General features: G+C 38.3%; 112 protein-coding genes, 1 tRNA gene and 2 pseudogenes. 49 read left to right on the plus strand and 66 right to left on the minus strand.

The window, feature by feature from the left end:
- Nucleotides 1–234 (plus strand): transposase (locus tag K0A91_RS02550; RefSeq protein ID WP_295007848.1); only part of this gene is annotated, 234 nt, incomplete at its 5' end.
- A gap of 2 nt (nt 235–236) precedes the next feature.
- Here K0A91_RS02550 and K0A91_RS02555 read toward each other — a convergent pair.
- Complete coding sequence (locus K0A91_RS02555) at nt 237–941, minus strand: phosphatidylglycerol lysyltransferase domain-containing protein (protein WP_295007850.1); 705 nt, start codon at nt 939–941, stop codon at nt 237–239.
- Between the two features lie 238 nt (nt 942–1,179).
- On the opposite strand from K0A91_RS02555, the gene K0A91_RS02560 reads away from it, so the two are divergent.
- From K0A91_RS02560 to K0A91_RS02570, 3 genes are all read left to right on the plus strand, one after another.
- Nucleotides 1,180–1,254: transfer RNA gene (locus tag K0A91_RS02560), tRNA-Gln, on the plus strand.
- Nucleotides 1,255–1,504: 250 nt separating this feature from the next.
- Nucleotides 1,505–3,598: a TonB-dependent receptor gene (locus K0A91_RS02565; RefSeq protein ID WP_295007852.1), complete on the plus strand. Its 2,094-nt coding sequence runs from the start codon at nt 1,505–1,507 to the stop codon at nt 3,596–3,598.
- Nucleotides 3,599–3,606: 8 nt separating this feature from the next.
- Nucleotides 3,607–5,043 carry a 4Fe-4S binding protein gene (locus K0A91_RS02570; RefSeq protein WP_295007854.1) on the plus strand — a complete coding sequence of 479 codons (1,437 nt, stop codon included), beginning with the start codon at nt 3,607–3,609 and terminating at the stop codon, nt 5,041–5,043.
- Between the two features lie 28 nt (nt 5,044–5,071).
- On the opposite strand, the gene K0A91_RS02575 is transcribed toward K0A91_RS02570, so the two are convergent.
- From K0A91_RS02575 to K0A91_RS02630, 12 genes are all read right to left on the minus strand, one after another.
- Nucleotides 5,072–5,620 (minus strand): manganese efflux pump MntP family protein, encoded by a 549-nt coding sequence (locus K0A91_RS02575; RefSeq protein WP_295007856.1) that lies wholly within the window; start codon nt 5,618–5,620, stop codon nt 5,072–5,074.
- A 21-nt stretch (nt 5,621–5,641) separates the two neighbouring features.
- Nucleotides 5,642–6,043, minus strand: coding sequence for a DUF350 domain-containing protein (locus K0A91_RS02580; RefSeq protein WP_295007858.1), 402 nt, complete (start codon nt 6,041–6,043; stop codon nt 5,642–5,644).
- 89 nt (nt 6,044–6,132) lie between these two features.
- Nucleotides 6,133–6,504, minus strand: a complete 372-nt coding sequence (locus K0A91_RS02585) for a transcriptional regulator (protein WP_295007860.1) — start codon at nt 6,502–6,504, stop codon at nt 6,133–6,135.
- A 12-nt stretch (nt 6,505–6,516) separates the two neighbouring features.
- Entirely contained in the window at nt 6,517–6,852 is a 336-nt protein-coding gene (locus K0A91_RS02590; RefSeq protein ID WP_295007862.1) for a DUF6516 family protein, read from the minus strand.
- Between the two features lie 251 nt (nt 6,853–7,103).
- On the minus strand, nt 7,104–7,598 hold the full coding sequence (locus K0A91_RS02595) for an HIT domain-containing protein (protein WP_295007863.1): 495 nt from the start codon (nt 7,596–7,598) through the stop codon (nt 7,104–7,106).
- 120 nt (nt 7,599–7,718) lie between these two features.
- Nucleotides 7,719–9,002, minus strand: a complete 1,284-nt coding sequence (locus K0A91_RS02600) for a TRAP transporter large permease subunit (RefSeq protein ID WP_295007865.1) — start codon at nt 9,000–9,002, stop codon at nt 7,719–7,721.
- Nucleotides 8,999–9,484 carry a TRAP transporter small permease subunit gene (locus tag K0A91_RS02605; RefSeq protein WP_295007867.1) on the minus strand — a complete coding sequence of 162 codons (486 nt, stop codon included), beginning with the start codon at nt 9,482–9,484 and terminating at the stop codon, nt 8,999–9,001. The genes K0A91_RS02600 and K0A91_RS02605 overlap by 4 nt, the downstream gene beginning before the upstream one ends.
- A 9-nt stretch (nt 9,485–9,493) precedes the next feature.
- The gene (murF, locus tag K0A91_RS02610) at nt 9,494–10,939 is read right to left on the minus strand and encodes a UDP-N-acetylmuramoyl-tripeptide--D-alanyl-D-alanine ligase (protein WP_295007869.1); all 1,446 of its coding nucleotides are present in this window, start codon (nt 10,937–10,939) and stop codon (nt 9,494–9,496) included.
- Nucleotides 10,939–11,676: an alpha/beta hydrolase gene (locus K0A91_RS02615; RefSeq protein ID WP_295007870.1), complete on the minus strand. Its 738-nt coding sequence runs from the start codon at nt 11,674–11,676 to the stop codon at nt 10,939–10,941. Before K0A91_RS02615 ends, murF begins: the two co-directional genes overlap by 1 nt.
- A complete protein-coding gene (locus tag K0A91_RS02620) occupies nt 11,676–12,713 on the minus strand; it encodes a D-alanine--D-alanine ligase (protein WP_295007872.1) in 1,038 nt (345 codons plus the stop codon). The genes K0A91_RS02615 and K0A91_RS02620 overlap by 1 nt, the downstream gene beginning before the upstream one ends.
- A gap of 15 nt (nt 12,714–12,728) precedes the next feature.
- Nucleotides 12,729–13,298: a Holliday junction branch migration protein RuvA gene (gene ruvA / locus K0A91_RS02625; RefSeq protein ID WP_295007874.1), complete on the minus strand. Its 570-nt coding sequence runs from the start codon at nt 13,296–13,298 to the stop codon at nt 12,729–12,731.
- Complete coding sequence (locus tag K0A91_RS02630; RefSeq protein ID WP_295007876.1) at nt 13,295–15,223, minus strand: flagellar assembly protein A; 1,929 nt, start codon at nt 15,221–15,223, stop codon at nt 13,295–13,297. The genes ruvA and K0A91_RS02630 overlap by 4 nt, the downstream gene beginning before the upstream one ends.
- Nucleotides 15,224–15,312: 89 nt before the next feature.
- Between K0A91_RS02630 and murJ the strand changes: the two genes are divergently transcribed.
- Nucleotides 15,313–16,719 carry a murein biosynthesis integral membrane protein MurJ gene (gene murJ / locus K0A91_RS02635; protein ID WP_295007878.1) on the plus strand — a complete coding sequence of 469 codons (1,407 nt, stop codon included), beginning with the start codon at nt 15,313–15,315 and terminating at the stop codon, nt 16,717–16,719.
- Nucleotides 16,720–16,732: 13 nt separating this feature from the next.
- Here murJ and K0A91_RS10995 read toward each other — a convergent pair.
- A pseudogene (locus K0A91_RS10995) lies at nt 16,733–17,176 on the minus strand (tyrosine-type recombinase/integrase).
- Between the two features lie 556 nt (nt 17,177–17,732).
- Between K0A91_RS10995 and K0A91_RS02640 the strand changes: the two are divergent.
- The 5 genes from K0A91_RS02640 (at nt 17,733) to K0A91_RS02660 (ending at nt 20,801) form a co-directional block, all read left to right on the plus strand.
- Entirely contained in the window at nt 17,733–17,966 is a 234-nt protein-coding gene (locus tag K0A91_RS02640; RefSeq protein WP_295007880.1) for an addiction module protein, read from the plus strand.
- Nucleotides 17,967–18,155, plus strand: a complete 189-nt coding sequence (locus K0A91_RS02645; RefSeq protein WP_295007882.1) for a hypothetical protein — start codon at nt 17,967–17,969, stop codon at nt 18,153–18,155.
- A gap of 134 nt (nt 18,156–18,289) precedes the next feature.
- Entirely contained in the window at nt 18,290–18,472 is a 183-nt protein-coding gene (locus tag K0A91_RS02650; RefSeq protein ID WP_295007884.1) for a type II toxin-antitoxin system CcdA family antitoxin, read from the plus strand.
- Between the two features lie 14 nt (nt 18,473–18,486).
- Nucleotides 18,487–19,887: a cysteine--tRNA ligase gene (gene cysS, locus K0A91_RS02655; protein ID WP_295007886.1), complete on the plus strand. Its 1,401-nt coding sequence runs from the start codon at nt 18,487–18,489 to the stop codon at nt 19,885–19,887.
- Entirely contained in the window at nt 19,887–20,801 is a 915-nt protein-coding gene (locus K0A91_RS02660) for a class I SAM-dependent methyltransferase (protein ID WP_295007887.1), read from the plus strand. Before cysS ends, K0A91_RS02660 begins: the two co-directional genes overlap by 1 nt.
- On the opposite strand, the gene K0A91_RS02665 is transcribed toward K0A91_RS02660, so the two are convergent.
- On the minus strand, nt 20,788–21,345 hold the full coding sequence (locus K0A91_RS02665) for a DJ-1 family glyoxalase III (RefSeq protein WP_295007889.1): 558 nt from the start codon (nt 21,343–21,345) through the stop codon (nt 20,788–20,790). The genes K0A91_RS02660 and K0A91_RS02665 overlap by 14 nt on opposite strands.
- A 97-nt stretch (nt 21,346–21,442) precedes the next feature.
- On the opposite strand from K0A91_RS02665, the gene K0A91_RS02670 reads away from it, so the two are divergent.
- The 13 genes from K0A91_RS02670 (at nt 21,443) to K0A91_RS02730 (ending at nt 33,073) form a co-directional block, all read left to right on the plus strand.
- A complete protein-coding gene (locus K0A91_RS02670; RefSeq protein ID WP_295007891.1) occupies nt 21,443–22,309 on the plus strand; it encodes a UbiA prenyltransferase family protein in 867 nt (288 codons plus the stop codon).
- On the plus strand, nt 22,306–22,695 hold the full coding sequence (locus K0A91_RS02675) for a GtrA family protein (RefSeq protein ID WP_295007893.1): 390 nt from the start codon (nt 22,306–22,308) through the stop codon (nt 22,693–22,695). The genes K0A91_RS02670 and K0A91_RS02675 overlap by 4 nt, the downstream gene beginning before the upstream one ends.
- 2 nt (nt 22,696–22,697) lie before the next feature.
- The gene (locus K0A91_RS02680; RefSeq protein WP_295007895.1) at nt 22,698–23,990 is read left to right on the plus strand and encodes an FAD-binding oxidoreductase; all 1,293 of its coding nucleotides are present in this window, start codon (nt 22,698–22,700) and stop codon (nt 23,988–23,990) included.
- Complete coding sequence (locus tag K0A91_RS02685; RefSeq protein ID WP_295007897.1) at nt 23,987–24,718, plus strand: SDR family oxidoreductase; 732 nt, start codon at nt 23,987–23,989, stop codon at nt 24,716–24,718. Before K0A91_RS02680 ends, K0A91_RS02685 begins: the two co-directional genes overlap by 4 nt.
- Nucleotides 24,715–26,190: a glycosyltransferase family 39 protein gene (locus K0A91_RS02690; RefSeq protein ID WP_295007899.1), complete on the plus strand. Its 1,476-nt coding sequence runs from the start codon at nt 24,715–24,717 to the stop codon at nt 26,188–26,190. The genes K0A91_RS02685 and K0A91_RS02690 overlap by 4 nt, the downstream gene beginning before the upstream one ends.
- Nucleotides 26,187–26,765, plus strand: coding sequence for an HAD family hydrolase (locus K0A91_RS02695; RefSeq protein ID WP_295007901.1), 579 nt, complete (start codon nt 26,187–26,189; stop codon nt 26,763–26,765). Before K0A91_RS02690 ends, K0A91_RS02695 begins: the two co-directional genes overlap by 4 nt.
- Before the next feature lie 83 nt (nt 26,766–26,848).
- Nucleotides 26,849–27,409, plus strand: coding sequence for a Wzz/FepE/Etk N-terminal domain-containing protein (locus tag K0A91_RS02700; protein ID WP_295007903.1), 561 nt, complete (start codon nt 26,849–26,851; stop codon nt 27,407–27,409).
- Nucleotides 27,410–27,479: 70 nt separating this feature from the next.
- The gene (locus K0A91_RS02705; protein WP_295007904.1) at nt 27,480–28,538 is read left to right on the plus strand and encodes a quinone-dependent dihydroorotate dehydrogenase; all 1,059 of its coding nucleotides are present in this window, start codon (nt 27,480–27,482) and stop codon (nt 28,536–28,538) included.
- A gap of 43 nt (nt 28,539–28,581) precedes the next feature.
- A complete protein-coding gene (locus K0A91_RS02710; RefSeq protein WP_295007906.1) occupies nt 28,582–29,838 on the plus strand; it encodes a pitrilysin family protein in 1,257 nt (418 codons plus the stop codon).
- Nucleotides 29,839–30,732, plus strand: a complete 894-nt coding sequence (gene dapA / locus K0A91_RS02715; protein ID WP_295007908.1) for a 4-hydroxy-tetrahydrodipicolinate synthase — start codon at nt 29,839–29,841, stop codon at nt 30,730–30,732.
- Nucleotide 30,733: 1 nt separating this feature from the next.
- Nucleotides 30,734–31,501, plus strand: a complete 768-nt coding sequence (locus K0A91_RS02720) for an enoyl-ACP reductase (RefSeq protein ID WP_295007910.1) — start codon at nt 30,734–30,736, stop codon at nt 31,499–31,501.
- A gap of 43 nt (nt 31,502–31,544) precedes the next feature.
- On the plus strand, nt 31,545–32,447 hold the full coding sequence (locus K0A91_RS02725; RefSeq protein WP_295007912.1) for a uroporphyrinogen-III synthase: 903 nt from the start codon (nt 31,545–31,547) through the stop codon (nt 32,445–32,447).
- Between the two features lie 92 nt (nt 32,448–32,539).
- Complete coding sequence (locus K0A91_RS02730; RefSeq protein WP_295007914.1) at nt 32,540–33,073, plus strand: hypothetical protein; 534 nt, start codon at nt 32,540–32,542, stop codon at nt 33,071–33,073.
- 104 nt (nt 33,074–33,177) lie between these two features.
- Here K0A91_RS02730 and K0A91_RS02735 read toward each other — a convergent pair whose 3' ends face one another.
- The 10 genes from K0A91_RS02735 to K0A91_RS02780 all read right to left on the minus strand — a co-directional run bounded on the left by K0A91_RS02735 (nt 33,178) and on the right by K0A91_RS02780 (nt 45,234).
- Nucleotides 33,178–33,606, minus strand: coding sequence for an Hsp20/alpha crystallin family protein (locus K0A91_RS02735; RefSeq protein WP_295007915.1), 429 nt, complete (start codon nt 33,604–33,606; stop codon nt 33,178–33,180).
- Between the two features lie 70 nt (nt 33,607–33,676).
- Entirely contained in the window at nt 33,677–34,438 is a 762-nt protein-coding gene (locus K0A91_RS02740) for a slipin family protein (protein WP_295007917.1), read from the minus strand.
- Nucleotides 34,439–34,524: 86 nt separating this feature from the next.
- Nucleotides 34,525–35,826, minus strand: coding sequence for a nodulation protein NfeD (locus K0A91_RS02745; RefSeq protein WP_295007920.1), 1,302 nt, complete (start codon nt 35,824–35,826; stop codon nt 34,525–34,527).
- 81 nt (nt 35,827–35,907) lie between these two features.
- Nucleotides 35,908–36,933, minus strand: a complete 1,026-nt coding sequence (amrS, locus tag K0A91_RS02750; RefSeq protein ID WP_295007921.1) for an AmmeMemoRadiSam system radical SAM enzyme — start codon at nt 36,931–36,933, stop codon at nt 35,908–35,910.
- A 45-nt stretch (nt 36,934–36,978) separates the two neighbouring features.
- Nucleotides 36,979–38,412 (minus strand): trehalose-6-phosphate synthase, encoded by a 1,434-nt coding sequence (locus tag K0A91_RS02755; protein WP_295007923.1) that lies wholly within the window; start codon nt 38,410–38,412, stop codon nt 36,979–36,981.
- A gap of 18 nt (nt 38,413–38,430) precedes the next feature.
- Nucleotides 38,431–42,351 carry a trehalose-phosphatase gene (gene otsB, locus K0A91_RS02760; RefSeq protein ID WP_295007925.1) on the minus strand — a complete coding sequence of 1,307 codons (3,921 nt, stop codon included), beginning with the start codon at nt 42,349–42,351 and terminating at the stop codon, nt 38,431–38,433.
- A gap of 84 nt (nt 42,352–42,435) precedes the next feature.
- On the minus strand, nt 42,436–43,068 hold the full coding sequence (locus K0A91_RS02765) for a methyltransferase domain-containing protein (RefSeq protein WP_295007927.1): 633 nt from the start codon (nt 43,066–43,068) through the stop codon (nt 42,436–42,438).
- Nucleotides 43,050–44,168 carry an alanine dehydrogenase gene (ald, locus tag K0A91_RS02770; protein ID WP_295007929.1) on the minus strand — a complete coding sequence of 373 codons (1,119 nt, stop codon included), beginning with the start codon at nt 44,166–44,168 and terminating at the stop codon, nt 43,050–43,052. Before ald ends, K0A91_RS02765 begins: the two co-directional genes overlap by 19 nt.
- Before the next feature lie 11 nt (nt 44,169–44,179).
- On the minus strand, nt 44,180–44,452 hold the full coding sequence (locus tag K0A91_RS02775; protein ID WP_295007931.1) for a DnaJ domain-containing protein: 273 nt from the start codon (nt 44,450–44,452) through the stop codon (nt 44,180–44,182).
- Complete coding sequence (locus K0A91_RS02780; RefSeq protein WP_295007933.1) at nt 44,449–45,234, minus strand: glycerophosphodiester phosphodiesterase family protein; 786 nt, start codon at nt 45,232–45,234, stop codon at nt 44,449–44,451. Before K0A91_RS02780 ends, K0A91_RS02775 begins: the two co-directional genes overlap by 4 nt.
- A 77-nt stretch (nt 45,235–45,311) precedes the next feature.
- Between K0A91_RS02780 and K0A91_RS02785 the strand changes: the two genes are divergently transcribed.
- Complete coding sequence (locus K0A91_RS02785) at nt 45,312–46,583, plus strand: MFS transporter (protein ID WP_295007935.1); 1,272 nt, start codon at nt 45,312–45,314, stop codon at nt 46,581–46,583.
- Here the strand turns inward: K0A91_RS02785 and K0A91_RS02790 are convergent.
- On the minus strand, nt 46,575–47,816 hold the full coding sequence (locus K0A91_RS02790; protein WP_295007937.1) for a 1-acyl-sn-glycerol-3-phosphate acyltransferase: 1,242 nt from the start codon (nt 47,814–47,816) through the stop codon (nt 46,575–46,577). The genes K0A91_RS02785 and K0A91_RS02790 overlap by 9 nt on opposite strands.
- A gap of 226 nt (nt 47,817–48,042) precedes the next feature.
- On the opposite strand from K0A91_RS02790, the gene pgsA reads away from it, so the two are divergent.
- Genes pgsA through K0A91_RS02810 form a run of 4 tightly spaced genes read left to right on the plus strand, consistent with a single transcriptional unit; the run spans nt 48,043 to nt 50,982 of the window.
- Nucleotides 48,043–48,594: a CDP-diacylglycerol--glycerol-3-phosphate 3-phosphatidyltransferase gene (gene pgsA / locus K0A91_RS02795; RefSeq protein ID WP_295007939.1), complete on the plus strand. Its 552-nt coding sequence runs from the start codon at nt 48,043–48,045 to the stop codon at nt 48,592–48,594.
- Nucleotides 48,594–49,646, plus strand: coding sequence for an RIP metalloprotease RseP (gene rseP / locus K0A91_RS02800; protein WP_295007941.1), 1,053 nt, complete (start codon nt 48,594–48,596; stop codon nt 49,644–49,646). Before pgsA ends, rseP begins: the two co-directional genes overlap by 1 nt.
- Nucleotides 49,647–49,661: 15 nt before the next feature.
- On the plus strand, nt 49,662–50,336 hold the full coding sequence (locus tag K0A91_RS02805; RefSeq protein ID WP_295008059.1) for a YggS family pyridoxal phosphate-dependent enzyme: 675 nt from the start codon (nt 49,662–49,664) through the stop codon (nt 50,334–50,336).
- A gap of 55 nt (nt 50,337–50,391) precedes the next feature.
- Nucleotides 50,392–50,982 carry a hypothetical protein gene (locus K0A91_RS02810; RefSeq protein WP_295007943.1) on the plus strand — a complete coding sequence of 197 codons (591 nt, stop codon included), beginning with the start codon at nt 50,392–50,394 and terminating at the stop codon, nt 50,980–50,982.
- Nucleotides 50,983–51,090: 108 nt separating this feature from the next.
- On the opposite strand, the gene K0A91_RS02815 is transcribed toward K0A91_RS02810, so the two are convergent.
- From K0A91_RS02815 to K0A91_RS02825, 3 genes are all read right to left on the minus strand, one after another.
- Nucleotides 51,091–51,441: a HepT-like ribonuclease domain-containing protein gene (locus K0A91_RS02815; protein ID WP_295007945.1), complete on the minus strand. Its 351-nt coding sequence runs from the start codon at nt 51,439–51,441 to the stop codon at nt 51,091–51,093.
- Nucleotides 51,434–51,742, minus strand: coding sequence for a nucleotidyltransferase domain-containing protein (locus K0A91_RS02820; protein ID WP_295007947.1), 309 nt, complete (start codon nt 51,740–51,742; stop codon nt 51,434–51,436). Before K0A91_RS02820 ends, K0A91_RS02815 begins: the two co-directional genes overlap by 8 nt.
- An 81-nt stretch (nt 51,743–51,823) precedes the next feature.
- Entirely contained in the window at nt 51,824–52,582 is a 759-nt protein-coding gene (locus tag K0A91_RS02825) for a carbonic anhydrase family protein (RefSeq protein WP_295007949.1), read from the minus strand.
- Between the two features lie 148 nt (nt 52,583–52,730).
- On the opposite strand from K0A91_RS02825, the gene K0A91_RS02830 reads away from it, so the two are divergent.
- The gene (locus tag K0A91_RS02830; RefSeq protein WP_295007951.1) at nt 52,731–53,981 is read left to right on the plus strand and encodes an NAD(P)/FAD-dependent oxidoreductase; all 1,251 of its coding nucleotides are present in this window, start codon (nt 52,731–52,733) and stop codon (nt 53,979–53,981) included.
- Here the strand turns inward: K0A91_RS02830 and K0A91_RS02835 are convergent.
- Nucleotides 53,965–54,516: a thiamine phosphate synthase gene (locus tag K0A91_RS02835; RefSeq protein ID WP_295007953.1), complete on the minus strand. Its 552-nt coding sequence runs from the start codon at nt 54,514–54,516 to the stop codon at nt 53,965–53,967. The two genes, K0A91_RS02830 and K0A91_RS02835, sit on opposite strands and share 17 nt — an antisense overlap.
- A gap of 168 nt (nt 54,517–54,684) precedes the next feature.
- Between K0A91_RS02835 and K0A91_RS02840 the strand changes: the two are divergent.
- Both K0A91_RS02840 and K0A91_RS02845 read left to right on the plus strand, forming a co-directional pair.
- Nucleotides 54,685–56,949, plus strand: a pseudogene (locus K0A91_RS02840) (ribonucleoside triphosphate reductase).
- Nucleotides 56,912–57,613: an anaerobic ribonucleoside-triphosphate reductase activating protein gene (locus tag K0A91_RS02845; protein ID WP_295007955.1), complete on the plus strand. Its 702-nt coding sequence runs from the start codon at nt 56,912–56,914 to the stop codon at nt 57,611–57,613. The pseudogene K0A91_RS02840 and the gene K0A91_RS02845 overlap by 38 nt, the downstream one beginning before the upstream one ends.
- Before the next feature lie 118 nt (nt 57,614–57,731).
- Here K0A91_RS02845 and K0A91_RS02850 read toward each other — a convergent pair whose 3' ends face one another.
- Nucleotides 57,732–60,185 (minus strand): ChaN family lipoprotein, encoded by a 2,454-nt coding sequence (locus K0A91_RS02850; protein ID WP_295007957.1) that lies wholly within the window; start codon nt 60,183–60,185, stop codon nt 57,732–57,734.
- A gap of 122 nt (nt 60,186–60,307) precedes the next feature.
- Here K0A91_RS02850 and K0A91_RS02855 point away from each other — a divergent pair, with 122 nt between their 5' ends.
- The gene (locus K0A91_RS02855) at nt 60,308–62,011 is read left to right on the plus strand and encodes a nitrite/sulfite reductase (RefSeq protein ID WP_295007959.1); all 1,704 of its coding nucleotides are present in this window, start codon (nt 60,308–60,310) and stop codon (nt 62,009–62,011) included.
- Here K0A91_RS02855 and K0A91_RS02860 read toward each other — a convergent pair.
- From K0A91_RS02860 to K0A91_RS02910, 11 genes are all read right to left on the minus strand, one after another.
- Nucleotides 61,998–62,675, minus strand: coding sequence for a response regulator transcription factor (locus K0A91_RS02860; protein ID WP_295007961.1), 678 nt, complete (start codon nt 62,673–62,675; stop codon nt 61,998–62,000). The two genes, K0A91_RS02855 and K0A91_RS02860, sit on opposite strands and share 14 nt — an antisense overlap.
- Nucleotides 62,665–63,876, minus strand: a complete 1,212-nt coding sequence (locus tag K0A91_RS02865; RefSeq protein WP_295007963.1) for a PAS domain-containing sensor histidine kinase — start codon at nt 63,874–63,876, stop codon at nt 62,665–62,667. Before K0A91_RS02865 ends, K0A91_RS02860 begins: the two co-directional genes overlap by 11 nt.
- A gap of 30 nt (nt 63,877–63,906) precedes the next feature.
- Entirely contained in the window at nt 63,907–66,222 is a 2,316-nt protein-coding gene (gene opgB / locus K0A91_RS02870; protein ID WP_295007965.1) for a phosphatidylglycerol--membrane-oligosaccharide glycerophosphotransferase, read from the minus strand.
- 92 nt (nt 66,223–66,314) lie between these two features.
- Nucleotides 66,315–69,035 carry a DNA polymerase I gene (gene polA, locus K0A91_RS02875; RefSeq protein ID WP_295007967.1) on the minus strand — a complete coding sequence of 907 codons (2,721 nt, stop codon included), beginning with the start codon at nt 69,033–69,035 and terminating at the stop codon, nt 66,315–66,317.
- A gap of 2 nt (nt 69,036–69,037) precedes the next feature.
- Nucleotides 69,038–69,847 (minus strand): HDOD domain-containing protein, encoded by an 810-nt coding sequence (locus tag K0A91_RS02880; RefSeq protein ID WP_295007969.1) that lies wholly within the window; start codon nt 69,845–69,847, stop codon nt 69,038–69,040.
- 47 nt (nt 69,848–69,894) lie between these two features.
- A complete protein-coding gene (locus K0A91_RS02885) occupies nt 69,895–70,608 on the minus strand; it encodes a sulfite exporter TauE/SafE family protein (RefSeq protein WP_295007971.1) in 714 nt (237 codons plus the stop codon).
- Nucleotides 70,609–70,616: 8 nt separating this feature from the next.
- The gene (locus K0A91_RS02890) at nt 70,617–71,123 is read right to left on the minus strand and encodes a hypothetical protein (protein WP_295007973.1); all 507 of its coding nucleotides are present in this window, start codon (nt 71,121–71,123) and stop codon (nt 70,617–70,619) included.
- Between the two features lie 186 nt (nt 71,124–71,309).
- Nucleotides 71,310–71,789: an HD domain-containing protein gene (locus tag K0A91_RS02895; protein WP_295007975.1), complete on the minus strand. Its 480-nt coding sequence runs from the start codon at nt 71,787–71,789 to the stop codon at nt 71,310–71,312.
- Nucleotides 71,786–72,613 carry a tyrosine-type recombinase/integrase gene (locus K0A91_RS02900; RefSeq protein WP_295007977.1) on the minus strand — a complete coding sequence of 276 codons (828 nt, stop codon included), beginning with the start codon at nt 72,611–72,613 and terminating at the stop codon, nt 71,786–71,788. Before K0A91_RS02900 ends, K0A91_RS02895 begins: the two co-directional genes overlap by 4 nt.
- Nucleotides 72,614–72,615: 2 nt before the next feature.
- Entirely contained in the window at nt 72,616–73,611 is a 996-nt protein-coding gene (locus tag K0A91_RS02905; protein WP_295007979.1) for a hypothetical protein, read from the minus strand.
- A 5-nt stretch (nt 73,612–73,616) separates the two neighbouring features.
- Nucleotides 73,617–74,204: a hypothetical protein gene (locus K0A91_RS02910; RefSeq protein ID WP_295007980.1), complete on the minus strand. Its 588-nt coding sequence runs from the start codon at nt 74,202–74,204 to the stop codon at nt 73,617–73,619.
- Nucleotides 74,205–74,331: 127 nt separating this feature from the next.
- Here K0A91_RS02910 and gatC point away from each other — a divergent pair, with 127 nt between their 5' ends.
- Nucleotides 74,332–74,622 carry an Asp-tRNA(Asn)/Glu-tRNA(Gln) amidotransferase subunit GatC gene (gene gatC, locus K0A91_RS02915; protein WP_295007982.1) on the plus strand — a complete coding sequence of 97 codons (291 nt, stop codon included), beginning with the start codon at nt 74,332–74,334 and terminating at the stop codon, nt 74,620–74,622.
- Nucleotides 74,623–74,690: 68 nt separating this feature from the next.
- Nucleotides 74,691–75,773, plus strand: a complete 1,083-nt coding sequence (locus K0A91_RS02920; protein WP_295007984.1) for a type IV pilus twitching motility protein PilT — start codon at nt 74,691–74,693, stop codon at nt 75,771–75,773.
- 30 nt (nt 75,774–75,803) lie between these two features.
- Here the strand turns inward: K0A91_RS02920 and K0A91_RS02925 are convergent, their stop codons facing one another.
- From K0A91_RS02925 to K0A91_RS02945, 5 genes are read right to left on the minus strand one after another with little or no spacing between them, the layout of a single operon-like run.
- On the minus strand, nt 75,804–76,793 hold the full coding sequence (locus tag K0A91_RS02925; RefSeq protein ID WP_295008061.1) for an SAM-dependent methyltransferase: 990 nt from the start codon (nt 76,791–76,793) through the stop codon (nt 75,804–75,806).
- On the minus strand, nt 76,783–77,985 hold the full coding sequence (locus tag K0A91_RS02930; RefSeq protein WP_295007986.1) for a TolC family protein: 1,203 nt from the start codon (nt 77,983–77,985) through the stop codon (nt 76,783–76,785). The genes K0A91_RS02925 and K0A91_RS02930 overlap by 11 nt, the downstream gene beginning before the upstream one ends.
- Nucleotides 77,942–79,126, minus strand: coding sequence for an aspartate aminotransferase family protein (locus K0A91_RS02935; protein WP_295007988.1), 1,185 nt, complete (start codon nt 79,124–79,126; stop codon nt 77,942–77,944). Before K0A91_RS02935 ends, K0A91_RS02930 begins: the two co-directional genes overlap by 44 nt.
- Nucleotides 79,123–80,856: a molybdopterin-dependent oxidoreductase gene (locus K0A91_RS02940; RefSeq protein ID WP_295007990.1), complete on the minus strand. Its 1,734-nt coding sequence runs from the start codon at nt 80,854–80,856 to the stop codon at nt 79,123–79,125. Before K0A91_RS02940 ends, K0A91_RS02935 begins: the two co-directional genes overlap by 4 nt.
- A complete protein-coding gene (locus tag K0A91_RS02945; RefSeq protein ID WP_295007992.1) occupies nt 80,849–81,646 on the minus strand; it encodes an HlyD family secretion protein in 798 nt (265 codons plus the stop codon). The genes K0A91_RS02940 and K0A91_RS02945 overlap by 8 nt, the downstream gene beginning before the upstream one ends.
- A gap of 125 nt (nt 81,647–81,771) precedes the next feature.
- Between K0A91_RS02945 and K0A91_RS02950 the strand changes: the two genes are divergently transcribed.
- Complete coding sequence (locus K0A91_RS02950; RefSeq protein WP_295007994.1) at nt 81,772–82,719, plus strand: chemotaxis protein; 948 nt, start codon at nt 81,772–81,774, stop codon at nt 82,717–82,719.
- 56 nt (nt 82,720–82,775) lie between these two features.
- Here K0A91_RS02950 and K0A91_RS02955 read toward each other — a convergent pair whose 3' ends face one another.
- The 3 genes from K0A91_RS02955 to K0A91_RS02965 are packed head-to-tail and all read right to left on the minus strand — an operon-like array spanning nt 82,776 to nt 86,150.
- Nucleotides 82,776–84,107, minus strand: coding sequence for a sodium ion-translocating decarboxylase subunit beta (locus tag K0A91_RS02955; RefSeq protein WP_295007996.1), 1,332 nt, complete (start codon nt 84,105–84,107; stop codon nt 82,776–82,778).
- A gap of 4 nt (nt 84,108–84,111) precedes the next feature.
- Nucleotides 84,112–85,911: a biotin/lipoyl-containing protein gene (locus tag K0A91_RS02960; protein ID WP_295007998.1), complete on the minus strand. Its 1,800-nt coding sequence runs from the start codon at nt 85,909–85,911 to the stop codon at nt 84,112–84,114.
- An 8-nt stretch (nt 85,912–85,919) separates the two neighbouring features.
- Nucleotides 85,920–86,150 (minus strand): OadG family protein, encoded by a 231-nt coding sequence (locus tag K0A91_RS02965; protein WP_295008000.1) that lies wholly within the window; start codon nt 86,148–86,150, stop codon nt 85,920–85,922.
- A 144-nt stretch (nt 86,151–86,294) separates the two neighbouring features.
- On the opposite strand from K0A91_RS02965, the gene K0A91_RS02970 reads away from it, so the two are divergent.
- The 3 genes from K0A91_RS02970 to K0A91_RS02980 are packed head-to-tail and all read left to right on the plus strand — an operon-like array spanning nt 86,295 to nt 87,117.
- Nucleotides 86,295–86,600: a DUF3817 domain-containing protein gene (locus tag K0A91_RS02970; protein ID WP_295008002.1), complete on the plus strand. Its 306-nt coding sequence runs from the start codon at nt 86,295–86,297 to the stop codon at nt 86,598–86,600.
- A 34-nt stretch (nt 86,601–86,634) separates the two neighbouring features.
- On the plus strand, nt 86,635–86,943 hold the full coding sequence (locus tag K0A91_RS02975; RefSeq protein ID WP_295008004.1) for a hypothetical protein: 309 nt from the start codon (nt 86,635–86,637) through the stop codon (nt 86,941–86,943).
- A gap of 6 nt (nt 86,944–86,949) precedes the next feature.
- Nucleotides 86,950–87,117, plus strand: coding sequence for a hypothetical protein (locus tag K0A91_RS02980; protein WP_295008005.1), 168 nt, complete (start codon nt 86,950–86,952; stop codon nt 87,115–87,117).
- Nucleotides 87,118–87,122: 5 nt separating this feature from the next.
- On the opposite strand, the gene K0A91_RS02985 is transcribed toward K0A91_RS02980, so the two are convergent.
- Nucleotides 87,123–87,629, minus strand: a complete 507-nt coding sequence (locus K0A91_RS02985; RefSeq protein WP_295008007.1) for a hypothetical protein — start codon at nt 87,627–87,629, stop codon at nt 87,123–87,125.
- A 98-nt stretch (nt 87,630–87,727) separates the two neighbouring features.
- The gene (gene htpG / locus K0A91_RS02990; RefSeq protein WP_295008009.1) at nt 87,728–89,620 is read right to left on the minus strand and encodes a molecular chaperone HtpG; all 1,893 of its coding nucleotides are present in this window, start codon (nt 89,618–89,620) and stop codon (nt 87,728–87,730) included.
- A gap of 248 nt (nt 89,621–89,868) precedes the next feature.
- On the opposite strand from htpG, the gene K0A91_RS02995 reads away from it, so the two are divergent.
- Nucleotides 89,869–90,696 (plus strand): universal stress protein, encoded by an 828-nt coding sequence (locus tag K0A91_RS02995; protein WP_295008011.1) that lies wholly within the window; start codon nt 89,869–89,871, stop codon nt 90,694–90,696.
- Nucleotides 90,697–90,802: 106 nt separating this feature from the next.
- On the opposite strand, the gene K0A91_RS03000 is transcribed toward K0A91_RS02995, so the two are convergent.
- Entirely contained in the window at nt 90,803–92,194 is a 1,392-nt protein-coding gene (locus K0A91_RS03000) for an MBL fold metallo-hydrolase (RefSeq protein WP_295008013.1), read from the minus strand.
- Nucleotides 92,195–92,309: 115 nt separating this feature from the next.
- Between K0A91_RS03000 and abc-f the strand changes: the two genes are divergently transcribed.
- Nucleotides 92,310–94,250, plus strand: coding sequence for a ribosomal protection-like ABC-F family protein (gene abc-f, locus K0A91_RS03005; RefSeq protein ID WP_295008015.1), 1,941 nt, complete (start codon nt 92,310–92,312; stop codon nt 94,248–94,250).
- Nucleotides 94,251–94,395: 145 nt separating this feature from the next.
- Here abc-f and K0A91_RS03010 read toward each other — a convergent pair whose 3' ends face one another.
- The gene (locus tag K0A91_RS03010; protein ID WP_366511618.1) at nt 94,396–95,748 is read right to left on the minus strand and encodes a class II 3-deoxy-7-phosphoheptulonate synthase; all 1,353 of its coding nucleotides are present in this window, start codon (nt 95,746–95,748) and stop codon (nt 94,396–94,398) included.
- A gap of 160 nt (nt 95,749–95,908) precedes the next feature.
- Between K0A91_RS03010 and K0A91_RS03015 the strand changes: the two genes are divergently transcribed.
- The 9 genes from K0A91_RS03015 (at nt 95,909) to K0A91_RS03055 (ending at nt 104,392) form a co-directional block, all read left to right on the plus strand.
- Nucleotides 95,909–96,823 carry a GGDEF domain-containing protein gene (locus K0A91_RS03015; protein ID WP_295008019.1) on the plus strand — a complete coding sequence of 305 codons (915 nt, stop codon included), beginning with the start codon at nt 95,909–95,911 and terminating at the stop codon, nt 96,821–96,823.
- Entirely contained in the window at nt 96,823–97,473 is a 651-nt protein-coding gene (locus K0A91_RS03020; protein WP_295008021.1) for a CvpA family protein, read from the plus strand. The genes K0A91_RS03015 and K0A91_RS03020 overlap by 1 nt, the downstream gene beginning before the upstream one ends.
- A gap of 2 nt (nt 97,474–97,475) precedes the next feature.
- Complete coding sequence (locus tag K0A91_RS03025) at nt 97,476–97,949, plus strand: Fur family transcriptional regulator (RefSeq protein ID WP_295008023.1); 474 nt, start codon at nt 97,476–97,478, stop codon at nt 97,947–97,949.
- Nucleotides 97,950–98,001: 52 nt separating this feature from the next.
- On the plus strand, nt 98,002–99,516 hold the full coding sequence (gene lysS / locus K0A91_RS03030) for a lysine--tRNA ligase (protein ID WP_295008025.1): 1,515 nt from the start codon (nt 98,002–98,004) through the stop codon (nt 99,514–99,516).
- 57 nt (nt 99,517–99,573) lie between these two features.
- Nucleotides 99,574–100,821 carry a serine hydroxymethyltransferase gene (locus K0A91_RS03035; protein WP_295008027.1) on the plus strand — a complete coding sequence of 416 codons (1,248 nt, stop codon included), beginning with the start codon at nt 99,574–99,576 and terminating at the stop codon, nt 100,819–100,821.
- A 13-nt stretch (nt 100,822–100,834) separates the two neighbouring features.
- Nucleotides 100,835–101,377, plus strand: coding sequence for a DUF1882 domain-containing protein (locus K0A91_RS03040; protein WP_295008029.1), 543 nt, complete (start codon nt 100,835–100,837; stop codon nt 101,375–101,377).
- Nucleotides 101,378–101,514: 137 nt separating this feature from the next.
- On the plus strand, nt 101,515–102,177 hold the full coding sequence (locus tag K0A91_RS03045; RefSeq protein WP_295008031.1) for an SPOR domain-containing protein: 663 nt from the start codon (nt 101,515–101,517) through the stop codon (nt 102,175–102,177).
- A gap of 19 nt (nt 102,178–102,196) precedes the next feature.
- Nucleotides 102,197–103,600 (plus strand): anthranilate synthase component I family protein, encoded by a 1,404-nt coding sequence (locus K0A91_RS03050; protein WP_295008033.1) that lies wholly within the window; start codon nt 102,197–102,199, stop codon nt 103,598–103,600.
- Nucleotides 103,601–104,392: a shikimate dehydrogenase gene (locus K0A91_RS03055; protein ID WP_295008035.1), complete on the plus strand. Its 792-nt coding sequence runs from the start codon at nt 103,601–103,603 to the stop codon at nt 104,390–104,392.
- On the opposite strand, the gene hypF is transcribed toward K0A91_RS03055, so the two are convergent.
- From hypF to K0A91_RS03115, 12 genes are all read right to left on the minus strand, one after another.
- On the minus strand, nt 104,372–106,600 hold the full coding sequence (hypF, locus tag K0A91_RS03060; protein ID WP_295008037.1) for a carbamoyltransferase HypF: 2,229 nt from the start codon (nt 106,598–106,600) through the stop codon (nt 104,372–104,374). The two genes, K0A91_RS03055 and hypF, sit on opposite strands and share 21 nt — an antisense overlap.
- Nucleotides 106,600–106,941: a hydrogenase/urease nickel incorporation protein HypA gene (gene hypA, locus K0A91_RS03065; protein WP_295008038.1), complete on the minus strand. Its 342-nt coding sequence runs from the start codon at nt 106,939–106,941 to the stop codon at nt 106,600–106,602. Before hypA ends, hypF begins: the two co-directional genes overlap by 1 nt.
- Nucleotides 106,942–107,934, minus strand: a complete 993-nt coding sequence (gene hypE / locus K0A91_RS03070; RefSeq protein WP_295008039.1) for a hydrogenase expression/formation protein HypE — start codon at nt 107,932–107,934, stop codon at nt 106,942–106,944. It abuts the gene before it with no gap.
- A gap of 92 nt (nt 107,935–108,026) precedes the next feature.
- Nucleotides 108,027–108,827 carry an HNH endonuclease gene (locus K0A91_RS03075; protein WP_295008041.1) on the minus strand — a complete coding sequence of 267 codons (801 nt, stop codon included), beginning with the start codon at nt 108,825–108,827 and terminating at the stop codon, nt 108,027–108,029.
- 104 nt (nt 108,828–108,931) lie between these two features.
- A complete protein-coding gene (locus tag K0A91_RS03080) occupies nt 108,932–109,219 on the minus strand; it encodes a type II toxin-antitoxin system RelE/ParE family toxin (RefSeq protein ID WP_295008043.1) in 288 nt (95 codons plus the stop codon).
- Entirely contained in the window at nt 109,212–109,466 is a 255-nt protein-coding gene (locus K0A91_RS03085) for a type II toxin-antitoxin system Phd/YefM family antitoxin (RefSeq protein WP_295008045.1), read from the minus strand. The genes K0A91_RS03080 and K0A91_RS03085 overlap by 8 nt, the downstream gene beginning before the upstream one ends.
- Before the next feature lie 49 nt (nt 109,467–109,515).
- Nucleotides 109,516–110,193: a CHAD domain-containing protein gene (locus K0A91_RS03090; RefSeq protein ID WP_295008047.1), complete on the minus strand. Its 678-nt coding sequence runs from the start codon at nt 110,191–110,193 to the stop codon at nt 109,516–109,518.
- Nucleotides 110,194–110,196: 3 nt separating this feature from the next.
- Nucleotides 110,197–110,688 carry a histidine phosphatase family protein gene (locus K0A91_RS03095; protein ID WP_295008049.1) on the minus strand — a complete coding sequence of 164 codons (492 nt, stop codon included), beginning with the start codon at nt 110,686–110,688 and terminating at the stop codon, nt 110,197–110,199.
- Nucleotides 110,689–110,691: 3 nt separating this feature from the next.
- Nucleotides 110,692–111,711: an aldo/keto reductase gene (locus K0A91_RS03100; protein WP_295008051.1), complete on the minus strand. Its 1,020-nt coding sequence runs from the start codon at nt 111,709–111,711 to the stop codon at nt 110,692–110,694.
- A 15-nt stretch (nt 111,712–111,726) separates the two neighbouring features.
- Nucleotides 111,727–112,359, minus strand: coding sequence for a DUF3387 domain-containing protein (locus K0A91_RS03105; protein WP_295008053.1), 633 nt, complete (start codon nt 112,357–112,359; stop codon nt 111,727–111,729).
- Nucleotides 112,360–113,058 carry an ABC transporter ATP-binding protein gene (locus K0A91_RS03110; protein ID WP_295008055.1) on the minus strand — a complete coding sequence of 233 codons (699 nt, stop codon included), beginning with the start codon at nt 113,056–113,058 and terminating at the stop codon, nt 112,360–112,362.
- The coding region (locus K0A91_RS03115) for a hypothetical protein (RefSeq protein ID WP_295008057.1) at nt 113,024–113,631 on the minus strand (608 nt) is incomplete at its 5' end. The genes K0A91_RS03110 and K0A91_RS03115, both read right to left, overlap by 35 nt.

The raw sequence follows: 113,631 nt of genomic DNA on the forward strand, positions 1-113,631 counted from the left end.
CCAAAAGCGCATCATAGAAAAATACACTCTACAAACCTAGTAGAGCGTTTCAACAAAGAGATAAAAAGAAGAACCAAAGTCGTAGGTGCTTTTCCAAATCAAGGCTCCGTGCTGCGTCTGTTAGTCCTGCTTGCTGTAGACACAAACGCAAAATGGCTTGATAGAAAATATGTATCTTGGGAAGATTTGGAACAGTTAAATGAAGTTGATGATGAATTTACAGAAAATTTTTGACGCTATCGAGAAAGCTCGTCGTAGTGTTTAAGCATCTGCTTTATTGCATGTCTCTCCTGGTGAATACCCTCCAAAAAGACCTCTGCCTCCTCTTTTGGCATGTATTTAACTCTGTCGGAGACCCACTTGTTAAAGAGGTGCATAATTTCCTCTTTATGTTTTACGCTCTCTAACTGCTCGATAACATAGTCAGGATAAGACTTCATAAACTTGTTTATCTCTGTTCGCTTTGTATGGTAGCTGTTTCCGCGAAGCTCAATAAGGGCATTTGCTTCATAAACATAATCTACAAGTTTTTTCTCCACAAGATAATTCTCAAGCATCTGAAACATGCTCTCAGCCTCATCCGCAGACTGCACAAACTCTTCAATCATAGAGGCCTGAACATAGTCAATACGTGAGTAGTACGGAGAAGAGTTGTTTGTATTCATAACCTCGAAGCATTTTATCATAGCATCCGTGACATTTTTTTTCTTTCCCAAAGGAGGCAGCAGCATGGTTAGCTCCCCGCCCGTCATGATAAAGAGACAGAAGCACTTATTTATAATTGCGTAAAATCCGCTACTGTTTGCAAGCCAGATATAATTTGCGGCAAATGTGTAATCGCTCAAATCCACATCAAGCTTTGAGAGATACTTTTCCATAACAGGTTTTATAGCGATTGAAAAACGTTTTAACTTCTGTTTATTGACTGTGAGGCTGCCCATTTAAATCCTTTTTCATAGCAAATATTAGCGAAATAATACATCTTTTTTTTGCATTTGCAGCAGCGTTTTTTTACTCTTTTTAGAAGTCTATATTATAGTAATTTTTTTGCTATTTGCCTTTAATATTTCAAGCAGATAATTCGCGGCAAAAAGAGATATAATTAAGGGTATTATAAGGCTATAATATTTATAATTCCAGCGGTTTTACAAAAAAAGAGTAAAACAGCCGTCATTTTATTGGGGTGTCGCCAAGCGGTAAGGCACTGGTTTTTGGTACCAGCATTCAGGGGTTCGAATCCCTTCACCCCATCCACACATAATCCATGCAAAAAGATACTTAATGGAAGACTTAGACTCAACTGCTATAATCATTAGAACTCTCATTTTTATCGTAATCGCTGCCGTCTTTTACTTCGTATTAAAATCTAAAAAGTAACTACTTTCATATAAAAACACCGCATTTTGACAACAAAATGACAATTTGTTGACATTCTTAATACAAAATTAACACTCCTTAGCTAAATTTTTAAAAATATATTTAATTTTAAAAATTAAGGAAAGATATGAAAATAAAATATTCACTGGCAACTTTGCTGGCAATCTCATCCATTTATGCACAAGAAGTAACTCTTGATTCAATAAGCATAACAGCAACAAAAATCTCAACTGCCACAAAAGACATCTCCCAGTCAATTGCAGTTATTGACGAAAAAACAATAGAAGACAAAAACATTTTAAACATACAAGAAGCGATAGAAAATATCCCCGGTGTTAATGCCGAGTCCTCTACAAACTCTCCAAGTCCAAGACTTATCATAAGAGGTGCTGGACTAAAGGCAAGATACGGAGTCAGAGAGATAATGGTCATTAAAGACGGCGTTCCTTTGACAGACCCCGACTCTTTTACAAGATTTGATTTTATAGATATGCAGGATGTTCTAAGCGTTGAGGTGCAAAAAGGACCCGGCTCAATAAATGCCGTAAATGCAACAGGCGGCGTTATCCAGCTTGTAACAAAGTCTGTTTTTCAAGAAGATAAAAACAGAATAAAAATCGGCATAGGCGATGACGGGCAAAAAAATATAAACCTTAAAGTAAGAGAAAAGTTAAGCGAAAACGATTTTATCTCAGCGACTATAAGCAGAAGAGAGATTGAAAACAGCTGGAGAGACAACAATGAGTTTGACTCTACTCAAGCAAGCATAAAATATGGTCATATCTTCCAAGACGACTCTATCATGGAGAGTGAATTTTCATATACAAAATCAAATATGAATATTCCAGGGTCTATGGATGCTGCAGAGTTTGAACTCTTTAAGAGCAGCGGAACGCAGCACGACACAAGCTACCAATGGCAGCACAGTGCAAGAGACTCCAAGATATTTTCTATAAACACAAAGTATGAAAAAGAGGTCGGGGATTTAGTATATAAACCAAGAGTCTACTTCAACTCTTGGAAGCATTTCCATCCTGTGAGCGGAATAATAAACGAGAGTGACGACAACAAAGTCTACGGAACCGACTTGGAACTAAACTATAACCATAATCTTTTTGGAGAGAAGGCTGTTTTAGTAGCGGGTGTAACGCTAAAAGCAGATATAACAAAAGATGCTAAAAAATATAAATATGCAGATTATATAACTCTGCCCTCTTTTTCATGGCCTTTTACGCCTTATATAAGTGAGACGCTCTCAAATAATAAAGGCGATTTGGCAGCTACTGAAGATAGTACGACAACGCTTTACGGCGCTTACCTTATGGAGACATTCTCTCCCACAAAAGATATAACGCTAGACGTCAGCTCAAGGGTAGACAAACTCAGTTTTGACATAAGCGGAAACCAGATATCAGACTACAGCTACAGTACAAAAAATTATATTGCAGGAGTAGGTCTATATAATATTGACAAGTCTTACACTCTCTTTTCTGCAAAAGTGGGTGCTATTTATAAAGTAACCAACAGTACAAATGCCTATATATCTGTTGCAACCGCGAATCAGGCTCCGACCACAAGCGAGCTCTCCGAGAACGAATCTCTGAATAAATCAACCAGTATAAACTATGAAGTGGGAGTAAAGACAAGAACAGAGAGTACCTCTTATGATTTAGCGCTTTATGAAAATATTGTTGATGATGAGATTATTCAAATTAGAGATGCAAACGGAAACTCTATCTATGACAATGCAGGAAAAACAAAAAAGAGAGGCTTGGAGTTTAACGCTGTTTATGCCATAAATAAGCAAGTCGGAGCTGGCGGCTCTTACGCATACAGCGATTTTAAATTTGTAACATTCAACGAGTCGGTGGCAGGTTCTCTGGTTTCAAGAGACGGAAACTATCTGCCGTACATACCAAAGAATCAGTACTCTCTGTTTGCGACACTCAACCTATCAAACGGTTTTAAATCGAGAATTACAACAAAAACGTGGGGAAGCTACTACATGGACAATGCAAATACGCAAAAGTATGAGGGGTACAAGTTTGTGACAGACCTGATGCTCGGCTATGAGCATAAAGCGCACAACATCCAGCTCAATATTAGAAACATCACAAACGAATACTATGCGATGGAAGCTCTAAAAGATGTCTACGGCAACGAATCATACAAAGCGGCTGCTCCTGTTAGCGGGATGCTTACATACAGCTACAAGTTTTAGGAGACAGTATGGTTGATTATCAAAAGAGAGATAAAAACGATATTTACAATATTCCGGTATTGAGATTTATATTTAAAAACAAAATCTTCATAAGAGCTCTGCAACTCTCTGTTTTAGCGCTCTTTGTCTACGCAATAGTGTTTGGGATCATATATCCCTCAAAAGAGGAGAATATTTTTACGACTGCTCTTTTTTGGTCGCTCTTTTGGCCGCTCTTTATTGTCATAACACTCTCAACTTTTGGCAGAATTTTTTGCGGTATCTGCCCGCACGGATTTATAGGAAAGTATATAACCAAATTCGGTCTTAAAAAGAAGATGCCAAAAGCTCTCGCAAACCCATTCATAGGCATATTTCTGCTTCTAATAGCTTTTTGGGCGGTTTATTATATATATCCAGCTGCTTATAAAACTCCTTTGGCAACGGCAATCTTTTTTATAGTGCTGACACTTATAGCCATTGTCTTTTTTTATATATATGACGACATGAGCTACTGCAAGTCAATATGCCCGATAGGCACGGTTATGCGCGGATTTTCCAAAATATCATTTACAAAGCTTGGGACTTACAGCGATGCATGCAAAAGCTGCACTACATTTGAGTGTGCGGACGCCTGCTCATACAATCTCAAACCTTTTACTTTTGACAAAAGAGCAAGCATGACAGACTGCACCTTGTGTATGGACTGCAGCGGTGCATGCGAAGCGGTTAGTTTTAAATTTGTAAAACCATCCGAATCGCTCTTTAAAAACTTTCAAATCAAAAAAGCGGAAGTTTGGGCATTTATACTCATAACTGCGGCTATTACGGTTACTATGTCGTTTCATCACGCGCTCGGAAGAGTGGCAATCGCAGATGAGTTTATCTGGTCAAAAATGGGACTCTTTTTAGAAGAAAAAATAGGTTTTGCAGGACTTGACTACGTAGGAATAAGCGCCCTTTTTCTTGCACTCTCAACTACTATCTTTTTGGCTTACTTCGGTATGTTTGTAGCTTCAAAATTTTTAAAAGAGAATTTTAGCAAGGTATTTTACACTCTGGGGTATGCTTTTGCGCCTATATTTATTATAGGCGGTCTCTCTCATACGTATGAATTTTTCTTTCTTCACCACTACGGCGACATAGCAAACGGTTTTATGCAAGGTTTTTTTATCTCAGCAGATGAAGTAAAACCTCTCGCTGCCAGACAAGACTCTTGGCTTAAAATATTCAGCCTTATGAACTATATCGCGATAATATGGGCGTTTATCATAATGGCAAAAAGAGTGAATTTTTTCACCGCTTCTAAAGCGGCTAAAACTTTGGCTTTTGTATTTGCCTCTTTTCTTATCATCTTTTACTTATGGCTTAACGTTTACAAAGTCTACGCTTTTAAAACTTACGGTGCAAAAAAGTATTCTCATACCCACGCAGTTAAAACAGATAAACAGCTTGGTCAGAGATGAAGCGCTAAGGCTCGCAGAGAGTGCAAAGTTACATCGTGTGTTCAAACAGAATTTTAACGCCGATGCCTATAAGAACGGTGCCGCCGAGCATTTCTGCTTTGCTCTGGATGTATCCGCCGCCTCTTGAGCCAACAAATACTCCGATATAGCTAAATATGTAAGCAACAAGCCCTATGATTGCCATAGAGACAAAAGGGTTTAAATCAAGCAGATTTAGCGTAAAGCCTGCCGCCATGGCATCTATGCTTGTGGCAATAGCAAGCAGCAGAAGCACTCTGTTTGTGATGCTTGCTATCTCGTCTTCAGTGTTTTCGCCAAAACTCTCATAAAGCATTTTACCGCCGATTGCACTTAGAAGCAAAAATGCCACCCAGTGGTCTACGGACTCTATAATAGTACCAAGACCGACACTCGCAAGATATCCAAAAAGAGGCATAAGCCCCTGAAAAAGACCAAACAAAAGAGCGACTTTTAAAGCCAGTACTTTGCTAAATTCTCTATTTTTCACGCCAAGCCCGATTGAGACGGCAAAAGCATCCATGCTGAGTGCAAAAGCAAGTAAAAAAACTTCTAACATGTTATTTCCTATTTAGCGCTTTTAGTAGCTCATTGAACCTGCGTTTAGAAGCCCGATGGAGACAGATAAAAATGCCATAAGCAAGCCAACTGGAACAACACCCTCGCTTATCTGCTCTTGAAGAGAAAACTTGTTAGGGATTCTTGTAAATACCAAAGCAAAAGTAAGCTGAATAAACATAGCAACGCTTCCCCAGATTAAAAAATCTCCATAAGAAACTGAACTCACCAACGCACTGTAAAGCGGGATTGAAAAGCCTATAATAGCACCGCCAAACGTTAAAGATGCAGCCATATTGTTCTCATGAAAAATGAGCTTGTAGTCATCATATGGGGTAACTATGGCGTAAAGATACAAAAAAAGACCTACCAATACAACGGCTGTTATAAAAAACAGACCAAAAGCTAAAAACGATTCTACCATGCGAACTCCGGTTCATTAAATTTTAAAAATGAATAATAGCGAAACAAAGCCAATTTAAATAACAATTGAATTTTAAAAAATATTTTCTGCTACGTCACGCTCTGCAAACCAAACTCTACTTTAAAGTAAGTCGCTTTTACCTCGGGAACTATGTTGTTTTTTACTTTGTTTAAATCTACAATCCTATATCTTTGAAGTGTTTTTAGCGTTCTTGATAGATTTGACTTTGCTCTTCCGCTCAACTCTTCAAGTTCTCTAAGTGATTGAGGATTGTTAAGCAAAATGATTCTAAGCAGCTCTTGATTTTCGTTTGAAAGAATTTGAGCCATTGATTTTAAAGATTCAAACCAGATTTTAGGCTCATCTTTTTTTGGGATGTACTCACCTTTTGCGATTGCTATCGTTCTTTTTTTATACTGCTTTAAAGGCATTATGCCTACTCTTAAAGTCTCTAGTTTCATTTTTTTATCCTTTTAATTATTCGCTATATAGTAATCCACACTATTCCAAAAATCTTCTACAAGTTGCGCACAAAACTCAAACTTATAAGGTACGATATCCATTTTCTTATGTACATGGTCTAATGTCTCTTTTCTAGCCGCATACTTCTTAGAAGACTTAAAACTATGTGCATTATCATAAACGACCACTCTATGGTTTCTTTTGTCATGCAAAGTTAAAGAGTACTTAACTCCATGAGCAATAGCTTTGCTATTTTGAACTTTTTTTGCCTCAAACTTTACCCAGTAACCACTATCCAAAGGATAAACTTCGCCATCAAGATTTAGTAAAAACTCTAAATCATTCATAATGCTTCCTATGTTATCATCAAATGATAACTAAATTATTTTTATAACAATGTTAAATATTTTAAATAGTAGCGATTTTAATTTTAGATGTATAAAAATATGACAGATTGAAATGTTTGTATATGGTATTACTCGCTCCCATGCTCCTGCGTAGGAGTGTGTATTTCAGGTTATTGTTAGAGTATGTATTCCCATCGGAGACCATTGGAACGAGAAAAGAAAAGTGGAGATTCATTCACAGGGGTTAAAAACTACCCGATATATTCGGGAATCAAACTCTTAATTTTTTGATATATCTTCATAAAGTCGGTAGAGTAAACCCTGCTCTGCGCAACGGATGTCATAAAGTTTGTATCTCTCTTCCAGCGCGGGACGATATGAAAGTGTACATGCTCCGCAATACCTGCTCCTGCGTCTTTTCCAAGATTCATGCCGATATTTACTCCGTGAGCGCCGAAGCCCTCTTTTAAAAGTCTCACGCTTTTTTGCGCCAAATCGCTCATGTGAAGCCAAGTCTGGCTCGGCAACTCTTCTAGTTTGTCGGTATGAAGATGGGGAATAATCATAAAGTGCCCAGGAGTGTACGGATAGCGGTTCATAACTATAAAACAGTGCTCGTCTCTGTAAAGTACATGCAACTCTTTATCCTCTTTCTCATTAGAGCTTATGTGACAAAAAACACACCCTTCTATCTTCTTGTTTGTCACGTACTTATCACGCCACGGCGCATATAAAATATCATTCATATTTAATCCCTTTTGTTCAAATATCTGCCTCGAATGAGGCTGCTTTAGTGCCTTAGCGGTTTATTTTCTTTGGTTGAGGTCTAGCGTAGCAAAGAGGAATTTACTTCCTCTGCGTTAAAATCAAATAAATGCAAAGACTAGATTTGGAAACATCAGCACTAAAATAAGCGTCGCCAACTGCAGCAGTATAAAAGGAATAATCCCTTTATAAATCTCAATGGTTTTTATCGTATCTCCCGCGGCTCCCTTTAGGAAAAAGAGCGAAAGCCCAAAGGGCGGCGTTAAAAACGAGGCTTGAAGGTTTAGAGCTATCAAAACTCCAAACCAGACAGGGTCTATTCCAAAAGCGTTCATAACAGGCACTAAAATAGGAACGATGATAAAACTTATCTCTATAAAATCTATAAAAAAGCCGAGTATAAATATGCTTATCATCGCAACTGCTATAAAAATCCAAACATCGCCGATATCCTGAGAGAAAAACTCCAGTATCAGGTCTGTTCCGCCAAGTTCGTTGAAGACCAGAGAAAATGCGGTTGCTCCTATGAGAATCATAAAAATCATACCAGTCAGTTTTACGCTCTCAAGCGAGGCGTACTTTAGCATCCCAAAATTGAGCGACCCGTTCATAGCCGCAAGTAAAAGCGCGCCGATAACGCCAAACGCAGCCGACTCGGTCGGAGATGCGATGCCCAAAAAGATACTTCCCAAAACAGACATCATCAGAAGCATTGGAGGAACTATTGAGACTATTATCTCTTTTATACCAACCTCTTTTATATCTTTTGCAACTGGAGCGACTTCAGGGTTAAAGTATGCGCGAATAAGAATATAAGCGACATAAAGAGCGACTAAAACAAGCCCCGGCAAAACTGCGCCCATAAAAAGCTCGCCTACACTTACGCTCATAACATCGCCCAAAATGATAAGAATGATAGAGGGCGGTATAATCTGCCCAAGAGTTCCGCTTGCCGCGACTGTTCCAGAAGCCAGACCTTTGTCATAACCCGCTCTCAACATCAGAGGAAGCGCTATAACGCTCATCATAACAACACTCGCAGAGACTATTCCCGTTGATGCGGCGAGCATTGCACCGACCAGTACGACGCTTACCGCCAAACCGCCACGAACACCGCGAAACATAGAACTCATGGCAACAAGCAACCTCTCCGCCATAAGTGATTTTTCAAGTATCAAACCCATCGCTATAAAAAGAGGAACCGCCATAAGCGTCGTGTTTGACATAATGCCGTAGATACGAAACGGAAGTGTCGAAAAGATATCAGAACCAAGCTCAGGGATAAAAAAGGCAAAAACTATCGATACTGCGCCAAATACAAAAGCAACGGGAATACCGACCATAAGAAGTGCCAAAACCACCACAAACATAAACATAGCAATCATAGAGACTTCCATGTGCTAAAGTTTGTTTTCGCCTCTTTTACGGCTTGCAGAAGCAAGAATGCAAAAGAGAGAGGCATAAGCGCTTTTACAAGATAGCGGTACTCTAAACCGCCCGGATTTGAAGAAGCTTCGTTTTGCACAAAACTCATATATACAAAATCAATACCTATGTATATAATAAGGATTGAAAACGGAAGTATGAAAAAGAGCGAAGATATGATGTTTATAAGAGCTTTTGTTTTTTGGCTAAATGAGGCGTAGAAGATATCCACTCTTACATGTGCATTTTCTCTTAAGGTATATGCGATTGCAAAGAGTATAACTATGTCAAACAGATGCCACTCAAGCTCTTGCAGAGCCACTAAGCCTATTGAGAAAAGATATCTTGCCGTTGCATCGTAAACCACAAGCAAAACCAGTAGCCCAAGTATTACGGCTGTAAAATAACCCAGATATTTTGTGGTTTTATCTATGCAGTTCACTTTTTACACTTATATAAAATTTGGTGCATCGTTAGCAAAAAGAATGATATCCCCTGCTCTTGTCTGACTTGCAAGCAAACTCTCTATCTTTGACTTATCATGCAGAATAATCTTGTTTTTTACATTTAAATTTTTATCAAACAGTTCAGCGTTTAGAGAGCCTGTAACTATTGCGATGTCAAATATCTCATTTATCGCATTGATAAGTTGCAGATTTAGCTCATCTCTGCTCTCTACAAGCCCCGGCGTAATGATAACTTTTCTGCCCTCATGCAGCGAGCAGAGACGAACTGCCTCAAGCATTCCGTCTATATTTCCGTTGTATCCGTCGTCAAGAATGAGCTTTCCGCCAGCTTTTATCATCTGAAGTCTGTGCTCTACAGGAGTCAAGCTCTTTACCGCTTCTATTATCTCCTCGTTGCTCATGTCGAACGTTTTTGCTATATGAACCGCAACTGCAATGTTTATGGTCTGAAAAGAGCCCAGCACGTTAGTATAAAAGTGTAAAATCTCATCGTTGATTTTTAAATCAAAATCCGTTCCGTCAAGCCTTGCATCTACGTTTTGTATCTCATCGCCGAAAAACGTAACCTTGTCATGTGGCTCATCTGTAACCGAAGTGTGGATAAACGCGCACTCAAGTCTTGGAGACTTCATAATCTCCAATTTTGTTGCTATGATATTTTCCAAACTTTTAAAATACTCAACATGCGCAAGCCCTACTTTACCGACAACTACCACCTGAGGTTCTAAAAAAGTGGTTATCTCAAAAATATCTCCGCTCTCTCTTGCCCCTGCTTCGCAGACATATATTTCAGTGTCGCTTGGAAGTGTTTCGTTTATATCTCTGATAATCCCGCCGATTGTGTTTACGCTTCTTGGAGTTGAGTAAACTCTATATTTTTTACCCAAAATCTCTCGCACAAAGTTTTTGATACTTGTTTTCCCGTAACTTCCCGTTATGGCAATTATCTGCAACTTATTCATGCTCTGAAGCTTCTTTTTCGCCTCTTTTTTAAACGACTCAAACAGGAACTTCTCTATTGCAAAACTTCCAGCATAAGCAAGCAGAAGCGGGAAAAATACGCCGTATGTCTCACATGCCGACTTTAGAGTACAAAGCGTGTTTTGGAAAAGAACCAAAAAAACAAGAAGAATAAGAAATCTCTTTACTCTCCATGTCAAAATTAACTTTTTGTCCAGATTTTTATGCCAGATAAAGATAGAAGGCAGCACGGCAAAATAGAAAAATATCAGAAAAAACTGCCCTGTCGTGTAGTAGGCGATAAATGGAATAAAAAAGTAGATAATATGCCACTGCGGCTTGTGATGTTTTAAAACGACACGCGATATTTTGTAGTCATACCATTGAAGGTTTGTGATAAGGTACCAGCCTAAAACAGTTACAAAAAGTACGTTAGTAATAAATGCCATAAATATTTCGTAATCCTGCATTATTTATGCTCCAGTATCTTTAAAAATGTATTTTCTATGTTTTGCGCTATATCTTTTGCGTGATTCATAAAAAAGTAGTGATCGCCATCGTATGTTATAAGCGTTGAGTCTTTTATAAGGCTTTTTATCTTTTTGGCACTTTCAAGAGGAGTTGCCGTGTCACTCTCTCCCCAGCAAAGAAGCGCTTTTCCGCCGTAGCGTGCAAACTCGTGTGAAAAATCCTCGTTTACGACATTTTTAAAAGTCTGATACATCGGCTCACTTAGCTTTTTTGCATCTTTTGCAATGAAAAACTCTCTAAATTTAGCCAATCCAAAGAGTTTTAAAAATTTAAAAATCGCTATTTTTGTTCTTACTTTTAGCGATTTTTGAACGTAAATACCGGCACTTGAGACAAGAACAAGCACTTGAGGCTCAAGCAGAAGAGCCACTTTTCCGCCAAAAGAGTGTCCCAAGATTATATTTTTTGAAGCGTTTAGATGAATCATAAGAAGCTCGACTACTCTTGCATAATCTTTAGTCTCTAAGGCCAAATTGCATGTAGAATTTCCAAACCCTGGCAAATCTATATAAATATGGCGAAAAGCGTCCATATATGGCGAAAATGACTGCTTCATAAGGTTTTTATTGCTGCCCCAGCCGTGCAGAATTATCAAATCAACAGGAGCGTCGGGGTTTAATATCTCATAGCTTATATCTAAAGTGTGTTGATTGAACTGAATCGACTTTATAGCCATTATTTTCCTTTAGCTTTGGAAATAGAGTGGATATATTCATAATTTACTTTTGGTCTTTTTGCATGAGGAAGCGAGTTTATAAGCATCTCCAAAGAGCCTTGAAAATCTTCAAAAAGATAGTTTGCCATTGAGCCTGGAATCGGGTTTATTTCATTGAGATAGACATCGTTGTTTACTACGAAAAAGTCACATCTAATCAATGAACCCTCAAAAAGGTCTTTGTAAACTTTTTCAAAATTTGCTCTTAGTTTTAATTCAAGCTCTTTAGTCACGTCAGCATTTAGCACCTGCTCACTTCTTGAAAAATCCATATATTTTTTCTCAAAGTCCAAAAACTCCTCTTTATGCGGCTCTTCTACAATAGAGAAATGAAACTTTCCATTTGCTCTAAAACCTGCAAGGTTATACTCTTTAACGCCATCAATAAACGGCTCCACTAAAACGTTGTTATCAAACTCAAACGCACTCTCAAGTGCATAATCAAGCTTGTTCTCCTCTCTTACGATACTAACACCGATAGAGCTTCCAAGACGGGCAGGCTTTACTATTATAGGATATGGGATTTTGATATTTGAGTGCTCTTTTGTACTCAGACTCTCTGATTCTAAAGACTTTATACCCCTTGCTTTACAGAGCCACTTTGTATATCTCTTGTCGTATGAAAATACGCTTGCATCGACTCTAGGACCTATGTATTTGATAGAGAAGAAGTCAAGAAGAGCTGCAATAGAGCCGTCTTCACCGTCTGCACCGTGGATAAGGTTTAAGACAGTACCGCTGTGCTCGGTAGAACCAAGCAATCCCTTTTGAACAAAAGCTCCGTTTGTAATGGAGAGTTTAGGCATCTTTTTATGCAGACCTTTTGAGAAAGTCACCGCTTTCATCTTTGATGGTTCAATAATATAAAACGTATGGTCCTGATCGCAAAATACAAAGCTCAAGTCAAACTTTGAGAGTTTTTGCTTTAGAGTGATTGCACTCACTATGCTAATTTCATGTTCAAAACTAGCGCCGCCGAATAAAATAGTTAATTTCAATATATATTTCCTTGATTAAAGTGTTTGCAGAAGCTTTAAGGCCTCTTTTACGAGTGTTGCAGTATCGTTGCTGCTACTGCATGAGCTTAGAGCTTTGGATATCTTATCTTTTTTAAATCCAAGAGATTCCAGAGCTTCGCTTGCCTGAGCTACCGATAGATTTTTAGGTGTGTCCGATGATGAGAGAAGTTCAACGTCAAACCCGCTAAGCTCAACCAAAATCCGCCCTGCACTCTTAGGTCCAATTCCAGGGACTCTCTGAACACCGTTTATATCTTTGTTGTTTATAACCGCGCCAAACTGCGATGGAGTGTATGTCGAGCAGATTGCCATTGCAACCTTTGGACCCACGCCGTTGATTTTAATAAGCCTCTCAAAAAGCTTTTTTTCGCTCATTTCCAAAAATCCATAAAGAAGCTGTGCGTCTTCACGGATAATATGCGACGTAAAAAGTTTTACCTCATCACCGCCTAGAGCAGAAAAGCTCTGAAGGGAGATAAACACCTCATAAACTACGCCGTTCACATCTACATGTACAAACGAGGGCTCTTTATAAGAAACCCTCCCTTTTAAGCCTACTATCACTGATGCACCGCCTGTATCTCAAATACTCCCTCGTCCGTCTCAACAACTGCAAATATCTTGTCAGGCGAGCCTTCAGGCGGTTTAAAACTGAGCTCTATCGGCGGTTCTATAAGCTTGAAAATAAGCTCGTTGTGTCCTATCCATCTGTCTCTGTTTATAATCCTTGCATCGACGATATTATCTTGAAAAGATGCTGTTTTTGTGGTTAGAAGATGAAGTTTGTCGTTTTTTACTCTATACTCGTTTGTTATTCCCTCAAGATGCTCTTGAGCCTTTGTAAACTGCTTATATTTTGTCACAAACGCTTCTGGCATTTTTATACCGTTTTGCTTAAAATGCATCAATCTTTTTTTTATTTCATTAAAAGAGTCTGTGTTATCTTTAATCATCTTTTTATATTTATCTACCTCTTTTTTTATCTCTTCTACGCTTACTCTAAGTTCATCAATCTCATGCTTGTTTTCACCTAACCCTTCTTGTTTGTCTTTTTGCATTAGAGGGTCTATTGTGAAGACATTCTCACTTCCCTGAAGCTTTTGAATCTCGATAAGTCTAGAAGCCGTTGCTTTGACGTAAGAGGCGCAGATGCCTATCTCTATATCTTTTGCTCTTATGTTTCCGCCTACGGCTTCGACGATTTCTACTTTTTTGCCCTCAACTATTCCGTGTTCAAGTCTGGTTATTTTTATATTGTCGCCTATTGCCGTGCCTTTATGCACGTTAATTGTCAAATCATTGGCTTTTATCTCTGAGGTTTTGTGAGTTTGACCCTCTATAGTAGCTCTTTTAGCATGTACTTTTGCGTTTGGTCCGACATTGCCTTTTATGTCTATCTCGCTTACCTCAACCTCCATGCCACTGCCTATGGCATCTTTTTGGGAGTCATTCTCTTTTACGCTTAGAGACACATCCGAATCAAGACCCGTAGAGATAGAGCCTGTAGTTTTAAAGCTGATTTCTCCTACATCCATATCCGACTTTATCTGGTAAACTTTTCCGTCAAGGCTTATATATCCGCTTGTCTTTGCACGGTAGAGCACATTATCTTTATTATCTACAATCTCGATGGTTTCGTTAACCGTAAAATCAGGTGCATGTTTTACTTCAGGCTCGGGAGGCTCCATATATTCGCCACGGCAATTTCTTCCCGGCTTTCCTTTTTTTGGCTTTATATATTCCATCAAAAGGTCGCCCTCTACAACACTGTGGATAAATCCCCTATTGGAGTAGTCAACACGCTCGTTTTCGTTCTTTTGTCCTAATGTGTTCTCTTTGTCATAATGCAAAATAAGCTCGTCGTTTATTGTCGGTGTTGGTTCATACGCATCTGAGATAAGGATTGTCTGGTTTTTATCGTAGCCAATTTTTCCATCAACCTTTGCAAGAGCGGAAACTCTTGAAACAACCTCTGGAACCATCTCCTCAAATATATCCACAAGTATTCCGGCGCGTATTTTGCTCTTCTTTATATAATTTAAAAAATCCTCTTCAAATTTTGGACTTGAAATAGCTTCGGAACCTGCTTTTATGCTTAGATAGACCTTGCACTTTGTGGCATTTGCCCCGACAGCGGCATGAAAGTTTTTAAATACGTCGTTATCCTCTTTGGAGTAAATCTCAATCTCGTATATCTGTTTTATCTCAAAATTTTGATTTAGTATTTCTGTAGCATCGTCAAGCTCTCGAAGTTCGTTTTTGCTTCTCTCTTCCCAGTCGGATTCAATTTTATCTTTATTTGTTCTTGTATATGTCTGCACTTCAAGGATGTCAAAATCTAAACTGCCTGTACTTACGCCGTTTCTTTTTGCTATCTCGATTATCTCTTTTGCAACATTTTGGGTTTTTACAACGGTAGGACGAATTTTTTTTACTACTTGTTCTGTTTTATTGTTTGAACCAAATAATCCCATATATTCTCTATCCATAGCTAAATTTTTAAAAATTAAACTCTCCATTTTAATCAAATATTTGTTAAACTTTCGTAAAAGTTATACTATTTCTCCAAAAGAAGCCCATGTTTAAAGCAATTTTCACCAATAGTTTTGGAATTTTATTCTCAAGAATTTTAGGATTTTTACGAGATATGATGACTGCTTCGGCTCTTGGAGCAAACATATACAGTGACATATTTTTCGTCGCTTTCAAACTCCCAAATCTTTTTCGCCGTATCTTCGCAGAGGGCGCTTTTACGCAGGTTTTTATCCCCGCTTATGCACGCTCACGGCACAAGTCGGTCTTCTCGGCAAAAATATTTACTATTTTTCTCTCAATCATACTTATCATCACACTGCTTGTAAACATTTTACCCTCACTTGCAACTCAGGCAATCGCGGTTGGTTTTGATGAAGAGACAGTTAAACTTGCCTCTCCTTTTGTTGCTATAAACTTCTGGTATCTTCCGCTTATATTTACAGTAACGTTTCTAAGTGCCATGCTTCAGTACAAACGCCACTTTGCAACCACAGCATTTTCTACTGCGCTTCTAAATATATCGCTTATCGCGGCTCTGTATCTATCCTCCGACAAAAGCCACGGCGAGATAGTCTACTACCTTAGTTTTGGAGTTGTTGCAGGCGGTATCTTGCAGCTTATATCGCATCTTATTGCCATACATCAGCTTGGTCTTTTAAAACCTTTTTGCGGCGGGTTTAAATATCTCAAACTAAAGTCATATAAAATCAAAAGCGAAACAAAAAAGTTTCAAAAGCAGTTTTTTCCTGCAATGTGGGGAAATTCAACGCCACAGGTTAGTGCATTTTTGGACACTTTTTTGGCATCCTTTTTGGTCTCTGGCTCTATCAGCTATCTCTACTATGCAAACCGCATATTTCAACTCCCTCTTGCTCTTTTTGCTATTGCAACCTCAATCGCGCTTTTTCCAACCATTGCCAGATATATAAAAAATAACGACGAGACAAAAGCCAGACTCTTTATGGAGAAGGCTTTTTGGTTTTTGGCGTTTTTACTTACAGCCAGCACAATCGGCGGCTATATACTCTCACATGAAATCATCTGGCTTCTTTTTGAGAGAGGCTCTTTTACTGCACAAGATACACTCCAAAGCGCGGCGGTTTTACAGATGTACATGATAGGACTTCTTCCGCTTGGACTTCAAAAACTCTTTTTGCTCTGGCTCTATGCGAACGAACAGCAGATGAGAGCCGCAAAAATCGCCACTTTTTCTCTGCTGTTTTATGTTGTATCCGCACTCACATTTATCGGCCCGATGGGAGCAAGCGGTTTGGCTCTTGCAGGTACAATCGGCGGATTTTTAGGATTTGCTATGACCGTTAAAGCTTTTGGAGTAAAAAACTTTTTTGATATAGTTGCATCAAAAAAAGCGCTATATCTTGCAGCAGGCTCTGTTTTGCTCACTATACTCCTTCTGCTTTTTAAAGATTTTATAGCTGTTTATATTTAAAAACGGTTTGCTCTCAAAAGTCTAAAGGGCTGATAACTTTAGCTTTGTTCATCTCTGAAACAACATGCATGTATATCATTATAGTTTCAACACTTTTGTGTCCTAAGAGTTCTTGAATTGAACGCAAATCTATCCCAGTTTGTAGTAGATGTGTAGCATACGAATATCTAAAAATATGGGAAGTAACGCGCTTATTTAAATTTGCTTTTTTGGGATGCTACTTTGATATTTCTACCAAGTGTTTGTGGGTGAACATGATGTCGCCTCTTTTCTTTACTTCAAGGTTTGTAACCAACTCAACTTAACTAATCAATTGCTGCTTTAGCTTCAAGGGCAATGGAACAGTTCTATCTTTTAATGACTTAGAATCCCAAATATATACCTTATCAAAACCAAAGTCTATATCCTTGATTCTCAAGCTTAAAGCCTCGTTCATTCTTAGTCCACAGCCGTACATCTACAAATTACACCTCAGTGAATGAATCTCCACTTTTTGCATACAAATTATAAGCCAAACGAAAATATTTCACAAATTACACCCCAGTGAATGAATTACACCCCAATTACACCCCAGTGAATGAATCTCCACTTTTTGAAAATTACACCCCAGTGAATGAATCTCCACTTTTTGTAAATTACACCCCAATTACACCCCAATTACACCCCAAATTACACCCCAGTGAATGAATCTCCACTTTTTGTAAATTACACCCCAATTACACCCCAGGGGAAAATTACACCAAAATTACACCCCAGAGGTAGCATCTCCACTTTCTATAAAATCACATATACAGATTTAAACTAAAATCTTTCAATTTGCAATATGTTTAATTGTAATGAATATAAATAGTTAAGATACATGATTAAAAGATAGGATTGACAAATGCCGACAAGAATGAGAGTTGATTTAGGAGATTCACTCACATGATGGATACAATTATGTATATATCATTTAATGATAAAATATACATCATTTTGCTAAAATGGTGTATATTAAAATATTGGAGTTCATGATGTTAGCTTTAAAACAAGAACAACTTTTTGAAGAAATAGATATTTTACCAATAGATTTAAAGACTGAAATTGTGGATAAGATATTGGCTAGTATTACACCGCTAAGCAGTGAAATATACAAATTATGGATAAAAGAAGCTAACAAAAGAAAACAAGAAATCGAGTCAAATTCCGTTAAGTTAGTTGATGGAGATGAAGTTTTTAAAAAAATATCTCAAAGACTCCACTCATAAATGACCTACTCTTTCCACCCAGATGCTGAACTTGAATTAAATGCTTCGGTTGATTATTATCAAGAGTGCAAAGATGGACTTGGAGGAGAATTTGCATATGAAGTTCAAAAAAACAATCCAAAGAATTTTAGAATATCCAACTGCTTGGCAAAAACTGAATATGGATATAAGAAGATGTTTAACAAATAGATTTCCATTTGGAATAATTTATTTTCAAAGAGATAATAAAATTATTATTTTAGCTGTTATGCAACTAAACAGAAAAGCAAACTATTGGAAAAGTAGAAAATAACGATAGGTGTAACAAATCATAGGAAATACAAATGACAGCACTTTGCAATTTACATGTAAAGAAAAATGTAACCAACCTCAGTATAAATTCTGATTTACTTAAAAAAGCAAAAGAAATGAAAAACTGGGAGTCTAAAAACAAAACTTCTATCAGCATCTACAATGAGAAAATTGCAAAAAACGGTACTTTCAGCGATGAAATAAGAAGTTTTTAAAAGGAAATAATTTAATGACAATTTACGATTCAGTACAAAAAACAAAAAGGGAGTTTATCCCTCAAGAGAGCGGCAAAGCAAGCCTATATGTGTGCGGTCCTACCGTTTATGATGATGCCCACTTGGGACATGCAAAAAGCGCTCTTGTTTTTGACCTTTTAACTAGAGTTTTAAAGGCTGAGGGCTACGATGTTACCTATGCCAGAAACATAACGGATATCGACGATAAAATCATAAACAAAGCAAGCCAGAGCGGCAAGAAGATAAAAGAGATAACAGATTTTTATACCGATGCTTACCATGAAGAGATGGGCAAACTCGGTGTTACAAAACCAAATATCGAGCCAAAAGCGACCGAATCGCTTGAAGCGATGTTTGAGCTAATTCAGAGGTTACTTGATAACAAACACGCATATAAAACTGCCGATGGAGATGTCTACTTTGACACCTTAAGCGACAGTGAGTACCTGAAACTCTCCCACAGAGTTCAAAACGAAGATGAGAAGCTTCAAAGAGTAGAGAGCTCTGCGCAGAAGAAAAACAGTGCGGATTTTGCTCTATGGAAGAGTGTAAAAGACGGCAGCGTTACGTTTGACTCCCCTTTTGGAGCTGGTCGTCCCGGATGGCACCTAGAGTGTTCTGCGATGATTGAAAAACATCTGGCACAACCAAATAAAAAATTTGCGGTAGATATTCACGGCGGGGGAGCAGACCTGCTCTTTCCACACCACGAAAACGAAGCCGCGCAGACAAGATGCGCAACTTCACATTCACTCGCCAACTACTGGATGCACAACGGTTTTGTAAACATAGACGGCGAAAAGATGTCAAAGAGCCTCGGAAACAGCTTCTTTTTAAAAGACGCACTTAAAATTTACGACGGCGAGGTTTTACGCTTCTACCTTTTAAGCACTCACTACAGAAGCAACTTCAACTTTAATGAAGATGATTTGCTCTCATCTAAAAAGCGTCTGGACAAGATTTACAGAGTGAAAAAACGCCTTTTTGGTTTGAGTAGTGAAAATGTCAAAACTCCATTTAAAGATGAGCTGCTGAAAGTTTTGGGAGATGATTTGAACGTATCTGCTTCGCTCGCACTCATTGATGAGATGATTACATCTGCGAACGAGACTCTCGACACTTCAGGAAAGCACAAAGAGCTCAAGCGCGACACGCTCTCAAACCTTGCGTTCACAGAAGATGTTTTGGGTTTTGGTGTAAAAAACCCTTACGAGTATTTTCAGTTCGGCGTCAATGAAGAGACAAAAGCAAAAATCAATACGCTAATAATGCAGAGAGATGAAGCAAAGAAAGCAAAAGATTTTGCAACTTCAGACAAACTTCGCGATGAGATTTTGGCGTTTGGCGTTAGTTTGATGGACACGGCTGCGGGAACGTTTTGGGAGAGAGTTTAATGAGCATATCTGAGATTGAGGCGCATTTAAGAGAAAACTCAGCAAATTTAATAAATGAATTTAAGAGACTTTTTCACGGTCGCGGCGGACTTTATGAGGGGTGGAGACACTTAACCATTGATTCTATTGACGATATTTTAAGCGTAGCTCTCTACTTTGAATCTGAGGGCACTCTGGAAGCCGAGCTGATAGAGATGTTAAAAAACTTCATCACTGCAAGCGGGCATAAAACTATAGTGGTGCAAAGAAGATACATAAAAGGAAGTCCGAGCGAGGTTGTAGAGGGCGAACTTAAAGAGAATCTTTTTGCGGTTGAGAATGGAATGAAGTTTAAACTAAACCTTCTCTTAAATCAAAACAGCCTCTACTTCCCCGATATGAAAAACGCCAGAGCATATGTGAGAGAAAACGCAAAGGACAAAAGAGTGCTCAACCTCTTTAGTTATACCTGTGCATTTAGCGTTGCGGCAAAACTTGGAGGCGCCATAAGCGTCTCAAACATAGATATGAGCAAAAGCGCGCTCTCTGTGGGAAAAGCAAATCATCATCTAAACAACATTGATGCAAGAGGGGTGAGTTTTTTGCCATACAACATACTAAAATCCTTCTCACGCATCAAACAAAACGGTCCATATGATTTGGTTATTATCGACCCGCCGACACTTCAAAAAGGAAGTTTTTCAGCTATTAAAGATTATGGGAAGATTGTAAAAAAACTGCCGGAAATAGCCTCAAACGACTGCACAGTTTTGGCATCCCTAAACTCTCCTGACTTGGATTCGAGTTTTATAACAGATATGATGAGCGAATATGCGCCAGAGTTTAAATATGTAAAACGGCTTGAAAACTTAAAAGAGTTTGCAAGCCAAGATGAAGAGAGAAGCGTTAAAAATCTGGTTTTTAGTCGCAGTTAGTGGCCAAAAGAGCAGATTTAACCTCGCTGTATTTCTGTTCGCCTTGAAGCTTTTTAATGATTTGAAGAGCAAAGCAGATAGCAGTTGCAGGACCTCTGGAAGTCATAACATTTCCGTCTTCTACAACCATCTTTGTCTCATCAAACCCATCAAGACGTATCTGCTCCTCGGTATTAGGATAACAAGTGTAGTTGTGTTTTAAAACTCCGGCTTTGTGTAGAGCAAGGGGTGCCGCGCAGATAGCTCCAATTTTTTTGCCCTTTTTATCCATCTCTTGAAGAATTCTCTGCACATTTGCGTCATCACAAAGCGCTAAAGTTCCGTCCCAGCCTCCTGGAAGCACTATCATATCAATAGCTTCAACCGCAACGTTCGTAATCTGTATGTCTGTTAAAACAGTTACATTATGGGCACCTTTTACAGCCACTTTTTCATCAAGAGAGGCAATCAAGACCTCAATACCGCCTCTTCTTAAAACATCTATAATATTAATAGCTTCTATCTCTTCAAATCCGTTTGCTAGCGGTACTAAAACTCTGACCATTCCTCGCTCCTTGGTTTTATTGTATGTCCAATTCTATACTTTTTTGGTTACTTTTACAAGTAAAATGTTATAATCCCGCATTAATTAGGAGAAGTTTTTGATAGAAATTTTAAAGCTCTTTAGAGTCCACCAATATATTAAAAATCTATTTATTTTTATGCCACTGCTCTTCTCCTTCTCTTTTGCAAATATTAACGACAATCTAAATACGCTTATTGCGTTTATACTTTTTTCTCTTCTTGCAAGTAGCATCTATATCTTTAACGACCTTATGGATATCAACGAAGACAGAGTGCATCCAAAAAAGAAGTATCGCCCTTTGGCAAGTGGCAGAGTCTCTATGAACAGCGCAAAAGCGCTTATCTTGCTCCTCTCTATCTCATCTCTTAGCATCTCATTTGTTGTAAACATCGAGCTTTTTGCGGTAATGATTATATATTTTCTTCTCAATATCTCCTACTCTCTTAAACTAAAACACATAGCTATTTTGGATATTTTCATCATTGCAACAGGCTTTGTTCTGCGTCTTTTTGCAGGCTCTGCAGTTACAGGCATCTCCCTCTCAATGTGGATAATTCTTATGACTTTTCTGCTCGCTATCTTTTTGGCGCTTACAAAAAGACGAGATGACGTTTTGCTCTCCCTTGAAGGTCAAGAGACGCGAAAAAACATAGACGGATACAACTTAGAGTTTGTAAATGCGGCAATGGTTTTAATGGCTGGAGTTGTCATTGTAAGCTATATCCAGTACACAATCTCGGCCGAAGTTATAGAGAGGCTTGATACAGAGTATCTCTACCTTACCTCTTTTTTCGTCATTCTTGGAATTTTTCGCTATATGCAGATTACTTTTGTTGAGCAAGACAGCGGGAGTCCTACAAAGGTGGTCATAAGAGACAGATTTTTAAAAGTTACGATTTTTCTCTGGCTGCTCACCTTTATCGGAGTTGCAAAACTTACATGATTGCTCTTTGGTACGCGCTATTTGCGTTAATCTCTACTGCCGTAAATATTGCATTTCAATACCTTAGTTTTTTGGTTTACGATGGAGAGTTCTCGCTCTATGTGGCAATGGTTACGGGAACAGTTGCAGGGCTTGTTTTAAAATATATTTTGGATAAAAAATATATCTTTTTTCATACTCCAAGGAGCAAAAAGGATGACGGCAAAAAGTTTTTTCTCTACTCTCTTATGGGCGTTTTTACGACGTCTATCTTCTGGGGTTTTGAGATTGGATTTGACTACATGCTTGAGAGCCAAAACGCAAAATATATAGGCGCAGTAATAGGTCTTGGCATAGGTTATGTCGTTAAATATTTTTTAGATAAAAAATTCGTCTTTAAGGATTAGTCGTGGGACTACTTAGCTGGGGAATGTACCCAAAGATAAAAAACAAAATCTTCTCTTTAAGAAGCAAAGAAGCGCTTGGCGCATATATCGAAAAAACGGATGAGTTCATCCCGCACGGAAACGGCAGAAGCTACGGTGATTGTGCTTTAAACGAAAATATTCTCTACGCTAAAAGATATAACAATTTCTTAGCATTTGATGAGCTTAGCGGCACTCTTACATGTCAAGCTGGAGTTCTTCTTAGCGAAATACTCGACACCTTTGTGAAACGCGGATGGTTTTTAAAAGTGACCCCTGGAACCAAGCTTATCACCATTGGCGGAGCGATTGCAAGCGATGTTCACGGAAAAAACCACCACGTAGAGGGGTGTTTTAGCGAATGCGTTTTAGCGTTTGACATCATGTTGCCAAACGGCGAGATAAAGAGCTGTAAAAAGGGCGATGAACTCTTCCGTGCAACATGCGGAGGGATGGGACTTACCGGCGTAATACTAGCTGCAAAAATAAACCTCAAAAAAATAAACTCCAAAAATATAAACCAGACAACCATAAAGACAAAAAACCTAAAAGAGACTTTTGAAGCCTTTGAAAACTATCAGGAGATGCCCTACTCCGTGGCGTGGATAGATTGTTTGGCAAAAGACGAGGAGATTGGAAAGTCTCTGCTTATGGTCGGAGATTTTGCCGACGACGGCGACTTGGATTACAAAAGCAAAAAGAAGCTAAGCATCCCGTTTAACTTCCCCTCTTTTGCACTTAATAACCTGAGCGTAAAAGCTTTTAACACTCTCTACTACGCAAAAGCGAAAGACGGTGTATCCAGACAAAAAGTAGATATAGACACCTTTTTCTACCCGCTCGATGCCATAGGCAACTGGAACAGAATCTACGGAAGCGGCGGTTTTACGCAGTATCAGTTTATCCTGCCAAAAGAGAGCAGTTTTGAGGGTTTAAAAGAGATTTTAACCAAAATTTCTGCTTCAGGCAAAGGCTCATTTTTGGCAGTTTTAAAACTATACGGCAAAGAGAATGGAAACTACCTCTCATTTCCGCTAGAGGGCTACTCGCTCGCGCTTGATTTTAAGATAGAGGCGGGTCTGTTTGAGCTTTTAAACACTCTTGATGAGAGTGTTGTTAAGTACGGCGGCAGAATTTATCTTACAAAAGATGTGCGCGTCAGCTCTGAGATGTTTGAGAAGGGCTATCCGCTAGTAGAGAAGTTTCGTGCGTTTAGAAGAGAGAACAACATGGATAAAAAATTAAATTCACTCCAATCAAAAAGGATAAAAATATGAGCTACATTCTGATAATAGGCGCAAAAAGCGACATCGCAAAAGAGGTGGCAAGAGTATATGCCAAAGCAGGCTACAACCTCTATCTTGCAGCTAGAGAGTGCTCATCTTTAGAGGATTTAAAGCAGGATATCGAAATAAGAGGCGGCGTGGAAGTGGAGCTTAAAGAGTTTGACATTACAGCCTATGCGACTCATGAAAACTTCTACGACTCGCTTAAAAAAAGACCGCTTGGCGTTATAGTCGTCTCCGGTTATATGGCTGAGCAAAAAACGGCGCAAAAAGAGTGGATTGAGACTCTAAACACCATTAACGTAAACTACACAGGAGCCATCAGCATCCTAAACATAGTCGCCAACGATTTTGAAAAAGAGAGACGCGGCTTTATAGTCGGTGTCAGCTCTGTTGCGGGTGAGCGAGGAAGAAAAGCCAACTACATCTACGGAAGCGCAAAAGCAGGCTTCTCTGCCTACTTAAGCGGTCTTAGGAATAGACTCCATGAGAGCGGGGTGCAGGTTCTAACAGTGAAACCGGGCTTTGTTGATACAAAAATGACAGAGGGGCTTGACCTGCCTCAAAAACTCACGGCAAGCCCTAGCGAAGTGGCAGAAGATATCTTTAATGCCCAGCAAAAAGGAAGAAATATTCTCTACTCAAAATCTATCTGGATGATTATTATGCTAATCATCAAGCATATCCCTGAGTCTATTTTTAAGAAAATGAGCATATGAGAAGCAGCTACAATCAAGAGATTCGCATCCTCTTTGCAATCTTTGTTTTTAAGATTATTTTACTCGCGCTTCTGCCACTTACCGGAGATGAAGTCTACTTTATAAGGTGGGCGCAGAACCTGAATATAGGCTACTACGATCACCCACCGATGGTCGGCTGGCTGATTTATCTTATGAACTATATCAGCGGCTCGCATATCTTTTTCAGACTTTTTGCAGTTGCAACCACATTCGTTGCGGCTTTTGTCATATATAAAATTGCTCTGCTTTACAGAGTAGAGAGATCAAAAGCACTATTAACCTCGTTTGCATTCTTGGCTTCGCCGGTTGATCTGCTTCTTATGCTTATGACAAACGACGTCGCCCTACTCTTTTTTGGCTCGCTCGGAACTCTCTTCTTGTTATACTCCTTAGAGAAAAAAGAGTGGCTTAGATATTCTATTCTGGCAGGTCTGTTTTTGGGCTCCGCATTTTTAAGCAAATATTTTGCAGTTTTTCTGATGCTCTCGCTGCTTATTTTCTCTTTTTACATGTACAAATTAAAAGCCCTAAAAAACGTCTTAATAGTAAGCGCAGTCGTATCTCTATTTATAGCCCAAAACCTCTACTTCAACTACAACAGCTGCTGGAACAACATAATGTTCAATTTTTTTGCCAGAACCGAGGAGAGCAATTATAACATAGGCACGATTATCGGCTATTTTGGACTTATTCTCTACATCTTGACTCCATGGGGAGCCTACTTTTTATTTAAGACAAAATTTGAAAAAACAACACTTTATAAGCTTCTGCTATCAATTCTTGGTGTTGCGTTTTTTATCTTTTTTGTTGTCTCGCTAAAGAATAAAATAGGACTTCACTGGTTCTTGCTCTTTACACCATATATATTTCTGTTCTTTAGCTTTTTGGATGAGAAAAATCTTGCAAAACTCTTCAAATACAACGCGATTTTTACATTTCTGCATGTAGCTGTTTTTATGACTCTTTTACTGCTTCCAACCTCGCTCTTAAGTGGACACAAAAAATACTCAGATGTTGTTATGTACACACAGCCACAGAACATCTGCTCAGAGCTTGAGAGATTTGATGATGAGAGGATTTTCACATCCAGCTACTCTACCGCCTCACTGCTCTCGCACTACTGCAAAAGAGATTTGAAGGTTCTTTTTAACAACTCAAAATATGGTCGCTTAGATGACAAACTTTTGGATGTAAGAACTTTGGCAGGCAAAGAGATTGCCATCTTTAATAAAAGCCCGATTAGAGAGGAGCTCTTAAATGGGGTTTGCAACTCTTACATGTTAGAAAATTTCGAGGCAGACGGTGCAATTTTTTATACCGCAAAATGCAGCGGGTTTAAGTATGATGAGTATAAAAAACGCTATCTTGATTATCAGAATGAGAAATTTTACAACATTCCACCATGGCTTCCTGTTGGAAAATGCTACTTTAAAGAGAGGTATTATAAATGAATCTGGCACTTTTTGATTTTGACGGCACACTTACGACAAAGGACTCGCTTGACGAGTTTTTAAAAGAGAGTGTTGGCAAAAAAAAGTACATGTTAAATATGCTCAAATTTGTTCCGTACTTTATACTTTGGCAACTTAGGCTCATGAATAACGGTGTGGCAAAAGAGCATCTGTTTAGGATATTTTTCAAAGGGACGGATGAGGAGTTTTTTAAAAAAAGAGCAAAAGAGTTCTCACTTACAAAACTAGACTCTATCATCAACAAAGAGAGGATTAAAATCCTAAGAGAGCATCAAGAAAAAGGAGACAGAGTCGTCATTGTATCAGCCTCTATGCGCTGTTGGCTGCAGCCTTGGTGCGACAAAGAGGGTATTGAGTTGCTTTCAACGCAGCTTAAGTTTAAAGATGGGCTCTTCAGCGGCAAATTTTTAACCCCAAACTGCCACGGAAAAGAGAAAGCAAGACGCATACATGAACACATTGACGTCAGCGACTATGAGACTATTTACGCCTACGGTGACAGCTCCGGAGACAAAGAGATGCTCGCTCTTGCGCACAAAAGCATACGTTACTAAAGAAGAAAAATTAAAGGAGTATCTCTGTATCATTCTACCGATAAAAGAGAGGAAAAATTATGAACCATACAAACAACTACGCCGTGCAAGAAGACGAAATAGATTTAAGAGAGCTTTTTAAAACTCTTGCAAAAAATAGAAAAATTATTATTTTTACAACTCTCATAATTACTCTTGCTGCGATTGTTTATGCCTTAATGAAAAATCCTACTCCAGTTTATCAAGGAAAAGTTTTAGTTGAGATCGGTGAAATCCAGAGTGATAATTTTGGCACCAGTTATTTTGATAATCCTGATAACTTATCTATTGTTGTATCTAATCAATTTGAAAACATATCCGCTTCTGTTCCAAAAGGTACAAATAAATTGATTGAACTTACATCTTCAAGTACTAATAAAGACTTAATATCAAACAATTTAAACAGTGCCGTCTCTTTTATTTTAGAGAGACATAAAGAAAAAGCAAGCTTTCATACTAAGCATATAATGACAAAACAGATTGGAGAGACTCAAATAGATGGCACTCCAATAAATATTCCAAAGAAAAAGCTCATTGTCGCAGTCGCTTTTGTAACGGGTCTGATTTTATCTATATTTTTCGTCTTTTTTCTAGAGTTCATCAGGAACGAAAAGAGAGAAAAATAGCTCTTAGCAAAACTTTACCATTATTTTTGTATAATCACTAAATTTTTAAAAAAGGTAAAGAGGCAACCAAATGATAGATTATCAAAGCATGAAACCTTGGCTATTCAAGCTCGAACCCGAGAACGCACACTATCTTGCAGAGTCTATTCTTAGATTGCCAAATATCTGCCAGATACCTTTCAACCCATTCTTAGAGTCTCACTTCGTAACGAACAACATCTTAAAGCAAGAGCTCTTTGGCCGCACATTTTTAAACCCGATAGGTCTTGGTGCGGGGTTTGACAAAAATGCTACTATGATTCGCGGTATGCAGATTTTAGGGTTTGGTTTCACCGAGATAGGTACAGTTACTCCAAAACCCCAAACAGGAAATCCAAAGCCTAGAATGTTTCGTCATATTGAAGAGCAGAGTATCCAAAATGCTATGGGATTTAACAACGACGGTCTGCTTAAAGTGCAAAATAGATTAAAAACCAGATACCCTTTTACAACACCCATAGGCATAAACATCGGCAAAAACAAAGTTACGCCTGAGAGTGAAGCAATAAACGACTACACGACTCTTATCAAAGCGCTTCACACACTTGGAGACTATCTCGTTATAAACATCTCTTCGCCAAACACCCCCGGACTTCGCGACTTGCAAAATGAGGAGTTTATAACGAAGCTTTTCGCAGAAGCAAAGGCTATAACGTCTAAACCGATTCTGCTAAAAATCGCGCCCGACATGTCTGTTGAAAATGCGGTTGCGCTTACAACTTTGGCGGCTAAGAGCGGAGCTGACGGTATAATCGCAACAAACACTACCGTTGACTACTCACTTGTAAAAAATCCACAAAGCTTCGGCGGACTTAGCGGTGCGGTTTTAAAGAAAAAAAGTTTTGAGATTTTTGAAGCTGTTGCAAAAGAGCTTTACGGAAAAACAACGCTTATCTCAGTTGGCGGGATTGACTCAGCGCAAGAGGCGTATAAGCGCATAAAAGCCGGAGCTTCACTTGTTCAAATATACAGCGGACTTGTATTTCATGGCTTTGACATGGTTAAAAACATCAATATGGAACTCACAGAGCTAATAAAAGCCGACGGATACACAAACATAACTCAAGCAATAGGTGCGGACAGAAAATAGTATGAAAATTTTCTTAGCACTCACACTCATCACAGGAGCATTAATGGCATCTTCACTACCAAAATATGAAACGAAAACTCTAAAAAACGGATTGCAGATCGTCGTAATTCCGCTAAAAAACTCTACAAATGTCATTAGCACGGATATTTTCTATAAAGTCGGAAGCAGAAACGAGGTCATGGGCAAAACAGGTATCGCTCACATGCTTGAACACATGAACTTCAAATCCACAAAAAAACTCCCTGCAGGAGAGTTTGACAAAGAGGTAAAGAGCATCGGCGGCGTAAATAACGCATCTACCAGCTTTGACTACACCCACTACTACATAAAATCAAGCACGCAAAATCTTGAGAAGTCGCTTGAACTCTATGCCGAACTTATGCAAAATCTAAAACTCCAAGACAAAGAGTTTCAGCCGGAGCGTGACGTAGTGGCAGAAGAGAGACGCTGGAGAACTGAGAACTCTCCGCTTGGTTATCTCTACTTTGCGCTATTTAACAACGCTTACGTATATCATCCGTACCACTGGACTCCGATAGGTTTTATGAATGATATCCAGACTTGGAGTATTGATGATATAAAAGATTTTCACAAAACATACTATCAGCCAAGCAATGCCATCTTGATGGTAACAGGCGACGTTGAGCCTGCGGAAGTTTTCAAAAAAGCAAAAAAGAAGTTCGGACATATCAAAAACAAAGCAGAAATTCCTACGCTAAAATTTGTGGAGCCTGAACAAAACGGCGCAAAAAGAGTAATTATCCATAAAGATAGCGAAGTTGAGATGCTCGCAATTGCTTTTCATATTCCCGACTTCAAACATGAAGACCAGATTGTGTTAAATATGATTTCAGAGATTCTATTTTCAGGAAAAAGCTCAAGACTCTACAAAGAGCTTATCGAGAAAAAACGTCTTGTAAACAGCATCTACGCATACAATATGGAAAATATCGATCCGGGACTTTTTATATTTTTAGCAACATGTAATCCTGACGTAAAAGCTGCCGACGTTGAAAAAGAGCTTATTAAGCAGATAGAGCTTATCAAGAAGAAAAAAGTTGATGAAAAAGAGATAGAGAAGGTTAAGATTAACACAAAAGCCGACTTTATCTACTCGCTAGAGAGCTCTACATCGGTTGCAAACCTTTTTGGAAGCTATCTTGTTAGAGGCGATTTGACGCCACTTTTAACATATGAAGAAAATATTAAAAAGATAACCCAAGAGAGAGTTCAAGAAGTTGCTCAAAAATACTTCAACTTTAACAAATCGACAACACTTATTTTAAAAAAAGGTAACTAGATGAATATCGTAACCGGTTCAACAACTGCACTCATCACCCCGTTTAAAGGCGGAAAACTAGATGAGCAGACTTACGCGAACCTAATTAAAAGACAAATTAAAAATGGCATTGATGCGGTTTGTCCCGTAGGAACAACCGGTGAGAGTGCTATGCTTACTTATGATGAAGACAGAAGATGTATAGAGATAGCAGTTGAAGTATGCCGTGGAACTAACACAAAGGTTCTTGCAGGTGCAGGAAGCAACTCAACCGTAGAAGCGATTGAAGCCGCAAAAACTGCACAGAAATGTGGCGTTGATGCTATATTTTCCGTTGCACCGTACTATGTTAAACCGTCTCAAGAGGGACTGTACCAACACTACAAAGCTATTGCCGAGTCGGTTCCTGAAATGCCGTTTTTACTCTACAATGTTCCGGGGCGTACGGTCGTGGATATTAGTGCAGATACTGTTATAAGACTCTTTGATAATGTTAAAAATATATACGGCATAAAAGAGGCTACAGGAAGTTTGGAGCGCACAATAGAGCTGCTCTCACGCAGACCTGAACTTAAAGTATTCAGCGGTGATGACGCAATCGACTACCCTATTCTTGCAAACGGCGGAGCGGGTATAACATCTGTAACGTCAAATCTTTTGCCTGACCTTAAAAGTGAACTGGTACAAAAAGCGCTAAGCGGTGATTTTGCAGCATCCAAAGTTTTAAATGACAAACTATTTCCTATAAACAAAGTTCTATTTTTAGAATCAAATCCGATTATGATAAAAGCTGCCATGTATATAGCGGGGCTTATTGAAACACTGGAGTACAGACTCCCTCTTGTCGCCCCAAGTTTGCAAAATATGAAAAAACTAGAAGAAGTTATGAAAAACTATAAGATTAAGGGATTGTAAAATGAAGGGAAAAACTCTATTTGTAAGCGGAGGAACTCGCGGAATCGGAAAGGCAATCGTCTACGCTTTTGCCGAAAAAGGGTGTGATGTGGCATTTACCTATGCGACAAAAGCAGATACCGCAAAAGAGATTATCGCAGACATCGAGTCAAAATACGGCATAAAAGCCCGAGCTTATGCGCTTAATATACTTGAGCCTGAGACATACAGAGATGTTTATGCAGAGTTTGACAAAGATTTTGAGAGACTTGACTTTTTTATATCAAATGCAATCATCTCCGGTCGCGCAGTTGTCGGCGGATTTGGTCCTTTTATGAGACTAAAACCAAAAGGTTTAAACAATATATATATAGCAACCGTAGATGCTTTTGTCGTAGGTGTTCAAGAAGCAGCTAAGAGAATGGAGAAAGCGGGCGGCGGAAGCATCATCAGCATGAGCTCTACGGGCAATCTCGTCTACACTCCAAACTACGCAGGACATGGAACAAACAAAGCTGCAGTTGAAGCGATGGTTCGCTATGCAGCGGCGGAACTCGGTGAGAAAAACATAAGAGTAAACGCGGTAAGCGGCGGACCGATTGATACGGATGCACTTAAAGCTTTTCCAAACTATGAAGAGGTAAAGAGAGAAGTAGTAAGGCGCTCTCCGCTCTCTAGAATGGGAGAGCCTGAAGACCTCACGGGGGCATGTCTCTTTCTTTGCGCCAACGAGTCTTCTTGGCTTACAGGACAGACAATCGTCATTGACGGCGGAACAACGTTTCAATAATCTAAAATAAAATATTTACCTAGATAATGTTATTATCAGCTCTATGAAAAATATGCAAAAACTCATTGAGCCGTTAAATCTTATCTACTACGAGTATGACAAGGCAGCTAACTCATTCATACTTGATAGAAACTACTCAAACGAGCATATATTTGAAGAGCTTATAAAGATTACGTATCTGCTGAGCAAGCAAAATATAAATTTTTTCGTAGATGAGAACAAATCTCTGGTTTTAAACAGCCAAAACACACTTCTCTCAAGAATCAAAAGATACATTAGCTCTATTGTTGAAAATATCAAAAACAGCTCTTTAAATATCTATGTCCTTAATGACAAAAAAGTAAAATGGGCTAAAAATCTTCCTGTAATCAGAATAGAGACCATAAAAGCCGTTATTGATTTTTCACAATATGATGCGCTTATTTTTACATCCAAAAATGCACTCTATTCGCTTAACTCCTACAATCAGAAGTGGAAAACAAAGCCTCTCTACGTCATAGCTCCACAAACGGCAAAAGTTGCCAGCAATTTTGGCGGAAAGATAAAGTTTGTAGGCAAAGAGAAGCATGGAGATGCGTTTGCTAACGAGCTTATTCCTCTGCTAAAGGGCAAAAAAGTTCTCTATATAAGAGGTTCAAAAGTTGTTAGCAATTTAGTAGATACGCTAAACTCCAACAATATTGTTTGCGATGAAGCAATTGTTTATCAGACAGTGTGCGTAAATTTTAAGAGGAAGATTACGCTTCCGAAAAAATCCGTAATCATATTCTCCTCGCCCTCTACAATAGAGTGTTTTTTAAAGAGTGCCGATTGGGATGAGAGCTACAGAGCTGTTTGTATCGGTCATACTACAAAAAACTACTTTCCATCCTACATCACACCTGTTGTCTCTGAGACGACATCATTGGATTCATGCGTTAAAAAAGCAATCACACTTCTGAAGTAAATTTTGATTTGTTAAAAATTGATTTTATTAAGTTTTGGTTATATATTGACGTGTATAATACAGACTTACACAAAACTTAAAGGGGAATCAAAATGAAATCAATCAAAACCATAGTTGCAATTACATCTTGTACTATCATGTTAGCTACTACTGCGATAGCAAAACCAAATCTTCCTCTGCCGGCAGAAGAGTTCGCAAAAGTGGAAAAAAAGGCAGGTCCTGCAGGAGCATTTGTTGCTAAAGAAAATTTTCCAAAAGACTATTTTTTAATGCCGAAAAACCTTCCATATCTAGTCGGTCTTTCTCTGTATGACCCATCAAGTTCAAATCTAAACCTAAGCAAAGGGCAAATTGACGCGATACTTAAAATCAAAAAAGAGCTAATGACAAAAGCGATTGACAAAGCTTTAGTTGTAAAAAAGCTTGAACTAGAAGTAGTCCAAAAAATTTCATTTGAGTATAAGAGCATAAAAGCTACTGAATTGCATCCGAAAATTGATGAGATAGCAAAACTAAGAGCGGAACTTACAAAATTGCATTTAAATTGTATTGAACAGGTAAAAGCCGTCCTCACCAAAGAGCAGTACGAAGAGCTATTGGATTACGGCGTAGTAAATATGTTTTAGAAGATGTTCAAAAAACAGAAAAAATAGACTGAAAACAAAAATCACTTCCGTCAAGAAATTTTTAAACAGTGAAGATACAGTCTTGTGCTGTATCTTCATTAAGGCTATTTAACCTTTATTTTCTTCTTCTCTTCGCTTTTTTTGGTTAATTTTGGGATAACAACCTCTAAAACGCCGTTTTCACAAGTTGCTTTGATATTTTCTGCATCAACGCCTTTTGGAAGAGTGAAGCTTCTTACGAATTTTCCATAACTGCTCTCAAGCTTATAGTAGTCATCTTTTTTAACTTCATCTTTATGCTTTCTCTCTCCTGATATCGTCAAGACGTTATCTTTTGTCTCAACAGAGATATCCTCTTTCTTTACTCCAGGCAAATCAGCCTCAACGTGGTAGGCAAACTCGCCCTCTCTGGTATTGACAACAGGTGTAAATCCTGACAGCGCACTCTCCTCATTTAAAGCAGAAAAACCGCCTCTCATCCTCTTTTCGAGTTCTCTAAACTCTCTAAACGGATCATATGTAGCAAGTAACATCATAGACTCCTTTTATTTGAATTGCAACCATCCTACTCCTAAAAAACTTAAAAAATAATTTAATTTTAAGTTACTCCTTTGCACCGCTTTTGAACATCTTGGCAAAATCTATCGGAAACGGAAAGATAAGCGTACTTGATTTATCATTTGAGATATCACTCATTGTCTGAAGATAACGTAACTGTATTCCCAAATCATTTTCGCTTAGTTTTTGAGCGGCTAAGAGTATATTTTCGCTCGCTTCCAGCTCTCCTTTTGCGTTTATGACTTTGGCGCGGCGTTCACGCTCAGCCTCAGCCTGTTTTGCCATCGCTCTGACCATACTCTCGTCAAGGTCGATATGTTTAATCTCAACGTTGGATATTTTAATCCCCCACGCATCAGTCTGTTTGTCCAAAATTTCCTGTATATCACGATTTAATTTTTCCCTCTCAGCCAACATCTCATCTAACTCATGTCCTCCAAGAACTGAGCGAAGTGTAGTTTGTGCAAGCTGGCTTGTTGCATCATAAAAATCCTCAACCTGAATTATCGCTTTTTGCGGGTCTATCACGCGAAAATAGACAACCGCATTTACATGTACCGAGACATTATCATGCGATATTACATCCTGTGTAGGCACGTCTAGCACGACGGTGCGAAGGTCTACTCTGACCATCTGCTGAATAAAGGGAATCAATATAATAAGTCCTGGACCCTTTATGCCTGAAAAACGCCCAAGCGTGAATATGACGGCACGCTGGTACTCTCTTAAAATACGAATAGCCGCAGCTAAAAAAGCGATTATAAAAAAAGCCATATATATTCCGGTTACATAAAAATCAAAAAACATTGCTTACTCCTATTAATTAATCTCATATAATTTGAACACGTCCAAATTATATTCAGTCACTAAAGCTTCACCTTTGGTGAGAGGAGTCATTTAGACTCCTTTATTGGTTTAACTTTTAAAACAAGACCTGAGAGTTCAATAACTTCTACTCTCTGTCCGACAATCAGTTCACTCTGACTTGTTGCACTCCACATCTCTCCATGACATCGAACGATGTAGCCATTCTCAACGCTATCGATAACTTCCGCAGCGGCACCTATCATCTCCTCTGCTCCTGAGACCACTTTTGCAGATCTTGCATTTAAAAACAGTTTTATAACTACAATAAAAAAAGAGAGGCTTATTATTGTAAAAGCAACGACAAGCGGGATAGAAACCGCGCTTCCAATAACATCCGCATCAAAGAGCAAAAGCGAGCCAAAAGCAAAGGCGACAACGCCGCCGATGCCCAAAATTCCAAATCCGGCAATAAAGACCTCGGCGACCATAAATGCTATGCCAAGCAGAATTAGCAGCAATCCAGCATAATTAAAAGAGAGCATATTCAGCGCGTAGAGCGCAATAACCCCGCTTATCACACCGATAACCCCTGAATAAAGCGTACCTGGATTCATAAGCTCAAAAAATATACCGTATATTGCTATAAGCAGAAGAATATATGCGATATTTGGATTGGTAATGGTTGATAAAAAACGTGTTTTCCAGTTTGCCTCAAAATCTATAATTTGAGCATCTTTTGTTTGGAGCGTAATACTTTTGCCCGAGATAGTAACGCTTCTGCCATCAAGTCTGTTTAGGAGCTCCTGGGTATTTTGGGCTATTAAATCTATAACGCCGTACTTGAGAGCATCTTCCGCAGAGATGCTTTTTGACTCTTCCACCGCAGAGAGCGCCCATGAAATATTGCGATCGTTTAGCTCTGCCAAACTCTTGATATACGCCATTGCATCATAGGTTACCTTTTTCTCCATAGTCGTTGCGACACTGGAGTTTAAATCGCCGCTTTGAGGTGATGGCATAAGAGTGACTGGAGTTGCGGCGCCGAGGTTTGTTCCGGGCGACATTGCTGCGATGTGGGAGGCATAAAGAAGATATGTGCCTGCGCTTGCCGCATGTGCGCCTTTTGGATAGACATACATAACCACTGGGACAGAACTGTTTGTAATGCTTTGTATCATCTCTCGCATAGAGGTGGATAGCCCGCCTGGGGTGTCAAGCTCGATTAAAACAATCTGAGCATCTCTATCCCTTGCAAACATTATCCCCTCATTTAGATACTCGCTGCTGGCGGGTACGATGGCACCCTTTATCTCAAGCTTAACTACAAGCGAGTTCTCCGCGAAAAGCGACAAAAATGTCAAAAGCAGAAGAAAATATAAACGTATCATATTAACCGCCTTGCTGGTTTAAAATAACGCTAAAGTACAATCAATGATAACCAAGAAGCGTTATCAAGTCAATAGAGCACTTTAGCTCCATACACCTTCAAGCATATAGTCGCAATGCGGGCATTTGCCCTCTTCATCAAGCTCGTTTGTCACGAACTGCCCGATATTTCCGCTTCTGTCAATCACTCTTTTTTTGCAGCTCGGGCAATATGTAGATTCATGGTCTTCATTATCAATATTGCCAATATAAAGGTACTTCAACCCCTCTTCTGCTCCTATCTTATAGGCTCTAAGAAGAGTAGATTCTGGAGTACTGGGGACACCAAGCATCTTATACGTCGGATGAAATGCCGATAGGTGCCAAGGCATAGATGTGTCAAGAGCAGCTATAAACTTTGCAATACCTCTTATCTCTTCATCGGAGTCATTTTTACCCGGAATCAAAAGAGTAGTTATCTCTATCCAAATTCCCTTCTCATGTGCATATTTTACAGCTTCAAGCACCGGTTTTAATCTCGCACCGCAAATTTCTTGATAAAACTCATCAGAAAAACTCTTAATATCTATGTTCATTCCGTCTATGTAAGGCGCTAACAGGTCTATTGCTTTGCGTGTCTCATAGCCGCTTGTGACGTAGATATTTTTCAGCCCTTTTTCATGCGCAATTTTTGCCGTGTCATATGTGTACTCAAAGAAGACTATCGGCTCATTATAGGTGTAGGCTATAGATTTGCAGACATTATCCACAGCCGCTTCAACAATGCTTTGCGGAGAAAATTCACGACCGACTATCTTGTGTACATGCTCTTTTGGGTATTGCGATATATCATAGTTTTGACAAAACTTACAAGAGAAGTTGCATCCCACAGTTCCAACCGAAAAGGCTCTTGTTTTTGGCAGAAAATGAAACATCGGTTTCTTCTCTACGGGGTCGATATTAACAGCCGCCACAAGACCGTAAACAAGAAGCTTAAGCTCGCCATCTTCTACACGCCTTACACCGCATATCCCATACTCGCCCTCATTAAGCTTGCAAGCTTGCGCACATGCTTGACACAAGATTTTTCCGCTGTCGAGTTTTTTACTTAACCATGCTACTTGTGACATTTTGCTCTCCTGTGTATAAATTAAACTATTTTATCATCACTTCATTTATATCTTTGAAGCTTTTAAAAATGTATCTACCCACCAATAAATATCAAACTTTTTAACAATCTTTTGCATATTTTTCATGCGACGTTGTTTCTCTTTGTCATCCATCAACAGAGCTTTTTTAATAGCTTCAACTACAGAATTTTCATCGAATGGATTTACCAGCAGAGCGTTATCTTTAAACTGATCTTTTGTTCCAGCAAACTCGCTAAGAATCAATACTCCGTTTTTATTAATATTTGTAGCACAGTACTCTTTTGCAACCAAATTCATACCATCTCTTAAAGGAGTTACCATGGCAATCTCTGAAGCTCTATAATAGGCAAGGAGTTCTGTATTATTTAAAGAGTAATAACAATACTGAATAGGAATCCATCCGGGTTGCGTAAACTCCCCATTTATTTCACTTACCAACTGCTCTATATCACTTTTAAGATGTATATACTTTATTATATTTTCACGACTTGGCACGACGATTTGAATCAATTTAACTTTTTTGTGCAAATCATGATTTTCATCCAAAAGCTTCCAGTAAGCCCTTAGCTTTTGCAAGATACCTTTACTATAGTCAAGCCTGTCAACTCCCAACATAATTTTTTGGCCATAGTACTCTTTATTTATCTTCTCTACCTCTTTGGAGACACGTCTGCTTTTTGCTTTATCATGAAACTCGTCATAATCTATACTTATTGGAAAGACACCGACTTTATGCTCTTTTTTATCTATTATTATCTTAGAGATTTCAAGTTTTTCATCTTCAACAACAGCGCTCTTTATAAGTGAGGTAACAACCTCTAGAAAATTCTTTTTATCCAGTGCAGTCTGAAATCCTATAAGGCTATACGACAACATTGCTTCTATAATCTCTAGCCGCCACGGAAGACGATTGAAAGTCTCTGCGGGAGGGAAAGGTATATGAAGAAAAAAAACTACTATATTTTTTACACCCTCTTCTCTTAACTCTTTTGCCACATTAATCAGATGATAATCATGAATCCATATAAAATCATCGTCTACTAGTTCATCCATTACTGTTTTAGCAAACTTTTTATTTACCTTTTTAAAAGCTTCATAATATTTTGGAACAAAATTACAATAAACAGAGACATTATGGAAAAGTGGCCACAGCACTTCATTGGAAAAACCTTTATAGTAGAGCTTATAGTCATTTAAAGTAATATCTACGGATCTATACTCATAATTTAATTTCTCACCCTCTTTTTTTAAAAGATTCTCGACTTCAACACTCTCCTCAAAATAATTCCCTGCCCAGCCTATCCAAAGACCACCGTCTCTTTTTAAAATTGGGGTCATAGCCGTAACAAGACCTCCTGATGCAGACTGCACTCTATACTCATCATTATCAATCTTTTTTACCACAATAGGAAGCCTGTTTGAAACAACAATCAATCTTCTCTTCTCTCTATCTTGCATTATTTTATCCTTTCTATATCAGTTGCCATACTCTATCTTTCTAATCTCTTTGCCATTAAGTACAAATTTTTTACCTTTTATATTAACGCTTATAGGCTCCGCATTTGGAACCTGAGTTTCTACAATAACCATATTTTTATATATATTAATTTTTAGCCACTGCCCTCTATAGTGCAGTTTTAGTTTTATCTCGTCGAGCTCTTTTGGAAGAGAGGGGTTAAGAATAAAAGTGTTATCTCTTGCTTCTAGACCAGTATAACAACGCTGCATTATGTCAACAGTACCTGCCATCGCACCGATATGGACGCCCTCAGGTGTTGTTCCTCCTTGTCTGTCCATTACATCCGTCAACAAAGCTTCGTTAAAAAAGCTCCAAGACTCTCTTCTGTTTGTTCTTGCACTTATCCATGCATGCACGACCTGGCTTAAAGAGGAACCGCCAGAAGTTCTCTGTAGATAATATTTAGAATTCTTTTTGAGCATTTTTTTGGAAAACATATAACCGAGCTGATGAAAGAGCCCTTTGAGTTCTTCATGAGAAAAGAGGTAAAAAAGCATCAACACATCTGCCTGTTTAGATATCTTGTATTGATTTGCACTATCCCCTTCGGCTTCTAGTATTCTATCTAGCCGTTGAATATTCTCATATTTTTGAAGATACAAATCCCAATCAAGCTCTTTAAGATTTTCATACCCTTCAAACTGGCTGATAATATCATTATCATGAAAAGAAATTTTCATTTTGCGACGGATATCCTCCCATCTTTGGATTTCACTCTGCTCTATTTGTAGTTTTTCGCATAGCTCTTCAAAATGCAATGGAGATACTATTTTTTGGAGCTCAATAGCTTTATTAAGAACAAATACAGCCATAATATTTGTGTACGCATTGTTGTTAATTCCCGAAGTTTTACTTTTTGGATAAGCATCATGATACTCATCAGGTCCGACAACACCTAAAATCTCATATCTCTCTTCGCTATCATTGTAAGTTGCGATACAAGACCAGAATCTGGCAATTTCAAGTATCATCTCAGCACCGTAAAAATATAAAAACTCATTGTCACCGCTTACTTGGTAGTATTGCCAAATGTTATAGACAATAGCAGAGTTGATATGTCTTTGAAGATGAGTATTATCCTCTATCCATCTATTGGAATGCGGGTTAAGGTGCAGTGTTTGCGTCTCCTCTTTGCCGTTGCTTCCGCTCTGCCACGGGTACATTGCACCTTTATATCCCAACGCTTTAGCTGCGCGTCTGGCCTCAGGAAGTCTTCTGTAGCGATAGAGGATAAAAGAGCGTGTTATCTGGGGAACCCTGTAGTTAAAAAATGGAAATATAAACACCTCATCCCAAAATATATGACCCCTGTATGCCTCTCCATGCCATCCTCTAGCCGGAATACCGACATCCATATCAATGGTATGAACAGAAGCGGTCTGCAAAAGATGAAAAATATAAAGGTGCAGCACTCTTTTTAAAAAATAGTCTTTTTTATCATCTGTAAATTTAAGCTCTATATCAAACTTGTCCCAAAGATGTCCCCAAGCGATTTTATGTTCAACAAGCATTTCCTCAAATCTTTTGATATCTTCTAAATCAAGTCTCGATTCAAGATAGCAGTTTGATATCGCTTTATCTTTTGAAGTATAAAACGATATACTCTTCTCTATTTTAAGATACGCTTCGTTACTTATAGACTCTATAAAAAAACGCTTGGCAATGTAGGACTCATCTTCTATAAATTCAACCTCTGCCAAAAAAGGCTCACTTTTTATAAAAAGTCTTGTCTTCGCTGCCATGGAAATAGCATGATTTGACTGCAGTGTCTCCATTTTCAAAAAAATTACATCACTCTCAAACTCTTTTTCTATGCACTTTAGATGTTGATTGCTTAAAGCACTGTAACGTTGCACTCCTTCATTTTTTACATTGCCGTCTATCCCTGATTCCACCTCAATAGCCCCCTCCCAATTAATAGGGATAATAATGAGTTCAACTGAAGCAATATGCTTATTTCCCATATGAACAAAACGCTTCTCTATAAGCCTCGTTTCCCTTCCTTTTGCATCACTAAAGTTTATAAGTTTATGAAAAATGCCATCTTGCATATCAAGTTCTTGGCGAAAAGAGAGAACTGTAGCTTCGTCTATACTAAACCAATCATCGTTTTGTATCTTAAATTTTAAACTCAGCCAGTTTGGAAAATTAACAAGATCTTCATTCTTAATCTCTTTTCCTTGAATTACTGTTTTAAGCCTATTGTAGCCGCCTGCCAAATAAGTTCCTGGATAGTGTGTGTTATTAGCTTTTGATTCAGTTGCGGCTGCCCTTGTGATAAAATAACCGTTGCCAAGCGCACATAACACCTCTCTAAGCTTCTCCTCTTTTGGCGTATAATTATTATAAATCAAAGACCAGATATTACCTTTTTCTATAGAAGAGGAGAGTATCTCTAAAAATTTCAGAGTCTGCTGTGTATCTTTTAATTTGTACTGAGCTGATGTTGTTCGTGCTTCATTCCCTACCAATATCCCTATTCCATAAGTTTTAATAGCATTAAAAGCATCTTCATCGGTAATGTCATCACCGATGTAAAATATTTTACTTCCCTTTTTTTCAATATGAAGCGCTTCAATAAGCCACTCTACGGCTTTGCCTTTATTCCACTCCAGATCAGGCTGCAGTTCATATAGTTTTTTACCGTAACTCTTACGAATTTTAGGATATTTTTTGAGTGCATCATCCGCCGCTTTTTCTACGACAGCAATATCCTTATTTGCAACATTTCTATAATGAAGTGCGATGCTAAATTTTTTACGCTCAACCAAAACCCCTTTTACGCCCGATACTGTTTCATTTAGCTCTACTTCCAACTTATCAAAGAGTGCAACAAATTCCAAAGCCGGCTGATACTCCATTTTAATGCTTGGACCTTCAATCTCATAACCGTGACTGCCTGAGTAGCAGATGCCCTTGATGCCGACTCTGCTTTTGATATCGTTTAGTCCTCTGCCGCTTATTATGGACAAACTGCACTGGTTTGATAGTTTTGTTAATATGTTTTTCATCTCTACAGAGAGATTTGCATCTTTTGGATGGGATACAATGGGAGTGAGTGTTCCATCGTAATCAAAAAAGAGGATAACTTCTTTGTCTTTAAACTTGTTTTCGATTTTCTTAAAGGATTGTAGTGCAGAGGGAAGTTGTGTTGTATTTGCTTCGATATCTATCTCGGCAAGATCCTCTATAACCAAGTCCGCTCCGGCTTTTTTTAGCTCTTTTGAATGTCTGCCCCTATTTACGCCTATTACTTTTGCAAATTCTCCTCTCTTTCCTGCCTTTACCCCGGCAACCGCATCCTCTATCACGATGCTTCTGGATGGTTTAACACGCAATCTTTTGGCAGCTTCTAAAAAAAGATCTGGCTCAGGCTTGCCCTTTAAATCTAAATTTTGAAGATCAAAGCCATCTACCGTTACGTTAAAGTATAAATTTATTTTGGCTAATTGCAGTATTGAGGTACAGTTTTTACTTGAGGAGACTACAGCGGTCAGAAAACCTAGATTGTTTAATTTTAAAAGTAGCTCTACAGAACTCTCATACGTTTCTACGCCCTTGGATACAAGCTCTAAAAAATAGCTGTTTTTGGCATCTCCTAAAATTTCTACACACTCTGTATCTTTTATATCTCTTGAAGCAAGAAAACTTTTTATCCCGTCTTCTCTGGATTTTCCATCTACATATTTAAGATAATCTTTAGAGATATCAAAAGGGATAAATGAAGTTCCCCTCGCTCTCTCTTTTAAAAAATCATCAAAAGTTTTTTTCCATGCTTTTGCATGAAGCTCCTGCGTCTTGGTAACAACGCCATCAAGATCAAATATAACAGCATCATACAGTGATCTGTTTATCATATATTTTTCTTTTATACTCACAAAAACCTCCTTTATCTTTTAAATAAAGAAAATATAAAAAAACATTATATCATTATTTTTTATTTGGCTTAAACACTCTCTTATCTAATAAATAAGCGGAACAAAGGTAAATCCGTAATGTTCAACTCCATCAAGCTCACCGTTTTTATCTTTTGTCATCTCGTATATTGAATTTTGCACCGGGATGACAATCTTTCCACCGACTTTTAGCTGGCTTTTAAGCTCATATGGAAACTCCTCGGCTGCGGCAGAGACCAAGATGCGCTCAAACGTCTCGCCATCAATGCCTAGTTTATCTCCCGCTTCCATAATCTTAACATTTTTAAAATTGTATTTATTGAGATTAGCGCTTCCAAACTTTACTAGCTCCGCTACTTTCTCAACTCCTATTACTGAGCCGCTCTCTCCCACAATGTATGCCAAGAGCGCAGTTGTCCATCCTGAACCACTTCCAATATCGAGTATTTTCTGTCCCTCCTCTGGAGAGAGCATCTCCATCATCATCGCCACTGTTCTTGGCTGGGATATGGTCTGTCCACGACCTATACCAAGAGGATAGTCCTCATAGATATCTGCGGCTCTCGCGTCTGCGACAAAATCAGCTCTGTCTATATTTCTAAACGCCTCTATGATGTTTTTTGAGCGAAGTGCACCGATATCTATAAGATAATCAACCATCTCGCTGTTAGAGTTCATGGCTATCTGCCCGCAAGACATGATTCAATGCTTCTAAACTCCAGATTGTGCGTATTTGCTACTGAGAGATTCGTCACAGTGCCTCTGCAAATATTAACGCCAAGAGCGAGTGATGCGTCATTTTTAATAGCATTAACAACTCCCTCATTTGCCAATTTTCTAACATAAGAGATTGTTGCGTTTGAGAGTGCCAAAGTGGAGGTTTTCGGATAAGCTCCCGGCATATTTGCCACGCAGTAGTGCAACACGCCCTCTTCTACAAAGATAGGATTTGTGTGGGTTGTAGGATGTGAAACCTCAGAGGTACCACCCTGATCTATGGCAATATCCACAACTACAGCCCCGTTTTTTATCTCTTTTAACATCTTACATGTAATAAATTTTGGAGTTGGGGCACCGCCGTGAACAAGGACCGCGCCTATAACTATATCTGAAACTTTTATAGCCTCAAGAAAGAACTCTTCTGAATACAGAGCAGTTTTAACATTCGGGAGCAGTTTTTGCAGCTCTTCAAGTTTTGGCAGACTGCGATTAACTACCGTTACATCCGCGCCCATGCCTGAAGCTATCTTAGCTGCGCTAAATCCGGCATTGCCTGCACCGATGACCAAAACTTTAGCCGCTTCAACTCCCTCTGAACCGCATATCAGGATGCCCTCTCCGCCTTGATACCTACTTAGATGATAAGCTCCGACTATCGGCGCCATTGAGCCTGCTATTTCGCTCATTGGCTTTAAAAGCGGAAGTTCGCTTCCAAGAGCAACCGTCTCGTAAGCAATCGCACAAACTCTCTTTTGCACCAAGGCTTTCGTCAGCTCTTTTGCTGGGGCAAGATGAAGATAACAAAAGAGCGTGTGCTTCTCATTTAAAAATTCATACTCTGAGGGCTGCGGCTCTTTAACCTTTACAATCAAGTTTGCTTTTTCATAGAGTTCTTTGGCACTTGGCGCTATTTTTGCCCCTGCATATACGTACTCTTCATCGCTAAAACCGCTCCCCTCGCCTGCACCGCTTTGAACAAATACTACATGCCCATCACTCACTAAAACAGCAATATTTGATGGCGTTGCTCCGACGCGAAACTCATCAGTCTTAACCTCTTTTGGAATTCCTATAACCATACTTTTGCTCCTTAAAAATTATAAAACCAATCTTTTGATTTTCTTGAAAAAGGGTTTTGTTCGTAAAACTCCTCTTCATCTAGTCTAAATCTAAAATTTTGCATATACTCATCAACTATTTTATAAGCCTCGTTTATCTCTTTGAACTTTTTTGCATCGCCATCAGGCATGTCAGGATGATAACTCTTTGATATTTTACGGTACCTTTTTTTAAGCTCAGCATGAGATACGCGCGAAGATATATCAAGTATGTCAAGAGCCTCTTGAAACTTTTCATAACTCATAAAGCACCTACCTCTTTTTTCTCCAGAGTGTCGCTAAATATACAGTTTACACCCATGCCAAAGAGCTTTTTTGCACGCTTTACATCATTAACCGTATAGACGCCCACAAAAAAACCAGCTTCTCTTAACATCTCAACACTCTCTTTATCAACAAGCTCACTGTTAAGATTATATCCGTTTACGCCCAGCTCTCTTAAATATTCAATAAGTTTTGGAGGGTGATTGTTCTCAACCAGAGCAGCAGTCGGCACATCAGGCAATTTTTCTTTAGCCAATTTTAGGTATTCGTGTCTAAACGAAGATATCAAAACCAGCTCGCTTGCATCGCTCTCTTTTATCTCTTTTACAACCGCCTCGACTGCCGCATCATCGCTGAGTATGCCACTCATATCTTTTATCTCAATATTTAAAAAAATATTATTCTCTTTTATAAACTCTAACGCCTCTCTGAGAGTAAGCAGCGGCTCTTTATGCTTTTTATCCTTGTAAAACCAGCTTCCATAATCAAGAGTACGAAGCTCATCAAGAGTGAAGTCGCAAACTCTGTATGGCTTACGAGATTTAAACCTCTCAATCTCGGTTATGTTTGTAGTTCTCTCCAGCGTATCGTCATGCATGACAATAACCGCGCCATCACGGCTTAGCTGCACGTCTATCTCGATAAAATCACACCTTCCTAGACTTTTTTTTAACGCAATAAGCGTGTTTTCAGGCGCAATAGAACGTGCACCCCTGTGAGCAGCAATAATGTTGGTTTTGTTTAAAAGTTCTAAAAATTTCATACAATATTCTATCATTTATTTTATCCAATCTCTGCTTTTGTGGTAAAATTGACACAAACCTAAGTCATGGAGCCATTGTGCAAAAAGATAAAAGAACTATCTACTCGTGGGCGCTTTACGACTGGGCAAATTCTGCCTATGCAACTACGGTGATGGCTGGATTTTTTCCCATATTTTTCAAGTCCTACTACAGTGCAGACGTTGAAGCAACACTAAGCACGGCACATCTTGGTTTTGCAAACTCCATTTCTAGTTTTATCATAGTTCTTATCGCCCCTCTGCTTGGCGCAATGGCAGATAGCGGCTCACTTAAAAAAAGGTTTCTTTTTCTCTTTGCATATCTCGGTATTTTGATGAGCGCTGCTTTGGCGCTTGTTTCTCAGGGTGAGTGGCAGCTGGCGGCATTTATATACATACTTGGAAATGTCGGATTTATGGGTGCCGATGTATTTTACGACGGTCTGCTTCCCTCTATATCGGATAGAAAAAATGTAGATTATGTCTCCGGACTCGGTTTTGCGCTTGGGTATCTCGGCGGCGGAATACTCTTTGCGCTTAATGTTGCAATGGTGCAAAACTTCTCACTTTTAGGGCTGGAAAATGAAGCCGAGGCGATAAAAGTCGCATTTTTAAGTGTGGCAATCTGGTGGGCGCTCTTTTCGCTTCCGCTGTTTCTCTTTGTTGAGGAGAAAAAAGGGGAGTCAAAAAGTGCTCTCGTACTCGTAAAAGACGGCTTTATCAGACTAAAAAATACATTCGGTAAGATAAGAGAGATTAAAGGCATTTTTCTGTTTTTACTGGCTTACTGGCTATACATTGACGGTGTTGATACAATTATAAGAATGGCGGTTGATTACGGAATGGCGATTGGATTTGACTCCAAAAATCTTATTTTTGCCCTTTTAATCGTTCAGTTTGTAGGTTTTCCCGCAACTCTTCTTTTTGCAAAAATTGCCCAGCTTTGGGATACGAAAAAGGCTATATTTTTGGCAATCGGCATCTATCTCTTTATAACGCTTTGGGCTACGATGATGCAAGAGGTGTATGAGTTTTATATTCTAGCCGTTATGATTGCACTTGTTCAAGGCGGTATTCAGGCGCTTAGCCGCTCGTACTACTCAAGGATGATTCCAAAAGAGCATGCTGGGGAATTTTTCGGTTTTTACAACTTTTTGGGTAAATTTGCAGCTATTTTAGGACCGCTTTTAGTGGCTCTTGTTGCACTTTTTTCTCAAAACTCACGCGCCTCTATCGGCTCTGTTTCCATACTATTTATACTCGGCGCAATTTTGCTCTATTTTGTGGATGAGAAGAAGACGGCTGATGATGCAAAAAATGCGCTAAAGTGAAACAGGATTTCTCTTTAACTCGCTCTCTATCGCGTCTCTTGTTATTTTAGCGAGTTTTGTGCTCTCAAAACCATCCGCAATTATTGGCTTTAAAAAAGTAACTCTTATTTTTTTGGGTCTTGGAACTATTTTGCCGGTCTGTAATGCCTCGTAACTGCCGTCAATCACAACGGGGAGAATAGGGATATTAAAAGTCTTGGAGAGCATCGCAAAAAACGGTCTGAACTCCAGAAGTTTTCTGTCTCTTGTTCTCGCACCCTCTGGAAAAATAACAAGGTTATTCCCCTCTCTCAGCGGCAGCGCACACAGCTGCATCGTATGTTTCAGATCTACGTTTGCGTCGATGAGTATTGACTGTCCATGCTTTGATATCGGCTCCAAAAGCGTTGTGCCAAAAACTTGTTTATACGCCAAAAAGAAGCTCTTTTTTAAAACTTTATATGGCAGTATCGACTCTATTAAAAAGCCGTCAAGCATACTTTGATGCGAGGGCGCGATTATACATGGATACGAAGGAATATTCTCTGCTCCAACTACTTCAAGGCGGAAATAGAGCTTAAATAGAGGAAAAAGGACAGTTTTGTATGCAAACATTATGATTGGCGAATAGACAAGTTTTTCATCTATTTTCTCATCCAATATCTTCTCCCAATCAGGCTTTACAAAATCTACATGTAGAGAATTTTCTAAAATGTACATGTAGAGTGATTCAACCCTCATTAGCCCAGAAAATGTGGCTTCATCTATTTTTATTCCAAAGCTCTGCTCCATAAAAACAAAAAGCTCTACATAGTTAAAAGAATCCAGCCCAAGGTCAAGCTCTAGGTGTGAAGATGGCATGATTTTATTTTTTGTTATAGTCGAGAGGTAGCTCTTTAAAGTTGTATAAATCTCATCTTTTGGCTCATCTTCATCGCCAATTTCAGGCACATTTTTTGAATTGAGAAGTTCATTTATTGCAGCAAAATCAACCTCTCCTGATGCAGTTTTTGGCATCGGCGCTCTTAAAATCCTATATCCTTTTATCTTTTGCGCTTCATCTGCTTCCATATTGTAAAGCTCAATGGCGTACCATCGCAGCTCTTCTTGGATATTGATGATTTTTGCCTCTTTTAGAGCCTCAAAATCGGGATAAATTAGAGCATATGGGTAATGGTTATGTTCTACAACCTCTATCTCTTTAATATAACGTGTAAACGAGAGAACTCTATTTTTTATTTTTTCTAAATCCATTTTACAGATACGCTCCAATATTAGCCCAATAATACCCAAGAGGTAAATAGATTGTCAAGCCTAAATTAAGAGCCAAGAGGCTAAAATTTCACCAATATCTTTCATAACAATACTCACTCTCTTAGGCTTCACCGCGGGTACCCCAAAGCTGAAGCTTTGACCCTTCGGTTGCAGAATCGTTCGTTTCGTATAAGTTATGAAAAAAGTAAAACAAAAAAGGATATATTTGCTAAATCTTCCTAATGCCTTGGCATCAATTCGAATAATTTTAGCTCCGCTTATGTTTTGGATAATCTTAAATCCTGACTATTTTACAGACAACGGCTACCACATAAGCTGGAACTACTACACAGCATCGCTTCTCTTTGTTTTGGCAAGCGTGACGGACTTTTTTGACGGCTACATCGCAAGAGAGTGGAACCAAATGACAATGCTTGGCGCAATCATAGACCCGCTTGCAGATAAGATGCTCATAATCGCGGCATTTTTAGGGCTTATGCTGATTGGCGAAGCGAGTGCGTGGGCTATTTATATCATCATTATCCGCGAGCTCTTTATCACAGGAATCCGTACCGTCGCGGTAAGCGAGGGGCTTGACATCAAGGCTTCATGGGCAGGAAAAGTGAAGACTGTTGTTCAGATGATTGCCATAGGTTTTTTGCTTATGCACTGGCCGCTTGGGACTGAGCTTTTATGGCTTGCGGTCACGCTGACACTCTACTCAGGTTTTGAGTATCTCTGGGGATTTAGAGCAGCACTTTTGGGAGTTAAGAAGTAATGAGTTTTTTAGTATCTTTAATAGTAATTTCCGCACTTATATTTTTTCACGAGCTTGGGCACTACTTTGCGGCACGCGCAATGGGTGTCTACGTTGAAGTTTTCAGCATAGGTTTTGGACGAAAAGTAGCCTCTTTTAAGAGATGGGGAACCGAGTGGAAATTGGCAATAATTCCTCTTGGCGGATATGTGAAAATGAAGGGTCAGGATGACTCCGATCCTACAAAAAAGAGTTATGACGACGACAGCTACAATGTAAAAACACCTTCGCAAAAGATTTTTATCCTGCTTGCAGGACCATTAGCAAACTTTGTTTTGGCGTTTGTTCTCTACTTTGTCATAGCTCTTGGCGGACCAAATATCCTCTCTCCAGTCATAGGAACCGTTGTTAAAGACTCTCCCGCATTCGTTGCAGGTTTAGAGACAAACGACACTATTCGCTCAATCAATGGCATGCAAATCGCTACTTGGAAAGATATGGCAAAGGTTATTGAAACCTCTGAGGGCTCGCTAAACATTGAAGTCGAGAGAGCTGGATATATCCACTTTATAACTCTGAGCCCAAAAATCACTCAAAGCACAAATATGTTTAATGAAGTGATAGAGAAGAAGATGATAGGAATCGGGAGTGCTGGAGTTTCACACAAACTTGATTTAAGCGTCGGCGATACTCTCTCGTATGCGACCGAACAGACTGTTTTTGCTTCAACTCTGATATTTACAGGACTTAAAAAACTCATAGTGGGAGAAGTTCCCGCGAACGAGCTTGGCGGAATAATCTCCATAGTAAAACTGACATCGGATGCAACAGATGCGGGCTGGATGAGCGTGCTCTTTTTTGCGGCACTCATCTCCGTCAACCTCGGTGTTTTAAACCTTCTCCCTATTCCGGCACTCGATGGCGGACACATCATGTTTAACCTCTATGAGCTGATATTTAGAAGAGAAGTAAACGAAGAGGTTATGATAAAATTGACCATTGCAGGCTGGGTGATACTCTTTTCACTTATGGGGCTTGGACTGTATAACGATATAAATAGACTGGTGGGGTAGAGAATGAAAACCAAAATGAATGACGAAGAGTACAAAATCTATATTGACGACATAATAAGAAGAGTTGAGTTTGCAAGAGTAAGATTTGATGAAAAACATATAGTCAAAATCATAGCAATCAGCAAATACTCTAACTCAGATGAGATAGCAAAGCTATACCGCATAGGACAGCGTGCCTTTGGCGAGAACAAAGTTCAGGATTTACGCGCAAAAAGCTCAGAACTTGAAGATTTGCCTCTTGAGTGGCACTTTGTTGGGAACCTGCAAAAAAACAAGATAAACAACCTGCTTGACATAAACCCTGCTCTTTTTCATGCTCTAGACTCTTTGGAGTTGGCGCATGAGCTTCAAAAGAAGCTAGAAGCAAGAGATATGACACTTGATGCCCTGCTTCAGATAAACTCTGCAAAAGAGGAGTCTAAACACGGCGTAATGCCCGAAGATACTGTTGCGATTTACAACCAGATAAAAAAAGAGTGTCCGAATATCCATCTAAGAGGCGTTATGAGCATCGGCGCACATACCGAAGATAAAGCGGTAATAAAAAAGAGTTTTGAGACTACTTACGACATCTACAAACAGCTAGAGGGTGCAACAATCTGTTCTATGGGAATGAGCGGGGATTTTGATATGGCTATCGAGTGCGGGTCAAATATGGTAAGGCTTGGCTCTTTGATGTTTAATAAATAGAGATAGCATCACTGCAAACTCTTTGCAAGAAGTTTAATACACAGAGGAACTTAAAGTGAAATCACAAATAACTAGAGAGCAGTGGGATAAATATATATTAGATTTATTTTTCGGAACAAATAAACCATTAGAAAATTGTATTAATAGAGCCTATAGAGACTTTAATCGTACTTTACATGGCTTTGGCTCACTTTCAAACAATGAAAATATAACAAGCGATATAAAAAAATATTTATCTGATGAATTTGAAAAAGTAAAAACACTAAATATTACAACCAAAATTGATTTTGACAATTGGCATAAAAATAAATGCATGGAGATTGAAACTTTGTATTTTGAAAATGGCTATTCCTCATTTCATATTGGACAAGCGCAGAAATGGATAAATATGACATTTAAGTATATTTTTTCATACGGAAATAAATATTTAGATGGTTATAATGAAATTTATCAGTTTTGCCATGTTCCGCTTGACAATATACTTATAGACGCGCTTAAAAAATTTCATCCACCAGAACTAAAAACAAGTTGGAGCAGAATAGATAACTATGAAACTTACATAGAATATCAAAATTGGTTTAGAAATAAATTTGACAATTTACCTCTTGATGTTGAGTTTAAACTTTGGTTACAAGAAAGCCTATAACAGGTACTTACAACACAGCATGACCAGACCCCAAAACAGGAAGAAAAATTAAACTTTCTCTATGCTAGAAAATGGGGTGGCAGGAAGCACTCTTAAAGTAAATTCTCACTATTTTATCAAAGTTTTACACTGCTTTTTAAACTTAGGAAGACCATTTCTAATAATCCATTCAATTATTGCTAGATTAACACCCTCGTAGTCATGAGCGATATATGTTCTTACATCATACATGCCTTTGATATCATTCTCATCAAAAGCACTCAAAATATTGTCTGCATGTTCTTTTTTTAGTTTATTGAATTGTTCAGCTATTGCAGTAAGGTGCATTAAAATCGCAGGTCTATCAGTCACATAATCTTCAAGCGCCTTAGTTACACTTCCGCTATTTTTAACTATCTGCTCAATGTAATCTATTTTTTCTAGAATTAGATAGACTTTACTGATAGATTCTTTAGACATATATTGCTCTATCAATAATAAATTTTTTGCCTGTTTTGCCCATACCGGTGCTATCTGCAAGGTCAACAGGCACTCCAAGAGCTTTGCTTATCTCTGCTTGTATCTCGCGTATGCGTTTTATCGCACCAAAGCCATGTTTATTTGCAAATTCAGGTGTAGCCTCAACAAGAATATCTACATCACTCTGCGCATCAGCTTCATCACGAGAGTATGAACCAAAAAGCGCTTTAATTAAAAAGCCCTCTTTTTCATAAATTTCTTTAACATTAACAAGATAATTAAGTATTGATTCTTTATTCATGGCTAGATTATAACACGTTAGATATTAGAAAATGGGTGTCAACTGGTATTTTTAATTATTTCCCGCTTGGGGAAATAATATCTACTCTATTACTTTTCTAGCGTTTATAGGCTGGATTGGTCTGTTGTTTTCGTGGTGAAAAATGTCTAAAAACTCTTTTGTCTGCTCTTTAGAGATAGTCGAGTAGTTTTTAAGGACAAGCCATCTGACACCCTCACTACATGGCGGAGTTGTCAATGAACCGTTAAATCTGTAGTAGTCTTTATCTTTTGGCAAAAGCGCGTTTACTTCATCCGCGGAGATACTTAAAGACTCTTTGCCACCAGCTTTTTTAGGCATCTTAGCCCATACTTTTGCTAAAAACTCATTTTTTGCGCCATCTTCAAACATCAACCCGATAACCGCCAAAGAGCCATCTTTTGTTGCATGAACAAAGTGTCCTTCAAGCGGGAACTCTTTACCGTCAATCTGATTTTCGCTTGGAGTGTGGAAGTGGAGCTGAACTAGGGGAAATTTAATCTCATCAACTGTAATTGTGCCTCCCTCATCAAAATTGACCTGAATCGTATGTCCGTTGTTTATAACAGAAGAGATGCCCGCATTGTAATCAAAAGCAATCTTCTCCATATTTTCTACATCCACCGTCACGCTTGAAGCGATGTTGATAGGAGACTGGCTTTTTCCGCTTTTGCACAGAGTGTAATCAGCCGACAAATCACCCCAATTTGCAGGTCCCTCATGTCCAGTATAACCCCAGTGAGTCTTACCTCCTGCCCCTAAAACAGCCGTACTTAGTAGCGCTATTGCGATACCGCTTGTTAATATTTTACCTAGTCTCATTTTTAAACCTTTATAAGAAATTTTTATTCGACAATCGTATCATATAAAATTAAATTTAAACAATTTATCTATTATAATTATTTATGTTTAGCTTCTCTGCTACCTGTAGTTACATAAATAAATAAGAAAAATTAGACTAAAATAGCGCATGAAAAACGAAAAAATATACGACCTTATAGTCATCGGCGGCGGGGCTGCAGGAATGATGGCCGCAATTGTGGCTGCAAGAGAGAAAAAAAGCGTTCTTCTTTTGGAAAAGCTCTCCAAAATCGGTGCAAAACTAAAAGCAACAGGCGGAGGCCGATGCAATCTTACAAACACTCTTGAGAACGAAGAGTTTATGACAAAATTCGGTCGCAACGGCCGTTTTATGCAAGATGCGCTAAAGCTCTTTGACCACAATGCTCTTGTTGGCTTCTTTAAAGAAATAGGCGTTGATACACACGCACCTGACGGCTTTAGAGTCTTTCCTACTTCGCACAGCTCATCTACAATCATAGAGGCTCTTCTTGGCGAGATAGGGCGTCTTGACGTCGAGATTTTAACATCACAAAAAGTCGAAAAAATTCTACATGTAGATAATTGTGTAAGCGGTGTTAAAACCGCTGAGCATCTGTTTCACGCCAAAAATGTCATCGTTGCAACAGGAGGTCTTGGATATCCAACTCTTGGAGCCGAGGGTGATGGGCACGATATGGCAAGAGAGCTTGGGCACAAAGTAACAGAGCTACATCCTGCAATGATGCCGCTTCATACCAAAGAGAGATGGGTTGAGAATTGCCGTGCCGATACAATTGCCAAAGTCGAACTTAGAGTTGCTATGAAAAAACACGCCAAAATAAGAGCAGACGGAGATTTGATTTTTACAAAAAGCGGCATAAGAGGTCCCGTAGTTCTTGATGCGGCAAGAGATTTGACACCGCTTTTGGATAAATACGGCGAAGTGCCTATCTTGCTAAATCTTACAAAAGGTATGAACGAGGAGCAGATTTTAAATCATCTCAAATTCCAAACCGCAAAAAATCAACATGCAACTACTCTTGAACTTCTAAGCACCCTTCTGCCCGCTCCGCTGTCCAATGAGTTGTGCCTGATAGCAGAAGTAGACCCGCAAGCTGCATACTCCAAAATCTCAGGAGCCCAGAGAGCAAAACTTGTAAGGCTTCTTGCATGGACACCGCTCACAGTTACGGGGCATGAGGGGTTTAAGATGGCGATGATTACAAGAGGCGGAGTGGATTTGAAAGATATAGACCCAAAAAGCATGCAGAGCAGAGTTATTAAAGGGCTCTATTTTTGCGGAGAGATTATGAATCTTGACGGTCCGTGCGGAGGATATAATCTGCAATGGTCATTTGCAAGCGGACATATGGCGGGATTACTCAGAAAAAGTACCTAATAGAAGCAAAACCGTAAGCTTCTGTTTGCGCAATCATAGCAATCTGCTCTTTTGTCACTATTCCGCCAAGTGCAAAAACTTTGATATTACAAATCTTCAAAAGCTCTCTTAAATCATCCATCCCTTTAGGCTCACCCTTACCCGGTGAGGCAAAAACCGGACCGTAGGTAACTGCGTCTGCACCGAGTTTTTGGGCCTGCAAAACCTCTTCATGTGTATGCGTGCTAATGATAACCTCAAGCCCAAGCTCTTTTGCTCTCTCAATCTCGCCAAATTGGCTTGAAGCAAGATGAACACCCGTAGCACCAAGCTCTTTTGCCAAATCTGCATGTTGATGAATAAAGCTCTTAATTTTCTTAAACTGTGAACAAACCTCTACAAAATGCGCGGCTTGAAGAGTGTAATTTTGGTTTGATTTATCTCTGTAAAGAGCGTGCGTCGGATGGTGTTTTTTTAGCTGTGCATGTAAAATTGAGCGAAACAGTGCTGGAGTATCTGTATAAAACTCTCTTGAAGTTATTAGATATTTTTTCATTTTGCGACCCAATTATGAATTTTGCTTTTTAAAAAATTTGTGAATTCCAGAATTATACCCTGTAGCAATTAATAGAGCTTTTAGTGACGCCAATATGACATTTTTCATTATAAGTTTTTAACTTCACATCCTATAAACTACCAAATATTTATAAGTAAGGGGACAATCATGGTTGAAAATATTTTAAAGAGAGACGGCACGCACAAAGAGTTCTCGCCTTTCAAAATTGAAGATGCTATTAAAAAAGCTTTCAAATCTCAAAATGTTACTTATGATAGTTCGATATTTTTCAATGTTCTTGATAAACTTAAAGCTAAAAGAGTCGTTGCCGTTGAAGATATCCAAGATTTAATCGAAAAAGAACTCTACAAAGCCAGATATTTTGATGTTATGCGCTCGTTTATGATTTACCGCCACACACACAAGATGCAAAGAGACGGTGGGCTCGATGAAGACACGACATTCATAAACTCTACTCAGACGATAGAGGAGTATATTTTAGGAACTGACTGGCGTATCAAAGCAAACTCAAATACAGGCTACTCAAACGCAGGGCTTGTAAACAACACGGCGGGAAAAGTTATAGCAAACTACTGGCTGGATAAAGTCTACTCAAAAGAGGAAGGTTACGCTCACAGAAACGGCGACTACCATATCCACGACCTAGATTGTCTTACCGGATATTGTGCAGGATGGTCTCTTCGCGTTCTTCTTGATGAAGGCTTTAACGGCGTAAGAGGAAGGGTTGAGAGCAGCGCTCCAAGACACTTCCGCGAGGCGCTTGGACAGATGGCAAACTTTTTGGGAATTCTGCAATCAGAGTGGGCAGGAGCTCAGGCATTTAGCTCGTTTGACACATACCTGGCACCTTACGTCTTTAAAGACAAACTTCCTTACAATGAGATAAAAAAAGCAATAAGAAGTTTTGTTTATAACCTGAATGTTCCTGCACGATGGGGTCAATCCCCGTTTACAAATATTACAATCGATTGGAGTGTTCCGCAGGATTTAAAAGATCAGATTCCGACATCTAATCAAGTTCATCTATTTAAAAATATTTTAGATAGCGACTTAGAAGATAGGGCGCTACAGAGAGGCTGTAGTACACTTGTAGATATGACATACAAAAATTTTCAGCCAGAGATGAATCTTATCAACCGTGCATATTATGAGATAATGACCGAGGGCGACCTGACAGGACAGCCCTTCACATTTCCTATCCCGACCGTAAATATTACGGAGGATTTTGACTGGTATGGGGAAAATACAGACATTCTGTTTGAAAATACAGCAAAAGTCGGCTCGTCATATTTTCAAAACTTTATAGGTTCTCAATACAAAAGGGACAGCAGCGGAAATTTAGTTCCAAACGAAGAAGCTTACAAACCTGGACACGTAAGAAGCATGTGCTGCAGACTACAACTTGATTTAAGAGAGCTTCTGAAGCGTGGCGGCGGGCTATTCGGCTCAGCAGAGATGACTGGAAGCATCGGCGTTGTAACTATAAATATGGCAAGGCTCGGCTTTTTATATAAAGGGAGCAAAGAGGCTCTATTCTCTCGCTTGGACGAACTGATGGAGCATGCAAAATCTACACTGGAAAAGAAGAGAGTATTTATCCAAGAGATGTATGAGAGAGGTCTTTATCCATACACAAAGCGCTATCTTTCAGGGTTTAGAAACCACTTCTCGACCATCGGCGTAAACGGCATTAACGAGATGATCAGAAACTTTACAAGCGACAGCTACGATGTCAGTTCGCAAAAGGGCATAGAGTTTACAACCGAGATTTTAAACTATATGAGAGAGAAAATGGTGGAGTTTCAAGAGGCTACAGGAAATCTCTACAACCTTGAGGCAACTCCTGCAGAGGGAACAACATACAGGTTTGCCAAAGAGGATAAGAAGCGTTACGGCGATTCTATCATCCAAGCCGGAATGGGTGAGAATATCTACTATACAAACTCATCTCAAATCCCTGTTGACTTAACAAATGACCCGTTTGAGGCACTGACTCTTCAAGATGATTTGCAGTGCAAATATACGGGCGGAACTGTTCTTCACCTCTACATGCAGGAGAAGATAAGCTCAACGGAGGCTTGCAGAAAACTGGTTAAAAATGTAATAACAAACTTTAGACTTCCCTACATCACGGTTACTCCGCTCTTCTCGGTATGTCCAAAACACGGATACATCGCAGGCGAGCATGAGTATTGTCCAAAGTGTGACGAAGAACTGCTAAGCGATGTAACTATCGCATCTTAAAAAGGAGGTGAAAAAATGAGTAAGAATGAAGCTTTGACTATGTTAAAAGATAAGAGACAAAAGTGTACGGTTTACACAAGAGTTATGGGTTATCACAGACCTGTTGAGAGTTTTAACGTAGGAAAAACCGGTGAGCATAGACAGAGAAAACAATTCACTGAATGCTAAGGTAATATATGATTTAACATCATTCACCCATTTAGACTACACTAACCATCTCGCGTGCATAGTGTGGTTTAGCGGGTGCAATATGCGATGCGACTACTGCTACAACAAAGACATAGTTTTTGCCAAAGAGGGCAAATACAGCTACATAGATATCCTCGATTTTTTAAAAACAAGAGTAAATCTGCTTGAAGCAGTTGTTTTATCTGGCGGCGAAGCCTCATCTTATGAGTTAGTGCCGTTTTGCCGCAAGATAAAAGAACTCGGTTTTAAAATCAAGCTTGACACCAACGGAACAAATTTTCTGCATGTAAAAGAGCTCCTTGACTTAAATCTTTTAGATTATATTGCTCTTGATTACAAAGCCCAAAAAGAAAAATTTACACGTATTGCACACTCAAACAAGTTTGACGAATTTAGTAAAACTCTGGATTTGCTCATAGAGAGCCATGTAGAGTTTGAAGCAAGAACAACAGTGCACGGCGACCTTTTGGATAGTGATGACGTAAATGAGATTATCTTGGATTTAAAAAACAGAGGGTATAAGAAGAGCTACTATATTCAAGAGTTTCTGGAGACCGAGAAAAACATAGGAGACCTAAAGCGACCAAAAAAGAGGCTTAATAGGTCTCTGCTTAGAGATGATATAGAAGTTATCTTTAGATAACTTCTATACTCACATGAACGCCAAATGAACAGAGTCCATTTGGCTACGCTTAGACCGCTGTGGTCACTGAAGTTTGCCTCTTCTAGGCAAGTAATCTTCTTGCAGTTTTGCAAGAAGATTACTCTTTAAATTCTATCTCTACCTCTATTTTCTTCGACTCTCTCTCAATGGTCAGCGTAACACTCTCTTTTGCAAAAGCGAGTTCTGTTTTTAGCTCATAGAGATTTTTTACGGCGGTTTTATTAAACGCGACAACATTGTCACCCTCTTTTATCTGAGCTTTTTGTGCCAAAGAGTTATCGGCGATTTTTTTAACATGTAACTTCTCGTCAGACTCAAAATATACTCCGAGTTTTTTTGCCTTTGTCGTACCGACTGCTGATGGATAGAGAATATAGTCGCCGATTTCAGGTTCAGGATTTGTTAGATTTAAAACAATTTTATAATCCGTTATGCCTCTTCGCTCTGCTCTGCTTGGGATTCCGTATCCATGCATAACATGTCCGTTTCCTGCAAGTACAGCCATAGAGTAGTCAGGATTTTTCTGTAAAAATAAAACCATATTTGCAGCCATTGACTCATCCCAGAGCAGCTGCGCATGGTAGAACTGTTCAAAATTTTCAAAACGCTCTGCTTGGTGCATGCCATATACTTCTCTTAACTGCTCTTTGTATTTTTCATTATCAAAATTAATTGAGTTTGGAACTTCTGCGAGCTGCTCTTTGCTTAGAGAGTCAAATCCTGTGCCGACAACTTTCTTGGTAATCTCTCTGTCGATATTTAGGGCTACTATCGGTATGCGGTTCTCTTTTACAAAGAGCATAATCGGGCGGTACAACTCATAATCATACTTCCATCTTTTAAAATACTCCGTCTTTTTGATCATCTCTTTTTCGCTGATTTTTCCAAGAACAAACTCATCGAGATATTTTTGAAACTGCTTTTGAAACATCTCCATGCCGATAGAGAGCTTAGGATTGTTTTTATACATCGCCTTTATAATTTTTAGCTGGTTTAGGTGGCTTGAAAACTCCATGTGGCTCTCTCCGACATAGACCACTCTGCTCTTGACAATCTTATCTATCACCTCGTTAAGCTTTTGCGGTGTCGGTTTTAATGCATACGAACCGCTCTCTATCTTGCAGAGAACACCTTTTTGTGAAGGCTTTATTGTTTTTTCTACAATTTTTTCACCCTCAAATATAACAGTAGAGTACTTTCCAAGATGCTTCAGTTTGTAAAGCAGAGATTCAAAGGGCTTTGTTGCCTCAAAAACCGCAATAACATTTGCTTCATTTAGCGGATTTTTAAAAAGCTCTATTTTTGCATCTCCCTCCATTTTAAAAGGAAGAACTATCCTCTCAAGAAGCTCATTTTTTGCTCCCAAAATAAAGATATTGCTGTTTTTAATCTCATTATACGTTAAAGTATCTGCATATTTGAAATTTTGAAATATCTTCCTAAAAGAAGCAAATCTCTTCTCATCGGCTCTGCTTATAACCAAAAGAGCATTGCTCTCAATTATCTTTGATATTACGGCCGGAGTCTCCTGAGTGCTCAGCTTTCTAAATAACTCATAGTTCTCATCAAACACTATTTTTATTGGCTCAATATCAAGCTCCAGCCGCTGCCTTTCCTTACTTAGATCAATTTTTGTTGATAAGCACTCATCATCGGAGCAGATAGAGACGGGGATATACTCCGCTTTGTTGTTGCTTATGATATCAAACTCAAGAATATATCTGTTTTCGACAAAATTTAGAGCCGTGTTGCTTATGCTAAAGTCAAGCGCACCCTTTTCATAAACCCATGTTTTAAAAAAATCACCAAGTTTCATACCCGATGTTTTTTCATAAATCTCTCTTAGATTCTCATAAGTTGCAATCTTAAAAGGATAGTTCTCAAGGAGCATCTTTGTTCCTGTATCAAAGGCTTTTTGACCTATTTTTTGTTCTAACATGTAGAAAAAGAAAGCCGACTTTTCATACCCGATTGCATTTTTGCTGTTTTTTGTTTTATGCTCAAAATCAGTCAGCGCAATCTCATTGTTTTGATCTACATAAGAGTTATATTTTACCAGCATATCTTTTCTATACTCTGCGCCTCTGTTATCATTTTTCGCATATAAAAAGTCCGCGTAGTATGTGGTAATCCCCTCAGCCCAATTTCCTCTCTCCGGTGAGTAGACGTAGTTGCCAAACCACTGGTGCGCTATCTCATGCCCAAGCGAGCTATCTAAAACATAATCTTTGTCTATTATCTGCTTACCTATAAGAGTATATGCAGGCATTGAGTATCCTACAGGAGATGGCGCTTCCACCACCGAGAAGCTCTTAAATGGCATAAATCCGAACATATTTTTATAAAGCTCAAAATACTCAGCACTCTTTTTTAGGTATCTTTGAGATAAATTTGAGTCACTTAGATAGAAATAAGTTGAGAGTTCCAAACCATCTTTTGTAATATATGAGTTTTTAGTATGGTTTTTTAGATCCATATTTAGACTATTTTTATGCTCACTCGCTTCTATTGTTGCTATTATAAAAGATAATAATAAAACTATTTTTTTCATAATCATTTGCCCTTTTATCTAAGAAAATGTATTCTAACGAGAAAAAGAATACTAACACCAAACACACACAAAGATGACCAATATCAAGAGAAATTATTTTACATGTTAGATAAAATACAACCATGGAAAACAAACTAAACAAAAGAGAGCGTTACAAAGCTCAACTCACCCCTATTGATTACTATAAAGACTTCAAAGATATAGATTTTGAGAGCTTGACCGAAGTTGACAGATTTTATCTTCAGGATTTTGGAATCTTTAGTGTTGAATTTTTAGATGATGAGTTTACTGTCCGCCTGCGCGTTCCGGGCGGCAGAATAAGTGCACAGGAGTTTCAAAAAGTAGCAGATATTGCTGCGGAGTTTGAACTTAGCATTATTTTAACGGCACGTGGTGGCATCCAGCTTCACAATGTTATGGCAGATAATGTTTTAGAAATTTATAATCGCGCAAATGCTCTTAGACTCACCACTTGGCAGAGTTTTGGCGATAACGTAAGAAATATTATCACTGATGTGTACGACGGATGCGGAGAGTTTGCAGAGATTGAAGCTTATCCGATACTTATGCAGATGCATAACTACATCATCAAAAACCCTCGCTACGTCGGCATGCTTCCCCGCCGTATATCTGTCGCTATATCCGGAAACCGCGCAAACGTAACCTCATTTTTTGCAAACGACCTCTATTTCGCACTCTCACAAAAAAATGGAGTGTTTGGTTTTAACGTCTATATGGGCGGAAAAAATACTGAAGTGGCGCAGTGCGCCGACATTTTTTTAAAACCTGAGGAAGTTTTTGACTTTTTTAAAGCCTTTGTAGAGGCATTTTACCTTCACGGTTCACGCTTCTCAAGGGCTAAAACCAGACTCTTTCACATGATAGAAGAGATAGGAATGGATGGACTAAAAGCTCATATAAAAAATGAGTACAAAAAAGATTTTGAGAGTGGTGGCGAGCTTGTTTTACAAAAGGCAAGATTTGATGAGTTTCATAAACTCAAAGATGCAAGATTCGGCTTTTGCTACCAAACCGACTTTTCAAGACTAACAACAGATGAGATAGGAAAAATTGCCTCTTTTGCAACACAAAACAGCGCTGAGATTCGCTTTGGAATTGACCAGAATATCTATATCATAGGCTTAAATGAGCCTTCTTTTGCGCTAAAATCGCCTGCAATCAGCAGCACCATAGTCGCATGTGCGGGCAACCTCTGCCCGTATGCCGTCTGGAGCATAAAGGATGAGACCTCATACCTGCCGCTTGAGAAGATAAACGAACACCGCATACAAGTCGGTTTTTCGGGCTGCGCAAAGGGGTGCGGAAGACATAGGCATACCGACATCGGTCTAATTGGTCTAAAAACAAACAACTTCGGAGATACGGACGGTGGAGCTAGAATCTTCTTGGGAGCCGAGCACTCTCATGGAGGAGCTGTCGGACGCCAACTTTTTTCTATGGTGCCGTTTGTACACCTTGAGAGCGTTGTCTCTCTGGCGATAAAGCTTTACGAACTCAGCGGATACGGTGACTTTGAAGAGTATGCTTCAAAAGTTTTAAACAACTACTCAGAAGAGTTTGTATCTCTCTGGTTTTTGGCAAATCTTGAAACCAATAGCACTTTTGAACTCTTGCCTCGTGATGAGATAGGTAGTTTTGAGTATGAAAAAGAGCTTCTTAAAAAAGAGTTCTCTGGGCTTGATTTTTGGGAACATGCAGATGAGAATTTTCATAATGCGGTGAGTTACTTATCAAAGAAACTCTGGACAATCGAGGGAGAAGACCCTCACTACAAGCCAAAGATAGAGAGAACTAATTTTCGCTAAAAGAGAGTTGGTAGCCAAACCCTTTTATGTTTTTTATCAGCTGTTTTGAGGTTTTTTCCCTGAAACGCTTGATAAAAGTTCTAACCCTCTCATCGCTCGCATCACCGCCCCAGAGGCTCTCTTTAATAGTCGCATCATCAATTACCCTGTTTTGGCTATCAAGCAGAAGAGATAAAAATTTTATATCATTTTTTGTGAGGGCAATATATCTCTCATTTTTATAAAGGGAGTTTGTAGTTTTATTAAAAACAAAGCCCTCGGTAAGCTTAAGCAGCTTGCTTGAAAGCTTTGGCGCAATAGTGCCTATATAATCAAGAAGCTCGTCAGTATCAAACGGCTTTAAAAAATATTTTGTTATGCCCACATCAATAGCGCTAAATAGCTTCTCTTTTTCGCTAAATGCACTAAGTATGATTATAGGAGTCTTTGGATTTAGCTGCTTTAACTCTTTTGCCATATCAAGCCCCGAGAGAAGCGGCATCATTATATCCGTTATAACTATGTCGGGCTTTATTTTTTTAAAGAGCTCTATGCCCTCTAGTCCGTCTTTTGCGAGAGTAAAACTGTAAAAATTATCCCCTATGGCATCTTTTAAAAGTCTTGCCAGATTCTCTTCATCCTCTACAAGCAGAATTTTAAGCTCTTTTAATGCTCTATTTTTCATGTTCGTCCAATGGAATTTTTATACTAAAGGTTGTCGTATTCTTTTTGCTCTTTACATCTAGTGTGCCGCCAAGCCCCTGTTCGCAAATCATCTTTGACATAAAAAGCCCCAAACCCGTGCCGCGGCTTTTGTGTTTTGTCGTAAAATATGGCTCAAAAATCTTCTCTATGTTCTCTTTTGATATTCCGCCTGCGTTGTCCCCAACCTCGATGAGAGCAAAGCCTTTTTCTCTTTTGGTGGTTATGGTTATCTCTCGAAGAAGGATACTGTTGTGTATAAACGCGTCTTTTGAGTTGTTTATCAAGTTTATCATAACCTGCGTAAGCTCATTTGTTATTCCAAGAACTTCTATATCTTCAAAACTTCTCTTAATAGTTATCATCTCATCATTAACGATGCTCTCTAAAAGCCCGATGGCCTCTTGAATGCTCTCGCTGATGTTAAAATAGTGTCTCTCCTTATCCGGAGAAAAAAAGTTTGTAAAATCATCGATAGTCTGGGACATGTTTTTGATGATACCCTTGCTCTCGTCATAAAATTTAGTCACATCCTCAACTCTGTCGTTTTGAGCGGCTTTTTTTATATTAAACATGGCAAGACTAAGTTCTGTAAGCGGCTGTCTCCACTGATGTGCTATATTTGCAAGCATCTGCCCAAGGCTAGCATGGCGCGACTGCCAAAACATAACACGCTGCTTCTCCTCGTTTTTTACTATTTCGTCTCTTACGCGCTCCTCTAAGGTTTGGTTTAGCTCTTTTAACTCTCTTGTCTGCTCCTGCACCCTCTTCTCTAAACTTCTGTTTAACTCTTCGTACTCAGCCTCTTTTTTTAGAAGCTCCTCTCTTAAGAGAACCTCTTTTGTCACATCATATCTGATTGCAACATACTCTTCGATATTCTCATTTTCATCAAGTATAGGAATTATCGTGGTGTTTACGTAGAATGTAGAGCCGTCTTTAGCCCTGTTTTTAACGGTACTTTTGTATATATTTTTATTTTTTATCGTATCCCAAAGGAGGCTGAATTTCTCTTTAGAAACGTCTGGATGTCTTACAATATTATGGTTTTGCCCGATGAGTTCGCTTTTTGTATAGCCGCTGATATTGCAAAACTCCTCGTTTACAAAGGTTATTATTCCATTAACATCGGTTTTGGAGATAATATTGCTCTTTTCAATTGCATCTTTATACTGTTTTAACATTCAACACTCTCTCTCTTTTTTAAAAAAAAATTACTTGTCCTCAAGATTTATTATCTTTAAACTAACCAAATGAAGGCCTTTTTTTCTCTCATCACTGCCCTCTAAGTACTCTTTTAAAACAAAATATTTTGGCGGCGTTATCTCTATGGTGTTTGCACCATTTGCATTTTCAAACAAGAGCGTATATTTTTTTGGACTCTTATGAGTTGGCGTAAACTCCATTTCACTCTCTCCTACTCTTACCTTTACGACATTTCCTATATTTTCGTCGTATGCTCCGCAAACCATCTCAAGTTTGAATTTTTTGGGAAGCGAATCTGTAAATGTAAAGAGTGCGCTCTCACGCTTGCCTGCGTCAGTCCATCTTCCAACTTCATCAGGATATGAAACGCCCTCGATATTTTTTAAAAAACTTGGATACCCATCTTCTTTAAAAATTATAGCATCTTGCACTCCTATACTATATCTTAGTCCATTACTCTTTAACATGTCAATATTTGCACTTATATTTTCAATATTATAGTTTTTACCCAAACCATCACTTAAAGTTTCTATTTCATAATCTATTAAAGAGTCAAGTCCTTTAATTTTATATGTAGAGCCTATTTTACCCTCTGCAACGCAATATTTTTTTGTTATGTTTTCATCAAAAATATAATTCATTAATTTACACTCATCTATCCACAAAAACTTATCATTTTCCTCGAAATCTTCTAACTGTTCATATAGTTTCCAAGAATACTCAGTTTGAAAATATGGCTCTATATTGTTTTCTAAAATCTTAAATAGTACTGGAATTTTGTAGTGATTTTCACCAACATGTAGTAACATTTTTTTAAAATTTGGTCTAAAATTATTTGACATTTTTGGAAATTTCCAAAAACTAAGTATATCGCTTCTCCACTGATTTAGCCTCTTGTCAAAATCCTCAAAAGAGCCGTAAATAGACTCTTTTTCTCTTAGATTTCTGCCCAGTCCCAAATCTGTGTTTATATTTAAAAAAGATAGAACCGTTGATGCAAAATCAAATGGAGTTCCTATTTTATCAATCGACATATACTCGCTGCTGTGCGGTTCAAATAGAACAAAAAAGTTTCTTCTGTTCTGCGATTTCTCCAAATATTTCAATGCTGTATTTCTCATAGCCAAGTGGTCAGATGTGACTACTATGATTGTATCATCGGCATATTTTGAGTTTTTAACTTTTTTTATAAAACCAGATATCAAAATATCAGCACATTTAACACTGTTTAAAATCTCGTTGGAGCCGTCTATATATAAATTTTTAGAGCAAGAGTTAGATAGATGCCCACTTGGATGATGTGTGTCCAGTGTATGCAAAAAAAGAGCAAACCTTTCTTTGGTTGATGATAAATTTTCAAACTCTTTATATGCTATATCAAGAAGCGTATCATCGTACAAACCCCATCCGTTTACATATCTTTTGTTTTTCACTTTTTTTAAGAGTTCATCTCTTCCGACTACACTGTCAAAACCATGAGTTTTGTAAAATTTATCTATGCCTGAAAATTTAACACTGCTACCTTGAAGCATGCTCAGATAGTAGTTCTCTTTTTTTAGAATATCTCCGATACACACAGCTTTTGGATAAAATTTATCTACCCCATCCATAGAGTTGCCGCCTGAGGTTGTAAAGAGAGGAATCCCGCACTGGGTAGAAACAGTCCCGGCGATTGTGAAGTTTGTTCCGCTAGTTTGAACGATATTTGTAAATTCAATACCGCTCTCATCTTTTATAAGATTACTAAGATTTGGCATAAGATTCGGGAAAATATCCGTGTCGAAGTATGTTCTCTCAAGGCTCTCCGCATATATAAAGATTATATTTTTTCTATTTGCGCTGCTATTTGAGTCATGCGGTATTTTATAATACTGATAAAAATCATCAGCCTGCTCCATAATCATGGTTAAAAAGATATTTTTAAAATCATTCAAAGCAGGATGGGTTAAAAAAGCTAAAATCAGAAATCCGTTATGCAAAAAAGCTTTTATTATTTTAGGTTTTGCGGCAACCACACTATTTAGATGTCGGTGATAAAAAAAAGCCATTGCAAAAAGAGTAACAAAAGAGAAAAAAACACCAAAAATAAGCAGAAGATACTCTTGAAATCCGGCTTCGCCGAGTCCAAGATTTAAAGTAGCAATAATGGTCTCATTTATTCCGTCACCGGTAAAGTAGTTCGCTGTAAAATAGAATATGCCAAAGAGCCCATATAGAAAAAACAGAGTTGCATCTAAAAAAATCCTCTTTGGATTTTTTTCTTTATGCTTCATAGTAAAGATTGCAAAGATAAAAAAGAAAAGAGATAGCAAAATCATATTCATCTATAAAACTTCCAACAAAACATCAAGTGGCTAAAGAGAGTAAATTTTCTCTAGCATACAAGCCATAAGGCACACAATCTCTTTAAGCGTAGTTATTTCAACTCGCTCCAGTTGTCTCCGATGTTCATACTCGCTTTTAGAGGGATGTTTAACTCCATTATGCTCTGCATAATCTCTTTAAATCTATTGCCAAGAGCTTCAGCCTCAGCCTCATCAACCTCAAAAATAAGCTCATCGTGTATCTGAAGAAGCATCTTTGCATTTAGTCTCTCATCTTCAATCACTCTATGAATTTTATTCATGCTCAGTTTTATAAGATCCGACGCACTCCCTTGAAATACCGTATTTACAGACTCTCTCTCATATGCGGCTCTAAACATAGGAGCGGCATTTTCATAGTCAAAATACCTTCTGCGCCCAAGCAGCGTCTCAACATAGCCAGCCTCTTTTGAGTCATCTACGATTGAGCGGAAGTATGCTCTGACCGTTGGAAAACTGTTGAAATATTTATCGATTATCTCTTTTGCTTCTTTGGTAGTTATCCCAAGCGTATCTGATAGTTTTTTCTGCCCCATGCCATAGAGAAGTCCAAAATTGACAGTTTTTGCAATGTTTCTTTTTGAATCCGCCTCATCTTCGCCAAAAAGAGCTACGGCAGTTTGACGGTGGATATCTTTATCACTCTTAAACGCATCTACCAAAACTTTGTCCTTAGTAAAATGCGCAAGAAGTCTAAGCTCAATCTGAGAGTAGTCTATACCGATAAGCTTTCTGCCCTTTGGCGCGACAAATGCCTCTCTTATTCTTGTTCCAAGCTTCGTTCTTGTAGGTATGTTTTGAAGATTTGGGTTTTTAGAACTCAATCTTCCTGTGGCAGTACCCGTCTGCACAAACGATGTGTGGATACGGCTCTCTTTATCTTCGCGGCTTAGCTTTAGAAGCGGTTCTATATATGTCGAGTAGAGCTTATAAACCTCTCTATACTCCAGAAGATGCGGAATAATCTCATGTTCGCCCTTTAGTGAGCTTAGTACCTGCTCGTTGGTTGAGTAGCCTGTTTTTGTCTTTTTGCCGCTTGGAAGTCCAAGGTTTTCAAAAAGAATAACTCCGAGCTGCTGTGTGGAGTTTATGTTAAACTCGCACCCTGCAAGAGCGTAAATCTTCTTGGTCAAATCGCTTAGAGTCTCTTTTACTTCAACAAGAAACTTCTCTAAAAAAGAGCCGTTTATCTCTATTCCCTCTTGCTCCATTTTAAGAAGCGTTTTTATAAAAGGGAACTCCACATCCTCTGCCTCTTTTATAAGATGTGCGGCATTTTGAAGTTCTAATTTATCTAAAAAAAGATAGTAGAGTCTCAGTGTGATGTAAGCATCTTCTGCAGCATATTTGCATGCATCTTCAAGCTCTACGGATGCAAAAGTTTCACCTTTTTTTACCGTATCTTTAAAAGCCACCATGTTGTGATTTAGATATTTATCTGCCAAGGTATCAAGAGAGATAGCGCTCTCAGGGTTTATAAGCCAGGCAAGAATCATCGAGTCGGCAAAAATATCCAACTTCTCATCATTTAAAAATCTAGCAACAAAATGCAAATCAAACTTTATATTATGCCCCACAACGCGAGAAGCAAATATTTTTTTTATGGCTTTTACGGCATCGTTATGGCTTATCTGCTCTGCAACACCGAGGTAAAAGTGGGCAATAGGAACATAATACGCCTCCTCACCGTTAAAACAAAAACTAAAGCCTACAAGAGAGTCATTATAGTAATCAAGTCCCGTTGTTTCCGTATCAAACGCAACTATCGTATCGACAGAAAGAGAGTTTAAAATGGTGTGCAGCTCTTTTGCGTCTGTAATAAGCACTGTTTTAAAACTCAGTTTTTTATTGCTTTGTATCTCATTCTCAACTTTTTTAACCGCTTCTTGACGCACCTCATGGCTAACCATGTTTTTTGCATGAAGAGTTCTTAAAACAGCGTTTTGTTCATACTTTACAAGTTCGTCGTAGATATTTAAAAATGGATGCTCTACATCCATTTTATACTCTTCAAAATCAAAACTCTCAAGAACATCATCTCTCAATGTTACAAGCTCTTTTGACATGTAGGCTACATCTTTTGATTCAAGGAGCTTTTTTTGTATTCCAGCCGGCTTAATACTCTCTATATTTGCATAAATATTATCCAAACATCCATACTCTACCAAAAGCTTCTCTGCCCCTACTTTACCGATACCTTTAACACCTGGAATATTGTCCGCAGAATCGCCTAAAATGGCCTGATAATCTATAAACTGTTTTGGAGCAATGCCGTACTTTTTAAAGCAGCCATCTTCATCCATCACCTGTTTTTTAATAGCATCTACTAAGACAACCTTACCGTCATCAATAAGCTGAAAAAGGTCTTTGTCATGAGAAACTACCCTTACGTTGTAACCGTTTTTTTTTGCAAAACGCACAACGGTAGCTATTATATCGTCAGCCTCAAATCCTACATGTCCGAGGGTTTTGTACCCCATCTTATCAATCCACTCTATGGCTATCGGAAGCTGCATAATGAGTTCCTCAGGCGGAGCGGTTCTGTGAGCCTTGTAGTTTGGGTCTATATTATTTCTAAAACTGTTTCCCTTGGTGTCAATAGCAAAAACTATATAGTCGCTCTCATGCTGTTTTTGAAGAGTGGAGATAAAATTTATAAAGCCTGTCAGCAAGCCCGTAGGAAAGCCTTCGCTGTTTTTTAGGTGCTGTGGAAGAGCGTAAAAACTGCGAAAAAAGAAGCCAAAAGTGTCTATAACGGTGACAGTTTTGCTCATTATCAGATTGATTCGAGCATATCGTTAACGCTGCTGTGTAAAAGTTCAACGTTATAGCCGGCATCCTCTGCTCTTTTTAATCCGAAATTTATAGACATCTCCGAGAGAGGCTTATTAACCGGTATTATCGTCTTTACAATATTTAAAGCCGTAGAGTACTCTATTATTTCGCTAGGAGCTGCAGTTGGGTTGTCAGAATACTTTATCATATCAATAAATTCGTCATCAAATCCCCAGTGTTTAAATACCAAAGCGGTAACTTCACCACTTGTAGCGTTTAAGTATGCTTTTTCAACCATAGCAAGGTTGTTTGATGTCTCCACCTCGCTGGCAAAACTTATCGCTTCGTGATTTTGGATTACTTCGCTTGCTATTAGTATCTTGCCTGTCTCTTGTAAAAATGCGGCCAAATAGAGCTTTTCAGCCTTTTGTCTGTCTATTTTTTTATACCACTTGAGAACTAGTGCGGCTTGGAGCGAGGAGATATGGGCAAACTCTTCTGAACTGACACCATAAGGCTGCATATCAACATTTAAAAGATTTTTAATTGAATTTCCTATCGCAATAGAGCGAGTCATGCTCATCCCAAAAAGACCTACGGCCTGAGCGGCATTTTTTATCTCATGCCCAAATCCATAAAGAGGAGAGTTGGCAATTTTTAAAATGTTCGCGATAATCATTGGATCATTTTCGATAGCGCTTGCCATATCTTTTATAGTCGAATTTTCATCCGCATAAATCTTGCTTATTTTTAGAATAGTCGTCGAGAGCGGTGGAAGAGACTTTATGTTATCAATAATTGAACTTTTCAAAGTTGATACCTTTTTTAACACTTATTATAGCAGTTTAAATATAAAATTTATTTAGTGTGGCACTCTGTCAATGTTTTTTCAGCTCTAGTTATGTAATCATAACCGTTATATATCGTATATGTGCCGTAGAGAACAACTGCAAATGAGGAGAGGCTCATCATCATATTTCTAAAATTTGTTGCGCTTGAGAGTGATGCCAAAAAGCCAAGTCCAAACATTGCAGGGATAGTGCTAAGACCAAATATTGCCATAACCAAAGCGCCATAGAGCGGGCTTGCGGTACTTGCCGCCGTTATGGCAAAAAAGTAGACAAATCCGCAAGGCAAAAGACCGTTTAACATCCCAAGAGAGAAAAAACTAAAATTTGATTTTGAATTTAGCACTTTCTTAAAAAGATTTTTATACATTGGCGATGAAGAGAATGAGTGCTCTATTAGAGTTAAAAATTTTATCTTTCCCATAAGAGAGAGACCTGCTAAAACCATTGCAACCCCAGCCACAACCAGCAGTACACCGTTTGCCGTGTTGCTAAAAGTAACTACCCCGCCAAGAGCCCCAAATATCGCTCCGAGAATCGAGTAGGTAAACACTCTGCCAAGTGAGTAGAGCAGATGCGCAGTGCTTTGTGATACTTTAGAGCTTTTAGGCTCAATCTTGATAGTTGAGTATGCCAAAACTATGCCGCCACACATCCCTATACAGTGGCCGAATGAGCCAAGAAAAGCAATGGTAATAATGGTTATAATATTTACACTTTCCATATTGGCTGTTAATTTCCTAAAAGTTGTTTTCGTATCATAGGATTGCGCAGAGTCTCTCCCCTTAACATCTTCAATCTCATAGTCTCAAAGTCCACATATTCATCACTCTTTTTTTCATATGCACCAAATCCGTATCCCATCGGCGTTTCGTCACGCAGGGAGTAAAAAGCCTCTCTTGCATCTATCCACTTTTTTGTGTCTCTGCTCATAACCCAGATTTTAGCACTCCCTCTAAACTCTTTGTCCTCAAGCCACTTTACAAATCCCCCATGGTCGTGAAAAAACCAGCTCTTTCCGCTCTTTGTAATAACCTGAGAAGCATCTCTTAAATCATCAATAACCATTCCGCAGTCGCTGTCTTGATAAATGCCCGCTTCCATCTCAATTGGTTGCTGATTTCTATTTCCGTCCTTTACAACAACCATTTTTTTTGTATTAGCCAATGATAAAAAAAGCGCAACAACTGCTCCCGTAAACAACAAAACTATAAATAGCGGTAAAATTTTTTTAAACATTTCCAAAAAACCTTTTTTCTTTGATAAAGCAAATTTTTTAATATATTTGTTTGAATAATTAGTTATTAAATTATAATTTATCTATCTTAAAATTTCTACATGTAGAAATAAAACTAAATATTGCCGACTAAAATTAGATCTATGTATATATTGACGTATTTTACACAATATAGTGTTACATTTGCATTAGGATAGTCGCCTCCTCTCTCCTTTACCTAGATCATCATATAACAAAAATTTCACCAAATCATCCTTTATCTCTGGGCTTATAGTATCCCAAATCTTTTTTTTACTCTCATATCTTGGCAAATCCTCTTTTTTGCTCTTTGACAAATCGCGTATTATGTAGTGATAGCGAACTATCTCTTTTGTGTAGTCGCTGATAAAAGGCCAATCTTTTATTATCTCATAACTTCTCTCTTCATGGTCGGTAAAACTATATTCGCCATGTTCCATATCCTCTTCATCCTTTTTATATGCAGTAAAAGGCTTGCCGATATCGTGCAAAAGAGCCGCGGCAAAAAATCTAAACTCACCGGCTTTTAATGTGTAGTAGAGAACCCTCAGTGTGTGAAGCAGGACTCCGTGCTTATGCCATTTGTTTTGGACAAAAAAGAGCGACTCTAAAAAAGGTCTTGAAAAAATCGAGTTGTTAACTTTGTTCATGCCGTCTCTTTTGCCATTGGATGACACACTTCAACAGTCTCTTTTAAGTCCTGCTTTTGAATGTGCGTATATATTTGAGTTGTCAGAAGCGAAGCATGCCCTAAAAGCTCCTGTACAACCCGCAAATCAGCTCCTCCTGATATAAGGGAGGTAGCATAAGAGTGGCGAAGCACATGCGGAGAGACCCCAAGATACTTCTGCGTTATCTTGTATGCTGATATGCGGCTTAACTTACCGCCTTTATAATTGCGCCAGACAAAATCTTTCTCTTTTGTCATCTCATCAAGATAGCTATCTATCGCTTTTTTTGCAACGGCAGCTATAGGAACGATACGCTCCTTTTCACCTTTTGCATGTCTTATGTGGAGCCACTCACCTTCAATATCTTCTCTCGCAAGCGCAAGACACTCGCTTATTCTTGTTCCGGTAGCATACAAAAAGAGTATAAGCGCATAGTCGCGAAGCCCAATCAAAGTACTTTTGTCTATCTGTTTTAGAGCATTTTGTATCTCTTGATATGATAGAAATTTTGGAAGCAGTTTGGGAATTTTTGAGAATTTTAGTTTAGTTTTTTCGCCTGAAAACTGATTTTTGTAGCAAAAATCAAAAAAGGCATTTACCGAAGAGAGTTTTCTGTTTAGTGTTCTTTTATTTTTGTACTGGCTTAGGGATGAGAACAGAGAAGCAGAATCAAGCTCTATAAGAGGCTTGCCAAGGATTGCCTCTAGTGATTTCAAATCACTTCTGTATGCGCTTACGCTTTTTTTACCAAGAGCTCTTATAACAGTTATATACTCTATAAAAGCTTCCAGCTCGCCTGACATTACTACTCTACCGAGATATACTCATCATGAACAAAAAAGATTTTTCCGTCAATATGCACATATCCACCATCAATATCCACTTCATACACCGTATATGTAAGCAAATCTTTTGAAATCTCAATAATGTAGCCCTCTTTTTCCAGAGCATAAAGCTTATCATTGCTTAATATCACTCCCAAAAAGTGTGCAAACGGAAATTTAAGCTTCGCATTCTGCCCAAGCTCTGGTGTCAAAGAGATTATCTCACCCTGTTTTGTAGCTATAAATATGCTTTTATCATCTGAGACAACGCCTCTAATGTCATGCGCAGATCTTATCTCTTCTTGTGCCAGAGAGAGTATCTTGTGACTTGTTGCTGCAATAATCTTATTATCTACTAAATCAAAATATATAATATTGTTAAAATGTTTTTCACTGCTGACTATTATTGTTCTTAACTTCTTTTTTGTTTTTGCGTTAATAATAACAACTTTTCCATCAAGTGTCGAAAAAATAACCAGATCATCTCTGAAGAAAGGCTTTATTATTTTTGAAGTAACAACTATCGGCGCATCTCCCTGCTCTTTTAAAAGGAGGTTTTTTTCTGCAATCGAGTAAAGGGCCATCTCGTTATCGGCAAACAGAACTGCCAATATATCGCCTTCAACAGAGGCTGAAGCTACCGTCTTTTTTAGACTGAAATTCTCAATTGATTTACTCTCTGAAACACTCTGAAGCGTTAAATTTCCGTCTATATCAGAACTTATAACCCATCCTGCGCTATATCCCAAAAGTTTTTTGCTCTCTGGAATAATCACATCAAAAACTTTTCCCTTTGCAAATACTTTTCTATCTTCAACAAGCGCAGCGTCTTGGGCGATTCCCTTGATTACTATCTCACTTCTTCCTGAATATTCCCACTCATCGGCCACATGCTGAGGCTTAAAAACCTCTTTTGAACCGCATCCGCTAAAAATAAGTGCCGTAAGTGAAATTAAAACTATTAATGAAAATTTCAAAATATTCACTTTATTCCGTAATGCATAAGGGCTTCTACAAGCTTGCCTAATGAAGAATCTTTTGAAACTTTTGAAAGTTTGTACCTAGCCTCTTCAATCTTATTTTCATTAAACAGCATTACGGCACCCTGAACTAAAGCCAAATCTCTAAAAATTGCGTCCTGTTTTGAAGCATAGTTCTCTAATGATGAAGGATCCGTGGAGAGCTCATACGCAACCAAATCTCCAACAATAAGAGCTTTTGTGTTTTTAAGACTCTTTATCGCCTCTATATCTTTGTTTGCAACAGCCTGCGAAAAAACCCAAACATCATGAAGATTTGGACTAAGCGCTTTGAGTTCACTTAGTGCGCCTGCATTACTTGCATCCTTTTGAAGCGCTGAAAAAGCTGCATTCGCGGCTGCAATTTTGCTACTCTCATTTGCATTATACACTATATTAGCAGCGACCAAAACGACAACCACAACCACGGAGCCTATCATTATTTTTTTATATTTTTTGATAAATCTCTCGGTCATTACCGCTTTTTCAAAAAACTTCTCTTCGGAGTTCAACTCCTCTTTGACCATATTAATGTTCTCTTTTAAACTCAAAAATATTCCTTATTTCATATATATCAATTCTAAAGTTCAAAATAATATCGCATATTTTGTTAAAGTTTCATCAAATAGATAGATTTTTTTTGTTACAATCTTACAAATTATTATATAGGATTGTTATATGCAAGTAGATAACGCGTTACTGGGCAGATTAGAAAAGTTATCATTTTTAAAAATTTCCGACGATAAAAGAGAAGAAATTGTAGCTCAACTATCGGAAATAGTAAGCTTTGTAGATAACCTAAGCGAGTTAAATACCGACAGTGTTGACGAAAAATTTGCAATGAGCGATGATGCTACATTTTTAAGAGAAGATATTGTGTTTTGTGACTCTAAAATAAACGACACTATCCTAAAAAATGCTCCTCAAAGCGGTGATGGCTTCTTTATTGTTCCAAAAATCATAGAGTAGCTGTTGCATAATATAAAAACAGTGTTATAATTGAAACAAATGAATCTAAAGTACGAAGAGGTATTAATATGGATCAGGAGAAAAGTAAACCAATAGATATAAAAAAGTTGTTAAAGAGTGTTTTACACTTTGAATCCTCGGATTTGCACCTTGTACCTGGTAGTGAGCCTCAAATCAGGATAGACAAGTCGCTAAAGCCGCTTAATCTTCCTATCTTGAATGCAAAAGAGATAGAGGAGATGGCCTACGCTCTTATCGAAGACAAACAGAAGAAGATTTTTGAAGAAAAAAACGAGCTTGACTTCTCGTTCGAACTTGAGAATGTCGGTCGTTTTCGTGCAAACTACTACCGCACTATCGGCGGTATCGCATGCGCGTTTCGTATGATTCCTATAGACATTCCGCCGTTAGAAAAATTTAATAACAATCCAATTTTTAAAGAACTGGTAAAAAGAGAAAAAGGTCTTATCCTCGTAACCGGACCTACAGGTAGCGGTAAATCAACGACACTGGCTTCAATGCTGCATGAGATTAACTTAACCGTAAACAAGCATATAATCACTATAGAAGACCCTGTTGAGTTTGTCCATACAAACATTAAATCTCTCTTTTCTCAAAGAGAGGTTGGTTCTGATACCAGCTCATTTGCAACAGCGCTTAAGTATGCTCTAAGACAAGACCCAGATGTTATTCTAATCGGTGAGATGAGAGATAAAGAGACGATTGAAGCGGCTCTGACGGCTGCTGAGACGGGTCACATCGTATTTGGTACGCTACATACAAACTCTGCGCCGGCAACAATAAATCGTATTATCGACGTTTTTGATTCAGGTGAACAGGCTCAAGCAAGAGCACAACTTGCTTCTTCACTTATTTCCGTAATTTCACAATCTCTTATGCCTAGAATTGGCGGCGGTATTGTTGCAACTCAAGAGGTTTTAATAGCAAATCCTGCTATACAGAACTTAATAAGAGAGGACAAGGTTCATCAAATCTACTCTCAAATGCAGCTAAACCAGAATGAGACGAATATGACGACTCAAACAGACCAACTCTTAGCGCTGCTTCGTAAAAAAGTTATCTCAAAAGAGGTTGCAATCACAGCTTCAAACAGACCCGAAGAGTTAATGAAGATAATTCAAAATATGTAAGAAATTCCTGACATTTTATATGTCTGGAATTTACTCCCCTCTAAAACGTATCATCTTAAAGCGCTCACCCAAAAAGTTTGGCATTATCAATATTTTTACCTTCTCAAGCTCTTGTTTGTAGATTTTCTCGCCTGCTTTTTCTTTTAAAATCTCCAAAAGCTCCAAGATTCCCATATTTATAAGCGCGACCATTTGAGTTTTAAACTCTACAAACTCCACCCCAGCTTCAACAAAGGCATCTTTTACATGTTCAAACGTAACATCGTACGTAATGTCTGATTTTGCAAAAAGCTCATCTTTTTTTAGATTTTCATCGAAAAAAGGAGTAACCTCATGTTTTGAATAAACTCTAAGTGAGAAATCAGGACGAGCCTGCATCTCTCCGTAGTCAAAACTCATAAACTCAAACTTCTTACATGTAGATGTCATCTCTTTTGCAAACTCTTCATATCCTAGAGCTATCTCGCCTCTATCTTTATGATATTTTTTTGCTTTTTGCTCCACCCATGCATCATCCACGTCAAAAATGACTTCATGACCGTCTACTCTGGCACTTTTGCCTTTGTAGTAGAGCTCGCATGGGAATGCGTCAAATATCTCATTTGCTATAAAGAAACCATTTTTGCACTTAAGCTCTCTTAACGATTTATAGTGCGTAAGTTTGACCGCGTCTCCAAAACTCTCATCAAAATAATTTTTTTGAAACTCCTGAAGTGACTCAAATCTCTCTATTATGACAAAATTAAAACTATTTAAAAGTTCCGGTCTAAGTGTATATATAAATTCTGCTACATCCGCCAAAAAATAGCCGTGATGCGCGCCTATCTCACATATTGTCGCATTTTCATTCAAAAAGCCCTCGTCCACAAGAGAGATAATATGCTTTGCTATAGTGCCGCCAAAAAACTTGCTTGTGCTGACAGAGGTGTAAAAATCTCCGCCCTTGCCTATATCTTTGTATGTCGCGTAGTAGCCATCTTTTCCATATAGCCACTCCGACATGTAGTCGCTAAATCTCATCTTTATACATCTCATAGAGCGTTAAAAGTTCAAGCTGTCTATCAATCTCAAATATCTCTACGTCAATCTTTTGAATATCCACAGAGTTTTGTAAAAGCTCTACATCATACTGAGTTTTATATCCAGCATTGAAGAGCGCTTTTGTATCTTCGAGCAGTTTTTCATATATATCTCTATTTTCAACACTCAGCTGTTTTTTCTTCTCAAAATTATCTATATTTTGCATAACCTGTTCAAAGATTGCTTTTTGCTCTCGTTTTTTGTCTTCAATTACAATCACAGATTTTAAATAATTTATTTTTGAAGATTCAACATCTCTAAAACTGTTTATATCAAGAGGCAACGTTACCCTAATACCATAATTGTAGTAATCCTTCTCATTTGAGCCGAATTGATAAATTGTGTCACTTTTGTCCCAGTTGTATCCGGCAGTTAAACTTACCTTTGGAAGATATTTTGCCAAAGTTATACTCTTGAAGTATCTGTTTTTTACTATCTCGCTCTCAGACATACCCAAAACTATATTTTGTTCCAAAAACTGACTCTCGCTAATGAGTTCTATATTCGGCACTACAGCCTCTTTATAGTCCATATCGCTTATAGCGTTAAATCTTGAAATAAGCCTCTCTTTGTTTGTCTCAAGGTCGTAGAGAGACTGTATTAAAATATTTCTCTCCACTATTGCACTGTCCAAAAATCCTGAATCAAGCTGCCCGCTTAAATAATCCTCTTTTTTCTGTGCAAGACTAATCTCAGAATTCTCAATCTGCAGCTTCTGCTTATTTATCTTTAAATCCATCTGTTTTATCTGCATTAAAAGTGAGATAGCATCTTTAACCAACTTTCTTTTTGCAACATCTATCGAATAGTCTGCATAAATTTTGGAAGCCTCGGCAAATTTAATTCCAAAATAGATTCCACCGCTTTGAAAAATCGGCTGATCCATTTTAATAGAAGCATTCTCATTAGTCTGCTCATCCCCAAAAGGGTTGCTTTTTGAATAACTGTAGTTTAAATTCAGAGGAGCAATCCAAGAGTCACGAAGCTTCGAACTCTCAGCCTCGTTTTTATCTTGGTCGTATCTGAACTGCTCTTTTTTATTTTCCGATATATAACTCTCTAACTTCTCCTCTGCAAAAAGCAGCGTGTTACAGAGAGCTAAGAGCGCGATTAAGAGATATGAAACCTTCATCTATTTCCTCTTTCGTAATTGTTAGTGCAGGCAGAAGTCTAAGCGTGTCTCGTCCTGCTTTAAGAACTATTACGCCCTCTTCTCTTGCTTTGTAGATGATTTTTGTAAGCGTATCACCGTCTTTAACACGCAATCCGCACATCATCCCTATGCCTACTTTTGAAGTAAAAACATCTCTGTGAGCATTGTAAAATTTTTCTAACTCACTATCGAAGTAGTCTATACTCTCTTGAAGTTCGCCGCTCTCATAAATCTCATTTAAGATATCAACTACTTCACATGTAGCAGTCGTGCTTAAAAAGTTTCCGCCAAATGTTGAGCCGTGGTCACCGGCACTAAAAACATCCTTTAAAGTAGTCATAACGACACCGATAGGAACGCCGCCGCCAAGACCCTTTGCAAGCGTAACAACATCAGGCTCTATCTCATAATAGTTTGCCGCTAAAAACTTTCCTGTTCTGTAAACTCCGGTTTGCACTTCATCTATTATCAGCAGGACATTTTTTGACTTTAAAAATTTTGCCAACTCTTGAACAGCTTTTTTATCAAGCGGTTGAACTCCGCCTTCGCCCTGAACAAGCTCTATCATAACTGCACAAGTATGGTCATCTACAAGAGATGCTACGTGATTGATATCATCGGCATATACAAAGCCATCAGGATATGGACCAAAATAGCTATGCATCTTCTCCTGTCCTGTCGCTTTTACCGTCGTAATCGTTCTGCCGTGAAAAGAGTGCTGAAGCGTTATGACCTTATATCTCTTAACTTCGCCATCTTTTTCGCCAAACTTTCTAGCTATCTTTATGGCACCCTCATTTGCCTCTGCTCCGCTGTTTCCAAAAAAGCACTTCATATCGTATCCGCTAGCATCAACAATTTTTTGTGCAGCACGAGCCTGCGGTGCTATATAGTAAAGATTTGAAGTATGAGTAATATTTGAGAGCTGTTTGCAGATTGCATTGTTTACTCTTTTGTTTGCATGTCCTACGCTGCAAACTGCAATTCCTGAGGCAAAATCGACATATTTTTTGCCCTCGGCATCAACCAAACGCGCATTATCGCCGCTTACAAACTCAACGTCTGCTCTTGCATAAGTCGGTAAAACATATTTTTTATCTAAATCAACTATATTATTCATCTGCTAATCTCCACCTTATTTTCTTGGAATATTGCACTTTTTGTGCTTAATGCGTGCTTGTGGGTAGTTAAATTATTCACCCCTTTTGTACCGCTGTAAATCAAAACACAATCACGACGCAAATCATCATTATGTCTAACTTTTAGCTTAACACTTCCATCAACCGAACTGACTGTTACAACTTCACCCTCATCAAAACCTAAAGAGCTGTGCAAAAAGAGGTATTCTTGGCGGTTAAACTGCGAATTTAGGCTTGTCGGGCTTTTACATGTAATCAGATGAAAACCCTCATTATCATCAACCTTAGAGTCCAGCTCATCTAAAAATGCAAACTCCTTGCTCTTCGTGTCAAAACCATCTTTATATGGCACTTCTTCTCTATTTTCAACATACCATGAGCCGTCAATCTTTTGTACTGCAAAATTTTTAAAATGTCTGATATAAAACTCTTCACTCTCAAGTGTAACACCAAACTCTTTGCATAGATATGTGCACAAATCATACTCACTTATTCCTACATTGCTCTGTGCGACCTTTGGCATAAACGACATCACATTGTGAGAGTACGAGGTTCTTACGTCGTCTTTATATAAAAAGCTCTTAGCCGGTATTATCAAATCCGCAATCTCACTCGTCTCATTCTCATACAAGCCGAAATATACTACATTTTCCACCTTGCCGATAGACTCTCTTACTCTAGCGGAGTTTGGCATCTGTGAGAGAGGATTTGCGCCTTGAATGAAAACTGTTTTAAAGTCGTTAAATTCAGTATTTACTTTTGATACTTTTTTACTTTTTTTGTTAAACGGAGATGTTATTCCCTCTCTTGAAGAGCCTAGATAACCAACTCCGCACCCCTCTTTGCCAAATAATCCAAGCATAGCAGCGAATGCGTCGATAGCTCTCATAACGTCAACACCGTCGCTGTATTTTTGCATGCCGACACCGCAAACTATTGCGACTTTTTTATCTTTTACAAGCCCTAACAAATTTCCAAGCTGACCGAGTGATACATCGATTGAATCCAAAATAGCCTTTATTCTTAAATTTTGCGTCAACTCATAATAATCTTCATACTCGCTAGCGAACTCGTTTAAAAACTCCTCATCACATCCGTTTTCAATATGTAAAAAACGGCTAAGAAGCATCGCCAAAAAGAGATCTGTATGTGGCTTTAACTGTATATGCAAATCAGCCGCTTTTGCTATTTTTGTCTTTATCGGGTCTATGACGATAACAGTTTTATCTTTTATTAGCGGCAATAGATGGCTGGAGGTCGTATGGGGATTTCTGCCCCAAAATATAACTACCTCTGATTTTGCCACCTCATGTATAGGCATATTTTTATTGCTTCCTCTGCCCTCTGTTATCCCTGCTTCACCAGCCCCGTCGCACAAAGTCCCTTCTGTTAAAACAGCGCCGTAAGAAGCAAAAAAGTGGTCTGTAACTTCTTGCATTAAGGCAAAATTTCCGCTTCCGCGGTAGTGAAGAACTTCGCTTTTTTCGCAAGAGCAAATCATCTCTTTTAATTTTAAAAGAGCCTCATCAAGGCTTATCTCCGTGCCCTTATATCTTGGTTTTTGAATAGTCTCATATTTTTCGTAATGGTTCATGTGTGGACATAAAAAGCCCTGCGTATGTCCGTTTTTCAAACCTTTTAGCTTGCCCTCCTCAAAGAGTATCTCACACGCATCGTAGCAGTCAAGAGGACATGCTGTTATGCTACTCATCTCTAAGCTCTACCTTGACCAATTTAGAGAAGATCTTTGGCGACTTTATAACAATTTGAGCCATGTATTTTGAGATGTTTTTGCCGTCTGCAATACTCAAACCTCTTGATATTTTATAGGATGTTTTTTCACCATCAATATAGAGAACTTTTTTATGAGCGTCAATCACATCCGGCTCATCAAGATAAACAGTCAGTATAGCTTTTGATACATCAGCCACTTTAGCCAAAGGAGTAGACACACCTACAACCTGCCCTGGTTTGACAAGCATCTCGTAGAGAACAAAATCTTTTGCTACCAAGTTTTTGTCCTCTATACTTCTTTGAAGCTGCGCCTCTCTCAATCTTAAATCCGCCATTTGAATCTTTAAATTTTGAATCTCTTTTCTTGTGTTGAGATAGAGATTCTCGCTCGTTATCAAGTCATAAAACTCTCTATCTTTTTCTACAGATGACTTAAACTTAAGCGGCTCAATTTTTTTGTAATTTTCTCTTTTTTTCGCAAGTGACTCATCTAAATTGATCAAAACAGCCTCATTTATCTCGACGATGCTTTTTATATACATCAGCTTCTCTCTTAGCAGTTTCAAATCTTTTTGGTCAATCTCTGAATCTATTTTTATATAAGGCTCATTTGAGAGTTTTTTCCCAACCAAATCCTCATCGGCTAATACAACCAACCCTGAAATATTTGAAGAGATATCCCTCATCTCATACGGCTCAACTTTTGAGTAATATACCTTTGCATGTAAAGTTGTGAGCATTAAGAAGATTGGAATAAAAAGTTTCATAAACAGTGCCTTTTGTAAGGTTTCCCTTAAATAATTGTAGATATTTTACCATTTCATTATTAACATTCAAGCATATTTCATCATATTTTTGGTACCATCTGCTTAGTATAAATTAAGGGGTGTGAATGTCTGTTTTAGATAAAGTTGATGCTGCTACAAATCTTGCAAAAAATAATGAATTACAGCTTTTGGTATTTAGAGTCAGTGACAAATCCGACTCTGCGTATTATGCCATTAACGTGTTTAAAACACGAGAGGTAGTAGAATCTAAAAATCACTATATTACACAAATACCCTCTTCACATCCATTGCTTGAAGGCACGATTGTTCTTCGCGGACTGCAAATTCCAATACTAAACCTGCCCCTGTGGTTAGGAATAACTCTAACCAAAGATGAAGTTAAAAAGTCAAATATTTTGGTTTGTGATTTTAACGGAATCATTATCGGGCTTAGAATAATGTCCGCATTCAGGGTTATCAAAAAGAACTGGAACGAGATGCATGCGCCCGAGAGCTACAGAATGGGTGAAAATAACGTAGTTATTAACGACACAAGACTAGAAGACGGAAGTCTGTGCCTTGTTTTGGATTACGAAAAACTTTTGGCAGACGTCATACCTCATGCCATGGTTGATGTATTTGAATCACCTTCAAACTTAAAAGACATGGAAGTGCCCGCAAAACTAAAAAACGGCACTGTCTTAATTGCCGAGGATTCTAAAACAGCACAAAGACACCTAAAACAGATTTTTGAAAACGCAAACCTATCTATGAAAATGTTTGACAACGGAAAACTGCTTGTCGACTACATAAATGCGCTCGGCGAGAATCTGTCAAAAGTTCCGGCAGTTATTACGGATATAGAGATGCCAGAGATGTCTGGATTTACCGTTGTAAAACTACTAAAGAGCAACTCAAAAACAAAACAGATTCCTATTATCGTAAACAGTTCCATGACAGGTTCAAACAATAAGCGAGAGGCTGAAGTTTTAGGGGCGGACGGATTTGTAGATAAGACAAAAAGCCAAAATATCATTCCGCTTATTATCTCAATAATGAACCAAAATAAGTAACATACAGATTTAAATATTCCCTCTCAAAAGGGAATATTATAAGTTGCAAAGAAAAACTATTTAAATAGAGAGATAAGAATTCCGGCAGCGACGGCTGAACCGATAACACCCGCAACATTTGGACCCATAGCATGCATCAGAAGCATGTTTGAGCGGTCATATTCCATGCCCACTTTATTAGATACACGAGCCGCCATTGGAACCGCAGATACACCGGCGGAACCTATTAGAGGATTTACTTTGCTTCCTGGGAAAAGATTCATAATCTTAGCCATTATTATACCTGCCGCTGTTCCAACAGAGAATGCAACTATACCAAGAGCTAAAATCGCTAGAGTATCCGCAACCAAGAATTGATCAGCCGCAAGTTTTGAACCAACTGCAAGTCCTAGAAATATAGTTACAATATTGATTAGCGCATTCTGCATAGTATCCGAGAGTCTATCAACAACACCGCTCTCTTTTAAGAAGTTACCAAACATAAATGCACCTATAAGCGGAGTAGCCTCTGGGAGCGCTAAAATTGCCAATACTAAAACCATAATAGGAAAGATCAATTTTTCCAAGCGAGAAACATGGCGCATTGTACTCATCTTTATTCTTCTCTCGGCATCAGTTGTAAGTGCCCTCATGATAGGAGGCTGGATTATAGGAACCATTGCCATATATGAGTAAGATGCAACCGCAATCGCACCAAGAAGCTCGGGTGCGAGCTGTGTGGATATAAAGATGGAGGTCGGTCCATCAGCACCGCCGATTATTGATATTGCAGAAGCCTGCTGCAGTGTAAAGTCAAATATTGAAGTATATTCGGCAAGCGCAACAGCGCCTACAAGCGTTCCAAATATTCCAAACTGAGCGGCACCGCCTAAAAGCGCTGTTTTTGGGTTTGATAATAGCGGTCCAAAATCAGTCATCGCTCCAACACCCATAAATATTAGAATAGGAAAGAGTTGATTTGCCAATCCCATACTATAAATAATGCCCAAAAATCCATCTGGACCCGCCATATTTGCAATAGGGATATTAGCTAAAAGTCCACCAAAACCTATGGGTAGAAGAAGAAGAGGTTCAAAACCTTTTGCAATAGCAAGATAGAAAAGCAAAAATGTAATTAAAATCATAATTACCCTGCCCCAAGACTTATGAAAATCACTCATCGCTTCGCCGTGAGAGTTCATTTCATTCGGATTTGGATTTACAAGAGCATTTATACCTGTTGATTTTAAAAAACCGTCAATCATATCAAAAAATGATTGAGTTTGGTACGTCTCCTCTTTGTGAGTTGAATCCTCGGAAGATGCTGCATTACTGCTAGTACTTGCATGTATTGCTGTTGCGCTTAGCAGCATCATAAGAGTAAGTAGTTTTATTATAATAAACTTCATATTATTATCCCAGTACTGCTACGACTTGACCTTCAACTACTTTATCATTTGTAGCAACATTGATAGACTTAATTACACCGCCCTTTGGTGCAACTATATCTATCTCCATCTTCATAGACTCTAAAATAAGAATAACATCACCTTCGTTTACACTTTGTCCCGGGTTAGCCACTATCTTCCAAACGCTTCCAGGAAGCAGAGCTTTTATGTCTAGCTGTGTACCTGATGTTGCAACAACCTTTGGGGTTGATGACTCTGCACTCTCGCCATTTACCGCAGTAACCTGAATGTTTGCATCACCCTCAGCAACCTGAACACTAAATTTTTGACCGTCTACCACTACTGTATAATTTCCGCTACCCATACTTCTGCTTCCTTCTTCTTCTTTTTTCATATTTGATATTTTACGAACATTTAACTCACCATCTCCCTTAAGAAAAGCGATACCTTTATCCTGACAAGCCGCTGCGATGAAAATATTTTCTTCTGTTATTTCAATATTTTCCTCTTTTAGTTTGTTTATCCAAGTATTTAAAGATTTGCTCTCATCCGCATTTGCCAAATCAAGCGCTTTCTCTGTTGTCGGAGGCAAGCCCAATTTCTCAGAGGCAATTCTTACAACTTCTGGGTCCGGAGCAACAGGAGTTTTACCAAAATATCCAAGAACCATCTTTCCATAACCGGGAGCAATTGCATTCCAAGGACCCTGCATTACATTGTTAAGTGCCTGTTGAAAGTAAAATTGAGAAACAGGAGTTACAGAAGTACCGTATCCGCCTTTTTCAACAACTTCAGTCATTGCAGCAATAACTTCAGGAAATTTATCCATCATGCCGTTATCACGCATCATTTGGGTATTTGCCGTCAACGCTCCGCCAGGCATGGGCGAGAATGGAATAATAGGAGAGACCATTGTTGCTTCAGGCGGCATAAAATAGTCTGAAAGAGAGTTTTGAAGCTCTTTTTCGTATGTTAAAATCTTACTAATTTCTAATCCGCCAAGGTCGTAACTCATCCCTTTTGTAGCATGAAGCATAGTTAGTATATCAGGCTGACTTGTTCCGCCGCTTACAGGAGCAGCCGCCATATCTATGCCATCAATACCGGCTTCTAGCGCAGCCATGTATGCAGCCACAGATACACCTGCGGTCTCATGAGTATGAAGGCGAATATGAGTTCCCTCGGGAACAAGTTTTCTAGCCATAGCGATGGTATCAAAAACTTTTTGAGGGTTTGAAGTTCCGGACGCATCTTTAAAACAGATACTGCTGTATGGAATTCCGCTATCTAGAATCTCACGCAATGTTTTTTCATAAAACTCTACAGTATGTGCACCGTAACATCCTGGAGGCAAGTCCATCATGGTTACAACAACTTCATGTTTTAGTCCATGATGAACTATTCTCTCAGCTGAATATTTTAAATTTTCAACATCATTTAACGCATCAAAATTTCTGATTGTAGTAGTGCCATGCTTTTTAAACATTTTAGCATGCAAGTCTATAAGCTCTTTTGACCCTGTATCTAGCATTACCGTGTTAACACCGCGAGCCAATGTTTGAAGATTTGCGTCAGGTCCTACAATTTCGCGAAACTTATCCATCATAAGAAAGGCATCTTCTCTTAAGTAAAAGTATAAAGATTGAAATCTTGCCCCGCCTGCAAACTCAAAATGAGTTATTCCAGCAGTTTTTGCCGCTTCAACGGCAGGAAAAAAGTCGTTCATCAATACACGACCACCAAAAACCGACTGGAAGCCGTCCCTGAAAGTTGTGTCCATTACATCTATAAATTTTTTAGCCATATTAATCCTTAACTTTCTCTATGATGTTTTATTGCAGCGGTAATTGCAGCAACTATCTTTTTATTATTTTGAGTATTTTTAGATGAAGAACTCGCATTAGGTTGAACTTCGGGAAAAAATTTATGTAAAATTTTTGACATAAGAGTCATCAAAAATATCAAAATCGTAAGGAACAAGAACACGGTTACCATCCCAAGACCCATAAATTTAAGACCCTCTATCACAAGGTTAGTTTCCATATAATATACCTTTTTAACAAGTTTCGCGCCATTGTATAACAGAAATGTTTAAAAAGAGTTTGCAAGATTTTTTGAATTTTAATATAGATCCAAATTGTTACTTTTTGATTATATAATTCACAAAATAATAATAGGTTAAAAGTTATGAAAAATGAAAATGTAGTTAAATTCGGACTAATCAACACAATAGAGGGTTACTCATATCTGACTCTTCTTTTTATAGCAATGCCGATGAAGTATCTTTTAGCAATTCCGATAGCTGTAAAAATTGTCGGTATGATTCACGGGATTTTGTTTATACTTTTCTGCATGCTTCTTGTAAAGGCGTGGCAGGAGGCTAGGTGGTCATTTAAAGAGAGTGCAATCTTTTTCATAGCTTCGCTTATTCCGTTTGGAACCTTTTTTACAAAAAATAAAATAAAAACTTATGAATTAAAAAGTTTTATTTAGTTAAAATAGTTCTCTTAATTAAAGGAATATATTTATGATAGCTGGTATGAATGAGCAAGATTTTATTGCATACATGATTTTTGGACTTGTCCTAAATTTTCTGTTTTCAATGCTATTTGGGCTATATCTAAGTAAAAATATAGGTATACAAGAGATGATTAAATCAAAGGGAGACAAAGAGCAGTCGCTATTTGTAAGTCTTAGCCTTTTTATTCCATATGCCAAAATGGCTATAACTCTCTACAGAGTAGCAATTTTGCAGATATTTTTTCTAAACAAGGGATATACACACAAAGAGTTTTGGATGTATATGACGTCAAACAGACTCAACAAAGTGGATTAACAGAGAATGAGCGAGTTTAAGCTAAAAATAGTCCTTACTGTTGTGACAGGTATTATTTTTTCATTTATATTTATCATACTCGCTTTTGTTTTGCCTACACAAACAGAAGAATCAACAATAATTAAAAAGCCCGCCAACCTACTTGAAGAGATTTCAAAATCTCTTCAAAAATAAAAATTTTATAGAGAGCTTTTTACTGCAATAAGCTTTAGCGTCTCGTAAGCACACGGCGGGTTTAGTTTTACGGCAGATATCTCGAGCGCTTTAACACACAATCTTAAATAATCCAAGTCATCTTCACGCATAATCACTTCAAGCAGTCTCTGCGCATCTTTTATGCGAAGATTTCTGACAACTCCAAGATTTTTATGTGCCAAATTTCTAATGTTTGTGTAGTCTAGTGGCTTGTTTTGCAATATACCTATTTTTAGCTCTTGTATATATTTGTAAAATGATATTTTTGATTTTAAAATCTGCATAACATAGTCTTCAATCAGTTGGTGAACTATCTCCTCTTCAAGCGAGAGCTCCATAACTGCTTCACTAATGTCATAGCTATAATCTGATATACTTAAATGTTCAAGATTTTGCTTGATGAATGCGTCGCCTTCTTGCATCAATCTATCTATTCTGCGGCGAAGTTCTGCGTTTTCAGGCCGTCTCTTTTCTCTTATGTTTTCATTCATAGATATAAGATATCATATTTTTTTTCTTTCCCACAATCAAAATATCAAAACGAGATATAAAGAGATTATGAGTGCTACAAATGCACCCATAAAGTTAATTATATTGCTTTTGCAATAATTCTGTTTAGTCTTGAAATAAAGCCGGCAGTATCATCAAGCACAATGCCCTCAAAAAGCTTTGCCTGATCCAGCAGTACATGAGCTGCATCGCTTATTAAGTTTTGGTCAACGGAGTCTTTTAGTTTTATAATCAATTCATGTTGAGGATTTATTTGAAGAATTGGCACAGGAGTAGGCATATCTCCGCTTTGACCCATCTGTCTCATGATTTTGGCCATCATATATGCTGAGTCATCTTTATCCTCTTTTAGTTTTACAGGAGAGTCAACTAAGTCAAACGTCACTTCAACCGATTTCACGCTCTCACCAAGTGCATCTTTTAACTCTTTAGTCAGCCCGTCGTAGCTCTTAACTGTCTCTTCGTGTGCTTTTTTATCATCTTCGTTCTCTTGGAACTTTGCATCACTTACATGTACAAATTTATACTCTTTATACTCCGTCACCATTGGGAAGATAATAGTATCAATCTCCTCATTTAAAACTAAAACATCAACGCCGAGAGATTTAAATCTCTCAAGTGCAGGAGAGTTTTTCAGCATAGATATTGGACTCTTGCCGGTGATGTAATAAATCTCTTTTTTAGCTTCATCAACATTTTTAAGAAAATCTTCCAGCATAACCGTTTCATCAGAATTTAGAGTGTTGAATTTTATAAGCTCTAAAATCTTCTCTCTATTGCCATAGTCGCTGTAAAGCCCCTCTTTTAAAACATTTCCAAACTCTTTGAAGAATGTTTCATACTTCTGCTTCTCTGATTTTGCCATTTTTGATAGCTCTGAGAGAACTTTTTTAACAGAGGCATTTTTGATTTTTGCCATAACCGCGTTTGACTGCAAAATCTCACGAGAGACATTAAGAGGTAAATCTTTAGAGTCAATTACACCGCGTAAAAATCTTAAGTAAGTCGGCATTAACTCTTTCTCATCATCCGTTATAAAGACACGGTTAATGTAGAGTTTGATTCCTGTTTGATAATCGACTCTGTACAGATCCATCGGTGCTTTTGAAGGGATATAAAACAGCGTAGTATACTCTATTGCGCCCTCTGCTCTATTATGCATCCAAGCAAGAGGCTCTTCTGAAGAGTGCGCTATTGAGCTGTAAAAATCTTTATACTCTTCATCTTTTATCTCGCTTTTCGCTATTGTCCAAAGCGCATTTGCGCGATTAATCTGCTTGTTTTCAACTTCTGTTCTTGAGGGCTCAATCTCTTTGCCATCATCATCTTTTTTAGCAGGAATATAGTTCTCTTTATCCATAAAAATAGGAAACGGAATATGGTTTGAATATTTTTTAATGATGCTCTCAACTCTATAGCTGTCTAAGAACTCGCTCTCTTCCTCATTTAGGTGCATTACTATCGTAGTTCCGTGTCCGTCTTGAGCACTCTTCTCTATCTCAAATTCCCCATCACCTTTGCTTATCCACAAATATGCCTGCTCTTCACCAGCTTTTTTCGTAGTCACTTCAACCTTGTGCGCAACCATAAAACAAGCATAAAAACCTACCCCAAACTGACCTATTAGATTTGAATCTCTCTTTTGATCACCAGTTAGATTTTCCAAAAATGCTTTTGTCCCTGACTTTGCAATGGTTCCGAGGTTATTCATCAAATCCTCTTCATTCATACCAATACCTGAGTCTTTGATTGTAAGAGTTTTTGCCTCTTTGTTCGCCACTATATCTATACGAGGAACAAAATTCACACCCCTGTAAGCATCATTAGTCAAAACTAACATGTTAAGCTTGTCAAGTGCATCCGATGCGTTAGAAACCAGCTCACGGAGGAATATCTCTTTGTTTGAATAGAGTGAGTGAATCATAAGATTTAATATCTGATTTGCTTCTGTTTGAAATTGATGTTTAGCCATTTTTTGAATCCTTTTTGTTAAAATATTTTCGACATTTTAACAAAAAAAGGTTAATAAATGCAACTACAATCAACTAACTTTAGTCTATAGTACTAAACTTTATTTAGTATATAGTTATTAGAAATGGTTGGAGCTGTTTTATTAAAGCAATATTAGCAAAAACATAATATAAATTAGTTATAATCTTAGAAAATGTAACTTTGCCTCCTATGTAGCGTGGTGATTTATTATTTAAAATAGGAGTTTTTATGGAAAAATTTATAACATTGGTTGCTTTTGACTTTTCAAAAAGCAGTTCTGCTGTTCTTGAAAAAGCGATTGATTTTACAAAAAAAATGAGTGGTGAATTGCACGTTGTTAATGTCATAGAGAGTTCATTTTTTTCAAAAAAAATGGATTTAGACTCTATCAAAGAGAGAGGCTTTTTGGAGCTTATCAAAAGTTTTGGCTCTATAAAAAAAGAGAATTATCACTGTGTAAGCGGAAAAGTAAAAACTCAAGTTGCAAACACCGCTAAAATTTTAAATGCTGACGTAATAATTATGGGCAATAGCGGAGAGACGCATTTTCTAAACGAACTTCTTATGGGGTCACACACAAAAGAGATAGTCAAAAACGCTCAAACACCGGTTTTAGTCATGAAAAGCGAACACGAACTTGATTATAAAAATATTTTGGTACTGACCGACATGTCAGATGAATCTGCAGCGGCTATCAAAAAAGTAACGCAATTTTTTCCAAAATCAAAAACTACTTTGGTAAATCTTTTCTATCTTCCTGTTGATAATAAACTTGGACTGTATGGACTAAATGAGAACGATATTAGCGAATACAATCAGAGAGTAAAAGCAGAATCAAAAGAAAATATAGAGTCGTTCTTAAAATCTTTGGCTCTGCCTTCAAATATAAGTGTTGCTACGGCATCTATCCATAGCTCTCTAAACCCTAAGCTTATAAAAGATGAACTTAAAAATATAACATACGAGTTACTTGTTATACACGCAAAAGAGAGTGTCAACTTTTTCGCTTTTGATGTTTTAGAGCAGTCTGAAGTCGATGTTCTTGTCGTGAAATAATTCAATAAAGCTTACTGCATCATGTTACACAATAAAACGAACACGTCCGTTTTCTAAAGAAACTTCGTTTTATTGGCAGGGACAAATCTCCCTACAACCCCCCCCCCTAAAGCTTTATCGTAACTCCATGAACCATAATATTTGCTTCATGTCCGAGTTCACTCTTGATAGCTTCTGCGAATATCTCCATTTTATCCTCTTCACCATGTATCAAAGAGATGTTTTTCAACCCTTCGATTGGTCTCATCCACTCAATAAGTTCACTCTGGTCTGCATGGGCAGAGAACCCGTTGATTGTGTAGATTTTTGCCTTTGCAACAATATCCTCTCCATAAATTCTTATATGCTTGTCACCGTCCACTATGCTTCGCCCGAGTGTTCCCCTAACCTGATATCCGACAAACACAATCGCATTTTTGGGGTTCCAAAGTCTATGTTTTAGATGATGCATAATGCGTCCGCCGTTGCACATACCGCTTCCTGCGATAATAATAGAACGCTCTTTTGTTTTGTTTACTGCCATAGACTGATCGCGAGTAGTAGTTGGTTCAAGCCATGCGAACGAGAATGGGTCCCCGCCGCTGTAGTGAAGCTCATCACTTAAATGTACAGGATAACGGTTGTATAGCTTTGTCGCTTTTATTGCAAGCGGACTATCCATAAAAATACGGCATTTTGGCAATTCGCCGTTGTCATGCATCTCGTGAAGCAGCCAGAGTATCTCTTGGGTTCTCTCCAGAGCAAATGAGGGGATGATAACATTGCCGTTTTGCTTCAAAGTTGAGATAACAGCCTCTTTAAACTCCTCGATACTCTGCTCTAGCGGTTTGTGCTTGCGGTCTCCGTAAGTTGACTCTATAAAGAGAAAATCAGCATTGCCAATATTGTCTGGATTGTCTATAATCAGCCTGTTTGGGGAACCTATATCTCCTGAGAAAACCATGCGCTTATACTTTTGATTATCATCTTGATAGTCCAGCATAACAAAGGCGCTTCCCATAATATGTCCGGCATTTCCAAAACTGACTTTTATATGTTGTTTCAGTTTGTACTCCTCAAAATAGTCTAAAGTGCGCCATTTTTTTGCAAAAACATCTTTAACGTCATTTTTTGAGTACAGAGGCTCTGAAATTGTCTCTTCCTCACCACGTCTGAGTGCTTTTCTTCGGAGGGTTTTGTACTCCTCCCGAAGTATATTCGCGCTGTCAAGAAGCATTATTCTTGCGATATCTTTGGTGGCTTTTGTTGCTATAATCCTGCCGTTAAAGCCCTCTTTTATTAACTTTGGCACTCTTCCAATATGGTCAAGATGAGCATGCGTCAATATAAGATAGTTTATTTTAGAGGGGTCAAACTCAAAATCGTCATAGTTTTTATCACCTCTGCCGTTTCCCTGAAACATGCCGCAGTCAATTAAAATTTTTATCGAACCTATTTTTATCAAGTGGCATGATCCAGTTACTGTCTGAGCCGCTCCGTAAGATGTTACCGTTGCCATTTTTCAATCCTTGATTAAGCGCTATTTTTAAACTTTTTTGATTATATTCAAATTTAACTATTATGAAACTTATACTATAATACAACACACTTTACCAGGGGAAATCAAACACTCAATGGCATTAATAGACCTACTCAACATATCAAAACACTACGAAGCGCAAAAAATCCTAACAAATATAAATTTCCACGTTGATGAGGGTGAGAGAATCGTCATCATAGGTAAAAACGGAAGCGGTAAATCCACTCTTATGAAGATAGTTAACGGTACACTTGAACAAGACACCGGAGAGAGAATTATCAGACAAAATTTAGAGGTAAAAATGCTCTCCCAAAAGCCTGAATTTAAAGAGGGTGACAGCGTCAGAGAAGCTGTGGAAGCCGGACTTGATGAACTTAACCGTGCAAAAGATAGATATAACGCTCTTTCGCTTCTTTTAGCTGATAATTTTGAGAACAAGGCGTTAATTGACGAACATGAGATGCTCTCGCGTTATATAGAACACCACAACGCATGGAATCTTGACGACAAGATAGAGCGTATCATCCAGCACTTTGATTTAAAACAGTATGAAAACAAACCTGTTGTTATGCTCAGCGGAGGCGAACAAAGAAGAGTAGCTCTTGCATCGCTGCTTCTTCAAAAACCGGATATTTTGCTCCTCGATGAGCCGACAAACCACCTAGATGTCTACATGGTTGAATTTTTAGAGGAGCTGCTTTTAAAAGAGAAGTTCACTCTTGTTTTTATATCCCACGACAGATACTTTATTGACAGAGTTGCTACAAAAAGTGTTGAAGTCGAGGACTGCTCCATTAGAGAGTACAGCGGCGGTTATAGCAACTACCTCTCTCAAAAAGAGGAGTATATGCGAACTCTGGAAAAGCAGCATGAGACTCTGCTTACAATACTAAAGCGCGAAAACGAGTGGTTTTCAAGAGGCGTAAAAGCAAGACTTAAAAGAAATGAGGGGCGAAAAGAGCGTCTTTTGTCTTTAAGAGAAGATGCCAAAACAAATCCATCAAAGATAAAAAAAATGACGCTTGAGTTGGAACGGGAAGCTAAACATTTTAACCGTGACAAAAGCATAAATAAGCAGAAAATGTTATTTGAAGTTGAAAATCTAGGTCTATCCGTCGGGGATAAAGTGCTTTTTAAAAACTTCAGCACAAGAATTCTTCAAAAAGACGTAATAGCTATCGTGGGAGCAAACGGAAGCGGAAAATCAACCCTGCTTAGAGCTCTTTTAGGACGTATTGAGCCTACAGAGGGAGTTATTAAAAGAGGCGAATTTAAGATAGGATATTTTGACCAGCACCGTGAAATGCTTGATGATGATAAAAATCTCATAGAGACATTCTGCCCACACGGCGGAGACAGAGTAAGCGTCAGAGGGCGTGACATGCACGTTTACGGATACCTGAAAAATTTTCTATTTCCAAGAGAGTTTTTGGACAAAAAGATAGGTATTCTTAGCGGTGGAGAGAAAAACCGCATCGCACTAGCTCTGCTCTTTACAAAAGATGTTGATATTCTCATCCTCGATGAGCCAACAAACGATCTGGACATACCGACTATCAATATTCTAGAAGAACAGCTGATTAACTTCAGCGGAGCGGTAATTATCGTAAGCCACGACAGATATTTTGTGGATAAGATTGCTAAAAAACTCTTTATTTTCAAAGATGATAAGTACATTGAAGAGAGTTACCAGAGTTATACCGAGTATTTGGAGCTAGAACGTGAGTTAAAAGAGCTTAATGACTTGGAAAAAGAGAGTCAAAAAGCAGAGCCAAAGGCAAAAGAGAGCAAGCCAAAAGAGCTGAAACTTACATTTAAAGAGAAGATGGCGCTTGAAAAACTACCAATTGAAATAGACGAACTAGAGGCCAAAATAGATGAAAAAAACAGTTGCCTTGCAAATCCTACATGTTATGAAAAAATAGGCATCACACAACTCGCACATGAGCTTGAAGAGCTTAAAAATCTATATGAAGAAAAAGTGGAAGAGTTGCTAACAATTCAAGAAAAAGAGGAAGAGATAAATAGCAACTAAATAGTAATAACAAGCCATATAACAACAAATGATTCTGTTTCAAGTTAGAGGCAAAATTGAGTTAAACTGATGAGTTTACTTGTAGCAAATGACGAAATTTCACTCAATTTTAACGAAAAAATTGAGCAAAAGTATCGTTGTTAATTTATTTTTGAGCTTCTTTTAGAGTATCTGCTATTAAGAATGCCAACTCTAAAGCTTGGTCAGCGTTTAGTCTTGGGTCACAATGAGTATGGTAACGAGAACTTAAATCCTCTTCTGTTACGATAAATGAACCGCCGATACACTCAGTTACATTTTTACCAGTCATCTCTAAATGGACACCGCCTGCAAACGTGCCTTCTGCCTTATGAACTTGGAAAAACTGCTTCATTTCAGCCAATATTGCATCAACGGGACGTGTTTTAAAGTTATTAGAAGACTTTATTGTATTGCCGTGCATCGGGTCACAGCTCCACAGAACCTTTCTTCCCTCGCGCTCAATTGCATTGATGAGTCTTGGCATACCATCAGCAACCTTGTTGGCACCCATTCTTACAATAATATTTAATCTGCCCGCTTCATTCTCAGGATTAAGCACATCGCACAATCTTATCAAATCATCAGTCTCCATAGTCGGTCCTGCTTTTACGCCGATAGGATTTTTTATGCCTCTCATATACTCTACGTGTGCGCCGTCAAGCTGGCGCGTCCTGTCGCCAATCCACAACATGTGAGCAGCAGTATCATACCAATCGCCAGTGATAGAATCTTTTCTTGTAAAAGCCTCTTCATATGGAAGCAAAAGCGCCTCATGAGATGTGTAAAAATCAGTCTCTCTAAGCGTTCTATGCGTTTTTGAGGTTATTCCGCAAGCTTCCATAAATTTGAGCGATTTGCCAATCTCTTCTGCCAAATCCTCATATTTTTTGCTTATTTTACTCTGGTGCGTAAAATCTAAATTCCACTTATGAACCTCGTTCAAATCAGCCAATCCGCCAGATGCAAAAGCACGAAGAAGATTCAGTGTTGCCGCCGACTGGTTATACGCTTTTATCATTCTTTGCGGGTCTGATTTGCGAGACTCTGGAGTAAAATCCACGCCGTTTATGATGTCGCCGCGATAAGCATCAAGAGTTATACCGTCTATTGTTTCGCTATCACTCGAACGAGGCTTTGCAAATTGACCGCCAAGGCGCCCTACTTTTACCACAGGAAGCCCGCCTGCATATGTCATAACCACGGCCATCTGAAGAATTGCTTTAAACGTATCGCGAATGTTATGGGCATGAAACTCGCTAAAACTCTCGGCACAATCTCCCCCTTGAAGCAAAAACGCTCTTCCATCAGAAGCATTAGCCAGCTGAGTTTTTAAGGAGCGCGCCTCACCTGCAAAAACGAGCGGCGGATAATTTCTTAACTCATCTAGAGTTTTGTTTAATTCATCTAAATTCTGGTATGTCGGCTGCTGCACAATAGGCTTCTGCCTCCAGCTAGAAGGAGTCCAATTACTCATAATAAAACCTTTTTTTCTTTATATATAAATTTTTTTTGGTATTTTACATAAGAGTACCTAAAATAGCACTGATTACAATTTAAAGAATATAAGACTCAAAAAAAGCTATTTTTTATCCTTAAAATTGTACAATGCAACATATTTTTTTATGGACTGTATCATTATGAAAAAAAAAGATTTAAAAGCGCTTGTCGAGCAGATATATGAAAACCTTATTGAGCGCATAGATGCGGATAAAAAAGCTACAAAAGCACAAGTAATAAACTATTTAAAAGATGCTATCGACATTGTCGCAAATATGAATGAGGAAGACATAGACTCTATAGAGCATGCAAAATCCGCCTTTAACAACTCATACAAAGAACTTGTTAACCAAAGCATAACCTCTTATGTAGACACAAATGAAAAATTTGGAGAGTTGGCACTCTTGCAAGGAAAAACACTACAGGATTGTAACTCCAAAAAAATTGATTTAGAGACGCTTACAAGCAAGTTCAATGAGATTCAATCCCATATGATAGACGAAGTAAAAAAAGCAAACAACATAATTTCCGAATTAACCCAAAAAGTAAAAACATTAGAGCAGACTTCAAATCTTGATCCTCTTACAAAGGTTTTTAACCGCAGAGCGCTAAGCGCATATCTCACAGAAGTATGCGCAAATAAAGAAATACCGTACCATATGCATGTACTAATGATGGATGTTGACAACTTCAAAAAAATCAACGATACATATGGTCATATTTCCGGTGATAAAATTCTAATCTTTATCTCAAATATTATAAGAAAAACACTCAGAGACGGAGATAAAATCTTTAGATTTGGCGGAGAAGAGTTTACTATAATCATAAACCGCAACAGCGATGAACAGTGCGAACTTATAGCAAACAGACTTCTGCGACTTATCAGCTCAAACAAACTCATCTATATGGGTGAGAAAATATCTGTTACGGCAAGTATAGGATTGACAAAACTTAGTCCGACGGATACTCCAGATTCGCTTCTATCTAGGGCAGATAAAGCACTGTACGCTTCTAAGCACAACGGAAAAAATATGGTTTCTAAGGTAATTGAGTAATGGACTTTAGTTATTTTGACATTGTTATATCCATACTAGTTCTTTTTTTAGGGCTCAAAGGGATAATTAACGGCTTTTTTAAAGAGCTCTTCGGTCTTATCGGCATAATCGGCGGTATCTTTTTGGCGTCAAGAATAGGCGACGACGTAGGCAAATTTATAAATGATGCAGTTTTAAAATTTGAAAACAGTGCAGCAGTCAGTTTTACCGGCTTTTTAGTCACACTTGCACTTTTTTGGCTCTTTATGATTATGGTCGGAGCTATATTTAAAAGACTAAGCTCCCTAAGCGGTCTTGGCATTTTTGATAAAATGTTTGGGTTTGTATTTAGTGCGAGCAAATTCTTTCTTATCGCCTCTGTAATTGCGTATGCCACATACAACATAAAAGCGATGAAACCAAATCTTGACTCAATTATGAAAAACAGCTTTATATTTCCTGTGCTTGTAGAGACTGGAAGTGTTATTATGAAGATTGACCCAATCGAAATTTCTAACGACATAAACGACAAATTGAATAAAAACTCTGAAATTGTTACAGATGATCTTGACAAGACCCTGCAAAGCACTGCTCAAAAAATTGTGGAAGATACCAAAAGTATACTAGTCCAATCAGCGGAACAAAATCTATCAAATGAAAAAGATAAATAGATATGTCTGATATAACTACTGACTTCAACGACAAGATAATAGCTTATAAACAGCTCTTAGAGGAGTTTAAGCAGCTGCTTAAAAAAAACAATCTAAAATTTACAATTCAAAGAGAGGTTATCTTAGAGACTCTCTACAACTCGGATGAACATTTGACGCCAGAGTCGCTTCATAACCTTATCCAAAAAAAGTTTCCTGATTTAAACACGGGGATAGCAACTGTTTACAGAACTCTATCTCTTTTAGAAGAGTCAGACATGGTAACGTCTCTCTCTTTTGGAGCTCAAGGGAAGAAGTATGAACTAGGCGCAAAACACCACCACGACCATTTTATCTGTACTGCCTGCGGAAGCATCACCGAGTTTGTGGACGAGCAGATAGAGGAGCGCCAACACAAAATTGCCGAGGAACTCGGTTTTGACATGAAAGACCACTCAATGCAGATTTACGGTATCTGCAAAGAGTGCCAAAACTAGCAAGTGCGGTTACAAAGTAAAGTTTCCGCAAAAAAAAATAAAGGAAAAATTATTGATTTTTGATAATAAATTTATTCAACAAAGAATTGAAAAAGCAGAACTTCTAAAAAAAGAGGGGATAAACCCCTACTCTAATGATTCAAGAAGAAATACGACTATTGAAAAATTTTTAAATGTAAACACAGACATTTTTCATAAAGAGAATAAAAGAGATGACAATCGCAACTACACACTAAGCGGACGTATAAAATTTTTTAGAATTATGGGCAAAGCAAGTTTTATAAAGATAGAAGACGAAAGCGGAATGCTGCAAGTTTATGTTGCAAGAGACAATATAGGTGAAGATTTTTACAATGAAACTTTCAAAAAGAATATAGAAGTCGGGGATATTATTGAAGTTGTAGGCTTCCCGTTTGTAACTGGTCAAGGCGAGCTTTCACTTCATGCAGACGAGCTTAAACTTCTGACAAAGGCTATATCTCCGCTTCCTGAGAAGTTTCACGGTATTACAGATAAAGAGACAAGATACAGAAAAAGATATCTTGACCTTATCATGAACGCCGATGTCCGCAAGACATTTAAAATCCGTTCTAAAGTTATCTCTCTAACTCGCCGCTTCTTCGAAGATAAAGGCTTTTTAGAGGTTGAAACTCCTATGATGCACCCAATTGCAGGCGGCGCAAATGCAAAGCCATTTGTAACACACCACAATGCGCTTGGCATAGACAGATATTTGAGAATCGCCCCTGAACTATATCTTAAAAGACTGATTGTAGGCGGTTTTGAGGCTGTTTTTGAGATAAATCGTAACTTTAGAAACGAGGGCATGGATGCTACCCACAACCCTGAGTTTACATCTATTGAGTTCTATTGGGCATACAAAACTTACAAAGATCTCATAGAGATTACAAAAGAGTATTTCAAATATCTGTTTGACCATCTAGACCTTCCTACGCAGCTTCCATATGGAGATTTGGAGGTTGATTTTAGCAAGTTTAGCGAAGTGCCGCTTATAGAGTCACTATACACTATCGGTGGGGTTCCGCAGGATATAGTAAACGACAAAGATAAGATTATTTCATTTTTAAAGAGCAACAATGTTCAAGTAAAAAACGGTTTAAGTCTTGGACAGCTCCAAGGCGAACTTTTTGACGAATACGTTGAAGAGAAACTGATAAATCCAACTTTTATCACGGAGTATCCTGTTGAGATATCTCCTCTTGCCAGAAGAAACGATAAAAATCCGGATATTACCGAACGCTTTGAGCTCTTCATTGCAGGGCGCGAGATTGCAAACGCATTTAGCGAATTAAACGACCCTGTTGATCAATATGAGAGATTTAAAACTCAGGTTGAATCAAAAGAGAGCGGCGATGATGAGGCACATGAGATGGATTTGGATTTTGTAGAAGCTCTTAGCTATGGAATGGCTCCTACTGCAGGACAAGGCATAGGAATAGACAGACTGGTTATGCTTTTGACAAATGAGCACTCAATCAGAGATGTTCTGCTCTTCCCTGCCATGAAACCGATACATGTAGAAGAAAAACAAGAAGAAAACGAGTAGCTAAAAGGGTTTCTTCTTTTAGCATTTTAAATTAAATTAAGTAGAGGAATAGATAACATGAGTTTTTTACAAGAGTATGACAAAGAGATATTTGATCTGTGCGAAAAAGAGTTAGAGCGTCAGACTGACCACTTAGAGATGATTGCATCTGAAAATTTTACGCTTCCTGCTGTTATGGAAGCTATGGGTTCTGTGTTTACAAACAAGTATGCCGAGGGATATCCCGGCAAGCGTTATTACGGCGGCTGTGAGTATGCGGACGGCGTTGAGCAGTTAGCAATTGACAGAGCATGCAAACTTTTTGGATGTAACTTTGCAAACGTGCAGCCTCACTCTGGAAGCCAAGCAAACGGAGCTGTTTATGCAGCTCTCTTGCAGGCGGGAGATAAACTTTTAGGCATGGATTTAAGTCACGGTGGTCACTTAACACATGGCTCAAAACCAAGCTTTTCGGGCAAAAACTACTCAAGCTTTACATATGGTGTTGAGCTTGACGGTCGCATGAACTATGACAAAATCATGGAGATTGCAAAAACTGTTCAGCCTAAAATAATCGTTTGTGGCGCTTCTGCTTATGCTAGAGAGATTGATTTTGCAAAGTTTCGTGAAATCGCCGATGCTGTAGGAGCTATACTATTTGCAGATATTGCCCATATTGCAGGTCTTGTTGCGGCAGGTGAGCACCCAAGCCCATTCCCTCACGCTCATGTAGTAACAACTACAACACACAAAACTCTAGCTGGTCCTAGAGGTGGCATGATTATGACAAATGATGAAGAGATTGCAAAAAAAATAAACTCTGCAATATTTCCAGGTACTCAAGGTGGACCGCTTGTACATGTCATAGCAGCAAAAGCGGTAGGATTTAAGTACAACCTCTCTCCCGAGTGGAAAGATTACGCGAAGCAGGTAAAGGCTAACGCAAAAATTCTTGGAGAAGTACTCGTAAAAAGAGGTTATGACTTGGTAAGCGGGGGAACTGACAACCACTTGATTCTTCTCTCATTTTTAAATCGTGATTTCTCAGGAAAAGACGCAGACATCGCACTTGGAAATGCTGGTATTACAGTGAATAAAAATACTGTTTCAGGTGAGACAAGAAGCCCATTTGTAACTTCCGGCATCCGTATCGGAAGCCCTGCACTGACTTCAAGAGGAATGAAAGAGAAAGAGTTTGAATTTATTGCAAACAAAATTGCTGACGTGCTTGATGATATCGACAACGCTGAGCTTCAGGCAAACATCAAAAAAGAGCTTAAAGCATTAGCTCAAAATTTTGTAGTTTATAATCAATCAACTTACTAATGGCGGCAGATAGATGACAGCTTCTGATTTAAACCTTATTAAAATGGTAACCGACCACTACTGGATAAAAAGAGATGAAGTGGTTGAGAAGATTCTGTTTAAAGGGCGTACATTTTATAACAAGTTTGAAAAAGTCAATACCCCTCTCACTCAATCAGTTATAAATCAGCACATCAAAGGTGAGATTACCGTTGCTCACTCTTTGATAAACAAGCACGGCAAAGTTGAAAACATTGTGATTGACTACAACGGAAGAGACCCTGAACGCTTTTACCACAAAACACAACTGCTTCTTCGCGAAGAGGGGTATATAAATTTTACGGCTTATAAGACAAAAACAGAGGGCCACCTTCACGTTTACATCCACAAGGGTCACACTACACTTCAAGAAGCAATCCAGCTTGGAAAAATGATAAGCATGAAACTCTCAGCCAAACAGCCTACTCAGTGGAGAATGTTTCCAAATGCAGATTTACCGGACGAATACAACATCCTTACTCTGCCGTACGAGATTTACTCCAAGGAGCGCGGAGCTTCTTGGTCAAAGCACATGTAGTAGTTCTTTAGAAAGCATATGTGAGGATATTTTTAGTTTCAAATCAAAGTCGATGTACGAAGTACCGACTGCTAAGAAATTAGTTATATAGCTAATTTTTTTGGTATTATTATACCAAGAATAAAAAAGGAGACGTTATGGATGAAAAAAATGAATTAAATGACATTATCTTAAACAAAAACAGCTCATCTCTCGGAAATAAAAAAGTTGTATTAGCCGTTGCAACACTCGGTATTGTTCTGATAATCGTCGTAATGCTGATGAATACTCTTGCTTCAAGCGGTACAGACAATCTGCCTCAAGCAGTACTTCCTCCTGAGCCACAAAAAGAGATAAACGCCATAGCTGATGAGCCACTTTTTGAGGATGTGAGTGTTGTTCAAGAATCCACTCAAGATAACATTTCTCTTGATGAAATTGCGCAAAAGCTAAAAGAAGAGAGCACAAAAGAGAATACTCCGGTAGCTGCAGAGGCGCCTAAAGCTGCCACAGCTCCAAAAACTGTAACTGCACCAAAAACTGCACCAAAAGAGGTAGTTAGCACACCTAAACCTGCTGCAAGCGGCTCTTCTGAGTACTATATTCAAGTTGGCTCATTTGCAAAATACGAACCTAACAAAAAATTCCTAGACTCTATTACGAATTTGGGATATAAATATAAGTTCCACAAAGTAACTGCAGACTCCAGAGTTATTAACAAAGTTTTAGTCGGACCTTTTCATAGTGAAGCAGAAGCAAGAAAAGCGCTTAGAAGTGTCAGAACATCTGTAGAAGCCGGTGCGTTCTTAACTAAAATATAATTATATAACAAGGGTTTTTTTGATTTACTCAAAACAGTTTATACAAGACCAGCTGGCTCCAATAGCTGTATATGCAAAATTAAAATCAATTTTTAAAGATGAAGTCTCATATCTTTTTGAGAGTGCAGGAGGAAGCGAAGGCAACTACAGCTTCATCTGCATCGGTGCAAGGGAGAGAGTTCAATATATAGAGGGAAAAACTCTATATACCGACTCAAGCAGCGCAGTATACACAAAAGATGAGTCCCCTTTTACTTTTTTAAAAAAATACTACAAAAACATTGACACAGATATCTATAAAAAAGCATCCGCAGAGCTTAAAGTAGGCTACGTAGACGGCTTTATAGGATATATCGGTTACGATATGGTTAAAGTTTTTGAACCAAAACTTCATAACACAATGGACAATCTGAGAGATGAGCTAAACACTCCTGATTTAGACCTCATTCTTCCAAAAATCATTCTTGTATACTCTCACAAAAACTATCAACTCACACTAATCAGTACTCAAGAAGAGATGAGCAAAAAGTTTGACATGATTGAAGACGAGCTCAAAAACTCTTACGAATATGTCCACATGAAACGGAATATCGGCAATGATAATGGAAGTTTTGCATTCTCAAAAGAGCAGTTTTTTGAGATGGTTGAAAAATCAAAAGAGATGATAAGAAGCGGCGATGTTTTTCAGATTCTTATGACAAACCGCTTTACGAGAAAGATAAAAGTTGACCCTTTTAGCTTCTACAGAATTCTAAGAAGCAAAAACCCCTCACCATACATGTTTTTGATGGAGTATGAGGATTTTAACATTGTCGGTAGCTCTCCTGAGGTTATGGTTAGGCTCACAAATGGCGAACTTCTTCTTCGCCCGATTGCAGGTACCAGAAAAAGAGGTGCTACAAAATTAAGAGACAAAGAGCTTGAAGATGAGCTTTTGGCAGATCCAAAAGAGCTCTCAGAACATCTTATGCTAATCGACCTTGGCAGAAATGACGTAAGCCGTGTCGCAAAGACCGGAAGCGTAAAAGTTGAAAATATGATGCATATCGAACGCTTTTCTCACGTTATGCACATAGTCTCTGACGTTACTGCTACTCTTGCAGATGACAAAGATATGTTTGATTTGTTTATGGCTACATTTACGGCTGGAACCATGACGGGTGCACCCAAAATAAGAGCTATGGAACTTATAGCAGAGTATGAAGGACTAAAGCGCGGTTTTTACAGCGGAAGTGTCGGCTACTTCGGGTTTGATGGCAATATGGACAGCGCAATTACCATAAGAACTGCTTTGGTAAAAGATGACAAAGTCGTTCTTCAAGCTGGCGCAGGTGTCGTTGCAGACAGCCAAAACGAGCTTGAATACCTAGAGGTAAAGAACAAACTCGGCGCACTTGTCGCTTCACTTGAAGATTTAGACTAAATGAAATTATTTGCCATCTTTGGCGACCCCGTTTCGCACTCCCGCTCTCCGCTTATGCACAACTCTGTATTTAAGCACCTAAACTACAAAGCCTGCTATACAAGAGTCCATCTTCCAGATGGCTCAAAACTAAAAAAGACTTTTTTCTCCCTTGGTCTTAGCGGAGCAAATATTACCGTTCCTCATAAAGAGGCGGCTTATGAGGCTTGCGATGAAGTAAGAGGATTTGCCAAAAAGGTTGGAGCAGTAAATACCATCGTAAACGAAAACGGCAGACTTATAGGCTATAACACGGATGCCGACGGTTTTATGTTTGCCATAAAAGAGTTTGGCGCTATTAAAAACATCCTAGTTTTAGGTGCAGGCGGAACGGCAAAAGCGCTTTGTGCGAGATTTGTAGAAGACAGCATAAAAGTAACTGTCCTAAACAGAAGCCAAAATAGACTCGCATACTTTAAAGAGCTTGGTTGTGAGTGCTTTGGCTGGGAAGATTTTGAACTTAAAAAATATGATTTGGTTGTAAATACGACAAGTGCCGGGCTTAAAGACGAAGATCTGCCTGCTCCGTTAGAGTTAGTAGAAAGAATTTTAGATAACAGTTCATTTGCGGCAGATGCGATCTATGGCAAAGTAACACCTTTTCTAAAACTTGCAAGAAGCAAAAATATCACTTCTAAAGACGGTGCCGATATGCTTCTTGGTCAAGGCGTTTTAGCAAACGAACTATTTGTAAACCATGAACTAAAGACTGAAGATATTACAAGCTGTATGTCAAAGAGTTTTGAACTCTAAAGAGGCGGCTATCGCCTGTCCGTAGGCTATTGCGCCATCATTACTAACAAACATCTCAGGCAAGATTACGTCTGGAATTTTCCTCATAATCAGTCTTAAAAGCACTCTGTTTTGAAACACTCCGCCGCCCAAAACCAATGGCAAATTATACTTTTTGTGCATCTCGTAAATTATCTCAACTATTGTGTTGAAAAATTTTGAAACCGCTACATGTAGATTTTGTTCATCTAAAATCTGCCTAAATGTTTGGCTGAAATCTATCTCACCATCTTCTATGCTAAAGAGATAATTCTCAAAAACATTTTCATCATAAAGGCTCTCCAAAAGCAGTCCGCTCTCTCCCTCATAACCGCAGACTTGAACAACACCCAAGATAGATGCAACAGCGTCAAAAAGACGTCCACATGAGCTTGAGAGCGGTGAATTTAGACTATTTTTATATGCCGTGTAGAGTATTTTTATCTCAGCGGCAGAAAAAGAGTTCAGAGTTGCATTGTTAAGGTTAAAAACCTCCTCGCCGTATATCTCAAACAAAAAGTTAAGGGCAACTCGTCTAGGCTCTTTTATCGCCCTCTCACCGCCAAGAAGCTTAAAGTATCTGAAGTGTCCTACTCTATCATAACCTTGCAAGTCACAGACAAAAAACTCTCCACCCCAAAGGTTAGAGTCATCACCGTACCCGGTGCCGTCAAAACTGACACCCAAAACTTTTGATGTTATCCTATTTACGCCCATAGTTGCCAAAATATGCGTGTAGTGGTGCTGAACTTGCAACAACTCTATCTCTTGTGCCGCTAACTCTTTTGCATATTTTGTTGACTCATAGTTTGGATGCTTATCACAAACTACCACATCGGGCTTAAAATCATAAATTCGCTTCAATGTCTCTATGTGCGATTTGTAATGCTCTATGCTTGACACACTTCCCAAATCCCCGATGTAAGGAGATAAAACAACGCTATCTCCAATGGTTATAGCAACCGTGCTCTTCTGGTTTGCTCCGAGTGCTAAAATCTTTTTATCCGTTTTATGAGGAAGTTTAAGATAAAGAGGTGCGTAGCCTCTTGCGTTTCTTAGCATAAATGTTTTCTCATTTTCGACAAACAAAACCGAATCGTCACAACTATTTACTATCTCTCTGTTATGTTCCAAGCAAAAGTCCCAGACACCGCGAAGCCTCATTATCTCATCATAACTTTTGCATAGCGGCTCACCTGAGATGTTCGCACTCGTTGCGACTATGGGTCTATTCAACCTTTGCAAAATAAGATGATGAAGCGGCATGTATGCCAAAAAAAGCCCGATTTGGTTGATATTTGGAGCGACATTCTGGCTTAGAGTGTTATCTTCTCTTTTTTTAAGCAGAACTATTGGGCGTCTGTTTGAACAGAGCAATATCTGCTCTTTTTCGTTTATGGAGGCAATAGTTTTTGACATGTAGATATCTTTTACCATCACTCCAAACGGCTTTGAGGGTCTCTGCTTTCTCTCTCGCAGAAGTTTTACGGCTTCATCATTTGTGGCGTCACAGACTAGATGATAGCCCCCTATTCCCTTTATGGCAACAATCTTTCCCTCAATTATAAGCTTGAGCGCTTTATCTATGATTTTTTCACTCTCAATTATATTACCGCTGTTATCAAACAAAGAGAGTTTTGGTCCGCACTCGTGACACCCGATGGGCTGAGCGTGGTATCTTCTGTCATGCGGATTTTCATACTCATTTTGGCACTTTTCACACATAACAAACTCATCCATAGATGTATATTTTCTGTCGTAGGGAAGATTTTTTATGATGCTAAAACGGGGTCCACAATTTGTACATGTAATAAACGGATGCTCAAATCTGCGGTTGCTTTTATCATGCAGTTCACTCTCACATTCACTGCACATTGCGATGTCAGGCGGAATATGGCTGGAGAGATTTTTGGCAACTTCGCTCATCTCTATGCTAAAGCCATCAAACGATTTTGTTTTTTTAATACGGGTTATTCTTATGGAGTCTATCTCGCAAAGCGGCGGCTTGTTGTCTCTTATCTGTTTTACAAACTCATCCAGCTCTTCTTTTGTCGCATCAAGAAGTATCAGCACGCCCTGCCCGTTGTTTGAAACCTCTCCACTTAGCCCGGATGAAACAGCAAGATTGTAGATAAAAGGGCGAAATCCGACACCCTGCACAACGCCTCTTATCTCAATGCTCTGTATCACTACTCTAACTCCAAACTCATCAAATACATCTCTTCGCCGTCAAGAACTTTTATGTCAAAACTGCCACATTTTTGGCAGATAAACTCATTTTGCTCAAGCTCTTCCTCCGCGTCGCAGACGTTGCAGTGCACTTTTACCTTTTGAAGATTCAGAACCAACTCTGCATCATTACACACTGTGCCGAGCCTAAACATCTCGTAAGCTTCACGCAAAAGATGAGGCTCTACTCCGCTAAGAGTTCCTATTTTAACAACAACTTTTGTCACTTTTTTTGCATTGTTTTTTCTCGCATGCTCTTCGCAACTATCAATGAGCGACCCAACGATGCTGTACTCATGCATTTAGCAGATCCTTGGGAGAAGCTCACCGGTTGGGACATCCAAAAATCTCTGCGTACCCCACGCCGAATTTATGATGACTTTCTTAAGATGCTTGTCGGTTGCTTTGCCGATAATGGAGCCATTTTTGTTAAATGTTTTTAAAATCTGCTCTGCCCTTTTAGCTTCCTCTTTGTTCACTGCAAGCAAAAATGTCCCCTCGTTTGCCAGAGACATCGCATCAAACCCCAAAAGCTCGCAAAGTCCCATAACTTCATCGCTTGTAACGATTTTTTCCTCATCTATCTCTATGCAAATATTTGACTGCCTCGCCCACTCGTTAAGAACCGCACTCACACCTCCGCGTGTCGCATCGCGCATAGCCGTTATCTTTACGCCCTCATCTATGAGACTCTTCACAACGGGAAAAAGAGAGGTGCAGTCACTTTTGAGCGCAGAGCTGAGTTCTATGCCCTCACGAGATGCAAAGATGGTCGCTCCGTGACACCCGATATCTCGGCTCAGAAGTATGACATCATCCTCGCTTATGCTGTTTGAACTGATGCCTCTTTGTAAAATCTCCCCAATACCTGTCGTGTTTATAAATATCCCATCCACACTGCCGCGAGGCACAACTTTTGTGTCACCGCTCACGACCTGCGCGCCGTTGATTTCAAGCTCTTTTTGCATGGATGAGACTATGCGCTCAAGCACATCTGCGCTAAAACCCTCTTCTATTATCACGCTGCATGTAAGATATTTCGGCTTCGCACCCATCATGGCAAGATCGTTGCATGTTCCGCAGACGGCAAGTTTGCCTATGTCCGCACCTGCAAAAAAGAGCGGAGTTACCGTGAAGCTGTCGGTTGAAAATGCCAAAGTACTGTCCTCTATCACCGCCGCATCTTCGCTTTTGTCTAAAATGTCGTTTTTAAATGCTTTGTAAAACACCTGAGAGATTAGCTCGTTGTTCTCCTGCCCGCCGTTTCCGTGTGCTAGGCTTATTGTTTTAGTCACAATTAAACTCCCCTCTATCTTCTCATACAACTTTGCGTTTTTTTCTACTTAAAAATATTCTTCTAAAATCAGTTTTTTAATTTCTTTTCTGATTATCTATCGTTAATAAAATTTGACATTTCTTCAATGCTAAAATTAGGATTTTTACGATGTGTCATAGCATGACAGTTCGGGCAAACAGGTCTTAAATCATTTATTGGGTCTAACTTATACTCTTTCCTTATTTCAGATAATGGTTTGATATGGTGAACATGAATAAAGTTTTTTCCAATATCTCCATATACCTTTTTAAAATCAAAACCACAAACATAACATTGATAGCCGTAATGATTTATGCACTTTTGTCTGCCTCTTTGATCTCGCTCATAAAAATTGATTGTAACTTGTTTGACACTTCCCTCGACATAAGTTTGATCACTATTAGTATCTACTTCGTCTGGATATATAATTTTATTAAAATTTTCATTTTCTAGAATTTTAATATTGTAATTTTGTTCTTTTGCAAAGTGAATCATATTATCAATATTTCCACTACTATTATCCCATTGGGTAGTAAAATATAATTCCTCTTCATTATAAGGAGTGGGAACGCCATATTTTCCTATTCCAAAATATCTTTCATCTTTTTTTGAATCTTTACCTGCATAATTGTTATACCAATTGTAAAAATCTTTTTTATTGAAAATAACTTTTCTTTTACTCCTCAATCCAGATAATTGTTTATGAATATAAACATTATTAAAGATTTTTTGTAATTCTTTATAGCTTTTGTTTGGATTAACACTTAAATAATATTTAAAAATATCAAAACAAAGCTTTCCTAAGCCATTTCCATTGTCACCTGCAACATTACCATTTTTTTTATATTCTTTATTGTTAAATACTATTTTCACAACATCTCCCTTGCCCTTTATTTTGTTTAACCATCATACAGCAATCCATGCACAAAAAGCCCAAACTTTAATCTTTTATCATCTCTTGCCTACAATTCTCTGTTTCATAATTTAGGCAAATTCTCTCTAAAAATCACCAATATTTCTATCTGCGTCTCTGAAACGCTGTAAATCACAGAGTATCCTTGATAGACCAGTTTTCTAGTGTTTGCTGCGAGTTCTTCTGTGGGTCTTCCTGCTTTTGGAAAGCGTGAGAGCGTTTGGATAATATAGTTTTTCATCTTATCCAAGTACCTGTCGGCTACATGTTCATTTTTTGTTTGTTCAAAAATATATTTTGCTTGTTCAACTAAGTTGGCAACAGCAGTTTTTGAAAAAACTATTTTATGCACGATATGACTTTTTTGCTATCTCAAAAGCATCGTCAATGTCTAAAAAATCGCCCTTTTGAATCTCTTTTATGGCATTTTGGACATCTTGTTTTATTTTGGCATGTGTGGCATTGTATTCATCGAGTGAAATAATTACGACGGACTTATTGTTTTTTGTAGTTACTATCACCTCTTCGTGATTGTCACATACATCTTCTATAATATTTTTTAGATTATTTCTAGCATTTGTGTAGTTTAGAGCTTGCATTTAGAAACCTTTTATGACAGGATATTGTCATTATAGCAAAATATAATCATTATTTATCGTTTTTTATCTTCTCATACAACTTTTTGTTTTCTTCCTGCGTAAACTTCTCTATCTTTTTATACAGCTTCTCTTTTACGCCGTAGCTACGCAGTCTCTCCAGTCCGTTGTAGTTGTCGTTTATCGCGCCCAAAGCGTATTTTATATCCGTTAAATTCTTTATCTTCTTCTCATCTTTTGGTATGCTGTTTTTCTCTACGTAGAGCCTCTTTTTTATGTAGATTCTATATTTGTGCAGCTTCTTTTTGTCAAACTTTGGAAGCTTCATCGCAACCAAATTTTGCTTTTTTTCTTCCTCTGTTTTTTGCTCTGCGCTATTTGGGATTTTTAGATTTTTGAGGTATTTATGAAGCTCGTTTATCTCTTTTTTTCTGCCACCCTCTTTTGCTTTTGAGGATATTTCCTCTAGTACTTTTTTTCTATACTTTTTTGGCAAAGACTCAAGATACTCATCAAAAAAGACATCGATATCTCTTATCTCATTACTCAAAGAGATGACCTTTTTTACACTTCTGGCAAATGTGCTCTCTTTGTCAAGCAGAGAAAAAAGCTCTCTGCACTTGATACGCAAAGAGTGGATATCATCGGCGCTTTGGAGGGATTTTTTTGTGAAACGGTTTATAAACTCTTTAAATTTTTCAAGTTTTTTAGCCAAAAGCGCATTTTCCATAAGCTACTCATCACTATTTTTAGGATAGTCAAACGAAAGGAGTTTTGCATTTTTTGGCTCAATATCCGACCATGTATCACACTCAAATCCTATCTCTACAATGCCGCATGTCGGGATATTTTCTTCATGATGTACATAATAATTCGCCAAATCGTTCAAAGAGGGATTGTGCCCTACCAAAAAAGCCGCAGAGTTTTTATCATCAATCGCTATTAAAATTTTGCAAAGTTCATCAACGCTTGATTCATAGATATTTTCATCAAATAGAATCTTTTTTTTGTAGCCAATCTCTTTGGCAATTATCTCAGCAGTCGCTTTCGCCCTTTTTGCGGGACTAGAGATGATGATGTCGGGCATTACGCCCTTTTTTTTGAGCCGCTCACCCATCATAGGAGCATTTGCTTTGCCTCTTTTGCTCAGAGCTCTCTCAAAGTCATTTAACTCTGCATCACTCCAGCTCGATTTTGCATGTCTGATAATGTATAGCTTTTTCATCTCTCATCCCATCGGGTACATAATCTCTTGCTGCACCGCTTTTATCTCACTCATAGTCTCTTGGCTAAGTGTTACATCAAGCGCAGCTAGTGACTCATCCATCTGCTCTATGTTTCTAGCCCCGATGATCGTTGAAGCGACAAACTCAAACTGTTTTGAATAAGCCACCGCCAAAGTCACGGGAGAGATTTCAAGCTTTTTTGCTATCTCAACATAACGCTCGGTAGCTTTTAGAGTTTTTTCATTGACGAACCTTGCAGCTTGTGAGTTTAGACGGGTGCTTTTACTCAACATGTAGTCTGAATAACGCGCATTCTCAGGATAAAACTCGCCGTTATACTTACCGCTCAAAACGCCACCTGCAAGCGGAGAGTACGGCAGAAGCGATATCTGCTCTCTTTTGCAGACATCTGAGAGCTCATCCAAAAAGCGAGGATTGTTGAGTGAAAAGTTGTTTTGAATGGACTCAAATCTTGCTATACCCAGCCTTTTTGAAGTCTCGTTTGCTTTTGTAAGTCCGTAAGCCGTGTCGTTTGAAGTTCCGATGTATCGCACCTTGCCCTCTTTTACCAGCTCATCAAACGCCCTCAGAGACTCTTCAATAGGCACGACAAAATCAGGCCAGTGCATCTGATATAGGTCGATATAGTCGGTCTGCAACCGCTTCAAGCTCCCCTCTATAGCTCTTTTTATATGAAACGAGTCAATCGCCGTATAGCCATGGCGGATTGGCGGAACAAACCAGCCGTTTGCCGCACCTGCGACCTTTGAAGCTAAGATGATGCTCTCTCTTGGTTTGCCCTTTAGCCATTTTCCCACAATAGTCTCGGTAACGCCTGCATATTTTTCATCAGGCGGGACGGGATAGAGTTCTGCTGTGTCAAAAAAGTTAATCCCTCTATCATACGCCTTGTCCATGATTTTAAAAGACTCCGCTTCATCGCTCCAAGAACCAAAGCTCATAGTCCCCAAACAGATTGGAGTAACCCTAAGTCCTGTTTTTCCAATGTATCTGTATTTCATATAAAAATCTCCATCTTAAAAATTTGTAAGTTCATTTGCAATCATTTCCGCTTGTTTGAGTACCGTTTCAGTCGCCAACATTTGCATATCCGGCGGATAACCAAACTGTCGCAGAGTTCTTTTAACTATAACTTTTAATTTAGCTCTGACACTCTCTTTGATAGTCCAATCAATAGAAGCATTTTCTCGCACCCTCTGAGTCAAAACAACGGCAAGTTCTCGTAAAACATCTTTGCTCATAAGCTCTTTTGCGCTTTCGTTATTTGCAACTGCCGTATAAAATGCATATTCAAAATCACTTAAACCCATCGCTTTTGGCTCTTCATCCATCTTGTGAATATCTTTACTGAGTTTTATTAACTCATCTATAACTTCAGCTGCGGTGAGTATTTTATTTTGATATTTTTTGATAGAATTTTCTAACATCTCCATGAGTGTTTTACTTTGAACAAAATTTGTTTTCATTCTAGTTTTTATCTCATCGTTAAGTAGTTTTTTTAGTACTTCAAGAGCTATATTTTTATGCTTCATTCCTTGTACTTCTAGTAAAAACTCTTCAGATGCCAGGAATAATAGCACCAAAAATAAAATTACTGCCGGAAGAATGAATTTTTTGCTTTTTAAAAGTTTGATTTCTATTTGCAGCATTTAAATTTGTTTTAGAAGTTTAAGGATTGTTGTTTTCTTATTTTTTGAGTTTTTATGAACAGTCCCGATTATTTTCCCTTCATGCATTACAAAATAGGTTGCTTCTACTGTGCTAATTTCATTCAAAAGATGCGTGGAAAGAAAAATATATTTTTCCTGATGCAATAATTTAGAAATAAGCTGAATAAGTATTTCTATACCAAGAGGATCAAGACCGTTAAATGGTTCGTCCCAGAAAATGAGATTTGGATTACCAAACAACGACAAGGCCAAACTGAGACGTTTTTTCATTCCGGTTGAAAGGTTTTTAAACATCTTTTGTTTTGCTTGTTGAAGTCCCCAAAACGAAAGCCATTTTTCTATTTCGCTTTTCGGTACTTTTTTAATAAACCTGGAAATTTCCGCAATTCCCTCAACGGTAAGATATGGCTCGGTTTTAAAAGGTTCAGTTGATATTCCAGTGAACGCTTCAATCTTGTTGCCCTTTGCAGTATTGTTGAAAACAATTTCTCCGGAACTGGGTAAAATTAAGCCATTTATTAGATTAAAAAGAGTTGTTTTCCCGGAGCCATTTGCACCGACAAAAATGTACAATCCGGGTTCGTTAATTTCCAGTTTGATATTATTAACTGCAACCAGGCTGCCAAACTGTTTTGATAATTGATTAATTTTTATCATGCCTGCTTGCGTTTTCTTCAAATTGGATTTCCATTGATTTTTCCCATTCCATCTCTTTTATAAATTTTTCTTCAACTGGATTTTCCTTTAATACATTGTAATTTTTCCAAAAATCTACATTGTAAGGATAGTTTTTCAGATATGTGTTTTCATTGTTTGCCAATTTCTCGCGGTATTTTATTTTGTCGAATTGCTTGCGGTCAGTTTGTATATGTATTACAAGTAAAATTTCTTCAGCCCATTGCCTTGTTTTCACTATTATATCTTTCCTGTTTCCATTGTCGTTTTCAAATTCCCCAAATGCCCCATTGGGCGTCGAAACACCGGTTATATATTTTAGATAATATTTCCCGTCTATCTGTTGATAACAAATCTCATTTGGCGTTTTGCTTCTTTGGTTTGATTCTAATTCAGGCAACTGAGAATTTTCATGTGGCCAGCACATTTGTTCAATTTTCAAAATAGCAAAATCCTTTGCGTTAATATAAAAGTAGCCTCCACATTCTCCATGCTGTTTACGTTCGGTAACCCGTTTGCCATCGGGAAGCATCGCATTCCATATATATTTGATTTTATATACTTTAACAGAATCCA

The organism is Sulfurimonas sp., assembly GCF_019429335.1.
In the GTDB taxonomy this organism is placed as follows: domain Bacteria; phylum Campylobacterota; class Campylobacteria; order Campylobacterales; family Sulfurimonadaceae; genus Sulfurimonas.

Bases quoted from the DNA above. Each gene is read 5' to 3' on its own strand.
- K0A91_RS02555 (WP_295007850.1), bottom strand. From the start codon at position 941: ATGGGCAGCCTCACAGTCAATAAACAGAAGTTAAAACGTTTTTCAATC.
- K0A91_RS02565 (WP_295007852.1), top strand. From the start codon at position 1,505: ATGAAAATAAAATATTCACTGGCAACTTTGCTGGCAATCTCATCCATT.
- K0A91_RS02570 (WP_295007854.1), top strand. From the start codon at position 3,607: ATGGTTGATTATCAAAAGAGAGATAAAAACGATATTTACAATATTCCG.
- K0A91_RS02575 (WP_295007856.1), bottom strand. From the start codon at position 5,620: ATGTTAGAAGTTTTTTTACTTGCTTTTGCACTCAGCATGGATGCTTTT.
- K0A91_RS02580 (WP_295007858.1), bottom strand. From the start codon at position 6,043: ATGGTAGAATCGTTTTTAGCTTTTGGTCTGTTTTTTATAACAGCCGTT.
- K0A91_RS02585 (WP_295007860.1), bottom strand. From the start codon at position 6,504: ATGAAACTAGAGACTTTAAGAGTAGGCATAATGCCTTTAAAGCAGTAT.
- K0A91_RS02590 (WP_295007862.1), bottom strand. From the start codon at position 6,852: ATGAATGATTTAGAGTTTTTACTAAATCTTGATGGCGAAGTTTATCCT.
- K0A91_RS02595 (WP_295007863.1), bottom strand. From the start codon at position 7,598: ATGAATGATATTTTATATGCGCCGTGGCGTGATAAGTACGTGACAAAC.
- K0A91_RS02600 (WP_295007865.1), bottom strand. From the start codon at position 9,002: ATGATTGCTATGTTTATGTTTGTGGTGGTTTTGGCACTTCTTATGGTC.
- murF (WP_295007869.1), bottom strand. From the start codon at position 10,939: ATGCAGGATTACGAAATATTTATGGCATTTATTACTAACGTACTTTTT.
- K0A91_RS02615 (WP_295007870.1), bottom strand. From the start codon at position 11,676: ATGGCTATAAAGTCGATTCAGTTCAATCAACACACTTTAGATATAAGC.
- K0A91_RS02630 (WP_295007876.1), bottom strand. From the start codon at position 15,223: ATGGATAGAGAATATATGGGATTATTTGGTTCAAACAATAAAACAGAA.
- murJ (WP_295007878.1), top strand. From the start codon at position 15,313: ATGTTTAAAGCAATTTTCACCAATAGTTTTGGAATTTTATTCTCAAGA.
- K0A91_RS02640 (WP_295007880.1), top strand. From the start codon at position 17,733: ATGTTAGCTTTAAAACAAGAACAACTTTTTGAAGAAATAGATATTTTA.
- K0A91_RS02645 (WP_295007882.1), top strand. From the start codon at position 17,967: ATGACCTACTCTTTCCACCCAGATGCTGAACTTGAATTAAATGCTTCG.
- K0A91_RS02650 (WP_295007884.1), top strand. From the start codon at position 18,290: ATGACAGCACTTTGCAATTTACATGTAAAGAAAAATGTAACCAACCTC.
- cysS (WP_295007886.1), top strand. From the start codon at position 18,487: ATGACAATTTACGATTCAGTACAAAAAACAAAAAGGGAGTTTATCCCT.
- K0A91_RS02660 (WP_295007887.1), top strand. From the start codon at position 19,887: ATGAGCATATCTGAGATTGAGGCGCATTTAAGAGAAAACTCAGCAAAT.
- K0A91_RS02665 (WP_295007889.1), bottom strand. From the start codon at position 21,345: ATGGTCAGAGTTTTAGTACCGCTAGCAAACGGATTTGAAGAGATAGAA.
- K0A91_RS02675 (WP_295007893.1), top strand. From the start codon at position 22,306: ATGATTGCTCTTTGGTACGCGCTATTTGCGTTAATCTCTACTGCCGTA.
- K0A91_RS02685 (WP_295007897.1), top strand. From the start codon at position 23,987: ATGAGCTACATTCTGATAATAGGCGCAAAAAGCGACATCGCAAAAGAG.
- K0A91_RS02690 (WP_295007899.1), top strand. From the start codon at position 24,715: ATGAGAAGCAGCTACAATCAAGAGATTCGCATCCTCTTTGCAATCTTT.
- K0A91_RS02695 (WP_295007901.1), top strand. From the start codon at position 26,187: ATGAATCTGGCACTTTTTGATTTTGACGGCACACTTACGACAAAGGAC.
- K0A91_RS02705 (WP_295007904.1), top strand. From the start codon at position 27,480: ATGATAGATTATCAAAGCATGAAACCTTGGCTATTCAAGCTCGAACCC.
- K0A91_RS02710 (WP_295007906.1), top strand. From the start codon at position 28,582: ATGGCATCTTCACTACCAAAATATGAAACGAAAACTCTAAAAAACGGA.
- dapA (WP_295007908.1), top strand. From the start codon at position 29,839: ATGAATATCGTAACCGGTTCAACAACTGCACTCATCACCCCGTTTAAA.
- K0A91_RS02720 (WP_295007910.1), top strand. From the start codon at position 30,734: ATGAAGGGAAAAACTCTATTTGTAAGCGGAGGAACTCGCGGAATCGGA.
- K0A91_RS02725 (WP_295007912.1), top strand. From the start codon at position 31,545: ATGAAAAATATGCAAAAACTCATTGAGCCGTTAAATCTTATCTACTAC.
- K0A91_RS02730 (WP_295007914.1), top strand. From the start codon at position 32,540: ATGAAATCAATCAAAACCATAGTTGCAATTACATCTTGTACTATCATG.
- K0A91_RS02735 (WP_295007915.1), bottom strand. From the start codon at position 33,606: ATGTTACTTGCTACATATGATCCGTTTAGAGAGTTTAGAGAACTCGAA.
- K0A91_RS02740 (WP_295007917.1), bottom strand. From the start codon at position 34,438: ATGTTTTTTGATTTTTATGTAACCGGAATATATATGGCTTTTTTTATA.
- K0A91_RS02745 (WP_295007920.1), bottom strand. From the start codon at position 35,826: ATGATACGTTTATATTTTCTTCTGCTTTTGACATTTTTGTCGCTTTTC.
- amrS (WP_295007921.1), bottom strand. From the start codon at position 36,933: ATGTCACAAGTAGCATGGTTAAGTAAAAAACTCGACAGCGGAAAAATC.
- K0A91_RS02755 (WP_295007923.1), bottom strand. From the start codon at position 38,412: ATGCAAGATAGAGAGAAGAGAAGATTGATTGTTGTTTCAAACAGGCTT.
- K0A91_RS02765 (WP_295007927.1), bottom strand. From the start codon at position 43,068: ATGTCTTGCGGGCAGATAGCCATGAACTCTAACAGCGAGATGGTTGAT.
- ald (WP_295007929.1), bottom strand. From the start codon at position 44,168: ATGGTTATAGGAATTCCAAAAGAGGTTAAGACTGATGAGTTTCGCGTC.
- K0A91_RS02775 (WP_295007931.1), bottom strand. From the start codon at position 44,452: ATGAGTTATGAAAAGTTTCAAGAGGCTCTTGACATACTTGATATATCT.
- K0A91_RS02780 (WP_295007933.1), bottom strand. From the start codon at position 45,234: ATGAAATTTTTAGAACTTTTAAACAAAACCAACATTATTGCTGCTCAC.
- K0A91_RS02790 (WP_295007937.1), bottom strand. From the start codon at position 47,816: ATGGATTTAGAAAAAATAAAAAATAGAGTTCTCTCGTTTACACGTTAT.
- rseP (WP_295007941.1), top strand. From the start codon at position 48,594: ATGAGTTTTTTAGTATCTTTAATAGTAATTTCCGCACTTATATTTTTT.
- K0A91_RS02805 (WP_295008059.1), top strand. From the start codon at position 49,662: ATGAATGACGAAGAGTACAAAATCTATATTGACGACATAATAAGAAGA.
- K0A91_RS02815 (WP_295007945.1), bottom strand. From the start codon at position 51,441: ATGTCTAAAGAATCTATCAGTAAAGTCTATCTAATTCTAGAAAAAATA.
- K0A91_RS02820 (WP_295007947.1), bottom strand. From the start codon at position 51,742: ATGAATAAAGAATCAATACTTAATTATCTTGTTAATGTTAAAGAAATT.
- K0A91_RS02825 (WP_295007949.1), bottom strand. From the start codon at position 52,582: ATGAGACTAGGTAAAATATTAACAAGCGGTATCGCAATAGCGCTACTA.
- K0A91_RS02830 (WP_295007951.1), top strand. From the start codon at position 52,731: ATGAAAAACGAAAAAATATACGACCTTATAGTCATCGGCGGCGGGGCT.
- K0A91_RS02835 (WP_295007953.1), bottom strand. From the start codon at position 54,516: ATGAAAAAATATCTAATAACTTCAAGAGAGTTTTATACAGATACTCCA.
- K0A91_RS02850 (WP_295007957.1), bottom strand. From the start codon at position 60,185: ATGAAAAAAATAGTTTTATTATTATCTTTTATAATAGCAACAATAGAA.
- K0A91_RS02855 (WP_295007959.1), top strand. From the start codon at position 60,308: ATGGAAAACAAACTAAACAAAAGAGAGCGTTACAAAGCTCAACTCACC.
- K0A91_RS02860 (WP_295007961.1), bottom strand. From the start codon at position 62,675: ATGAAAAATAGAGCATTAAAAGAGCTTAAAATTCTGCTTGTAGAGGAT.
- K0A91_RS02865 (WP_295007963.1), bottom strand. From the start codon at position 63,876: ATGTTAAAACAGTATAAAGATGCAATTGAAAAGAGCAATATTATCTCC.
- opgB (WP_295007965.1), bottom strand. From the start codon at position 66,222: ATGAATATGATTTTGCTATCTCTTTTCTTTTTTATCTTTGCAATCTTT.
- polA (WP_295007967.1), bottom strand. From the start codon at position 69,035: ATGAGCAAAACTGTCACCGTTATAGACACTTTTGGCTTCTTTTTTCGC.
- K0A91_RS02885 (WP_295007971.1), bottom strand. From the start codon at position 70,608: ATGGAAAGTGTAAATATTATAACCATTATTACCATTGCTTTTCTTGGC.
- K0A91_RS02890 (WP_295007973.1), bottom strand. From the start codon at position 71,123: ATGTTTAAAAAAATTTTACCGCTATTTATAGTTTTGTTGTTTACGGGA.
- K0A91_RS02895 (WP_295007975.1), bottom strand. From the start codon at position 71,789: ATGAACAAAGTTAACAACTCGATTTTTTCAAGACCTTTTTTAGAGTCG.
- K0A91_RS02900 (WP_295007977.1), bottom strand. From the start codon at position 72,613: ATGTCAGGCGAGCTGGAAGCTTTTATAGAGTATATAACTGTTATAAGA.
- gatC (WP_295007982.1), top strand. From the start codon at position 74,332: ATGCAAGTAGATAACGCGTTACTGGGCAGATTAGAAAAGTTATCATTT.
- K0A91_RS02920 (WP_295007984.1), top strand. From the start codon at position 74,691: ATGGATCAGGAGAAAAGTAAACCAATAGATATAAAAAAGTTGTTAAAG.
- K0A91_RS02925 (WP_295008061.1), bottom strand. From the start codon at position 76,793: ATGAGATTTAGCGACTACATGTCGGAGTGGCTATATGGAAAAGATGGC.
- K0A91_RS02930 (WP_295007986.1), bottom strand. From the start codon at position 77,985: ATGAAGGTTTCATATCTCTTAATCGCGCTCTTAGCTCTCTGTAACACG.
- K0A91_RS02935 (WP_295007988.1), bottom strand. From the start codon at position 79,126: ATGAATAATATAGTTGATTTAGATAAAAAATATGTTTTACCGACTTAT.
- K0A91_RS02940 (WP_295007990.1), bottom strand. From the start codon at position 80,856: ATGAGTAGCATAACAGCATGTCCTCTTGACTGCTACGATGCGTGTGAG.
- K0A91_RS02945 (WP_295007992.1), bottom strand. From the start codon at position 81,646: ATGAAACTTTTTATTCCAATCTTCTTAATGCTCACAACTTTACATGCA.
- K0A91_RS02950 (WP_295007994.1), top strand. From the start codon at position 81,772: ATGTCTGTTTTAGATAAAGTTGATGCTGCTACAAATCTTGCAAAAAAT.
- K0A91_RS02955 (WP_295007996.1), bottom strand. From the start codon at position 84,107: ATGAAGTTTATTATAATAAAACTACTTACTCTTATGATGCTGCTAAGC.
- K0A91_RS02960 (WP_295007998.1), bottom strand. From the start codon at position 85,911: ATGGCTAAAAAATTTATAGATGTAATGGACACAACTTTCAGGGACGGC.
- K0A91_RS02965 (WP_295008000.1), bottom strand. From the start codon at position 86,150: ATGGAAACTAACCTTGTGATAGAGGGTCTTAAATTTATGGGTCTTGGG.
- K0A91_RS02970 (WP_295008002.1), top strand. From the start codon at position 86,295: ATGAAAAATGAAAATGTAGTTAAATTCGGACTAATCAACACAATAGAG.
- K0A91_RS02975 (WP_295008004.1), top strand. From the start codon at position 86,635: ATGATAGCTGGTATGAATGAGCAAGATTTTATTGCATACATGATTTTT.
- K0A91_RS02980 (WP_295008005.1), top strand. From the start codon at position 86,950: ATGAGCGAGTTTAAGCTAAAAATAGTCCTTACTGTTGTGACAGGTATT.
- K0A91_RS02985 (WP_295008007.1), bottom strand. From the start codon at position 87,629: ATGAATGAAAACATAAGAGAAAAGAGACGGCCTGAAAACGCAGAACTT.
- htpG (WP_295008009.1), bottom strand. From the start codon at position 89,620: ATGGCTAAACATCAATTTCAAACAGAAGCAAATCAGATATTAAATCTT.
- K0A91_RS02995 (WP_295008011.1), top strand. From the start codon at position 89,869: ATGGAAAAATTTATAACATTGGTTGCTTTTGACTTTTCAAAAAGCAGT.
- K0A91_RS03000 (WP_295008013.1), bottom strand. From the start codon at position 92,194: ATGGCAACGGTAACATCTTACGGAGCGGCTCAGACAGTAACTGGATCA.
- abc-f (WP_295008015.1), top strand. From the start codon at position 92,310: ATGGCATTAATAGACCTACTCAACATATCAAAACACTACGAAGCGCAA.
- K0A91_RS03015 (WP_295008019.1), top strand. From the start codon at position 95,909: ATGAAAAAAAAAGATTTAAAAGCGCTTGTCGAGCAGATATATGAAAAC.
- K0A91_RS03020 (WP_295008021.1), top strand. From the start codon at position 96,823: ATGGACTTTAGTTATTTTGACATTGTTATATCCATACTAGTTCTTTTT.
- K0A91_RS03025 (WP_295008023.1), top strand. From the start codon at position 97,476: ATGTCTGATATAACTACTGACTTCAACGACAAGATAATAGCTTATAAA.
- K0A91_RS03035 (WP_295008027.1), top strand. From the start codon at position 99,574: ATGAGTTTTTTACAAGAGTATGACAAAGAGATATTTGATCTGTGCGAA.
- K0A91_RS03040 (WP_295008029.1), top strand. From the start codon at position 100,835: ATGACAGCTTCTGATTTAAACCTTATTAAAATGGTAACCGACCACTAC.
- K0A91_RS03045 (WP_295008031.1), top strand. From the start codon at position 101,515: ATGGATGAAAAAAATGAATTAAATGACATTATCTTAAACAAAAACAGC.
- K0A91_RS03055 (WP_295008035.1), top strand. From the start codon at position 103,601: ATGAAATTATTTGCCATCTTTGGCGACCCCGTTTCGCACTCCCGCTCT.
- hypA (WP_295008038.1), bottom strand. From the start codon at position 106,941: ATGCATGAGTACAGCATCGTTGGGTCGCTCATTGATAGTTGCGAAGAG.
- K0A91_RS03085 (WP_295008045.1), bottom strand. From the start codon at position 109,466: ATGCAAGCTCTAAACTACACAAATGCTAGAAATAATCTAAAAAATATT.
- K0A91_RS03090 (WP_295008047.1), bottom strand. From the start codon at position 110,193: ATGGAAAATGCGCTTTTGGCTAAAAAACTTGAAAAATTTAAAGAGTTT.
- K0A91_RS03095 (WP_295008049.1), bottom strand. From the start codon at position 110,688: ATGAAAAAGCTATACATTATCAGACATGCAAAATCGAGCTGGAGTGAT.
- K0A91_RS03100 (WP_295008051.1), bottom strand. From the start codon at position 111,711: ATGAAATACAGATACATTGGAAAAACAGGACTTAGGGTTACTCCAATC.
- K0A91_RS03105 (WP_295008053.1), bottom strand. From the start codon at position 112,359: ATGCTGCAAATAGAAATCAAACTTTTAAAAAGCAAAAAATTCATTCTT.